The 115343-nt window shown below is 44.6% G+C and carries 116 protein-coding genes, 1 tRNA gene and 1 other annotated feature (2 of these 118 cut by a window edge); of the genes, 89 read left to right on the plus strand and 28 right to left on the minus strand.

What is annotated here, in order from left to right; genetic code table 11:
- From KCTCHS21_RS03990 to KCTCHS21_RS04000, 3 genes are all read left to right on the plus strand, one after another.
- Nucleotides 1–811: the 3' portion of a sensor histidine kinase gene (locus tag KCTCHS21_RS03990; protein WP_232058065.1), read on the plus strand. Its footprint begins 266 nt before the window's first position; only the last 811 of its 1077 coding nucleotides appear in the window; the start codon falls outside the window, past its left edge; it ends in the stop codon at nt 809–811.
- Nucleotides 812–981: 170 nt separating this feature from the next.
- On the plus strand, nt 982–1203 hold the full coding sequence (locus tag KCTCHS21_RS03995) for a DNA-binding protein (protein ID WP_130605236.1): 222 nt from the start codon (nt 982–984) through the stop codon (nt 1201–1203).
- An 86-nt stretch (nt 1204–1289) separates the two neighbouring features.
- Entirely contained in the window at nt 1290–1541 is a 252-nt protein-coding gene (locus KCTCHS21_RS04000) for a DUF6953 family protein (RefSeq protein WP_130605237.1), read from the plus strand.
- A gap of 12 nt (nt 1542–1553) precedes the next feature.
- Here the strand turns inward: KCTCHS21_RS04000 and KCTCHS21_RS04005 are convergent, their stop codons facing one another.
- The 4 genes from KCTCHS21_RS04005 to KCTCHS21_RS04020 all read right to left on the minus strand — a co-directional run bounded on the left by KCTCHS21_RS04005 (nt 1554) and on the right by KCTCHS21_RS04020 (nt 4035).
- Entirely contained in the window at nt 1554–2048 is a 495-nt protein-coding gene (locus KCTCHS21_RS04005; protein WP_232058206.1) for a L,D-transpeptidase, read from the minus strand.
- A 124-nt stretch (nt 2049–2172) separates the two neighbouring features.
- The gene (locus KCTCHS21_RS04010) at nt 2173–2388 is read right to left on the minus strand and encodes a hypothetical protein (protein WP_130605238.1); all 216 of its coding nucleotides are present in this window, start codon (nt 2386–2388) and stop codon (nt 2173–2175) included.
- Nucleotides 2389–2468: 80 nt separating this feature from the next.
- On the minus strand, nt 2469–3293 hold the full coding sequence (locus KCTCHS21_RS04015; RefSeq protein WP_130605239.1) for a coiled-coil domain-containing protein: 825 nt from the start codon (nt 3291–3293) through the stop codon (nt 2469–2471).
- 184 nt (nt 3294–3477) lie between these two features.
- On the minus strand, nt 3478–4035 hold the full coding sequence (locus KCTCHS21_RS04020) for a helix-turn-helix domain-containing protein (protein WP_130605240.1): 558 nt from the start codon (nt 4033–4035) through the stop codon (nt 3478–3480).
- A 152-nt stretch (nt 4036–4187) separates the two neighbouring features.
- Between KCTCHS21_RS04020 and KCTCHS21_RS04025 the strand changes: the two genes are divergently transcribed.
- The 23 genes from KCTCHS21_RS04025 to KCTCHS21_RS04135 all read left to right on the plus strand — a co-directional run bounded on the left by KCTCHS21_RS04025 (nt 4188) and on the right by KCTCHS21_RS04135 (nt 33110).
- Nucleotides 4188–4832, plus strand: coding sequence for an alpha/beta hydrolase (locus tag KCTCHS21_RS04025; RefSeq protein ID WP_130605241.1), 645 nt, complete (start codon nt 4188–4190; stop codon nt 4830–4832).
- Entirely contained in the window at nt 4829–5602 is a 774-nt protein-coding gene (locus KCTCHS21_RS04030; RefSeq protein ID WP_130605242.1) for a DODA-type extradiol aromatic ring-opening family dioxygenase, read from the plus strand. The genes KCTCHS21_RS04025 and KCTCHS21_RS04030 overlap by 4 nt, the downstream gene beginning before the upstream one ends.
- 50 nt (nt 5603–5652) lie before the next feature.
- On the plus strand, nt 5653–6018 hold the full coding sequence (locus tag KCTCHS21_RS04035; RefSeq protein WP_130605243.1) for a DUF1304 domain-containing protein: 366 nt from the start codon (nt 5653–5655) through the stop codon (nt 6016–6018).
- 411 nt (nt 6019–6429) lie between these two features.
- Nucleotides 6430–7305, plus strand: coding sequence for an ABC transporter permease (locus tag KCTCHS21_RS04040; protein WP_232058207.1), 876 nt, complete (start codon nt 6430–6432; stop codon nt 7303–7305).
- 34 nt (nt 7306–7339) lie between these two features.
- Complete coding sequence (locus KCTCHS21_RS04045; RefSeq protein ID WP_130605245.1) at nt 7340–8227, plus strand: carbohydrate ABC transporter permease; 888 nt, start codon at nt 7340–7342, stop codon at nt 8225–8227.
- Between the two features lie 77 nt (nt 8228–8304).
- The gene (locus KCTCHS21_RS04050; protein WP_130605246.1) at nt 8305–10029 is read left to right on the plus strand and encodes an extracellular solute-binding protein; all 1725 of its coding nucleotides are present in this window, start codon (nt 8305–8307) and stop codon (nt 10027–10029) included.
- Nucleotides 10030–10106: 77 nt separating this feature from the next.
- Nucleotides 10107–11681 carry a response regulator gene (locus tag KCTCHS21_RS04055; protein ID WP_130605247.1) on the plus strand — a complete coding sequence of 525 codons (1575 nt, stop codon included), beginning with the start codon at nt 10107–10109 and terminating at the stop codon, nt 11679–11681.
- 5 nt (nt 11682–11686) lie between these two features.
- The gene (locus tag KCTCHS21_RS04060; RefSeq protein ID WP_130605248.1) at nt 11687–13435 is read left to right on the plus strand and encodes a sensor histidine kinase; all 1749 of its coding nucleotides are present in this window, start codon (nt 11687–11689) and stop codon (nt 13433–13435) included.
- Nucleotides 13436–13538: 103 nt separating this feature from the next.
- Nucleotides 13539–14132, plus strand: coding sequence for a TetR/AcrR family transcriptional regulator (locus KCTCHS21_RS04065; RefSeq protein ID WP_130605249.1), 594 nt, complete (start codon nt 13539–13541; stop codon nt 14130–14132).
- Between the two features lie 29 nt (nt 14133–14161).
- Complete coding sequence (locus KCTCHS21_RS04070) at nt 14162–16492, plus strand: MMPL family transporter (protein WP_130605250.1); 2331 nt, start codon at nt 14162–14164, stop codon at nt 16490–16492.
- A gap of 232 nt (nt 16493–16724) precedes the next feature.
- Nucleotides 16725–17771, plus strand: coding sequence for a LacI family DNA-binding transcriptional regulator (locus KCTCHS21_RS04075; RefSeq protein WP_130605251.1), 1047 nt, complete (start codon nt 16725–16727; stop codon nt 17769–17771).
- Between the two features lie 213 nt (nt 17772–17984).
- Complete coding sequence (gene melA, locus KCTCHS21_RS04080; protein ID WP_130605252.1) at nt 17985–19289, plus strand: alpha-galactosidase; 1305 nt, start codon at nt 17985–17987, stop codon at nt 19287–19289.
- Between the two features lie 72 nt (nt 19290–19361).
- The gene (locus KCTCHS21_RS04085) at nt 19362–20663 is read left to right on the plus strand and encodes an ABC transporter substrate-binding protein (protein WP_130605253.1); all 1302 of its coding nucleotides are present in this window, start codon (nt 19362–19364) and stop codon (nt 20661–20663) included.
- A gap of 66 nt (nt 20664–20729) precedes the next feature.
- Nucleotides 20730–21614 (plus strand): carbohydrate ABC transporter permease, encoded by an 885-nt coding sequence (locus KCTCHS21_RS04090; protein WP_130605254.1) that lies wholly within the window; start codon nt 20730–20732, stop codon nt 21612–21614.
- Between the two features lie 11 nt (nt 21615–21625).
- Nucleotides 21626–22453 (plus strand): carbohydrate ABC transporter permease, encoded by an 828-nt coding sequence (locus KCTCHS21_RS04095; RefSeq protein WP_130605255.1) that lies wholly within the window; start codon nt 21626–21628, stop codon nt 22451–22453.
- Between the two features lie 645 nt (nt 22454–23098).
- Complete coding sequence (locus KCTCHS21_RS04100) at nt 23099–24034, plus strand: carbohydrate kinase family protein (protein WP_130605256.1); 936 nt, start codon at nt 23099–23101, stop codon at nt 24032–24034.
- A gap of 229 nt (nt 24035–24263) precedes the next feature.
- A complete protein-coding gene (locus tag KCTCHS21_RS04105; protein WP_130605257.1) occupies nt 24264–25805 on the plus strand; it encodes a right-handed parallel beta-helix repeat-containing protein in 1542 nt (513 codons plus the stop codon).
- A gap of 151 nt (nt 25806–25956) precedes the next feature.
- On the plus strand, nt 25957–28299 hold the full coding sequence (locus KCTCHS21_RS04110) for a type IA DNA topoisomerase (protein WP_130616337.1): 2343 nt from the start codon (nt 25957–25959) through the stop codon (nt 28297–28299).
- 982 nt (nt 28300–29281) lie between these two features.
- On the plus strand, nt 29282–29770 hold the full coding sequence (gene infC, locus KCTCHS21_RS04115; protein WP_130605258.1) for a translation initiation factor IF-3: 489 nt from the start codon (nt 29282–29284) through the stop codon (nt 29768–29770).
- A 63-nt stretch (nt 29771–29833) separates the two neighbouring features.
- Nucleotides 29834–30892: an acyl-CoA dehydrogenase family protein gene (locus KCTCHS21_RS04120; RefSeq protein ID WP_232058066.1), complete on the plus strand. Its 1059-nt coding sequence runs from the start codon at nt 29834–29836 to the stop codon at nt 30890–30892.
- 574 nt (nt 30893–31466) lie between these two features.
- Nucleotides 31467–31667 carry a cold-shock protein gene (locus KCTCHS21_RS04125; RefSeq protein ID WP_041059099.1) on the plus strand — a complete coding sequence of 67 codons (201 nt, stop codon included), beginning with the start codon at nt 31467–31469 and terminating at the stop codon, nt 31665–31667.
- A 77-nt stretch (nt 31668–31744) separates the two neighbouring features.
- Nucleotides 31745–31975 (plus strand): cold-shock protein, encoded by a 231-nt coding sequence (locus tag KCTCHS21_RS04130; RefSeq protein WP_130605259.1) that lies wholly within the window; start codon nt 31745–31747, stop codon nt 31973–31975.
- 382 nt (nt 31976–32357) lie between these two features.
- Entirely contained in the window at nt 32358–33110 is a 753-nt protein-coding gene (locus KCTCHS21_RS04135; RefSeq protein WP_130605260.1) for a class I SAM-dependent methyltransferase, read from the plus strand.
- A 99-nt stretch (nt 33111–33209) separates the two neighbouring features.
- Here KCTCHS21_RS04135 and KCTCHS21_RS04140 read toward each other — a convergent pair whose 3' ends face one another.
- A complete protein-coding gene (locus KCTCHS21_RS04140; RefSeq protein ID WP_130616339.1) occupies nt 33210–33986 on the minus strand; it encodes a (2Fe-2S)-binding protein in 777 nt (258 codons plus the stop codon).
- 202 nt (nt 33987–34188) lie between these two features.
- On the opposite strand from KCTCHS21_RS04140, the gene lplT reads away from it, so the two are divergent.
- On the plus strand, nt 34189–35385 hold the full coding sequence (gene lplT / locus KCTCHS21_RS04145) for a lysophospholipid transporter LplT (RefSeq protein ID WP_130605261.1): 1197 nt from the start codon (nt 34189–34191) through the stop codon (nt 35383–35385).
- Here lplT and KCTCHS21_RS04150 read toward each other — a convergent pair.
- Entirely contained in the window at nt 35361–35657 is a 297-nt protein-coding gene (locus tag KCTCHS21_RS04150; protein ID WP_130605262.1) for a hypothetical protein, read from the minus strand. The genes lplT and KCTCHS21_RS04150 overlap by 25 nt on opposite strands.
- Nucleotides 35658–35790: 133 nt before the next feature.
- Here KCTCHS21_RS04150 and KCTCHS21_RS04155 point away from each other — a divergent pair, with 133 nt between their 5' ends.
- Nucleotides 35791–37659: an LTA synthase family protein gene (locus KCTCHS21_RS04155; RefSeq protein ID WP_408621757.1), complete on the plus strand. Its 1869-nt coding sequence runs from the start codon at nt 35791–35793 to the stop codon at nt 37657–37659.
- Nucleotides 37660–37696: 37 nt separating this feature from the next.
- Nucleotides 37697–38362, plus strand: coding sequence for a phosphatase PAP2 family protein (locus tag KCTCHS21_RS04160; protein ID WP_130605263.1), 666 nt, complete (start codon nt 37697–37699; stop codon nt 38360–38362).
- A 76-nt stretch (nt 38363–38438) separates the two neighbouring features.
- On the opposite strand, the gene KCTCHS21_RS04165 is transcribed toward KCTCHS21_RS04160, so the two are convergent.
- The gene (locus KCTCHS21_RS04165) at nt 38439–39041 is read right to left on the minus strand and encodes a TetR/AcrR family transcriptional regulator (RefSeq protein WP_157993942.1); all 603 of its coding nucleotides are present in this window, start codon (nt 39039–39041) and stop codon (nt 38439–38441) included.
- A gap of 217 nt (nt 39042–39258) precedes the next feature.
- Between KCTCHS21_RS04165 and KCTCHS21_RS04170 the strand changes: the two genes are divergently transcribed.
- From KCTCHS21_RS04170 to KCTCHS21_RS04195, 6 genes are all read left to right on the plus strand, one after another.
- Nucleotides 39259–40752: an MDR family MFS transporter gene (locus KCTCHS21_RS04170; RefSeq protein ID WP_130605265.1), complete on the plus strand. Its 1494-nt coding sequence runs from the start codon at nt 39259–39261 to the stop codon at nt 40750–40752.
- A 563-nt stretch (nt 40753–41315) separates the two neighbouring features.
- Nucleotides 41316–42260: a DoxX family membrane protein gene (locus tag KCTCHS21_RS04175; RefSeq protein WP_130605266.1), complete on the plus strand. Its 945-nt coding sequence runs from the start codon at nt 41316–41318 to the stop codon at nt 42258–42260.
- Between the two features lie 74 nt (nt 42261–42334).
- On the plus strand, nt 42335–42763 hold the full coding sequence (locus tag KCTCHS21_RS04180; RefSeq protein WP_130605267.1) for a hypothetical protein: 429 nt from the start codon (nt 42335–42337) through the stop codon (nt 42761–42763).
- Between the two features lie 338 nt (nt 42764–43101).
- Nucleotides 43102–46179: an efflux RND transporter permease subunit gene (locus tag KCTCHS21_RS04185; RefSeq protein ID WP_130605268.1), complete on the plus strand. Its 3078-nt coding sequence runs from the start codon at nt 43102–43104 to the stop codon at nt 46177–46179.
- A gap of 46 nt (nt 46180–46225) precedes the next feature.
- A complete protein-coding gene (locus tag KCTCHS21_RS04190; protein ID WP_130605269.1) occupies nt 46226–47128 on the plus strand; it encodes a TetR/AcrR family transcriptional regulator in 903 nt (300 codons plus the stop codon).
- Nucleotides 47129–47234: 106 nt separating this feature from the next.
- Complete coding sequence (locus tag KCTCHS21_RS04195) at nt 47235–47861, plus strand: zinc-ribbon domain-containing protein (protein WP_130605270.1); 627 nt, start codon at nt 47235–47237, stop codon at nt 47859–47861.
- 45 nt (nt 47862–47906) lie between these two features.
- Here the strand turns inward: KCTCHS21_RS04195 and KCTCHS21_RS04200 are convergent, their stop codons facing one another.
- Both KCTCHS21_RS04200 and KCTCHS21_RS04205 read right to left on the minus strand, forming a co-directional pair.
- Entirely contained in the window at nt 47907–48896 is a 990-nt protein-coding gene (locus KCTCHS21_RS04200) for an aldo/keto reductase (protein WP_130616341.1), read from the minus strand.
- Between the two features lie 27 nt (nt 48897–48923).
- Nucleotides 48924–49799 carry an aldose epimerase family protein gene (locus tag KCTCHS21_RS04205; protein WP_130605271.1) on the minus strand — a complete coding sequence of 292 codons (876 nt, stop codon included), beginning with the start codon at nt 49797–49799 and terminating at the stop codon, nt 48924–48926.
- A gap of 280 nt (nt 49800–50079) precedes the next feature.
- Here KCTCHS21_RS04205 and KCTCHS21_RS04210 point away from each other — a divergent pair, with 280 nt between their 5' ends.
- Nucleotides 50080–51207 carry a phosphodiester glycosidase family protein gene (locus KCTCHS21_RS04210; RefSeq protein WP_130605272.1) on the plus strand — a complete coding sequence of 376 codons (1128 nt, stop codon included), beginning with the start codon at nt 50080–50082 and terminating at the stop codon, nt 51205–51207.
- Nucleotides 51208–51451: 244 nt separating this feature from the next.
- Here the strand turns inward: KCTCHS21_RS04210 and KCTCHS21_RS04215 are convergent, their stop codons facing one another.
- Nucleotides 51452–52060, minus strand: a complete 609-nt coding sequence (locus KCTCHS21_RS04215; RefSeq protein ID WP_130605273.1) for a DUF3298 and DUF4163 domain-containing protein — start codon at nt 52058–52060, stop codon at nt 51452–51454.
- A gap of 185 nt (nt 52061–52245) precedes the next feature.
- Here KCTCHS21_RS04215 and KCTCHS21_RS04220 point away from each other — a divergent pair.
- A tRNA-Thr gene (locus KCTCHS21_RS04220) sits at nt 52246–52321 on the plus strand.
- Between the two features lie 76 nt (nt 52322–52397).
- Here the strand turns inward: KCTCHS21_RS04220 and sda are convergent.
- Entirely contained in the window at nt 52398–52568 is a 171-nt protein-coding gene (gene sda / locus KCTCHS21_RS04225; RefSeq protein ID WP_157993943.1) for a sporulation histidine kinase inhibitor Sda, read from the minus strand.
- Nucleotides 52569–52880: 312 nt separating this feature from the next.
- Between sda and KCTCHS21_RS04230 the strand changes: the two genes are divergently transcribed.
- The gene (locus KCTCHS21_RS04230; protein ID WP_130605275.1) at nt 52881–53540 is read left to right on the plus strand and encodes a PsbP-related protein; all 660 of its coding nucleotides are present in this window, start codon (nt 52881–52883) and stop codon (nt 53538–53540) included.
- A gap of 104 nt (nt 53541–53644) precedes the next feature.
- Here the strand turns inward: KCTCHS21_RS04230 and KCTCHS21_RS04235 are convergent, their stop codons facing one another.
- A complete protein-coding gene (locus tag KCTCHS21_RS04235) occupies nt 53645–54214 on the minus strand; it encodes an ImmA/IrrE family metallo-endopeptidase (RefSeq protein ID WP_130605276.1) in 570 nt (189 codons plus the stop codon).
- A gap of 87 nt (nt 54215–54301) precedes the next feature.
- Nucleotides 54302–54706: a helix-turn-helix domain-containing protein gene (locus KCTCHS21_RS04240; protein WP_130605277.1), complete on the minus strand. Its 405-nt coding sequence runs from the start codon at nt 54704–54706 to the stop codon at nt 54302–54304.
- Nucleotides 54707–54970: 264 nt separating this feature from the next.
- Between KCTCHS21_RS04240 and KCTCHS21_RS04245 the strand changes: the two genes are divergently transcribed.
- The 7 genes from KCTCHS21_RS04245 (at nt 54971) to KCTCHS21_RS31335 (ending at nt 59153) form a co-directional block, all read left to right on the plus strand.
- Nucleotides 54971–55540, plus strand: a complete 570-nt coding sequence (locus tag KCTCHS21_RS04245; RefSeq protein ID WP_157993944.1) for a sigma factor-like helix-turn-helix DNA-binding protein — start codon at nt 54971–54973, stop codon at nt 55538–55540.
- 103 nt (nt 55541–55643) lie between these two features.
- On the plus strand, nt 55644–56483 hold the full coding sequence (locus KCTCHS21_RS04250; protein WP_130605279.1) for a hypothetical protein: 840 nt from the start codon (nt 55644–55646) through the stop codon (nt 56481–56483).
- Between the two features lie 14 nt (nt 56484–56497).
- On the plus strand, nt 56498–56689 hold the full coding sequence (locus KCTCHS21_RS04255) for a YqzN/YkzM domain-containing protein (protein ID WP_130605280.1): 192 nt from the start codon (nt 56498–56500) through the stop codon (nt 56687–56689).
- Nucleotide 56690: 1 nt separating this feature from the next.
- A complete protein-coding gene (locus tag KCTCHS21_RS04260) occupies nt 56691–58139 on the plus strand; it encodes a phage tail sheath family protein (RefSeq protein ID WP_130605281.1) in 1449 nt (482 codons plus the stop codon).
- A gap of 15 nt (nt 58140–58154) precedes the next feature.
- Nucleotides 58155–58562: a phage tail tube protein gene (locus KCTCHS21_RS04265; RefSeq protein WP_130605282.1), complete on the plus strand. Its 408-nt coding sequence runs from the start codon at nt 58155–58157 to the stop codon at nt 58560–58562.
- 19 nt (nt 58563–58581) lie between these two features.
- Complete coding sequence (locus tag KCTCHS21_RS04270) at nt 58582–58986, plus strand: phage tail assembly chaperone (RefSeq protein ID WP_130605283.1); 405 nt, start codon at nt 58582–58584, stop codon at nt 58984–58986.
- Between the two features lie 23 nt (nt 58987–59009).
- Nucleotides 59010–59153, plus strand: coding sequence for a hypothetical protein (locus tag KCTCHS21_RS31335; RefSeq protein WP_170211418.1), 144 nt, complete (start codon nt 59010–59012; stop codon nt 59151–59153).
- Between the two features lie 171 nt (nt 59154–59324).
- Here the strand turns inward: KCTCHS21_RS31335 and KCTCHS21_RS31055 are convergent, their stop codons facing one another.
- The gene (locus tag KCTCHS21_RS31055; RefSeq protein WP_130605285.1) at nt 59325–59615 is read right to left on the minus strand and encodes a hypothetical protein; all 291 of its coding nucleotides are present in this window, start codon (nt 59613–59615) and stop codon (nt 59325–59327) included.
- A gap of 400 nt (nt 59616–60015) precedes the next feature.
- On the opposite strand from KCTCHS21_RS31055, the gene KCTCHS21_RS31630 reads away from it, so the two are divergent.
- The 13 genes from KCTCHS21_RS31630 (at nt 60016) to KCTCHS21_RS04340 (ending at nt 69084) form a co-directional block, all read left to right on the plus strand.
- Entirely contained in the window at nt 60016–60624 is a 609-nt protein-coding gene (locus KCTCHS21_RS31630; RefSeq protein ID WP_232058067.1) for a hypothetical protein, read from the plus strand.
- A 34-nt stretch (nt 60625–60658) separates the two neighbouring features.
- Entirely contained in the window at nt 60659–61279 is a 621-nt protein-coding gene (locus tag KCTCHS21_RS04285) for a LysM peptidoglycan-binding domain-containing protein (protein WP_130605287.1), read from the plus strand.
- The gene (locus tag KCTCHS21_RS04290; protein WP_130605289.1) at nt 61276–62241 is read left to right on the plus strand and encodes an XkdQ/YqbQ family protein; all 966 of its coding nucleotides are present in this window, start codon (nt 61276–61278) and stop codon (nt 62239–62241) included. The genes KCTCHS21_RS04285 and KCTCHS21_RS04290 overlap by 4 nt, the downstream gene beginning before the upstream one ends.
- Nucleotides 62234–62653 carry a hypothetical protein gene (locus tag KCTCHS21_RS04295; RefSeq protein ID WP_130605291.1) on the plus strand — a complete coding sequence of 140 codons (420 nt, stop codon included), beginning with the start codon at nt 62234–62236 and terminating at the stop codon, nt 62651–62653. The genes KCTCHS21_RS04290 and KCTCHS21_RS04295 overlap by 8 nt, the downstream gene beginning before the upstream one ends.
- Nucleotides 62646–63095, plus strand: a complete 450-nt coding sequence (locus KCTCHS21_RS04300) for a DUF2634 domain-containing protein (protein ID WP_130605293.1) — start codon at nt 62646–62648, stop codon at nt 63093–63095. The genes KCTCHS21_RS04295 and KCTCHS21_RS04300 overlap by 8 nt, the downstream gene beginning before the upstream one ends.
- Nucleotides 63095–64207 carry a baseplate J/gp47 family protein gene (locus KCTCHS21_RS04305; protein ID WP_130605295.1) on the plus strand — a complete coding sequence of 371 codons (1113 nt, stop codon included), beginning with the start codon at nt 63095–63097 and terminating at the stop codon, nt 64205–64207. The genes KCTCHS21_RS04300 and KCTCHS21_RS04305 overlap by 1 nt, the downstream gene beginning before the upstream one ends.
- A 34-nt stretch (nt 64208–64241) precedes the next feature.
- The gene (locus KCTCHS21_RS04310; RefSeq protein WP_130616342.1) at nt 64242–64781 is read left to right on the plus strand and encodes a YmfQ family protein; all 540 of its coding nucleotides are present in this window, start codon (nt 64242–64244) and stop codon (nt 64779–64781) included.
- 12 nt (nt 64782–64793) lie between these two features.
- Nucleotides 64794–66191, plus strand: a complete 1398-nt coding sequence (locus KCTCHS21_RS04315; protein ID WP_130605297.1) for a hypothetical protein — start codon at nt 64794–64796, stop codon at nt 66189–66191.
- 19 nt (nt 66192–66210) lie between these two features.
- Nucleotides 66211–66510 (plus strand): hypothetical protein, encoded by a 300-nt coding sequence (locus KCTCHS21_RS04320; protein ID WP_130605299.1) that lies wholly within the window; start codon nt 66211–66213, stop codon nt 66508–66510.
- Nucleotides 66511–66810: 300 nt separating this feature from the next.
- Nucleotides 66811–67071 (plus strand): hemolysin XhlA family protein, encoded by a 261-nt coding sequence (locus KCTCHS21_RS04325; protein ID WP_130605300.1) that lies wholly within the window; start codon nt 66811–66813, stop codon nt 67069–67071.
- A 7-nt stretch (nt 67072–67078) separates the two neighbouring features.
- On the plus strand, nt 67079–67318 hold the full coding sequence (locus KCTCHS21_RS04330; RefSeq protein ID WP_130605302.1) for a hypothetical protein: 240 nt from the start codon (nt 67079–67081) through the stop codon (nt 67316–67318).
- A gap of 94 nt (nt 67319–67412) precedes the next feature.
- Nucleotides 67413–68165: a DUF1906 domain-containing protein gene (locus KCTCHS21_RS04335; RefSeq protein WP_130605304.1), complete on the plus strand. Its 753-nt coding sequence runs from the start codon at nt 67413–67415 to the stop codon at nt 68163–68165.
- Nucleotides 68166–68253: 88 nt separating this feature from the next.
- A complete protein-coding gene (locus KCTCHS21_RS04340; protein ID WP_130605306.1) occupies nt 68254–69084 on the plus strand; it encodes a tyrosinase family protein in 831 nt (276 codons plus the stop codon).
- Here KCTCHS21_RS04340 and KCTCHS21_RS04345 read toward each other — a convergent pair.
- Nucleotides 69074–69730, minus strand: coding sequence for an NUDIX hydrolase (locus tag KCTCHS21_RS04345; protein ID WP_130605308.1), 657 nt, complete (start codon nt 69728–69730; stop codon nt 69074–69076). The two genes, KCTCHS21_RS04340 and KCTCHS21_RS04345, sit on opposite strands and share 11 nt — an antisense overlap.
- Nucleotides 69731–69735: 5 nt before the next feature.
- Entirely contained in the window at nt 69736–70227 is a 492-nt protein-coding gene (gene mscL / locus KCTCHS21_RS04350) for a large conductance mechanosensitive channel protein MscL (RefSeq protein ID WP_130605310.1), read from the minus strand.
- 108 nt (nt 70228–70335) lie between these two features.
- Between mscL and KCTCHS21_RS04355 the strand changes: the two genes are divergently transcribed.
- Nucleotides 70336–72099 (plus strand): ATP-binding protein, encoded by a 1764-nt coding sequence (locus KCTCHS21_RS04355; RefSeq protein ID WP_130605312.1) that lies wholly within the window; start codon nt 70336–70338, stop codon nt 72097–72099.
- Here the strand turns inward: KCTCHS21_RS04355 and KCTCHS21_RS04360 are convergent.
- Entirely contained in the window at nt 72066–72983 is a 918-nt protein-coding gene (locus tag KCTCHS21_RS04360; protein ID WP_157993945.1) for a diacylglycerol/lipid kinase family protein, read from the minus strand. The genes KCTCHS21_RS04355 and KCTCHS21_RS04360 overlap by 34 nt on opposite strands.
- Before the next feature lie 567 nt (nt 72984–73550).
- Between KCTCHS21_RS04360 and KCTCHS21_RS04365 the strand changes: the two genes are divergently transcribed.
- Nucleotides 73551–74681: a DNA alkylation repair protein gene (locus KCTCHS21_RS04365; RefSeq protein ID WP_130605316.1), complete on the plus strand. Its 1131-nt coding sequence runs from the start codon at nt 73551–73553 to the stop codon at nt 74679–74681.
- Nucleotides 74678–75742 (plus strand): FUSC family protein, encoded by a 1065-nt coding sequence (locus KCTCHS21_RS04370; RefSeq protein WP_130605318.1) that lies wholly within the window; start codon nt 74678–74680, stop codon nt 75740–75742. The genes KCTCHS21_RS04365 and KCTCHS21_RS04370 overlap by 4 nt, the downstream gene beginning before the upstream one ends.
- Nucleotides 75743–75847: 105 nt before the next feature.
- Here KCTCHS21_RS04370 and KCTCHS21_RS04375 read toward each other — a convergent pair whose 3' ends face one another.
- The 6 genes from KCTCHS21_RS04375 to ilvA form a co-directional block, all read right to left on the minus strand.
- Complete coding sequence (locus KCTCHS21_RS04375; RefSeq protein WP_130605320.1) at nt 75848–76132, minus strand: transposase; 285 nt, start codon at nt 76130–76132, stop codon at nt 75848–75850.
- 13 nt (nt 76133–76145) lie between these two features.
- A complete protein-coding gene (locus KCTCHS21_RS31340; RefSeq protein ID WP_170211419.1) occupies nt 76146–76289 on the minus strand; it encodes a hypothetical protein in 144 nt (47 codons plus the stop codon).
- A gap of 95 nt (nt 76290–76384) precedes the next feature.
- Nucleotides 76385–77005, minus strand: coding sequence for a TVP38/TMEM64 family protein (locus KCTCHS21_RS04380; RefSeq protein WP_130605322.1), 621 nt, complete (start codon nt 77003–77005; stop codon nt 76385–76387).
- 46 nt (nt 77006–77051) lie between these two features.
- On the minus strand, nt 77052–78260 hold the full coding sequence (locus KCTCHS21_RS04385) for an MFS transporter (protein ID WP_232058069.1): 1209 nt from the start codon (nt 78258–78260) through the stop codon (nt 77052–77054).
- 69 nt (nt 78261–78329) lie between these two features.
- On the minus strand, nt 78330–79478 hold the full coding sequence (locus tag KCTCHS21_RS04390) for an MGDG synthase family glycosyltransferase (protein ID WP_130605324.1): 1149 nt from the start codon (nt 79476–79478) through the stop codon (nt 78330–78332).
- Between the two features lie 214 nt (nt 79479–79692).
- Complete coding sequence (gene ilvA / locus KCTCHS21_RS04395) at nt 79693–80961, minus strand: threonine ammonia-lyase IlvA (RefSeq protein ID WP_130605325.1); 1269 nt, start codon at nt 80959–80961, stop codon at nt 79693–79695.
- A gap of 99 nt (nt 80962–81060) precedes the next feature.
- Nucleotides 81061–81316: a binding site (T-box leader), on the minus strand.
- A 79-nt stretch (nt 81317–81395) separates the two neighbouring features.
- Between ilvA and KCTCHS21_RS04400 the strand changes: the two genes are divergently transcribed.
- The 5 genes from KCTCHS21_RS04400 (at nt 81396) to map (ending at nt 85286) form a co-directional block, all read left to right on the plus strand.
- Nucleotides 81396–81959, plus strand: coding sequence for a hypothetical protein (locus KCTCHS21_RS04400; protein ID WP_130605327.1), 564 nt, complete (start codon nt 81396–81398; stop codon nt 81957–81959).
- An 82-nt stretch (nt 81960–82041) separates the two neighbouring features.
- Nucleotides 82042–82230 carry a hypothetical protein gene (locus KCTCHS21_RS31060; RefSeq protein WP_130605329.1) on the plus strand — a complete coding sequence of 63 codons (189 nt, stop codon included), beginning with the start codon at nt 82042–82044 and terminating at the stop codon, nt 82228–82230.
- Nucleotides 82231–82289: 59 nt separating this feature from the next.
- Nucleotides 82290–83126 carry an FHA domain-containing protein gene (locus KCTCHS21_RS04410; protein ID WP_130605331.1) on the plus strand — a complete coding sequence of 279 codons (837 nt, stop codon included), beginning with the start codon at nt 82290–82292 and terminating at the stop codon, nt 83124–83126.
- Between the two features lie 226 nt (nt 83127–83352).
- Nucleotides 83353–83541, plus strand: coding sequence for a hypothetical protein (locus KCTCHS21_RS04415; protein WP_130605333.1), 189 nt, complete (start codon nt 83353–83355; stop codon nt 83539–83541).
- 980 nt (nt 83542–84521) lie between these two features.
- Nucleotides 84522–85286 (plus strand): type I methionyl aminopeptidase, encoded by a 765-nt coding sequence (map, locus tag KCTCHS21_RS04420; RefSeq protein WP_269472744.1) that lies wholly within the window; start codon nt 84522–84524, stop codon nt 85284–85286.
- A gap of 46 nt (nt 85287–85332) precedes the next feature.
- On the opposite strand, the gene KCTCHS21_RS04425 is transcribed toward map, so the two are convergent.
- A complete protein-coding gene (locus tag KCTCHS21_RS04425) occupies nt 85333–86055 on the minus strand; it encodes a YhcN/YlaJ family sporulation lipoprotein (protein ID WP_232058070.1) in 723 nt (240 codons plus the stop codon).
- Between the two features lie 421 nt (nt 86056–86476).
- Here KCTCHS21_RS04425 and coxB point away from each other — a divergent pair, with 421 nt between their 5' ends.
- The 11 genes from coxB (at nt 86477) to KCTCHS21_RS30800 (ending at nt 96290) form a co-directional block, all read left to right on the plus strand.
- Nucleotides 86477–87502: a cytochrome c oxidase subunit II gene (gene coxB, locus KCTCHS21_RS04430; RefSeq protein WP_232058071.1), complete on the plus strand. Its 1026-nt coding sequence runs from the start codon at nt 86477–86479 to the stop codon at nt 87500–87502.
- Between the two features lie 72 nt (nt 87503–87574).
- Entirely contained in the window at nt 87575–89380 is a 1806-nt protein-coding gene (gene ctaD, locus KCTCHS21_RS04435) for a cytochrome c oxidase subunit I (RefSeq protein ID WP_130616347.1), read from the plus strand.
- Nucleotides 89377–89997 (plus strand): cytochrome (ubi)quinol oxidase subunit III, encoded by a 621-nt coding sequence (locus KCTCHS21_RS04440; protein ID WP_130605335.1) that lies wholly within the window; start codon nt 89377–89379, stop codon nt 89995–89997. Before ctaD ends, KCTCHS21_RS04440 begins: the two co-directional genes overlap by 4 nt.
- A 4-nt stretch (nt 89998–90001) precedes the next feature.
- Nucleotides 90002–90325, plus strand: coding sequence for a cytochrome C oxidase subunit IV family protein (locus KCTCHS21_RS04445; protein ID WP_130605336.1), 324 nt, complete (start codon nt 90002–90004; stop codon nt 90323–90325).
- Between the two features lie 113 nt (nt 90326–90438).
- Nucleotides 90439–91368 (plus strand): cytochrome c oxidase assembly factor CtaG, encoded by a 930-nt coding sequence (ctaG, locus tag KCTCHS21_RS04450; protein ID WP_130605338.1) that lies wholly within the window; start codon nt 90439–90441, stop codon nt 91366–91368.
- A gap of 132 nt (nt 91369–91500) precedes the next feature.
- Nucleotides 91501–91962 carry a DUF420 domain-containing protein gene (locus tag KCTCHS21_RS04455; RefSeq protein WP_130605340.1) on the plus strand — a complete coding sequence of 154 codons (462 nt, stop codon included), beginning with the start codon at nt 91501–91503 and terminating at the stop codon, nt 91960–91962.
- A 702-nt stretch (nt 91963–92664) separates the two neighbouring features.
- On the plus strand, nt 92665–93501 hold the full coding sequence (locus KCTCHS21_RS04460; RefSeq protein ID WP_130616348.1) for an electron transfer flavoprotein subunit beta/FixA family protein: 837 nt from the start codon (nt 92665–92667) through the stop codon (nt 93499–93501).
- Nucleotides 93498–94532, plus strand: a complete 1035-nt coding sequence (locus KCTCHS21_RS04465) for an electron transfer flavoprotein subunit alpha/FixB family protein (RefSeq protein WP_130605342.1) — start codon at nt 93498–93500, stop codon at nt 94530–94532. The genes KCTCHS21_RS04460 and KCTCHS21_RS04465 overlap by 4 nt, the downstream gene beginning before the upstream one ends.
- Nucleotides 94516–95811 (plus strand): FAD-dependent oxidoreductase, encoded by a 1296-nt coding sequence (locus KCTCHS21_RS04470; protein ID WP_130605344.1) that lies wholly within the window; start codon nt 94516–94518, stop codon nt 95809–95811. The genes KCTCHS21_RS04465 and KCTCHS21_RS04470 overlap by 17 nt, the downstream gene beginning before the upstream one ends.
- Entirely contained in the window at nt 95812–96120 is a 309-nt protein-coding gene (locus KCTCHS21_RS04475; RefSeq protein WP_130605346.1) for a ferredoxin family protein, read from the plus strand.
- A gap of 17 nt (nt 96121–96137) precedes the next feature.
- On the plus strand, nt 96138–96290 hold the full coding sequence (locus tag KCTCHS21_RS30800) for a hypothetical protein (RefSeq protein ID WP_157993946.1): 153 nt from the start codon (nt 96138–96140) through the stop codon (nt 96288–96290).
- Nucleotides 96291–96337: 47 nt separating this feature from the next.
- Here KCTCHS21_RS30800 and KCTCHS21_RS30805 read toward each other — a convergent pair whose 3' ends face one another.
- Complete coding sequence (locus tag KCTCHS21_RS30805; RefSeq protein WP_157993947.1) at nt 96338–96511, minus strand: hypothetical protein; 174 nt, start codon at nt 96509–96511, stop codon at nt 96338–96340.
- A gap of 854 nt (nt 96512–97365) precedes the next feature.
- On the opposite strand from KCTCHS21_RS30805, the gene KCTCHS21_RS04480 reads away from it, so the two are divergent.
- Both KCTCHS21_RS04480 and KCTCHS21_RS04485 read left to right on the plus strand, forming a co-directional pair.
- On the plus strand, nt 97366–98226 hold the full coding sequence (locus KCTCHS21_RS04480; protein WP_130605348.1) for a zinc ribbon domain-containing protein: 861 nt from the start codon (nt 97366–97368) through the stop codon (nt 98224–98226).
- A gap of 72 nt (nt 98227–98298) precedes the next feature.
- Nucleotides 98299–99843, plus strand: coding sequence for a zinc ribbon domain-containing protein (locus tag KCTCHS21_RS04485; protein ID WP_130605350.1), 1545 nt, complete (start codon nt 98299–98301; stop codon nt 99841–99843).
- Nucleotides 99844–99887: 44 nt separating this feature from the next.
- On the opposite strand, the gene KCTCHS21_RS04490 is transcribed toward KCTCHS21_RS04485, so the two are convergent.
- Together KCTCHS21_RS04490 and KCTCHS21_RS04495 are read right to left on the minus strand one after the other, a co-directional pair.
- Nucleotides 99888–101501: a response regulator gene (locus KCTCHS21_RS04490; protein ID WP_130605351.1), complete on the minus strand. Its 1614-nt coding sequence runs from the start codon at nt 101499–101501 to the stop codon at nt 99888–99890.
- A 17-nt stretch (nt 101502–101518) separates the two neighbouring features.
- Entirely contained in the window at nt 101519–103369 is a 1851-nt protein-coding gene (locus KCTCHS21_RS04495; protein WP_130605353.1) for a sensor histidine kinase, read from the minus strand.
- 157 nt (nt 103370–103526) lie between these two features.
- On the opposite strand from KCTCHS21_RS04495, the gene KCTCHS21_RS04500 reads away from it, so the two are divergent.
- From KCTCHS21_RS04500 to KCTCHS21_RS04530, 7 genes are all read left to right on the plus strand, one after another.
- A complete protein-coding gene (locus KCTCHS21_RS04500; RefSeq protein ID WP_130605355.1) occupies nt 103527–104486 on the plus strand; it encodes an ABC transporter permease in 960 nt (319 codons plus the stop codon).
- A 20-nt stretch (nt 104487–104506) separates the two neighbouring features.
- Nucleotides 104507–105391, plus strand: coding sequence for a carbohydrate ABC transporter permease (locus KCTCHS21_RS04505; RefSeq protein WP_130605357.1), 885 nt, complete (start codon nt 104507–104509; stop codon nt 105389–105391).
- Between the two features lie 78 nt (nt 105392–105469).
- Complete coding sequence (locus tag KCTCHS21_RS04510) at nt 105470–107134, plus strand: type 2 periplasmic-binding domain-containing protein (protein WP_130605359.1); 1665 nt, start codon at nt 105470–105472, stop codon at nt 107132–107134.
- A gap of 14 nt (nt 107135–107148) precedes the next feature.
- The gene (locus KCTCHS21_RS04515; protein ID WP_130605361.1) at nt 107149–108933 is read left to right on the plus strand and encodes a glycoside hydrolase family 36 protein; all 1785 of its coding nucleotides are present in this window, start codon (nt 107149–107151) and stop codon (nt 108931–108933) included.
- A 24-nt stretch (nt 108934–108957) separates the two neighbouring features.
- A complete protein-coding gene (locus KCTCHS21_RS04520) occupies nt 108958–110604 on the plus strand; it encodes a right-handed parallel beta-helix repeat-containing protein (RefSeq protein WP_130605363.1) in 1647 nt (548 codons plus the stop codon).
- Between the two features lie 256 nt (nt 110605–110860).
- Nucleotides 110861–111430, plus strand: coding sequence for a hypothetical protein (locus tag KCTCHS21_RS04525; RefSeq protein ID WP_130605365.1), 570 nt, complete (start codon nt 110861–110863; stop codon nt 111428–111430).
- A 204-nt stretch (nt 111431–111634) separates the two neighbouring features.
- Nucleotides 111635–112318, plus strand: coding sequence for a hypothetical protein (locus KCTCHS21_RS04530; protein ID WP_130605367.1), 684 nt, complete (start codon nt 111635–111637; stop codon nt 112316–112318).
- 83 nt (nt 112319–112401) lie between these two features.
- On the opposite strand, the gene KCTCHS21_RS04535 is transcribed toward KCTCHS21_RS04530, so the two are convergent.
- Nucleotides 112402–113340, minus strand: coding sequence for an RluA family pseudouridine synthase (locus KCTCHS21_RS04535; RefSeq protein WP_130605369.1), 939 nt, complete (start codon nt 113338–113340; stop codon nt 112402–112404).
- Nucleotides 113341–113504: 164 nt separating this feature from the next.
- On the opposite strand from KCTCHS21_RS04535, the gene KCTCHS21_RS04540 reads away from it, so the two are divergent.
- From KCTCHS21_RS04540 to KCTCHS21_RS04550, 3 genes are all read left to right on the plus strand, one after another.
- On the plus strand, nt 113505–114233 hold the full coding sequence (locus KCTCHS21_RS04540; RefSeq protein WP_130605371.1) for a hypothetical protein: 729 nt from the start codon (nt 113505–113507) through the stop codon (nt 114231–114233).
- A 135-nt stretch (nt 114234–114368) separates the two neighbouring features.
- Complete coding sequence (locus KCTCHS21_RS04545; RefSeq protein ID WP_130605373.1) at nt 114369–114776, plus strand: GntR family transcriptional regulator; 408 nt, start codon at nt 114369–114371, stop codon at nt 114774–114776.
- Nucleotides 114773–115343, plus strand: partial view of an ABC transporter ATP-binding protein gene (locus KCTCHS21_RS04550; RefSeq protein WP_130605375.1) — the 5' portion only. 350 nt of this gene lie beyond the right edge of the window; the window shows 571 of its 921 coding nt (coding positions 1–571); it begins with the start codon at nt 114773–114775; its stop codon lies beyond the right edge, outside the window. The genes KCTCHS21_RS04545 and KCTCHS21_RS04550 overlap by 4 nt, the downstream gene beginning before the upstream one ends.

A 115343-nucleotide genomic window follows, 5' to 3' on the forward strand; every position in this document is an offset into this window, starting at 1 on the left:
TATTCCAATGCTACGAGAGGATGAGCTAGGCAAGATAGCCGAAAACATAAATGCGATGGCCGAAAAGCTAGAAAGCCAGATTGAGAAAGAAAGGCAGGCCGAGAAATCGAAAATGGAGCTCATTACAGGCGTTTCCCATGATTTGAGAACGCCTCTAACGAGTATTATCGGTTACATGGATTTGCTTAAAGATAAAGCGTATCAAGATGAGGCTGAATATGAACGGTTTGTCGGGAACGCCTATAACAAAGCAATACAATTAAAAATGCTCATAGATGAATTGTTTGAGTATACACGTCTAACCTCGAATGAAGTAAAGCTGAAGCTTGAACGGATCGACCTTCGGGAGCTTCTCAGTCAAATGATTGTAGAATTTGAGCCTCTTGCTAAAGAGAATGAGGTTTCTTTAGAGACGGGTTTAATCCCGCAATCCTTATTTTTGGTAATAGATCCTGAGCAAATCAGGAGAGCGATCGATAATCTGTTAATGAATGCATTGAAGTTCACTGTTAAACCTGGTTTTATTTCAATAGGTCTCACGATTCTTCGAGACGGCAGCAGAACTGCGAAAGCAAGGATTACCATTGAGAACAAGGGCATTCCAATTACAAAGGTACAAGAAGAAAGGTTGTTCGAGCGTTTCTACAAAGCCGACGATTCCAGATCAAACCCGACCTCATCAAGCGGGTCGGGTTTGGGATTATCGATAACGAGAAGTATTATTGAGCTGCACGGTGGAGAAATCTATTTCAATCATTCGGCAGGACAATTTTACTTTGGCATGGAACTCCCCCTGCAAAGCAATTTCTAATTATTGAGTTCGTCCGTATTTTTCACAGAAATCATTCTGGCTTACTAGAAAAAGTTGCAAATCTGTGAACCTTCAGTGTGCCATTATCATAATGAGTGGAAACTCATGTTATACTAGAGGGAGTATTCCGAGATAATTCGGGTAATGATCAGAGGGGTTGTTGTTGAACGATGAATGCATTTGAAGACTGGAACCAGAAAATCAAGAAAACCTTTAACGCGACTAGCACGGAAGAGGTATTGACCTTGACCGAAGCAGGAAACCTCCTGGGGCTGTCCAAAGACCAAATGAAAGTATATGTGGATAAGCACGGGCTAACTAAAATGCCGATCATGAGAAGCGTACATCGCTACCTCTTGCTGAAAAGCGAGATTGATCGAATTGTAGGGTAACATTGAGGTTACCCGCCCATTGAATATAACCCCAACCTCTTGAGGTTGGGGCTTTCCTGCAGTATAAGGCTAAGGAGGGATTAGGAATGAGCATTACGGCTGACGAGGTTGCGGATTGGATGTTTACAGAGCTAAGAAACAGCGGAATTTTGCATCAAGCAGAAGCTGTTAACTACATTAAGACCAACTTCGGCGAACATTTTATTTACGTTAATGAGAATGGTCATGCATCAATCGATAAGGAAGTTAAAAAAGCTTTCAAAAAACGCCACGGTGGTAAGGCTGCTTGGGATCGAGATGCCTTCTACTGGGGATGGACCTCTTCGATTAAAGTGTAGGATAAGCTTGCTTTATTTTTGAATAAGGACGGGAGTACCCACCTTGATTTTATCATATAGCCATTGAACTTCTTTGTTATACATGCGGATGCATCCTAAAGAAGCGTAAGTCCCAATGGACTTGGGATTCGCATTTCCATGTATAGCATAGCTATAGCTTACTTTTTTCCCGATCTTCACTTCAAGACCTAGCCAACGATCTCCAAGCGGGTTTTTTGGATCTCCGCCTTTAATTTTTTCCTTATAATACGGTCGATTTTTGATCTTCTCATGAATCTTAAACAATCCTTCGGGTGTATACGAGGGCTTCTTTCCCGTTGCGACTGAAAAAGCTTTTACTAGCTTTCCCTTGGCGTAATACATCAGCTTGTTGCTTGATTTATCTATGACGATAAATTGTTCATAAGCGGTATACTTGCTGTTAAGCTTAGTGCTCTCAGCGGCGTTAGTTATTGCGGGCATCATAAAAATAAAAACGATGGTGATCAAGACACAGCGATGCATCATTTGTTGCAAATAGTTCCCCCCTTTATTTTAACCTATATGCAGGCAGACTCTTAAATAGTCGCAGCAATGGGGCGGGGGAAGGCTATTTGCTATTTGATTAAATGAAAAGTCGGTGTTCTTGAATCTAACGTTTTCTCAGCTCGAAAAATTCGCAAGCTTCCCGGGAGTGGTAGGCTAGATCGCCAACCCCTGCTTGGACAACGACGGTTTGCTGGTCGAATCGAATAATGATCCCGTTAGTATCAATAATGTGATCGTTCTTAAAGACACGCAGGCGAGCTTGACGCTGCATAGCTTCCTCAAAATCTTGATCGGTTATTAGCCGTATACTCTGTGACATGATGTAGGGCTCCTTCGTATGGCCATGTTTAACTTTGCGGTAAGTTATAGATGTCTATTATACCTTTTCTTGTATGCATATTATAGGAATTGAGCTTTGGTCTTAACGATAATGTCAGTTATTTTACCTTCAAGAATATAAATTTTCTGCTGCTGCTCTACAATCTGACGTGAGAGCATGACTAGGGTTGAGAGGGAATCAAGAGTGCTTGGGATATCGCTTTTTTTAGTCGCGTGTTTGAAATTAGTCCATACTGGAGACAAGCTCGTCCGAGGCAGGCTAATAGCCCCCCTGTGAGCTTTAATCTGAACCTTGAGTGGATCGATCGTGTCCAGCTTGTCCCGAGCTGACTTGATCGTCAGGGAAGTAGCACCCTTGGCAGTTTTGTAAGCTTCCTCCTTGTTTTTAATATCCTCACGAGCAAGCTTAACGGATAGCTTTAATACATCTGCTTGTGTACTAAGCATTGTGGTTAATGTTTTGTTTTTTAATTTCTTCGCAACGGTAATTTGTTTGTTAACAGAGCTGTATGTTTCGAATAATGGTTTATAACGATTTTTGGTTTGCTTGACCTGAGCCTCTAGCTTGGTTAGTTTATCTGCGTTAATATCCCTAATTTGCTTACGGAGAGCTAATAGAGCTTCTTCATTGCGGTAATGGATGGCCTTGATCTTCGTTTCGTTTTCTTGATCCTGCTTAAGTAGGTTACTTAGCTCGTTGTATAGCCCATTGAGCTTTGCAGCCGTTGTCTTATCCGCTGAAGCTGCGGTTTTGTCGAAGGCCTCTTTAATTGGTGCGGTTAACTCTGGCTTAGCTGCCGATACTAGAGGGGGAGACATAGTAACCATAATCAGACACAGAAGCGCAAGACGCCATAAAAATGAAGCTGTTTTTCTTTGTAACATAACGGATTCCCTCCTTGATTTGGACGACAAAAAAGCACCTGCAAGAAAGGCTTGTAAAAGCCTTTGCTTACGGGTGCTTCCGTCGTAAGTGTGGAAAATTCAGTTGTGTCCGTTCAATATACCGAACTGAGCAGAGAGTGTCAAGAGAACAGTGCGTATTTGATTCATATTGTTGCGAATCGAATTATAGGAAATCCTCATCCTGCTCGCTGTCTGCTTCCATATAGACTGCGACAAGGACGATACTCAGCTCGTCACTAATATTAACAACCCTATGTGGTGTACAAGCATTCCAACGGAAGGAATCCCCTTCTTCTAGTCGGGCGGAGTCTTCCCCTTGCTCTGCTATGATTTGTCCCTTAACAACGAAATGAACCTCTTCTCCAGGATGAGCGTGTGGAGCTTCCCCTGTTGAAGCGCCAGGTGGAAATTCCACAAGACGGAGCTTCATATTTTTCGAAGAGCCTAGATGCTCTACCTTTAAGCTTTCGCTGCCGCTTGTTGTTATCTTGCGATCTCCTTTACGGACGATGCTCATTCGCTCTTCTTTTTTCATAAGCAAATAGGTCAAAGGAACTTTCAGCGCAGTCGCGATATGATCTAAAGTTGCAATGGAGGGGGAGGTTTTATTGGTTTCAACCTGGCTCATAAAGCCTTGGGACAAGCCCGTTTCCTCGCATATTTGGGCAATGGTAATCTTCTTTCGCTTTCGGATTGCCCGAATCGTGGAGCCGATGTCCATCGAAACCATCTCCTCATAAATATTTGTAATACAAACTATATTTTGATATTAACAATTTTTTGATTGACTTTCTAGTGCGAACACATATAAATTAGTTATATAAAATATTATTTTCTATTGGTAATAAAATATAAAGTGGGGAGGACACCTTCATGACAATCGCTTACGAATATGATATCCATTTGCCTCCGAACAGGGAGCCTGGACGCAACTATCCAACGATTTTCACGCTTCACGGTAAAGGATCCAACGAACGCAATATGTTTAGTCTGGTTGAATCGCTATCCGATGAGTTTATTATTGTCGGAATTCGTGGAAACTTCATTCTAGGAGCGGGATTTCAATATTATGAATTGAAAAGCTTAGGGAATCCGATCCGCGAGCAGTTCGATTTAGCGATTAAACAGCTGGAAAGCTTCATCTCATACGCGTCAGAAAAGTATCCAATCGATCAAGCTCAGCGTTATCTGCTCGGATTTAGTCAGGGGGCTATCCTGTCGATGACGCTTGCGATGACGATGGGAGAGCAATTAAAGGGCATAGTAGCTTTGAACGGATATGTACCTCAGTTCGTGAAAACGGAGTATCCACTTTCAAGTACTGACAAGGTGCACGTATTTATATCTCATGGACAATATGACTCCGTATTTCCCCTGCGAATCGGGGAAGAGAATGCCGCTTATTTTCAAACACTAACGTCATATCTCACTTTCAAAACCTATCCAACCGATCATGGTGTCTCTGAAGACAATCAACGAGATATTATCAAATGGTTTAAGGAGCGTGAACAAGTATGATGCCATCCTATTTTTTCGCACATGGTGCGCCTTCACTCGTGCTTGATGAGCTTGAATATACAACTTTCCTGAAAAGCTTTTCCACGACAATCCCTAAGCCTAAGGCTATTGTCCTTTTCTCCGCACACTGGGAAAGCCGTACACAAACGGTTAGCGACGTGCCATCGACGTACTCTACTATCTATGATTTTTCTGGTTTTCAGGATGAGCTATATGAGATGACCTATCCAGCTAGAGGTGAAGGCTCCGTTAGCAAGGAGATAGAGCAGCTTTTTAAGAAGCATGGCATTGAGAGTGCTATTGATGTAGAGAGAGGGCTCGATCATGGGGCATGGGCAATTCTGAAGCTGATGTATCCGGATGCGGACATTCCTGTTATTACTTTGTCGGTCAACCGGTACCATACGAATGAGGAGCAATACCGAATTGGCAAAGCTCTCGCCGAGCTGCGGGAAAAGGATGTTCTGATTATTGGCAGTGGAGGTACCGTTCATAATTTACGTAGATTAAATTGGCGGGCAGACGTTGCTGAAGCATGGGCGGAAGCCTTCGATAAGTGGCTTGAGGATAAGCTGCTCGCTTGGGATACTCAAGCGCTGTTCGAATACCGGGCGCAAGCTCCGTATGCAGTGGAGGCCGTGCCGACGAATGAGCATTTTATCCCACTGTTACTAGCTATGGGTGCTGGGGATGGAAATCGCCAAGCAAAGCTGTTGCATCGTAGCTATCAATATGGCACTCTTAGCTTAAGCTGCTGGCAGTTTAACTGATCGCAGCTATCAGGAGCTATTGATCCATAGAATAGGGAGCGGGATTGTTAATGGTAGTTACAGCAGCTATTTTGGCAGGTATTGTGGCTTTGGAGCATGTGTATATTCTTATTATGGAAATGTTTCTTTGGACGTCTCCTAGTACTCGCCAAAGATTCGGCACTTCCGAAAGCTTTGCAAAAGATACTAAGTCACTTGCAGCTAATCAAGGCTTGTACAATGGGTTTCTTGCTGCAGGTCTTGTATGGGGTCTACTGCATCCGAATACAACGTTCGGTTATCAAATTCAAATTTTCTTCCTTGTCTGTGTCCTCGTTGCTGCTGTATTTGGGGGCTTTACTGCTAAAAGATCGATCCTTATCGTTCAGGGCGTTCCTGCAGCAGCCGCATTGATCTTTGTGTTACTTGCTCAATGATAAAAAGTCGGGTTAGCTGGCGAAATAAGGAACCGATGGTTCACTAATATAGCCAAAGTCGGCTTAATAGATAACTAAAAGAAGCTTGTCCAAGTCGGTAGAAATACCGCTACGGAGGGCTTCTTTTTTGCGCTATCAGCTTTCAGAAATGCTTCATGCCTACCCATCACTAATTAACGATTATTAATGAATACCGTTGATTTAGTCAAACAATCGTTAATCGCTTGCGTAGAAAACGAATCTTACATCATTTAACATAATAGCTACAAACAATATGAAGATGGTGATGGAATGAAAGGCGACACGATTTCTCCTCTGCACGATAATGAAACACCTCCAGTACGAAAGGCCGACCGATCTGGGAAACTCGGAGTATGGAGACGATTTATCAACCAGTGGGACTACCAACTTATGATTCTTCCATCGCTGGCGTTCATTATCGTATTTAGCTACATCCCAATGTGGGGCGTCCTCATCTCCTTCCAGGATTACAATCTGTTCAAGGGATTTGGCGCGAGCCCATGGGTCGGAATGAAGCATTTCCAAATGTTCTTCGAATCTCCTGAGTTCTGGAACATCATGCGAAACACGTTAGCAATTAGCTTGTTAAAGCTCGCGATTGCTTTCCCGGCACCGATTTTTCTAGCTCTAATGCTAAACGAAGTACGGAATATGGCCTTTAAGAGAATTGTACAGACGGTTACCTACATTCCCCATTTTATTTCATGGGTTGTCGTATCTGGCTTAGTATTCTCCATGCTGTCGGCAGACAACGGTCCTGTAAATGATGTGCTTCAGAAGTTTTCCTTAATAGATAAGCCCATTAATTTTCTATCCATTCCTGAATACTTCTGGGGAATTCTTGTTTCCGTTGGTGTATGGAAAGAGATTGGATTTGGTTCCATCGTCTACTTAGCTGCAATAGCAGGAATTGATCCAGCATTATACGAGGCAGCGGCACTAGATGGAGCTAATCGATTCAAACAAATTTTCTTAATTACGATTCCAAGTATCTCGCCGGTTATTATCATTTTCCTAATTCTAGGCATCGGTAATATTCTGAACGCAGGCTTCGAGGACATTCTCTTGATGACGAAAAACCTGACAAACGGTATTGTAATGCCTTACGCCGAAGTTATCGACACTTATGTGTACCAGATGGGGATTATGAACCAACGTTATTCTTATGCAACTGCTGCTGGTCTATTCAAATCAGTTCTAAGCGTCATATTATTGTTTCTTGCCAACGGCATTGCTCGTCGGCTTGGGAAAGCAAGTCTTTGGTAAGGTAAGTCCATCTCCTTGAAATGGAAGCGATGATATGAAATTAAACTTCTCTGATAAAGTCCTGCAGACCGTCATTTACTTCTTGCTTTTTGTGCTAGCATTCCTAACGTTCTATCCATTCTGGAACTCACTGGTCATCTCCTTCAACGTAGGTAGTGATACCTCAATAGGTGGTATTACCTTCTGGCCAAGGAAGTTCACATTTGAAAATTACGAGATTGTATTTAAGGAAAAGAATATATTCCATGCTTACTTAGTAACGATTGGCCGTACAATTCTTGGCACAGCAGTTTCTATGTTTTTCACAGCGCTGTTCGCTTATGGCTTGTCCAAGAAAGGCATCGTGTTTAAGAAGGGATACATGATCATTTGTATAGTTACCATGTATTTCAGCGGTGGACTTATCCCTTATTTCATTCTCGTATATAACCTACACCTATATGATACATTCACGTTTCTGATCATTCATGGAATGGTCAATGTGTACAACATGATTATCTTTCGCACATTTTTTTCAGAGCTTCCAGATGGCTTGGAAGAGTCTGGTCGCATTGACGGCTGCTCCAATTTCGGTGTGTTTTTCCGCATTGTGCTTCCGATTTCCGGTCCTGTTGTCGCCACCTTGGGGTTGTTTACAGCAGTTGGCTTATGGAATGACTGGTTCACACCTGCGGTGTTCATAAGCAATCAGAATTTGATACCGTTACAGACTCTATTAGTACAAATCGTAAATGCTGGACAAACCGCGACCTTGATTGCGAATTTGAACACCTACGCTCAAAGCGCCGTCCAGAACTCGGTTACCGTTAAAGCATTACAGATGGCTACGATGATGATTGCTACATTGCCTATCCTATTCGTCTACCCATTCTTGCAGAAATACTTCGTCAAAGGCGCATTGGTAGGGTCTTTGAAAGAATAAAAGTAGTTATTCGCGGCGTCAGCATGCGACATCCGCTTATGACATATATAATGTGAATTAAAGAGAGGGGAAACGACATGAATTTTAAGAAAAGCGCAAGCTTCCTTCTGATCAGCCTACTCAGCATTGGCTTGCTGCTCTCGGCTTGTTCAAGTAAGAACGAAAATAGTAGTCCATCTCCGTCCCAATCTGCGAGTGCACCTAATGCAAGCTCGCCGGAAAGCACACCCGAAGAAACATCTAGCCCAGAGGTAGCGGGTGATGTGCAAGCGAAAGTAAAACCTGTTAAATTTTCCTTATTCGTCAATTATGATTGGTACACTGCACCAACATGGGAAGAACGTCCTCAAGCTAAATGGATTACTGATAACTTGAAAGTAACGCTGGAGCCTGTTCAATCTAATGGGGCAGCAGCTCAAAAGCTAAACGCTATGATCGTATCTAACGGTCTTTCAGATGTTATCGTGCTTGATCGTGGTAAAGACGTTGAACGCTTGCAGGAAGCTGGCAAGCTAGTAGCTCTTGATCCATTTCTCGAGAAATATCCAGAGTATGTAAAGACTGTTGGCGAACAAACACTTAACATGCTTCGCAGCAGCGACGGCAAATTATATCAATTACCAAACTGGTTTATTAACGGTGAGAATGGTAACGGAAACGCTGCTTATCTCGTCGAGAAGAAAATTTACAAGGCGCTTGGCTCGCCAGCCCTTGAAACATGGGATGATCTTGAAGCTTATCTGAAGCAGGTTAAAGAAAAGTATCCTACCGTTGTACCTCTCGATTTCGGCGAAGTCCGTGATGGAGTAGACGTGCAAATGCTAGGTATGCTGTTCAGCGGATCTGCTGAAGATATTACGCCAAGCTTTATTTCCCCGGGTACTGGGCAAATCTTCGGTGTTCCGAACGGAAATACATTGAATTCCGTATTCAAGGATCAAGCATTTAAAGATGCAGCCATATATAGCAGTAAATTGTTCCGCCAAGGATTGACCTCGAGCGACATGTTCACACAGACTCGGGATCAAATTAAAGAAAAGCTGTTGAAGGGTCAGATCGCGGTATTCGGCGCCTATGATGCCGTTGTTGAAGGAATTGGCCGTGAGGCAAACAATGTGTTGGCAGCAAAAGATCCAGAAGACGGCTACGAGGTTATCTGGCCAGTTCACAAAAGCGGCGTAGATAAGAACAAGATTTATCCATCTGGTTTTAACACGCTAGGCTGGAACGTAAACGTTATTACTACGAATGCTAAAGATCCTGAAGCTATTTTCGCTTATTACAACTGGGCTTCTAGCCCACAAGGACAACAAGTATTGTTCTTCGGTCCTGAAGGATTGTTCTATGATAAAGTAGAAGATGGCGTTCCAATCCCTAACGATGCTTATATCAATCGTGACCGTAAGAAATATGATGAGCTTAAGATCGGGGAGTTCAACTGGTCTGGAAACACAGCTTACGTAGATTCTACTAAGGGCAAGCGTGAGAAATTGCTGCCATTGGAAGCACAAGATTGGACGACTTTAGGTCAAGCGAATGTTTCATTTAAGACTTCTAAGGATATTACACAATTCTCAAATCTTGATCCGTCTCCGACTTCTGAAGAAGGCATTATCCTACAACGCTTGAAGGATCACTACAAGCAGCTTGTTCCTAAAATCTTCTTTGCGAAGAGTGATGATGAAGTACTCAGCTTGATTGATAAAGCTGACCAAGAAGCAACGAAGATCGGATACGACAAAGTACTGAAGTGGAAGACGGATGTATGGCAAGCAAACTTGAAAAAGCTACAAGGACAATAAGTTTTATCTATAACTAAGCGTTAAGAGAGGGTATACTCAATATACCCTCTCTTTTCTCCATGAAGGAGCGCATGTTCATGTATAGAGCTGTATTAGTAGATGACGAGAAATACGACCTTGAAGGACTTCGCCAGCTTATACCTTGGCAGGAGCTCGGTATTGAGGTTGTTTGTAGTGAGAATAGACCCCTTGCTGCTTTAAGCTATATTGATAATCATCCAATAGATATTCTTGTAACCGATATCAAAATGCCAGTACTAACCGGTCTTGAGCTATCCCGTAAGGCGCTGGAGAAAAATCCGAATCTTAGAACGATATTCATTAGCGGCTATCAGGATTTCGAATACGCCAAGGAGGCACTTAATCTCAAGGCTGATGGCTATATTCTTAAGCCAGTCGATGATAATGAGATTGCGGCGCTGCTCAGTAAAGTTGTAGTAGATATTAATACAGAACGGAAAAAGAAGCAGGATGAATCTCATTTTACACAATCATTCGAGTTTGTTAAGAGTGACTTCCTACAGCATTTGCTGGAAGGAAAATTTAACGGTGAGGCGCTGCCAGCATTTCTTGAGCGTCATCCATTGGAAATAGCTATAGGGGCGCAGGCTAATGCTGTTGTTCTGGAATTAGACGATGTGCTTTGGAAAAACAAGCAATTGATCGAAAATGGGGAATCGGAATTAGTTCGTACGATGCGGCAAATGACCACCTATATCAAGGAGCGTAAGCTTGGTCCGTGGTGCGAGATGTCCCCTTCACAAATCGCATTTATTTATACAGGCAAAGCCTCGAGCTTGGAAGACATTCTAATAGAGTTGAATCAATACGTTCGGGATAATACCTTATTTACCCTTACCTCTAGTTATGGGGATGTGGCAACATTTCCAGATGGCATCTCTCGTTCCTTCATACAGGCGAAGGAGCTTATTGGGAATAAGATGTTTCTAGGCAAGAACCGCATTATACCGCCAACGCTTTCTAAGCTGCAGATCGTTAAGGACGCTAAAGATTTGAACGTGATTCTTGATGCTATGTTCGGCGCAGTTGCCCAATACGATCTCGTGAAAATTTGCGATTGTATGGACGACTTGTTCGATAATGTAAGAACGTTCGAGCATCCAGTGAAAGTATATAGCTTCTCCATACACATCACCTCCAAGCTAGAGGCTTATTTAAATACAGTTAAAGAGACATTCGAAAGTCTGCTTGGGTGGGGCTTCGAGCATCTGGAAGTGATTAGACAATTCGAAACGGTTGACGATATTAAGTCATGGCTTCGCAAGACGTTATTCGAAATATCAGAACGGCTATTTCTGAAGAAGCAGAACAAGAGTAACCGTCTGATCGGACCAATCGAGCAGTATATTCAGAATCATCTCGCAGACGAGCTTACTTTAAGGGAAATAGCTAACAAATTTTCCTATTCGGCGAATCATATGGGCTTTTTGTTTAAGGATCAGACAGGTGAGAGCTTTAACGAATATTTGGTACGCAATCGGATGGAAATGGCCAAAACCCTGCTTCAAGATCCTTTGCTTAAAATATACGAGGTTGCTGACAAGGTTGGATACAAAAGCTTAGCCTATTTCAGCAGGCTGTTTAGAGAGCATTTCGGCATCACTCCAGGAGACTATCGAAAGCAGGTTTGATTCCTTTGATCCTAAGAAAATCGGATGCTTATATCCCATTGAGGTATAAACTGCTCATCTCCTATCTGCTGCTCGTCCTGACACCCGTTATTGTTATCGGAACCTATGCTTATATTACCTCGGTTAATTCAAGCGAGGAGCATACCCGAAGCAATCTTGAGATCGCTGTTAAGCAGATCGGCAGCAACGTGGACTTCCGCCTGGCAGATGTCATTCGCGGGTCGGAGGATATTTTTGCGGATCAATCGTTATCCCGCATATTATCCGGCTATTATTTGGACTACGAAAAATATAAGATCATGACGCAATACATTTTGCCGAAGATAGAATCTGCGGTCAATTTGCCCTTTCTCGACGCGAAGCTGTCCATATACTTGAATAATACGAATATTAGTGAATTCTATTACGATGATCGTAAGCCTAGCGAAGGAGAAGGGCGCCAGTACTCGATATATCATATTAACAGAATTGAAAATGCAATCTGGTACAAGTCTCTGAAGTTGAATTATGAGACACAGGAGTGGATACAGATCGAGAGCGACGTTACTAACGGCAAGATCTCGTTCGTACGTCCTGTTATTAATTATGAGACCTTGCTGCCTATCGGACTCATTAAGATGAATGTGAATTTGAAAGATATTTTTTACGATGTTGATTTTACGAAGCTAGGTAAGGATAGTCTACTTTTTGTCGTTGACGGCAACAATCAGCTGCTTTATGCAAGCTCGCGGGTTGATAGCGAATCTAATCTCTTGTCGGGGGCTAAGGGCGGATATGTTAGCCAGCCTAATCAATACATGCAGATTAAGCAGAAGATTTCCAACATGGATGCGAGCATCATTGCTTGGGTACCTACGTCATCCTTCCAAGAAAACTCACAGAAGGTTCGTAATCTTACCATTCTCATTTGTATGCTGAGTCTCCTGGTACTCACGTTGATTAGCTGGCTTATGTCTCGCTATTTCTCTAAGAGATTCCTGAAGCTGATCCGATCCTTGACCGCCTTTAAGGAAGGGGATTTCCACAAGCGGATGGTTGTACCGGGCAAGGATGAGTTTTCACAAATCGGGCAAGCCTTTAATGATATGGCCTCTAATATGGAAAGTCTCATTAGTGAGGTTTATTTGAGCAAGCTGGAGAAAAAGGAAGTCGAGCTTCAGGTACTCCATTCTCAAATGAATCCTCATTTCTTGTACAACACGTTCTCCTCTATCAGTCGAATGGCTAAGCTAGGGGAAATTGAGAAAATGCATGAAATGATACGTGAATTAGCGAAATTCTACCGGTTGACGCTTAACAAAGGAGAAATGATTATCTCTCTGGAGAAGGAGCTACAAATTATACAATCCTATGTCGACATCCAGCGGATCAAATTCGGCAACCGGGTTGTTGTAACCTACGAAATCGACGAGACCCTATTGGAGTTGGATACGGTAAAATTTATTTTGCAGCCGTTTGTCGAGAATGTGCTTGAGCACGCGTGGTACGATGACGAGATTCATCTCATCATTCGAATCGGGGTGGACGGGAATGACATTTGCTTAGAGGTGCAGGACAACGGTCTCGGTATGAAGCAGGAGTCGATTGAACAGGTGCTGGATCCTTCGGAGAAAGGTATCGGCTACGGCATTCGGAATGTCGATCAAAGAATTAAGCTTCAATTCGGCAAAGGCTACGGGGTTAGCATTGAAAGCGTAGTTGGGGAAGGCACTAAGGTACAAATTCGTTTTCCTAAGTACAGGCATTCAAACTAGGAAAAAGCGACTTGCAAAAACAGAAGGATAATGATAATATTCTGTTTGAACGTTCATTCAACTTTACCGTTTGCAAAAACTATACTATGCAGGGTGTGAGCCGATGACAGATGCAGACAAAAGAGACAGAATAATTGCGGCCGCTTATGACGTATTATCTAAGAAGGGTTTTGATAAAGCCTCTACTAAGGAAATAGCGAATACAGCTGGAGTGGCACAGGGCCTGATCAATTATTATTTTCCAAGCAAGGATTTACTGTTCGCTGAAGTGTTCCGTCGGGAAACAAAGAAGTATTGTGCTACATTCGGACCATTGGCTCTAGACGGTAAACCACTATCGATTACGAGCATAGCGGGAATGCTTGAAGAGCCTAAGAGCAGGGCTTTGCAGGAGCCAGAATGGTTTAGGCTTCGCTACGAGCTGTCGGCAATTGGGCTGCGGAATGACAATGCTAAAGAAATATTGAAAGAAATGCTTACCACGAAAAAACAGCATATTAGCGCCGTGATCCAATCTATAGAAAAGGTGTCACCGGAGCAAGCCGATACACTGGCATCTATTCTATACGCTGTCATTGATGGCTTGGGCTTGCAGAAGGTTGCGGACCCTGAGTTTAAGTATGATGAAGCTTATGGAATGCTGGCAGGTATGCTGGGTGCTTATTATCAAATGATCAGTAAGAAAGAAGAAGCCTAAGCAAGGTGCTTCTTTTTATTAGTAATTGTTTGAATGGTCAAACAAGAAAAGAAAAAGAGAAAGACGGTGGAGAGATGCACGCATTACTACAAGGTTGGGGAAAAGCTCTTTATAAGGTTAGATGGGTTATTGTGGTTGCTTGGATTGTGGTTGCCTTGCTCGGAGGTTATGCCTTCGGAAAGCTAACCCCGCTGCTTAGCGGTGGAGGCTGGGAGGTTCCGAATTCGCAATCGCTCACAGCAGGTAAGCTTCTGGCATCGGAGTTTGAAGGTAGGTCAGAAAGCTCAATGACTTTAGTGCTCCGGGACCCGGAGCATGCGGTAGGCTCATCAGAATATAACGACAAGCTGAAGCAGATCGTTGATCGGTTGGAGACGGAGGAAGGCGTATCTGGTGTGTTCAGCGTGCTTACCGCTTCTAAGGGAATCGGCTCCGGTCTAGTCGGGAAAGACCCTAATCTCAGCATTGCGTTCGTCAATATGGATATGAAATTAGATTTTGTAATAAACAAAGCACCTGATTATCAGAAGCGGGTTGTAGATCAGGCTAAAAGCCTTGGAGTTGAAGCGTATCTAGTAGGCGGAGCGGCATTCTGGGGTGAAAGCAGTGTACAGAGCCAGCAAGGGCTGGCCAAGGCTGAGTTAATTGTGTTTCCGCTAATTATCATTATTCTTCTTCTCGTATTCCGTTCTATTGTAGCAACTGTTATTCCATTGATTGTTACGATTGCATCTGTGCTTGCAGCTATGGGTATCGTATACTTGGTGGCGCTGCAAGTGGACCTCTCGGTATTTGTAACCAATTCCGCAATGATGTTAGGGCTTGGTGTAGGAATAGACTATTCTCTCTTCATGGTCAGCAGGTTTAAGAATGAGCTTATAGCTAATGGGAACAACAAACAAGATGCAATAGTGAAAACATTGGGGACGGCTGGTCATACGGTATTTTTCTCAGGGATTACGGTTATCGCCGCGCTTTCTGCCTTATTCATCGTCCCATTGGCTGCCATTAAAGCCATTGCATTCGGAGGTATTGTCGTTGTGTTCGTGGCAGGGCTGGCTAGCTTGACTCTGCTTCCTGCCGTGCTTGTCATTCTAGGTGCTCGGATTAACAAGGGAAGTATTCCGTTCCTGCGTCCTCGTCAAAGCACGAAAGTAAGCGGCTGGAAGCGTTGGACCAAAGCAATCATGCGTCGTCCAGTGCTGTTCCTAGTTCTTACAGTAATAGCTTTAGGAGCATTGGCTAGTCCTGCACTTGATATGAAGCTGGATTCCCCAGACATACGTATGCTGCCAGCGGACACGTCAGTTCGGACGGGATTTAAACTGATGGAGAAATCTTTCGGCGTTGGCGCGTCAAATCAAGTGAGCATTGTGCTTCATAACGATGGCAAGGATTTAAGCACGCCAGATTCGCTTACTAAGATAAATGAGCTTCAAGCCGAACTAGGGAAACAAGCCCATGTCGCAGGTGTAACCTCCGTTAGCTCCTTTTTCCCAGGGATGGATACGAGCATCGTGTCTGGATTACTAGGTGCAGGCGGAAGTGCTTTGCCAGCTGATGTTAGCTTAATGGCCAATCGTTACGTCAGTCGTGACCGCCATACGGTTTTGTTGGAAGTAGCGCTGGATCAATACGGATCTAGTGATATCGGCAGGGATGTGGTGAAGCATCTAAGAGATACGATGCTACCGGGGTTTGATTTGCCAGAGGGGACCTCGTTCAGCATTGGCGGGGAAACGATGGCCGGGATGGATGCTTCTAAGGCAATTAACGATAGCTTACTGCCTGCGCTGAGTATCATGCTTGTCTTGATTTTTATCATTCTGGTCTTCTCCTTTAAGAGCATATTGCTACCCCTTAAGGCGATTATTCTGAATTTATTATCGGTAGCTGCTACCTACGGTATTCTCGTATTTGTGTTCGCGCTCGGACACGGATCGGAAATATTCAATGTGGAAGCTAACGGCTATATCATTCACTTCGTTCCTGTGCTGCTGCTTGCTTTGTTGTTCGGTCTCAGTACCGATTATGAAGTGTTTCTCGTTAGCCGTATTAAAGAAGAGTACGATCTAAGCGGAGAGCATGAAGAAAGTATTGCCGAAGGTATGGAAAAGACGGGTCCTCTTATTACCGGTGCCGCTATATTAATGGTTGCTGTATTCTCTGGATTCGCATTCTCCGGTGTGCTTCCGATTCAGATGCTCGGCTTTGGAATGGCTGTGGCGATTGCGATCGATTCAACAATCGTTCGGATGCTTTTGGTACCTGTAACTATGAAGCTGCTTGGACGGTTAAGCTGGTGGTTTCCGGGACGAAGTAACAAACCTGATTCCTCAAAGCCGAATGAGACTAACTAGGGTATTCGATAAAACAAATTGTTGATGAAGAAGCTTGTCCAATGCGGAGTACTAGCTACCGTGGGCAGGCTTCTTTTTTTAATTGTTTTTGTAAGCGATTACCGTAAGGGAGGCAATTACCGCTCAGCTTTCGCACGCAACCTTTGGGCAACGTTTTGTTTGACAGAAGCCGCTCTGATTGGCTATGATGAAGAAGTTATATTTGGGCCCAAAAATTCAAGGTGGTGAAACAATGGCTACTTTAAAAGATATTGCGGAAAAGGTAGGCGTCTCGATATCGACCGTATCCCGGGTGCTGAACAACGATGACAGCAAAATCGTCAACGCGATCACGAAGGAGAAAATAGTGGTCACCGCCAAAGAGCTGGGTTATCGGACTAGCGGCTGGTCAAGGCGGTCGAAGGGGGACGGAGGAGCGAAGCCTGCGGTAACGAAACGTGCCGGGTGCATCATCTCGCTTCCACAGGAAAATTATTCGTACCCGTACTTTTCGCTAGTGTTAAAAGGAATAGAGAAAGGGCTTGCCGATCGGGGATACGGGCTGGCCTTCATTCATACGAGGGACGAGCTTCGGGACCCTTCCGTTCAGCAGCAGATTATTCAGGATAGCCACGTAGATGGAGTGATCATCATCGAGGGAATCGACCCTCCTATCTATGATTCGCTGAAGAAACATATTCCTACGATTGTTGGCGTTGATGTGAACGACCCGACCATCCCTACGGTATCGTATGACAGGGTTTCGGCTTCGCAAGCGGCCGTCAAGCATTTGATCGAGCAAGGGCACCGGAAGATCGGATTCATTGGAGGGCTTGGGCTATCGGGCGATATTTTTCGTGAAAAACGGTTCCGGGGCTATCGTTATGCGCTGTTGGAAGCGGAAATTGAGCTGGAGAATAAGTGGATTCTGAACGCTGAATGGCAAATCGAGACCAGCTTTGAATTGATGAGCGAATTAGTGAAGGGACCGCGGACCGAATTGCCAACGGCATTCTTCGTGGCGAGCGACGTTATGGCCATCGCGGCGATGCGGGCGGTTACGGAAGTCGGCTTGCGCGTTCCGGAAGACATCGCCTTCTTCGGTGTGGACAACATTGATATTTCACAATATACGTCACCGCCGTTATCAACAATTCACGTGCCTAAATATGAGATCGGGCAGACGGCGGCCTATTTATTGTCCGACTATCTGGAGGGAAAGCTAACATTTCCGATAAAGGCGCTGCTTCCCTATGATTTGAAAATCAGGCGTTCTTCCGTTAAAGAGCAGAACCTGTAAAAACGTGCTTGCGATAGACTGATTTGAAGGAGCTGTTCCCCCTGCGCTTAGAGGGGAGCAGCTCTTTCTTTTTGTTTCACAGGAAATGAACTTTCTCATTGACTTTTTTACCCATAAGGAGATAAGATTGACTTAGAAAAGTTTGGGGCAAAAAATAGTGCAAATAAGCAAAAACTTTGGGCCCAACAAAAAAGCATACAAAGGGGTGCATCCATGAACAAAGTAACGATTATAGGCGCAGGAAGCAGTTTCACCAAAAATCTCGTCGTCGATATGATCAATATTCCGAATTTGGGCGACGATGTAACGGTCGGTTTAATCGACCTTGATCCCGGTCGTTTGAACTTAGCCAAGCAATTGGTGGAGAAGGTCATTGCTCTGGCGGGTAGGAAGTGGCAGGTTATTGCCTCTACGGACCGCAAGGAAGTGCTTCCGGACTCGAGATTTGTTATTAATCAAATTGAAGTCCACGGGCTGCAGACGGTCAAGTTCGAATATGAAATCCCGCTGAAATATGGAGTGAAGCAATGTATCGGCGATACGCTCGGTCCAGGAGGGTTATTCAAAACGCTGAGAACGCTTCCAGCTTGGCTTGAAATTATCCGGGATGTCGAAACCTATTGTCCGGATTGCGTGATCTTGAACTATACAAACCCGATGTCCGCGGTTACGTTAGCTACCGTCAAATCGACACAGATTCCCATTGTCGGCTTGTGTCACTCCATTCAGAATTCGTCCGCGCAGCTTGCGAAGTACTTAGACGTGCCTTACGAAGAACTGAAGTGGAGAGCTGGAGGCATCAACCATATGTCTTGGTTCTTAGAGCTATCGCACAATGGACGGGATTTGTATCCGGATCTTAAGGAACGGATGAAAAACCCCGAGCTGCTGAGGAAAGATCCGGTGAGACTGGATGCCATGCAATACTTAGGGGCATTCGTATCTGAATCAAGCGGCCATTTCTCGGAATACATTCCTTATTATCGCAAGCGCGAGGATTTGCTCGAACGTCATTGCGGGGTCGGATACAACGGAGGCACCGGGTTTTACGCCAATAACTGGCCGAAATGGAGACAAGAGAACGACGAGCAAATTTTGAAAAGGATTTCCGGGCAGGAAGAAATCGACTTCGAATCGTCCAACGAGTATGCGGCCGTTATTATGGACGCGATGATCAATAACACGCCTAAGGTCATTTACGGCAACGTTGCAAATACCGGATTGATCGATAACCTGTCGAATGAAGGGGTCGTCGAGGTAGCATGTCTAATTGATCGCAATGGCATTCACCCGACTCACTTCGGAAGACTTCCCGAGCATTTGGCGGCATTGTGCCGAAGCAACATGGCCTTCTTCGAGCTGGCGGTGTCCGCTGTGCTGAACAACGATAAGGAAGCTGCGCTTCATGCGCTTATGATTGACCCACTTACATCTGCAGTCTGCTCCCTTGATGAAATCAAAGCGATGTTCGATGAATTGTACGAGGCGGAGAAGCCGTATATCGCGGAGCTGCGTTAACTTGCTATAGCAAAAAGGCATTGCATTTACATTGCATTTATCCATAATCTATCCATTCAGGGGGAACGTTTCATGAAAAAGACGTTTGCGATGATATTGGCTCTAATAATGATGGTAAGCATTGTTCTTGCGGGCTGTTCCAAGAGCGGCAATAACGATAGCACAGCAAATGCTGGACAGAGCGGGGACAAGCCGATCAAGCTCGTCTGGTGGGTTCACGAAAACCCTTCGTTCGTCGATGCTAACAAGAAAATGATTGAAGAGTATAAGAAGGTTAAGCCGAATGTAACGATTGATCTTCAGGTATTCCCGTACGATGCGTTTATCCAGAAAATTAGAGTATCTATGAATACGAATACGGCTCCCGATATCGTTCAAATGTTCGGTACTTGGGTGCGTGAGTATGCCAAAAACGGTTTGTTGGAGCCGTCTTCGAACGGGGCTGCGCTTGAAGCGGAAATTTACCCTGCGGCCATCGGCGGTTTCCAATACGAAGGCAAAGTCTATGGCGCACCGCACGAATTCAACATTGAGAACGGGGCAGCGCTTAGGTACCCTAAAAAGTTCAAGGAAGCAGGCATTGAGAAGGACCCTTCGACTTGGGCAGAACTTATTGAAGATGCTAAGAAGCTGACGAAACGCGATGGAAATAAAATTACCGTCAGAGGCTTGGATATCACCTCCAACGACAGCGTTGTTTTCTACTTCCTTTCGATGATTCAACAGCAGGGCTCCGATTTCTGGAACGAAGATCAGTCGCAGGTCCGTTTAACGACTCCGGAAGCCGTTAAAGCGATGCAGGAGTTGGTTGATCTGGTTCAAGTGCATAAGGTAACCGACTTGACGAAGCTGGGCACGCCGGACGAACCTTACATCGTTTTCTACAAGGGAATGTCGGCAATGACGACAGCCGGACCTTGGACGATTGCCGAAGGGCAGAACACGTATAACGTTCAAGATTTTGATTATATGCCGATTCCGTCCTATACGGATAAGCCTCCCGTGTTCAGCTCTGAATCGGGCTGGGGGGAAGTCGTGTCTAGCAGGAGCTCGAATGCGCAAGCCGCGTGGGAATTCGTTCAATTCATGACGGAGGATGAGAACGCATCCGCTTGGAACCTTCGTACTTCGTCTATTCCCGCCAAGAAGAAGGTTGCAGAAGATCCGAAATATCTTGAACGCGCGCCAATGGTCAAAGCTGTCCTAGATATTTTGCCTAACGGGAGTTGGATCGGACCTTTGGCCGACCGCGATTATTTTTTCAAGGCGATCAATGACGCTTACGCCCAAATCACTTATGGGAAAGTCAACGTTCAGGATGGCTTGAAGACAGCGGAAAACGACATCAACAAGATGCTGAAGGCTAAGCAGTAGCGATGATTGAAAGGTCGGGAGGCGTGATTGGCCTCCCGACGCTTATATTTGGAGGCGGTCCTTAAGATGTCGAAACAACAAGTATCCGAGCGAAGATTCATCGCCCTATCGCTGACTCCGATTGTTATTTTATTTTTGGTATTTTCCGTAATCCCAATCGCAATCGGTACTGTGCTGATGTTCTTTGATTATTCTCCCTTATCCAATTCTATTCCGTTTGCGGGCTTCAAGCATATTCAAGAATTATTTTCGGATAAAATGTTCTTCAAATCGCTTGGAGTCACCTTTACGTTCGTCATAGTCGCGATTCCCGCGAACATCGTAGTGACGTTGCTGATAGCGATGGGCATTAACAAGATTCACGACGGCTTCTGGAAAAACAGCTTTCGCACTCTATTCTTTCTACCGGCGATAGCGCCCCTAGCAGGCTCCGCGGTCATTTGGACGACGATGTTCAATGCGGACAGCGGGGTAGTGAACATGGCGTTCAAGCTGCTAGGACTGCCCTCGGTCAACTGGCTAACAGACCCGTCCACCGCGCTTCTGTCCGTCATCATTATGACGTTATGGGCCGATATCGGCTACAATATCGTATTGTTCATGGCTGGACTTGACTCCATCCCGGAATCGCTTTATGAAGCGGCGGAGTTAGATGGAGCTTCCAAATGGCATGTGTTTTGGAGTATTTCGCTGCCGATGCTTAGCCGTACGATGCTGTTTGTGTTCATCATGACCAGTATTTCCTACTTCCAGATGTTCCCTCAATTCCAGATTATGACCAAGGGCGGACCTCTGCATGAAACCTACGTGCTGGCACTTAATATTTATGATCAAGCATTCTCGTTCATGAACATGAGCTATGCGTCTGCTATGGCGTTCATGATGCTGATTATTATCCTTATTCTAACCCTGATCCAGATGCGGATCGGCCGATCCCAATGGGAGCATTGAGGAGGAACAACATGCGGACAAAAAAATGGGACTTGCCGTATATACTGCTCTTTGCGGCATTGTTGATCGGATCTTTAGTTATGTTTGTGCCCTATTTATGGATGGTGCTTACGTCGTTTAAGAGCAACTCGGAAATTCTGACCTCCTCCAATCATTTGCTGCCACAGGAGCCAACCTTATCCGGTTACAGGAAGGTGCTCGGAGAGGTTCCTTTTTTTCGCTGGTTTCTGAACAGTTTATCGACTTCGGCCATCGTTACAGTCGGTGCGATGTTCTCTAGCGCGTTGGCTGGCTACATTTTCGCCAAGTTTCGTTTCCGGGGCAAACGTCTGCTGTTCGTCGTCATACTCGCGACAATGATGGTACCCTTCCAGATCGTTATGGTTCCAACCTATATCATCATTTCTAAGTTGAACCTGGTTAATGACCTCTCGGCAATCGTCATTCCTTATCTTGTCAGTGCGTTCGGCATCTTCCTTGCGAAGCAATTTATTGAGGCGATTCCGAACGAATTAATCGAAGCAGCGCGGATGGATGGGGCCTCCGAATTCCGCACATTCTGGTCTCTCGTGCTTCCGCAGATTAAGCCGGCATTGTCGGCGCTTGCGATTTTCTCGTTCATGGCTTCGTGGAACAACTACTTGTGGCCATTGATTATTCTGAACGAAGAGTCGAAAATGACCGTTCCGCTTGCGCTCGTGTTTTTCAACGGGCAGAACGTAGTGAACTACAACGTTGTTATGTCGGCCGCGGTGCTGATCATGATTCCGGTGGTCGTCATCTTCCTGATCTTCCAGAAGCAATTCATCAAAGGGCTAACGATGACCGGATTCAAGTGAGAGCAACTTATCGTTCGCCCATGTTATAGGAGAGTCTGATGCATGGATAATCGGAAAGTTCGCATGACACACGAAGCGACTTTAACATTGGCGATGCACGGGTTTTCTGGAGGGGCTTACGCTCTTTATCCCGGCATTGCTGCTCTATGAGGTGTTCGAGCGCGAGAATGTTGTCAGCATTGCGCTTGCCGCTACTTCACTTGTCTAGGTTGCTGCAAGTTTATACATGTCAAGACGGGGGGAAATGGAACGTGCCCCGGTCTACATGCTGTTTTGTTCCTTCGGGATCGCGCTGGGGGCTTTGGTCTTATTCGGCGGTACGGGTACAGCACAGGCAATTATCTTTCTGGTTATTGTCGCGTGCTTGAATCCGATTTATCATAATACGTTTATATCGCGTTTTTTTCTGAGACGGACAAACTCCCGCTGAAGGGCTCCTTTCGTATCGAATCCGTCGTCCTATACGAATCGCTACTTAACGTCGGCCGCGCTTTCCCGCTGGTCGTACTCCTTCCGTTTGCGGATTCGCTCCAGCTTGAGGCACTCTGGATTGCGTTCGCTTGCGCAGGTTCGCTGCAAGGAGTCGCGGTGTGGGTGACGTTTCGCAAGATAAAGCAAAACATGACCTAGAGAGAGGGGACTGACATGAGTAAAATCGTGTACATTGTCGGAGAGCTGAATCCGGATGTGATTTTATCCGGGCCGGACGTGAAGCCGGAGCCGAACAAGGAGAAACTGATCGAGCATTTCGAGCTTACGCTCGGCTCATCTTCGGCTATTACCGCATGCGTGCTTGCCCGATTGGGTGTTGATGTGAGGTTTGTCTCCATCGTAGGCAACGATGAGTACGGTCGCTTTTGCGTGGAACGGCTTAATCAATATGGGGTGAATACGAATTCCGTGATGTTCACGGACCAGGAGAAAACGGGTGTAACCTTCTCCTTATCGACTCCAAGAGACCGTTCTTTGCTGACTTATATGGGCACAATCCCAATGGTGGAGCCAAGCCTTATCCCTCTGGGAGAAATTGTGCGGGAGGCCGATCATCTTCATTTCGGTTCTTTTTTTCTGCAGGAACGAATGAAGCTTCATTGGCTGGACCTGTTCCGTCAAGTTCGGGAGCAGGGCATTACCACCAGCTTTGATACCGGCTATGATCCGCATGAGCGTTGGAATCGAGAGATTATTGAGCCGCTGCTAGCCCAAACTGATTATTTCGTGCCAAGTGAGACGGAAGCTGAGCATATCTTCGGTACCTCCGATCCCGTAAGTCTGTTAGATAGGCTTCCTGAGAAGCGGGGCCTAGTCGCATTGAAGCGCGGCAGTGAGGGGGCTTCCCTGCTGGACTCTGCAGATAATTGGATTCATGCTAGTCCATTTCGGGTAGAGCCAATCGATACGACAGGGGCGGGGGATTCCTTTAATGCTGGATTTCTTTATGCGGTATTGCATGGCGCAACGCCTCAGGAGCGCCTTCGCTTCGCTTCCGCTTGCGGCGCGATGGCCACTCTTCGTATTGGTGGAGTGAATGGTGCGCCTTCGGCGGACGAGGTTCGGGAGTTTATATTGAAGCAATGCTGAGAGAGGGCAACTCGGAAGAAATGAAAATTCAGCCATTCGGAAGGGAGGTGATGAGAGAAGTCACTAAAGGTTTGTTCAACTATTAGATGGCATAAGTCTCTTACATCTTTACATAGCTCTGATAGCTTGAAACAAACGTATGCAGTCGTTTTATTTGGGAAGGCTCTTGTTTGTATTGCAGCAACCGGTAAGCGAGCAATAAAAATGAGAATGGGAGATGAATGACCAAATGAAAAAGTGGATGATTTCTCTTGCGATTCTTCTTGTGCTTGGTGTTTCCTCTATTGGTGAGTTTGACGGTCGGTCCTATGCTACTGGTACGGACTATTACGTTTCGACAACCGGAAGTGACAGCAATGCCGGGACAAGCACGACGTCCGCTTGGAAAACGCTGCAGTATGCCGCAAATACAGTTCCGGCAGGCAGCACAGTCAACGTACTGGGAGGTGTGTATAATCAGAAGGTGAAAATTACGCAATCCGGTTCGGCTTCTGCAGGTCCGATCACTTTTCAAAATTATGCTTCGCAGACGGCTGTGATCGATGGAACGGGTCTTTCCGTCGGAGTTCAAGAAGGTCTAATCGATATAGAGGATGCCAGCTACATCGTAGTGAAAGGATTTGAAATTCGGAATCTCCAAACCAGTACGAAAAATAAAATGCCGATAGGTATTTTCATCCATGGAGCGGGCAGCCAAATCGAGGTTCGCAATAATAAAATTCATGATATCAAAAATACGGCAACGCTCAGCTCTAATTTAGCTGGGCGCGACGCTCATGGAATCGCTGTATATGGCACAAAGGCGCCAGCATCTTTAAGTAATTTGACCATTGACGGGAACGAACTCTATAATCTTGTGCTAGGCTCCAGCGAATCTCTGGTCGTGAACGGCAACGTAGACACCTTCTTTATTACGAATAATCTCGTTCACGACAACGATAATATCGGGATCGACTTGATCGGTTTCGAGGGGAAATCGCCTTCTACGGCTTATGATCAGGCAAGGAATGGAACGGTCAGTGGTAATACGGTATACAACATCACTTCGGTAAATAACCCTTCTTATGGCCGCACGCTTCCGAACGGCTCATATGGCGCAGATGGCATTTATGTAGATGGCGGCAAAGACAGTATTATTGAAAGAAACTACAGCTACAACAACGATATCGGTATTGAGATCGCAAGCGAGCATGCAGGTAAATCCACTAGCGGTATTACGATCCGTAACAATTTTGTTTACAACAACAACTACACCGGGATTGCCATGGGTGGATATGATACGAAACGCGGCTCCACCGCTAATTGTGTCATCGTTGGAAATACGTTGTACAAGAATGATACTAAAGGCTTGAATGGCGGACAGCTTCTCATTCAATACGATACGAAGAACAATATCGTGAAAAACAATATTATGGTGGCCAGTTCCAGCAATATTTTGTTCTATAATGGCTACACGCTGAATAGCGGCAACGTTGTAGATTATAATCTTTACTTTGCACCAGGGGGTTCTACCGGAGCACAGTGGCGTTGGAAGAATGTGGCGTACACTGGCTTCGCCGCCTACAAGACGGGGAGCAGCAATGATGCCCACTCGTTATTTGTAGACCCGGCATTGGTGAACGCAGCGGCAGGCGATTTGCATCTTACAGCGTCGTCCCCGGCCATTAATGCGGGAGATACCGATCTGTCTATTATCGGAGCATTTGATATTGATGGCAACGCGAGAGTGCAAGGCACGAGCGTCGATATTGGCGCTCACGAGCGCTCTTAATTGAATCCAAGGGGATTGTTCTTGCGGGCTTTTATAGCCGCGGTGACGATCCCCTTTTTTGAGCGTATCTATCCGATTTAGGTGTGTAGTATAATCAATGTATGAAAAATACACGGATTATGATTTCCTATCGGAAAGGAACGAACCAATTTTGAAGACGTTGGTCATAGCGGAAAAACCTGATATGGGCCGAAACATTGCTTCCGTCATTGAGCCGAAGGCACAGAATAGGCGCTCTTATCTTGAGGGCGATAATTACATTATCACCTGGGCGATCGGCCATCTTATTGGGCTTGCAGAGCCAGACCTCTATGATGACAAGTATAAAAAATGGAGATTTGGCGACCTGCCAATCATTCCAGATGATTTCAAGCTGCTTCCTAATCCACGGACGAAGGATCAGCTTCATGTGATTGAAGAGCTTGCGGCACGAAGTAACGCGCTTGTTAATGCGTGTGATGCGGGGCGGGAAGGTCAGCATATTTTCTCACTAATTGTTAGGCACCTGCATTTGAAACAACCAGTTAAACGATTATGGATATCCGATCTTACGGCTGAAACAATTCGTAAAGGCTTCGACCAATTAAAGGACAATACGGAGTATGAGAATCTAACACAGGCGGCTCGGGTTCGCAGCGAAGCGGATTGGCTTATTGGAATGAATGGCTCGCGCGCCTTTACGACGAAGCATAATGAGCTATTGTCTGTTGGTAGAGTGCAAACGCCGGTGCTCGCGCTGATTTATGATCGTCAGAAGCAGATTGAAGCGTTTGATTCCTTAAAATTTTATGACATCACTGGTTTGTTTGCGCAGCAAGCGACTAACTATAGAGGTATTTGGCAAGGGGAACGGTTAACCGATCCTGAGAAAGCGGAAGCAATAGCTGCCAAGGTGAAGGGTAAAACGGGTGTGGTGGCGAGTTATGACGTGAAGGATACGAAGGAGTATCCTTTTAAGCTATATGATTTGACTCTGCTGCAGAGAGAAGCGAATGGGAAGTTCAGCTTCTCAGCCAAAAAAACGTTGGATACCGCGCAGGCGCTCTACGAAAAGCATAAAGTGATCTCTTATCCACGGACGAATTCAAATTATGTGAACGAGCAAAACATACCTGAGATGCACAAAATTTTAGATTCCATGCGAAGCTCACCAGATTATGGGGATTTCGTGAAGGACGCTAACAAGAAGCTAGTTCACACGAACAACAAGAATGTCTGCAATCCCGCCAAGGTCGAGGATCACCACGCGATTATGCCGACGATGAAAAAACCGCAAGGGCTTAGTCCGGATGAGCGTAAGCTTTACGATCTGATCGTGAAAAGGTTTCTGTCACACTTTTATCCAGCGGCAGAATATAAAGTGCACACAGTTATGACCGAGGTGGAAAAAGAGAGCTTCAGAACAACAGTTAAGCAACTGCTGTCCCTGGGGTGGAAAGTAATTTACGCGGATTCGACGCCTACTAAGACGACTAAGGATAACGGTAAAGATAAAGACGACGGCGGGGGCTCTGCCGAGGACGAGGAGCAGGAGACAGATGCTCCGTTCGAGATAGACGCTAGTTTGCCTGTTGTTTGTAATGATGTTGAAGTGAAAGCTAAGGAAACTCAACCTCCTAAGCATTTTACCGAAGGTACGCTACTTAAAGCGATGGAGAGCGCAGGCAAGCAGATCGAGGATGAAGAGCTTCGTGATGCAATGAAGGATTCGGGATTAGGCACTCCGGCTACGCGCGCAGCGACGATCGAGCGGTTGAAGCAGGTTGGTTATATGGACATGCAAGGTAAGAAAATAGTCATCACGCCTAAAGGACGGATGGCTATCGAGCTCATCCGTGGAGCGGGAGTCGAGCTGCTAACTTCCCCGGAAATGACTGGACAGTGGGAGCGGCGGTTGACGGAAATTTCTCGTGGACAAGCATCTGCTGATATATTCATGGGAAATGTGAAGAAGTTTACGACGCTAATCATTGATAAGGTTAATCTTCAGCGTCCTGCTGCTAAGAATGCCTTTGCCAAGCCTGAACCTCCTGTGAAAGAGGCGAAGGGGAAGAGGAAGCCACCTGGTGATGGGAAGGATACAGGAGTTGGAGGAGCTACTGCGCCAAAGAAAACAAGAGCAACATCGGCGAAGGGAGCTTCTACTAAAGCCTCATCTGGGACTGCATCTTCCTCCTCTACAACTACCGCTGATGCTTTGCCGTCTGCCACTCAACCAAGTATTGTTGGTGTTTGCCCGAGGCCAGGATGTGGAGGCCAAATCTTCATGGGACGTAAGGGTTATGGCTGCAGCAATTATAAAACCGGCTGTGGCTTTGTTATCTGGAAGGAAAGTCTGGATCGCACCTTAACCGATACTATGGTAAAAGCGCTGATCGAGAAGGGGAAGACGAGCAAGCTGAAGTTCGGCGGCAAGGCTGATGAAGAAGCCTATGAAGCGCGAATCATCCTCAAAAACGAGGCGACCGGCGAGCTCGTATTGGAACGATCTTGAGCATGTTGGAACTACGATAGAAATTAGTTTAGAGATTACTTAGAAGCTAAGACGAAATTACTTTAGAAATTACTCGAGAAACTAAAATAGAAATTACTCTAGAAATTACTCTAGAAATTACTCTAGAAATTACTCTAGAAATTACTCTAGAAACTAAGTTGGAAACCACGCTGGAAAACCACTTGTCTTCACGGACTAGTGGTTTTTTGCTACCCAAACTAACTATTATCCGCAAATGTGCCCACCCGCGTTGTTGAGTAACCTTATTTAATACATCGTATATTCTTATTCCACCGAGACTCCCAAGCTCACCTCCTACATTTACTCTGTTCTTCACTTCTCCCGCCACTCCCACGGTCACACCTATCCCATTTCACCTCACGTCTACCCCCATATCCATAAGAACAATGCACTGAGGGCTACTAAGGGAGCAGAAAATCCTCATCCCGGAGGGAATAACGCACTGAGGGCTACTAAGGGAGCTGAAAACTCTCATCCCGGAGGGAATAACGCACTGAGGGCTACTAAAGGAGGCGAAAATCCTCATTCGCGGAGGATTAACGCACTGAGGGCTACTAAGGGAGGCGAAAATCCTCATCCGCGAGGGAATAACGCACTGAGGGCTACTAAGGGATCCAAAAATTCTCATCCCCGAGGAAATAACGCACTGAGGGCTACTAAGCCCGCCGAATATTCGTTCCCGTCCGTCTCAATTTGCCCTCATTAGTCCTCATCCGTCCTCATCCGTCCCCGTCCGTCCCAATTTGCCCTCATTAGTCCTCATCCGTTCTCCAATCCGTCTCAATCCCCTCATCCGTTCTCCAATCCGTCTCAATCCCCTCATCCGTCCTCCGAATCCCCATCCCCACAGAAAAAAGCATTTAAACCAACTACCCATCTCTGGATGAACCTACGTCCGTTAGATTCATGTCCCAATAATGCCTATGCTATAATGTTGGATAAGTATAGGAGGCGGGAAACGATGATTATTATGAATGAAAAAATAAAAGCATCCGAGGTGCATCTCACTGGAATTAGAGGGGAGGATCTTGGAGTTGTATCTAGGGACGAAGCATTGGCGTTGGCCCGCAAGCACAAGGTTGATCTTGTATGTACCTCGCTGTTCAGTAGCCCTCCACCTTGTAAGCTGGTCAGTAGAGGTGCGGCAAAGCAAGAGGTAGCTAAAGAGAAGCAGGATACTCGCAAAAAGGAACAACCGCTTAAGCTTAAGGAGATCAGACTTACTGCAAATATTGAAGAGCATGATTATGATACGAAGCAACGGCAAGCGGAAAAGCTATTAAGCTCAGGTAACGCTGTACAGCTGGTCGTTAAGATTCAGGGCAAGGAAGGACCGAAAGCGAAAGAGGTGCTGGAGCGGCTGTTAAAGGATTTGTCGGCTAGTGGGAAGAAGGAAACGGGCATCCAAATTAGTGGAAAACAAGCAGCCGTTCGAGTCAATCCAATTTGAAGAAGTACTTTTTGCATGCACACCGCAGGCTAAAATAATAATAAACTCCGAGGGTGAAAACACGTGGCAAAAATACCGGATACGATCATTAATGAAATAAGAGCAAATGCTGATAACGGTAATGGCAATCTTACGCAGGGGACTTTGGATTACATCTACGAGGCTAAGCTATTTAAGCTTTTTGTACCAATGGAATTAAACGGTTTGATGCTGTCTCTGCCTGAAGCCTTGAAAGTGTTTGAAAAGGCGGCGTGGATTGATGGAAGCTTTGGATGGTTAGTGACTATTGGTTCGGGCGGCGGTTTTTTCTCTGCAACACTAGCTCCGGAGCAGGCTCGACAGTTTTTCAGTCATAGCAAGGCCGTTGTCGCTGGAAGTGGTCATCCGAATGGAGTCGCGAAACGAGTTGATGGCGGGTACAATGTGAGCGGCGAATGGAAATATTGTAGCGGGTCTACATACGCAAGCGTATTTACAGCGAATTGCCGCATACAAAATGAGGATGGAGAAGAAGAGCAAGTCCGGTCTTTTGCTTTTCTGCCAGAGCAGGTAAGTATCATCAAGGATTGGAATGCCTTTGGCCTAAAGGCGACCGAAAGTCATACGATTGCTGTTGAGCAGGCTTTTGTCCCGACAGAGCGTACATTTGATACTTCCAGTGCTCCTAATTATGAGTATCCTATTTTTCGATATCCGTTCTTGCCTTTTGCTCAAACCTCATTCGCTGCTGTATGTCTGGGCATATGTAGGCACTTTCTTGAGGAATCCCGATCCTTTGCTGAAGCTCGCGAAGTAAGCTGGTCACAGTCTTATCCTCTTCGTTTGCAAGGACTCCTTCATAAGCTTGAGGAACAAGAGGCTAGATTAGAGGCTGTTTCTGAGCAATTTTACAATTCGGTTGTGCATTCTTGGGAAGATTTTATTACCGACTTTACCCTCCCGGAAGCTAAGCAGGATGAGGTTAGCCAAATTTGCAAGGAGGTTGCCAGAGCTTCGTTAGAATGTGCACATACGATTTTCCCACTTCTCGGTATGACGGCTCTTATGGAGGATAACTTACTAAATAGGATATGGCGTGATTTGCATACCGTTACCCAACATAGTGTGCTTGTATCGGTATAGGAGCGGGATAGGTTCACTTAGCAATGAAATGTGTTTCTACAGCTGTTATAACAGAAGTGAGTAAGCATATACTTATATTCTTGAAAAGCCCATGCACCAGCAGTAGTAATAAGCCATATAATGTAATAAAACATCGGATAAAGGCATAATGTGAAAACGGTTTCGACAAACGGTACATATGCCACTTATTAAGGGAGAAGATGAGTTACTGGAGACGCTCCTAAATGTGAGTTGGATTTAGGGTGTATGTGTGACCGAGCCTAGATAGAGGTAGGTTTTAGACCATTTATTGAGCATAATAGTCCTTGAAATGGTAATCATAATTAAGCTGCATATACGTTTCATGAGTTGCTTGAGAGCACACTGAAAAAAGCGTTTGCAAAAATGAGGTTGTTAGGAGATTTGGTTTGCTTTTTATTAGGGCTTCTGGTATAGTAAGAACTATCGAAATCGTGACCTGGATTCACAAAATGGAAAGGGTTATTGTTTTGAATGTGACCCTTTTTATTTTGTGGATTTTTTATTCGTATGAATAAAAAAGTTCATGAGGCATTAGAAGTTGGAGGTGAATTACATGCAAACAGGTACAGTTAAATGGTTTAATGCGGACAAAGGCTTCGGTTTCATCGAAGTTGAAGGCGGAAACGATGTATTCGTGCATTTCAGCGCGATCACTGGTGAAGGCTTCAAAACTTTGGACGAAGGACAACGCGTTCAATTCAACGTGGTACAAGGCAACCGTGGACCACAAGCGGAGAACGTTGTTAAACTGTAAATCCAAGACAAAGATGCCCTTAACGGTAAGTTAAGGGCGTTTTTTTTGGTTATGCTATAGGAAAAGGGGGTTCGTCCATGTACTCACGGAAGAAATCGTTAGAGGAGATCCCTGAAGAAATGACGGCGATCTGGTCCTGCACGAGTGAGGGCTGTAAGGGGTGGATGAGGGATAACTTCGCGTTCGAAACAATCCCGACATGTGGGATTTGTAACACACCGATGGAAAGCGGAACAAGAATGCTTCCAGCGCTTGTTAACACGAATCGCGATCAGAAATCCCTCCGCAAGGGCGTCTCAATCGGATAACCATGATTATGCAAGAGGGCACCGCGAGAGGTGCTCTTTTTCTTTTAGGCTTAGAAACTCGGCGCATCTGCGTCGAGTTTTTTTGTGCGTTATTCCAAATGTATAAGTTTCACGCTACTCATTTTTGAATAACCTCCGACATAAACATTCTTTCGCTATCCAAAAGACAGCGTAAGCTGTTTATGCTTGGAACAGGAGTATAAGATTCCTATTTTGAATTGTGATCTTTCCTGAATATGTATTATAATGGATGAATCTTTCAGTTGAGGTGAAATGGGATGTATCTCCACTTTGTTCGAGGTAGCTAGCTCCCGGGCTGGGTAAAACGCGTACCAGTTGCAAAGGGTGTAGTCTGTCTCTAACTGAAAGGTGGATATTAAACATGAACAAATTTGATTACAAAAAATTTTATGATACAGTCGGGCGATTAAATGGCTGGGATTTTAGTCGAGTAAAAGCTACTGCCGAAGGGGTAAAGTGGCAATTTTATGATGAGGTCACACAGAGATGTAAACCGTCTGATCTATTGCTGGATATTGGGACGGGTGGAGGAGAGAGTTTATTATCAATAGCCGATGCTGCTTTGTTATTAGTCGGAGTTGATCTCTCTTCTAGTATGATACAAACCGCTTCTCGTCATCTAGAGCATTCCAATAAACATAATGTGCGATTTTATCAAATGGATGCAGAACAGCTTGAATTCCCTAACGGTTATTTTAATGTGGTATCCTGCAGGCACTCTCCTTTCTCTGCCAAGGAAATAGCAAAGGTCTTGGTAAATGGCGGGGTGTTCCTTACTCAGCAAGTAAGCGAAAACGATAAGCTTAACATTAAACAAGCATTCGGAAGAGGACAGAGCAAAGATCCGGATGGGACCTTGAAAAATAGATACATCGAAGAACTGAAAGAGGCAGGCTTCTCTGATGTCCAGTCCTTTGAGTATGATGCTACAGAATATTTCGAAGCCGACGAGGATTTATTATTTTTACTGAAGCATACGCCCATTGTGCCGAGCTTTGGGGAATACGATCATGATTATGAAATTCTTCATCAATTTATAGATAACAATCAAACTGATAAAGGAATCCGGACAAATTCAAAAAGATTCATGATTATTGCCCACAAGAGCATTTAGCCTAGCGGCAGAAATGAAAAGTTTATTTAAACAAAAAAAACCAGTCCAAAGCTCCATCGAGCCATTGGACTGGTTTTTTATGACACCTTATTAATTATGCTATTGCGCAGCTTTAATCTTTAGCGTTAATTCGGCGCGATCTTGATCCTTGAGAATCGGACAGGTAAAACATTTTTCACCGTTCTCTCGTTTATAGTACATACAGCAGGAAGAGCGGAGCATAAGTTTCTCGCCGTCTTTATAGGGACTGTCGATATAACACGGCGTATGGTCATAGGGATTTTTGCGGCGATTAAATGTTTCACCCGGCATGCTAGCTAGCAGTAAGTAATCGTTCTCGAGCGTCTGCCTCATTGGCCCTTCGGGAACAAGCGGTTTAAGGTAATCCATTATGGAAATTATCCGAGCGCCATATTGATTCCAGATGATAGCTGATTTCAGACCTGCGGCAGAGGAAGCTGCTTCAATTAGCGGATTCATAGTATTGGCGAAGTATGTAGACCATTCAGCTCTAATGGCCGCTTCTCGGTTTACGGTGGGCAGCTCTGTCCACTTTAATTCCGTAATTTTAAAAATAATATGGGCATGATCATCGTGCGATTCTAATTGTATTGTGAGATTGTCCAGAGAGAGATCGAGTATTCGATTGTACTGGGACATTACAATTTGTTTGCTTGCTGCCAAGCCGAAAAAGGCCAGTCCAATAGAAGCAACAGCAAGCTCAAGCCCTTTTGCTTGTAGCAGCTCTGAACCGTTCTGAAGTATCTTTTTCATCGTTTCTGCGTTTAGAATGTCGTTTAAAGGTAAAGAAATAAGTGGATGCTCAGCACCCTTCGTGGAGATATGGAAGTACTGTTCTATTAACTTTAAATCCATTATTATCCCATCCCACTTACGATTATGATAATCATTATCGATCCGATAATCTCATTATAATAGCGATTTAAACCCTTGTTTGTCAATGTTGTGAAAGTGCTTAAAGGTTATGTAAAATGTTACATGAGATAGGGGACGAACGTAAATTGAAGGAGTATAATGAGAAGGTTGATAAGAAAGGGTGGGGCAATTGTTTGGATTCATGAAGAAGATATCACCATTAAATGCAGTAGTATGGACGCAATTCTTAAGCGCTTTCGCGGACAACTTAAATTTTTTCCTGATTGTTGGGCTGGTCAGTAGACAAGGCTTGTCTGATCCTGATGGAATGGTTACATATATTCAGATGGCTTTTCTGTTCGCTTATGTCATCCTTGCCCCGATAGTAGGGGCCTTTACTGATAAGAAAGCAAAATCGCATGTCCTCCTTCTAGGAAACATATTGAAAGCAACAGGTATTTTTCTTTTGCTATGTGGATTACCACCCGCAATCTGTTACTTCTTCGTTGGAGTTGGAGCTGTTGTCTATTCACCTGGGAAGTACGGAATATTATCGGAGTTAACGACCAATGAAGGTGAGCTCTTGCGGGCGAACGCGCAAGTCGAGGGTTCAACCATATTGGCTATCTTGCTTGGGACTGTAGCTGGAGGGTTTCTTGCGGTCAATTCCGACCTGCCTGCGATTCTGGTCTGTTTGTTCATTTACTTGCTCTCGCTAGCTATGACGTTTCTCGTCCCCTTCAAGGCAGGAAATCCGAACATTCGCTATCAGCAAGCTGCGGGGCAGTTTTTTCATGACTTAGTAAAGCTGTTTCGCAATAGCAGGAGCAGGTTTTCGTTGCTCGGTACGGGGGCATTCTGGCTTACAGCGTCGGTGCTGCGTATCGCATTGATTGCATGGCTACCATTAAATCTAGGGATTACAGATACGGATCAGCAATCAATGATTATCGGCGTGACTGCGCTAGGGGTTGTAGGAAGTGCTTTTCTCACTCCAAAGCTCGTGCCGGAAGGAAGGCTGTATAGAGGGTTTTATTATGGAATTGGCATGGTCTGTGCGGTGATGGCTGCTAACTTCACGAATGAGATCTGGTTAACCGTTACGTTGCTGTTTATTACCGGAGTTATGGGCGGTATATTCCTTATTCCCCTTAACACAATGCTTCAAGAGGAAGGGAAAACCGCCGTTGGCTCAGGACGGACGATTGCCGTGCAGAACTTCGTTGAAAACAGCTTAACTGTTATCGGCTTGTTCCTTTACTTAATGATGAGGAAAATGGATGTTAGTGTGAATTCCTCAGTTGTTGGTATTGGAGTGGTTTTAACCTTTTTCTTTATTTATTTGGCCTTTATGATTCGTGCAATCCGTGCCAGCTACTCCCGTAAGGAAACGACATGAACGAGCTGAGTGCTTGCTGTAACTTTAATGACAGCGTGGGCTGAATCATATTCAGCCTTTCCAAGGCCTACTTCAGCTGTCGTTTCTGTAGCGAGAACATAGAAAAGATCGTCAGCGAGGGTACGGAGGCAAATTTTTCTTTCCTCCTCATCTAGACTTTCCCAGTCGTCCGATTCCATCTCGAACGCATCGTAAAATTGAGGAACCGTTGATAGGGCGCGGGACAAGTCATCAAGAATATGATCATATTCTCTTGTATAGGTTATAGCCATTAGGTTTTCCCCTTTCAAGTTTTGTTTCATTATACGCGAGAGCGATTTCTTTAGCCAACCTTTAGAGGATCTTCCTCCATGTAGTACTTTAACACTGAGTTAACATTCGTTATAATAGATAAGGTCTTCGGAGGTGAGCAGGTTGAAATCTTTACGTTTAGGAGTTTGGTTATCCAAGCCATTTGTCTTCTTCACATTGTTGATGGTCATTAAGATTTATTTGGCCAGAATCGTTGTGTTCGACAGCGCTTCAGCATGGCTTCAGATTGCAACGGGAATTCCTTCCGTTTGGGTGCTATTCTGTCTTATTGAATGGTTAGCCCCGCGTAAAAAGCTGGGAGTGTATCTAGCTGTTAATTTATTAATAACGACCATATACTTCGCTGTTATTATGTACTACAAATATTTTGGCGTTATTGTTACCTATCATGCTTTACAGCAGGTAGGCCAAGTGACGGAAGTCAAAGGAAGCGTCTTTTCCCTGCTACATCCTTACTTCTTGTTTATTTATACCGATATTGTTGCAGTGTTACTATTATTCTTTAACCGTCGGTTTCGAAAATGGGGCAAAACGCTTTCTGTTCGCGAGCCAGGCATATTGATATCCGCCATTTTTGTTATTTCTCTGGGCGTGAGTGTGATGAGTGTCTGGACCCACCGGGACAGCATCAACGAGCTGAAGCAGGCGGAGAATATGGGTATCTTGAATTATCAGGCCTATGCCGTTATTGCTAGCGCGACAGCAGAGATTGAGGATCCTAGCAATGTTACTCCCGAAGCGATTGCGAAGCTTAAAGGCATTCAGCTTGGACAGGATCCAGAAGCTTCTAATTACTGGGGTAAGCTAAAGGGTAGGAATGTAATTGTTTTACAGCTGGAGGCTACGCAAAATTTCTTGCTAAACCACACGATTGATGGTGAAGAAATAACGCCTGTCTTGAATCAGCTTAGCAAGAAGCATTTTTACTTTCCACATTTTTATCAGCAGGTTGGGCAGGGGAACACATCGGATGCGGAGTTTGTTGTAAATACATCCTTTTATATTCCACCGTATGGTGCTGCAGCTCAAGACTATGGCCATTTGGCGTTGCCAAGCATGCCTAAGGTGCTTAAGGAGCAGGGTTATCAGACGGCAACCTTCCATACGAATAACGTCCAATTCTGGAATCGTAAGGAGCTCTATAAGGCAATTGGGTTCGATGAGTATTATGATGCTAAGTTTTTTGGAAATGATGATATGGTTTTCTTCGGTCCATCTGATGAAGTGCTTTACGATAAGACTGCAGATGAGCTACTTAAGATGAGTCAATCAGGAAAGCCTTTTTACTCGCAGGTTATCTCAATGTCGTCGCATCACCCGTTCAATATTCCTGAGCGGAAAATTCGCTTTAAGCTACCGGAAAGATTCGATGGAACGTTAGTTGGCGATTATATTCAAGCACAGAATTATACGGATTATGCTATCGGTCAGTTTATCGAAAAGCTTAAGGAAAACGGGTTATGGGAAAAATCGGTGCTTATCATTTACGGAGATCACCTTGGATTGCCGATCTACTCGTTAACCGAGCATGAGAAAAACCTGATGAAGGAAATTTACGGTCGTTCCTATCAGTTTTCCGAGATGTTGAATATTCCTTTGATGATTGTTGCACCTGGCGCTACGGAGCCAAAGGTATTTCCACAAACGGGCGGACAAGTGGATATAATGCCTACACTGGCTAACTTGCTTGGAGTTTCGTTGCAAGACCATATTCACTTCGGACAGGATATTATTAATGTAACAGACAATCTGCTGCCACAGCGTTATTATTTGCCATCGGGTTCCTTCGTCAATGATAAAGGAATTTTTGTCCCAGGTCTGAAATATGACGATGGATTAACTTATCCGTTCGATGGGGTAGAGCCATCTAAGAATGATTCGACCGAAGACGAATTTAGTCGAGCACTGGAGCTATTAAGGCTTTCAGATAGTTATGTGAGCAACTTGCCTAAGCATGATTAATTTGTTTATCGCTATAGATATATAGGGAGGTAGATTAGTGATACACAAACTAAAAACCTTGGAATGGAAGAAATACACTCCGTTGCTGTTTATGCTTGTATTTCCGGTTCTGGGCTGGATGTATGCTTGGACTAACAATACGAATAGCCAAGAAGTATACAGATTGGTTACAGTAGTAGATGATGCGATACCTTTTATTAAATATTTCGCGTTGCCTTATTCGATATGGATCTTTTATATTTACGTCTGTTTGATTTATTTCTTCAAGAAGGACGTTAATGTGTATTATCGGGCTCTTATCACCTATATCGTTTGTGCATTAATCTGTTACTTGATTTATTCCTTCTTCCAAACGACGGTTGATCGTCCGGTCGTTACCGGGGATGACCCGTTTTCCGAGCTTATGAGGTTTATCTATAATAGGGATCAGCCTTTCAATTGCTTTCCGAGTATTCACTGTTTCTCAAGCTATATGGTCATGAGAATGGTATGGACCAGTTCCTTCAAGAACAAGTGGAATGTTACACTGATTACCGGAATGTCGAGCCTTATTATTATGTCCACAATGTTTGTTAAGCAACACGTTATAGTAGATGCTCTTGCTGGGTTTTTCTTGGTGGAAGTCGTCATAGCAGTAATGATTTTGATTGAGCGTAAGCTGAAGGTTACCAGAGAACGCCAAAAAAGCACCTTCGGTGCATGATGATAAAAAAAGGCTGATCGGCTCTGCAGAATGTAAAATCTGCTAGAGAAGATCAGCCCTTTTTTGTAGGCTAAAGCTATGTCCATGGAAATCTGCAAAGCTGGAGGACTCTTTGTTTCATTTCGTCAACTGTATAATTCTTCTCTTGTTTAATGTGGAAATATCCTATGGGCGATAGACAGCAAATAAGCGAATGAGCGGCTAAATCGGGATCTATTGAAGGTGGAGAATCCTTGCTATTTAGAATCTCAATAATGATCTCTGATATTTTATTTCTAAAAAACTGATATATTGTAGAATGAAAGAAATTCCCTCTATCATCCTCGCAGCTCATCTTGGATTCCATGGCAATGATTAGGCCAGACTTTTCTTCCACGGCGTCAATCCAATGAACTAATATGCCCGCAATTTTTTCCTCAGGAGGAGCTTGTTTATGGGCAAGCAGGTAATTATTAATTTTGTCCATGAGCTGTTGAATGTAATCGTGGAGAATATCATGACAAAGATCGCCCTTGTGGGCATATTTGCGATACAGCGTTGCTTGTCCGATGCCTGCTTTTTTTGCGATTTGATGCATGCTTACCGGTTGAACGCCATACTGGTTAAATAGGCTTTGCGCAGTTTGCAGAATTAATCGACGATGTTCGACGGCGTCTCTACGCTCCCTACGAATGGTCACGGATTTTCCCCCTCGCTTTACAGAAATTTAACACTCATCATGTTGACAACCGGACAATTGTCCGTTAACATCGAGATTAAACGGACAATTGTCCGGTATCGTTGCGGGTTTGCCTATGTAGTGCCCATATGTCCTTATTGTAACGTCAAAGACTAAGACGGTCAATGGACGAGAGAGGCTACACATAGGAAGCTCTAATTTGGATAGGAGGGTACACATGTCTTCAAAAGCAGCACCAGCATCAACGGAGGTCCCATTTTCTATACGTAGCATTCTAGGGCCGTTGATCGCGATTGTCGTAGGTATCTTTATGGTTATATTGGATGGAACGGCCGTTAACGTCGCTCTACCCAAGCTTCAAGAAGAATTTAAGCTGTTGAATCTGTCGCTCGTGCAATGGACGGTTATAGGCTATGCTTTAGCGCAGGCTGCGGTCATTCCATTGGCAGGCTGGTTATCGGATCGCTTCGGCGCGAAAAAAGTATTCTTGATCTCAGTTGGTTTATTTACCATCGGATCAGCGCTTTGTGCAATGGCCAACTCGGTTGAAACACTTATCGCTTTCCGTATCGTTCAAGGTTTAGGTGGAGGCGTCGTCGTTCCTATTGCGATGGCATTTATTTACCGCTTATCTCCTCCAGGGAAAGTCGGAACTATCATGGGTATGATGGGTATCCCGATCCTACTTGGTCCTGCTCTTGGACCTGTTGTAGCCGGTTGGTTCGTTGAATATCATAGCTGGCAATGGATATTCTTGATTAATCTGCCTATCGGAATTATCGCTATCTTCCTTGGAATTCGTAAGCTGCCTAACATTCAACGTCAATCTGTAGCCTCGTTAGATTTGCTAGGTATGATTTTAGGGCCTCTAGCTTTTGCCGCACTCGTATATGGCGTTTCTGAGGGTGGTATTGATCCTATATCAGGGAAATCCACTTGGACTGACGCATCTACGTTGATCGGCACGGGTGTTGGTTTAATTGCTTTGATTCTATTCGTTCTGGTGGAATTGAATCGCAAAGACCCGTTACTTGAGCTTAGAGTGTTCCGTTCCGGTAACTTTACTAAAGGGATTATCGTGCAATGGATTTCACAAATTGCTATGTTCGGAACAATGTTCCTTGTACCCCTGTTCTTGCAACAAGCACATGGATATAGCCCTCTTGAAACAGGCTTGATCATGCTGCCTCAAGCATTGGCATCTGGCTTGTTCATGCCAATTGGTGGTAAGCTGTCTGATCGCTTCGGTGCTCGTCCGCTAGTACTTGCAGGGATGGCGTTGACTGCGATAGCTACATTGCTTCTATCCAATATTTCTGGCGATTCCGGCATAGGTTCAGTTATGCTGCCGCTTGCTCTACTTGGAGCCGGTATGGGATTGTTCATGATGCCACTTAATAATCATCTCATTCAATCTGCACCGCAGAACCTTGTAGGTCGAGTAACTTCGCTTACTAATGCTGCGCAACAGGTAATGATGTCCTTTGCAATTGCCATTCTTATGACGATTTCGTCTACTAAGATGAATAATTTAATGGCTGAATCAGGCAAAACAAAACCGGATGTGAATTTGTTCGCCTCATCCTTCGGTTATACATTCCTAATCCTGCTTGGAATTGCTGTCGTTGGTGGAATATTAGGTCTAATGCTTACCAAGCCTAAGAAGGTAGAAGGCGAGCATGCTGAAGTTCCGATGATGATAGGGCACTAAGAGCCTTACATCAAATGATGTAAAAGAGGTCACCCTAAAGCTATGAAAGTAGCTGAGGGGCGGCCTCTTTTTTACACACGTATCATAAAGTATAGAATTTTCAATACTTTTCTGATATGTCTCCGACATAAACGTTGAGCGCCGTGAAAGACGGCGTCAGCCGTTTATGCTTGTCATTTAAAATTGGACGACCCCCGCAGAAGTACCTGTCGGGGGTCTTATTATTGAAGCGCAACCGCGCGATTCATCCTGAATTCACTTTCACGAATACAACGATAGCCCTACCTCTCCATCGTTCTTGCGACTCCGAGGTCGCGCCAGTGAGAATTCGTGTTCCTTCCAGCAGCCAATCTGAGATCCTAGATCTTTAATAAGGAATGTGTGGGAAAACGGAGGAATATTGCCCTAAGAGGATAAAACCTGAGGGTTACTACTTCTACAAGTTAATACTATACACTATTTACATTTATTTGTCAATGAATGTTCAAATTAAAAGGTCTAGAAAGGTAATCAATGGTATACTTTAGACATAATAACTCGTCGGCGAGGAAGGGAAAGAATCAATGTTTCAATACGCGCATGTTAAATGGTTCACGGATGTAAAGCCTGTCAAAGAGGTATTGGATAATGTCTTATCTCCAGTATTCATGAGTACAGCAATAGCTGTTGCTCTACTTCTGGCTATATTGACGCAAGTTCTTCCGGCTATAATGAAAATTTCCGCACTAGGAAAATTAGATCACCAGGTGGAGAGATTACGTCCTTGGTCATCGTACATTTTGCAATATGGTACAGCGTTAGCGCTATTGTGGTCGTTCCTGGAGGGGGATCTATTCGCACCTGAGTTTGCCCATCCAGAAGGAGGAGTGGCAATTGCTCTTGGCTTGACCATTGCATTATTGCTTATTCCGCATCACATTTCAGTGAAGCTAGGCTCGCTTGTTCTGATCGGTCTATATGTGTATTACATAGGGGAGTACGGCCTGTTTCACATGCTGGACTACGGCTTCTATTTAGCAATAGCTGCTGCTCTGTTATTTAATCGCACAAATTTTGAGCGTTGGTCGTTCCCTTTACTGTATCTGGGTACAGGACTTTCTCTCTGCTGGGTGGCAGTCGAGAAGTGGATTTTCCCAGCAATGAGTCTTGATATTATAGAAAACCATCACGTGCCGACCTTCGGCTTCCCACCGGCTGTGTTTATCGTACTGGCAGCATTCATTGAATTTGTAGTCGGTTATCTGCTCGTTGTAGGAATATTAAACCGATTGCTTTCAATTGTGCTTACAGGGATTTTTATAATGACAACAATGCTATTCGGATATACCGAAATCGTTGGACACTTTATGATTCACATTATATTGTTGCTGTTTATTATAGAGGGTGTCAGCTTCTACAAGCCCCCCGTTGACATGCACAAGACGAAGCTGGATAGAATTGTTTTTGTTGCGCTTAACTTCCTACTCGTGCTCGCTACTTTTCTGCTGTTATACTACCGATTTGCGTAAGCAATAACTAATAAATTGTCTGCATGTGTATTACCACCCTGATGTATAATAGGTAAAAAAAGGAGGAATATTGCATGGAGCAATTTGCGGTTGTTGTTAAAGAAATTCGGAAATTTCTAGCTTCTTTCAGAATCGTAAGGCAATTAATGCCCTTTCACCTACACATTATTTTTGGCGGACTAGGAATACTGTTATTGCAGGAGCTTCTAGTAAGAACAGACATAAACTACAAAACGTATAATACATTATTTTACGACATCCCTCTTCACTGGATCGCTTTTTATGGATTTTTCGTCGGGGGATGGTTAACGCTCATTTCTAAAAATGTAAAATACTTGCCTTATGCTTTGTGGGGGTATGCGTTTCTAGCTCTATTCCCTTTCGAATATCTGGGACTATACAACTTTCTGCAAGCGGCAATTTACGGAGTAGCCGGATATGCTCTGTTCCGCTATACAGCAACCTCGCATGGCGCTTCAGATAATCAAAGCTTGAATGTATAACTTTAGACATTGCACCGAAGCTAAAGAGCCAATTACTTGACCTACGGGTTTAGGAATTGGCTCTTTACTTTGTAGCGAGCAGAAGCTTTGAATATACGTCGACTAGACTGAAGACAATAGGTTTATACATTAAATTCATTAAGCTCCAAGGTATTAAATAAACTAGGCATCAAGCTACATATTTTGTCGACCAATTGTTCGATTAACTATTTCCTTGTTCACATTAATGTACACACTATCGCCATTTGACTTGTTGACTTAATGTTCGATAAAATTAAATGGATAGTAAATGGAAGTCGTAGTTATAAACAGATAAACATAATGAGGAGTGGAGCCGTTTGAAAAGTGTTATTGGATTTTCTTTGAAAAACAAATTCGCATTATGGATGATTACGATTATCGTAATTATTGCCGGTCTTTATTCTGGACTGAACATGAAGCAAGAGAGCTTACCAAATATTAGCTTCCCATTTCTTAACGTTACTACAATTGTTCCTGGTGCTGCTCCAGATGTCATTATAAAGCAGGTAACAGAGCCATTAGAGCAACGCCTCAAAAATGTAGATGGAATTAAGAATATCACTTCGACTTCAATGGAGAATGTTTCTTCCATTGCAATCGAGTATAATTTTGGTCAAAATATGGAGGCCGCAGTTACCCAACTACGGGAAGCGGCTGCAGAGGTTACCCTCCCAGAGGGAGTAAAAGCACCATCTATTTCTAAATTCTCCTTTTCCTCTTTTCCAGTTATCACTTTAAGTGCTTCTGGACAAAGTCTTGAGAATTTGACTAAAATCGTTTCCGATCAAATTCGTCCCGCACTGGAAGGTATCCCGGGAGTTGCTTCCGTTCAAATTGCAGGGCAATACGTTGAGGAAGTTACATTAAAGTTCGATGCTAAGAAAATGGCTGAGCTTGGATTAAATGAAGAAACAGTTAAAGGAATCGTTCAAGGCTCGGCTTTGAAGGTTCCGCTTGGCTTATTCCAGCTGGAGCAAACAGAGAAAACGGTAGTTGTTGATGGCCGTGTCACAACCATTGACGACTTGAAGAAAGTGGTAATTCCCGTTTTCCCATCAGCTACTAACCCTGGTGGTGCAGAGGCAGGAGCTGGTTTGCCTACTGTTACATTGGATGAAATCGCGGATGTGAAGATGACGGGTAAGGCGGAGTCGATCTCACGTACGAACGGCGAGGTTTCCATCGGAATCCAAATTGTTAAAGCCAACGATGCGAATACAGTTGATGTCGTTAATGGGGTTAAAAAGGAAGCTGATAAGCTGAAGGAAACCTTCAAGGACCTGAAGCTAGACGTCATGCTGGACCAAGGAAAGCCTATTGAAGAATCGGTTAAGACGATGCTTAGCAAGGCATTGTTCGGCGCATTGTTTGCAGTAGCTGTTATCTTATTATTCTTGCGGAACATTCGTACAACCATAATATCTATCGTTTCCATTCCATTGTCACTCATCATTGCAGTGCTTCTCCTGAAGCAATTCGATATTACACTTAATATTATGACGCTTGGTGCCATGACAGTTGCGATTGGGCGTGTGGTCGATGACTCCATTGTCGTAATCGAAAATATATACAGGCGTATGTCGTTGACAGGTGAGAAGCTAAAGGGCAGAGAGCTTGTTCTTGAAGCCACTCGGGAAATGTTCTTACCAATCATGTCTTCCACAATCGTAACGATAGCTGTTTTCTTGCCACTTGGTCTCGTAAGCGGAATGGTTGGACAGATTTTCCTTCCGTTCGCATTAACTATCGTATTCGCATTGTTAGCATCGCTTGTTGTTGCCGTTACTGTTGTGCCTATGCTAGCTCATCAAATGTTTAAAAATGGGATTAAAGCAGGTAAGGGGCACAATGAAGAGGAGAACCATGGACGACTCGCGAATGGTTACCGTAGCTTGCTTACATCTGCTTTGAACCATAAGATCATCACTTTGGTTATTGCATTCGCGCTGCTTGTAGGAAGTGTATTCCTTGTTCCGTTAATTGGAGCGAGCTTCTTGCCGGAGCAAGAGGATAAGTACGCTATGGTTACGTATTCCCCTGAACCGGGCGATCGGATTGAGGATGTCGAGCAGCGTGCCTTAATAGCAGAGAAGTATATGCTGGAGCAACCGGATGTTATTAGTCTGCAATATTCTATTGGTGGCGAGAACCCGCTACAACCGGGACCTTCGAAGTCGGGATTATTTTTCCTACAGTATAATAGCAAGACGAAAAATTTTGCGGATAAAAAAGAAGCGTTGCTTGAAGGATTGAAGAAGGCTGTGCCTAAGGGTGAATTTGCTGAGATGGAACAGGGTGGCGGCTTAGGAGGAAGCAACTTCAGTATTAATGTTTATGGAGACAATCTGGAGGAAATAAAGCCGGTAGTCGATAAGATAGCGGATTTAATGAAAAATGATTCTTCCTTCGAAAAAGTAAGCACGAGTCTATCCAAGACATACGAGCAATACACTATCGTGGCTGATCAAGCGAAGCTAAGCCAATATGGATTGACTGCTGGCCAGATTGCAATGAAGCTTAGCCCTATACGCAACCGCGCTGTACTGACACAGGTTGAGGAGCAAGGCAAAACGTATAACGTATATGTAGACGTTTCGGTAGCAGAGTACAAGGATATTAATGAGATACTCGATGCGAAGCTGCAATCTCCTCTTGGGGTTGAAGTAGCTATTCGGGACGTAGCTAGTGTCGAGAGAGGAACTTCCCCGAATGCTATCAAGCGGGAAAATTCTAAAATGGTTGTGGCTGTAAGTGGAGCAATCACGAAATCGGATGTAGCTAAGGTGTCGAGTGATTTACAAGCAAAAGTCGATAAGCTGGATAAGCCAGCTACCGTAGAAGTAAAATTTGGTGGAGTGACTGAGCAAATTAAAGAAACATTCACACAGCTAGGGCTCGCAATGGTAGCTGCAATAGCTATCGTATATCTCGTGCTGGTACTTGCATTCGGAGGAGGTCTTGCTCCATTCGCGATAATGTTCTCCTTGCCATTCGCGATTATCGGTGGACTTGCAGCGCTTTATCTCACAGGTGAAACGCTAAGCGTATCTGCTCTTATGGGCGCACTTATGCTCATTGGAATCGTGGTTACGAACGCAATTGTTCTCATTGACCGCGTTATTCACAAGGAGCAAGCAGGCTTATCGACACGTGAAGCATTGCTGGAAGCAGGAGGCACGCGTTTACGTCCAATTCTCATGACGGCTTTGGCGACAATCGGAGCGCTTTTACCACTAGCATTCGGCTTCGAGAGCTCTGGAATTATTTCCAAAGGGCTTGGCGTTACCGTTATTGGGGGGCTTATAAGCTCAACGCTGTTGACGCTACTGATTGTTCCGATTATTTATGAGATTCTCATGAAAATGAGACGTAAAACAAATAAGGTAAATGTTTAGTCGTCTGTAGTATTGTAAACAGGGGTTGTGGAGAAGGAGGAGAGTCATGCAGGACAAAAAAAAGCAGATTCTCGATGCAGCGATACTCTGCTTTGCCAGAAAGGGATTCAATGCGACTTCTATTCAAGAAATCGTCGATGAGCTTGGAATGGCAAAGGCCTCCATATACTTTTACTTCAAGTCGAAGGATGATTTGTTATTATCAATCATTGAATATTATGGGGAAATGATGTTTAATCGGCTGGAGGAGCCCCCGGAGGAAAGGGGGCTCCCGCCAAAAGAAAAGCTTGTCATACAATTGCAGCGACAGTTTCAATTCATATACGAGCATCAGGACTTCATGCGGATGTTAATTAAAGAGCCGCTAACGGGCTTACATCCACAAATCCAGCAAAAGGTGCTAAGAATTCGTGCGTGGGGCAAGCTATGGAACATGACCCAGCTAACGGCAACCTACGGCCGATCTATTGAGCCGTACTTGGGAGATGTTTCTGCACTATTGTCAGGTATTGTATCTCAATATTTAGAGGCTATTCTTTTTGAAGAGCAGAAATTTGATGATCTTCGTATAAGTCGTTTTCTCGTTCGTAGACTAGATGATCTCATCACAGGAATTGAGCAAGCAAGGGAAGTGCCCATATTGCCTATTCCTGATATAGCAACGCTGCGTAGTATGGCTGGTTTATCTCCGGAAGCAGGTAATGAAGAGGTAACTCTTGTCGAGGAGATAGTCGATAAGGTTAATGCATCAGCGTCGGAGAGCTACTGGGATGAAGGAACGTTAAACGATCTGTTGGCAGCGCTGCTCATATTAAAGGAAGAAGCCAAAAAGCCTGTACATCCGAATCACCTGCTCATTCGGGGGATGATTGCTTTAATAAGGCAGCATGCCTTAGAGGAATGGCATAGCTCGTTGGATAGATTGGAACAAAGTCTATTAAACAATTAGAGCCAAATCATAAAGTTCATCTAAATTTTTAGTTACTACCTACAACAATTCGACCAAGTTGTGTATAGTTAGAGGAAATATTACACAGCTTGGGGGATTTGCGGAAATGTATTGTGCCAATTGTGGAGAAAGATTGATAGAAACGGCTACAAGATGCCCCAGTTGTGGCACTGAAGTTAGACAGGCTCCTCCTGCGTTAGACAATTGGACGTCACAGGAAATAGCGGCAGCGACTCAACCTTCGCAGGATGAACAAGGCTGGCCGGCAGCGCCTGACACGTATCCAAGGGGCTTATCCGATCAAGCGAAGAAGCTGATTTTGGTCGGTTTGGCGGCAATTGTCGTTGTGTTCCTTATTTTCAAATTCACCAGTGGTGTTGGTGGTGGAAGTCATTCTACTCCGGAAAAAGCAGTAAAGGGCTATTTTAATGCCGTGAAGGGTAAGAATTTTAAGGGCATGTACTCTTATCTGACCGTATCTGTTATGGATCCCAAGGAATTGCCTGAAGGAGTAGACAAGGATAGCATTCTGAAAGATATAGAGAATCTTTTTGCAAAGGATACGAATAAGTATCTAGAAATCAAAATTAAAGATGTCAAAATCAACAATAGTTCAGCATCCGTGAATTTCGGTGTCGTCTTCGTAAATGAGGAAGGAAAATCTACGGAAGAAAACTCTATGGATGTAAAATTGATTAATGGCAAATGGTATGTTGATAATAGGTGGTACTAAAGGAAAACCCTCAACATTCTCTTAAGGGAGTGTTGAGGGTTTTTATTATTTCAACGCAACGCGCGCGGATACTTCACTTAACTCGCCAATCTCAGCATCAGTTAACCGGAAGCCCATTGCTTTCACGTTCTCCTCAGCATGCTGTAGCTTGGATGCACCTGGAATGGCAAATACTGATTCGCCATGCGCATTTATGATCCAATTGAGAGCTACTTGAGAAGCTGAGGCATTATATTGGTTGGCTAAACGGACAAGTACATCAATCAACGGTTTCGTTTGCTGTAAACCACTAGGCTTGAAGCCTTTCAGCATACGTCGTGGACCTGATACTTTACGTACAAGCTCAGGGTTGCTGTGGAACTTACCACTAAGAATGCCTTGCTCCAATGGGGAATAAGCAACGATAGCGATATCCAGCTCCTGGGCAGTTTCCAAAATACCATTACGCTCAATTCGCCGATCGAGCATACTATATTTGACTTGATTGGCAGCGAGTCGCAAGCCATGCTCTCGAAGAACGCGATCCGCTTCTCTCATCTTCGGAGCATTGAAATTGCTTACTCCCACATATCGGATTTTACCTTGTTCTGCGAGCTTGGCCATTTGCCTCATTTCGCTAGCGACCGAGGAGAAGGAGAACGGCTGATGGATCATGTACAGGTCTATCGGATACCCACCCAGACGGAGAAGTCTTTCCTCAATCGTACGTGGAATGCTACTAGCTGTTCGGAAGGCTGGCCACCACTTTGTAGCGACATGAGCATTCTTTGCTAGATCTCCGGCCGCATGTAAAGACTCAGCTAATATTTGCTCTGATTCGCCGCCGCCATATACTTCAGCAGTATCGAACCAGTTGATTCCGCCTTCTAGACTGATACGAACGATATCGTGGATGAGTGAATTATCTAGCTTCGGCCAATATCCCCCAACCATTCCCCGTGCTTTACTAAATTGCCAGCAGCCAAGTCCGAGCGGAGAAAGAAGCATATCCGTTGTACCAAACTTACGCAGGTCTGGTTTCACTAGTACATCCATCACTCGTCATCCTCCCAAAAGGTCAAATCATTTTTCGCAAGCAATATTCATGACTAACTCAAGTGTATTTCCTGGCGCTACCATTAGAAGCTCTTTCTTATCATTCAAAGCTTCGTTTAATGCAGTCCAAGGCTCAACACAGACAAAGGGTTTATCCTTAACTGACCAAAGCACAACATAACGGAACTGCTCGCTATAGGTAAGACGCACATGATAGCCCTCTGCAAGCGGGAAAACAATTTCCGTTTTCTTGGCGTCAAGCAACGCTGCCGATTCTACCATTGTCTCTAGATTCAGGGAGCCATTAAAAGGCTTTTGCTGATTGTCGTTATAATCGAGTATCCGGGTTGCGTCGGTAACGTAGCTAAGATTTTTGCCTTCCGTTGCAAAATAAGGATGGAAACCAGAAACCATCGGCATCTCTTGCTGAGAACGATTAAGGTATTGCTGCTCGATAGAGAGAATGCCATCTTGAAGACGGTAAGTAAAGCGTAGTTCAAATTCGAAAGGGTAGGCGGCGAGGGTTTCTGCATTGCTATGAAGCGAGAGTGTAATTGATGCGGAACCATCGGTGGACGTAGCTACTACTTCCCAAGGAAGGATTCGTGCGACTCCGTGATTTTTCATCTGATAGGTTTGACCGTCCCAATCATACTGCCCGTTAACGAGCTGTCCTGCGATAGGGAATAGAACAGGGATTCCGCCGCGAATGTTCGCTTGGGGATTTAAGAAGGTCTCACGGTCCAGATAAAGCAGCTCTTTGCCATTCAGAATACAGCTAGTTACAATACCGCCACGTTCGGGGCATACTGTGACTTGGGAATTCGTATGTACATCCTTCAACACATAAAGGGGGAATCCGTCAATAGATTGTTTGATTTGATAATTCGTGCTAGCATTCAATGGGTGTTCCTCCTGTACATGATCATTTATCTTCTTTATTATACCAATATTTGTTGCAGCACTAAACGGCAGCAAGAAATTAATTGACTCAAATGATTGGCGAAAAGGGATGTCTTACGTCATTTCCTAGGAAATTTTGTTGCTCAAATCGTTTGCAGCCGCCAATCCGCAACATGAATGCTGTCTATCTCGTATATAGGAAGTGCACATTAAAGAATAGAGGAGCGTGGGCGCCATTACGCCATTACCGCCTAGATCTTCGACATCGGCGTCAACTTCAATGAACGCAAGGACTTCAACAATTCCTTCGCGTAAAAATAAAGCAGCTCGACCGAAGAAGAAATCTGTATTATGGATGCTATTTAAGATTGTATTCGTGACTGGTTTTACCTTTTCCGTTTTATTTACCGGCTGGTTTTTCCTAACTCCTTCAGGTAAAGAGTACCGTTATATACTAGCTGACTCCATTATTACAACTCAGCATAGGGAATGGGCTAAGTATATTATTGGGGAGAAGGCTTTGCGGGAAAGGGTTTCTCTTTATGTGAAGCAGTTCGAAGAGATGGGGGAAGAACGGGATACCCACACACTTCCACCTAAAGATCAGCAAGGCGCAGGTGGAATCGGCGAGGCAGAGCCGGCGAAGCTAGTTACTATTGAGGAAGTGGACGGAGACGGATACCATGGCTATCTGATGACGGTGAGTGATCCGAAGAAGGTCAGGCTCGTGGTCCCTAATAAGAGGGGGCGTGGCGAAAGGGTTTCCAGCATGGTTAAACGGACGGGCGCGATTGCAGGAATAAACGCAGGTGGCTTCGCAGATCCCAATTGGAAAGGTAATGGATTTAAACCAATAGGCATTGTCATCAGTCAGGGTAAAATTTATTATAATGGGCTTGGCAGTAATAAAAGCGTGCAAATCGTTGGTATAGACAAGGAAGGCAAGATGTTAGCGGGGAAATACTCTGTTGATGAATTGATTAAATTGGGCATATCCGAAGCAGTAAGCTTCTCGCCGCGAATTATCGTCAATGGCAAAGGTCTTATTCCTAATCGTTCGCAAGGCTGGGGCATTGCTCCTCGTACGGTTATGGCACAAAAAGAAGATGGAACCATATTGTTTCTATTAATAGATGGGCGTCAACCGGGTTATAGCATGGGAGCAACCTTGTATGATGCACAGGAGATACTGCTTAAGCGCGGTGCCGTTATTGCGGCCAATTTGGATGGGGGCTCTTCTACTGTGCTAGTTGCGGAAAACGGTGAAATCGTGAATAAGCCTTCATCGTCCGCAGGCGAAAGGTATTTACCAACTGCATTTCTTGTGTTTGAGGATCCCGACGCCGTTGAGATACCGAACATTTGGGCGGGGCTAAAGCCGTCGGAGATTGATGCGGGGAAATGGTAGGAAAATAAGATTGCCATGGAAAGCGTAAATAGAGAGCCTGAATAGAAAGTCTGAATAGAAAGTCTGAATAGAAAGTCTGAATAGAAAGTCTGAATAGAAAGCCTCCAATTCCACTTTAATAAAGTTGGGGTTGGAGGCTTGTTTTAAACTGATTTTGGTTCCTTACTCATCTGATCGCTCGATACTAACGTGTACCACCGTCTTGAGGACGGCGAAGTCATTACTTGGATATGTCTCTGCTCACTCAGTACATAAGTATACCAAGAGGTCCTTCTTCATCAATGATATCTTGGATTTCAAAGACCGAGATTGGGAAGTAAGGAAAGCCCCAGGCATATGGAACAATGGCGTACAGAGGAAAATATATGACTAATGATTTGTCGGCGATATAGAAGTCCTGATCGGGTGTAATCCCCGGATATTCTACCAGTAATGGGAGCTGACGAGCTTTAATCTGGGCTTGAATAATGGTGTTCAGGCGGGCTTGATAATTACTGCCCTTCTTAAATAATTCCCCCAATGTGTAGCTGCGGCCGGTGTTAGCATCAAAGGTAAGGGATTTCTGCAGAGTGTTGCCGTGGGCGCCACCTGTAAATGTATAGTTGAGAAGCGATAGGCTGAGCACGCCTCGTTCATTTGTTTTGATTTCAAACGTTCCGTCCATTTGCTGAATATCCTTACTGGGAAATCCTTGGTCCTTCAGCAATTTTTGATTTGCTGCTGCAATCGACTTATTCATAGCCTCTTGAGCTGCTGGTGTTGTGCCTCCAGTCACGTAAGGAATTCTAATTTTTACGTTTTTGGCGGTCATTGTGCGGACTCGGATTGGAAGCATTAATGTTTGGCCGTTCATCGTCATTCCCCTTTGCTTGAGTGGGCTGGGCTAATATCATCCCAGTGTATGCAAAGGAGATAAATTGTGTCCTGACTATGAGGTTTGATGACCTAAGAAAAAAATATAAAAAATTTTGAATTAGTACTTGCAAACAACGTGATATGCTGGTAATATATTATCTTGTGAGCAACAAAATACGACATGCCGACTTAGCTCAACTGGTAGAGCAACTGACTTGTAATCAGTAGGTTGGGGGTTCAAGTCCTCTAGTCGGCACCAGTTTTAATCTAATGTAAATAACAACTTCCTGTGGAGCTGAATAGCTCTGCGGGATTTTTTATTTTCTCTGGTTGCTTTAATGTAATTCGGCGTGCAATACTTCTTCGATCGTTAGCTCTCGGCTAATGATTTCCTCGAGAAGCAGTTGAATGAATTCGTCATCAGGTGAATGCACAGAAGCTGCGTTAAATTTGTTGATCAGGAAGCAGTTGTCCAGAGCGTGGACAGCGTCTCTAATATCACGCAAATTAATCACCCCCTCATTTATTTGAGTAAGTTCATCATATCGCCAAAGTATTAGAAAATTTTATGAAAATATATGAGGTGTTTGTTAGTTTATTAAATACTTTAATTTCCATTACCCTGTTTGTGAGTGGTGAAAACATTAATATAAAGGTAAAAATAGAGATTAATGTAATAAATAAACGTAAATAATATGCGAAAAAAGGAATAAATTGTATATAAATTTTACTAAATAAGAAGAATCTTGTATCCTTGTCGAAGGGCACTCTCCTATGGGAGAAAATAACAAAATGTGCTCATATAGGGGGATAAGATTATGAAGAGAAATTCATCAAGAAAAGCTTTGAAGGTTTCAGTTGCGCTTGGTTTACTGGCGCTAGCGTTGAGTGCATGTGGTGGTAATTCCAAGGAAGAGAAAAATAGTCCATCACCTTATGTAAGTGCGTCACCATCGGCTTCTGCTACTTCATCGGAAAGTCCTTCAGCGTCACCATCCAGTGAAGCAAGTGTGGCAGCAGGGTTCAAGTTATTCGAAAGCAAAGAAAATGGTACAAGCATCCAGTACCCTGAAAGCTGGACAACTCAAGAGAACATCCCAGGAGCGATTATAGCTTTCTTAACTCCTCTCGAAGGTGAAAACGACAAGTTTCAAGAAAGCGTAAATATTGTTGTTCAGGATTTGGGTGGACAAGCTATTACGTTAGAGCAATACGGAGAGCTATCCAAACAGTCTCTACCTCAATTTATTACAGACATGGAATTGATTGATGCTGAATTAGCTAAAACGGATGCAGGAACTGAATTTTATACTTTAGAGTATACCGGTAAGCAGGGCGCATTTGATCTGCACTGGCGTCAAATAGTTACAATTTCTGGAGGCAAAGCTTATATTCTTAGCTATACTGCTGAGCCAGATAGCTTTGACAAATATGTTGAAACAGTAGGTACAATGGTTGATAGCTGGATATTTGAATAGAAATAGATAACAATAACAATAAGGCCTTCAATTCCACTGATGTGGGTTGAGGGCCTTATTTAATATATCGCAATGTATAGGAAAGAGTTATTTTGGTCGAATAGTTACGGGTGCTGGACATGTTGCTTTTCGTACGAGGCTCCCATAGGCAGGAGCATCTGTTGCGCTTCTTGCTTTAGAGCCTCTTCCCATAAAATAGACGATAGTGTTCTGCGCTGGATTTGCTCCAGCCTCTTACGGGCTAATTCAAATGTCACTCCGAAATGCATGGCGATCTGCCCGGCAGCTTCGTCAATTCTATCTGCCAGCTTCAAGTGCTGCAGCATAAAAAACGGAATAGCTGCATAAAGCACAAATCTGTTAGCTTCCGCTTCCTGTCCCTCGCAAAACAGTCGGGGCATAGTCGTCTGATTGCCTGCATGTCGCAGAACATGGCACAGCTCATGCAAGAAATCCTCCCATTGGGATTCCCGATCCTGACGCTGGTCGATCAAGATTGACCGCATCCCCATGTATTCAAGGGCTCTACTTGTGTCTTGCATGTAATGGACCCATACATCTAATCGTACAGCCACCTCATCGACGTTCAGAGATGATACGGAGACGATACCTGATCTCATCCACAATTGCTCAATCCATTGCTCCAACGGGGTGGTCTGATAGTATTTATACATAGTCCAGTCCTTTCAATGAGAATGTATGTTCGTATTTTTATTGAAAAGAAAAGCCCATAAGGGCTTGATGGAATACTTGATGGAATCTTATTTCTTTTCTTGCCGATCTCCCGGCTTGCGACCCTTTTCCTTCTCCTGAATAAACTCCCAGAACCGGCGCATTTCCTCTTTCCGTTCCTCTGGAGCATTTAAGTAATCCTTGAAGAATACCCCATGCTCTGGATTGTTTATAAATTGTTCGAAGGCCGGATATTCGGTCGTTCCTGGCGAGTCATTAATATCAGATAAGGCGTTATTCGTCCGACCAAGCAAGTAGTCCGTTGTTGTACGATAATATTCAGCGAAACGGCTTAGCATATCTGGATCTGGTTTACGATCGTCTGATTCATATCTGGAAAGCTGTACATTACTTATGCCTAGATGCTTTGCTGCTTCCAGCTGCGTTTTATTGAACTTCTCCCGACGTTCTCGAAGACGCAAACCTAACGACATGTTAATCTTCCTTCTTTATTATGGATAACTAGAGTGTACCATATTTTCCGTATGGGTAAAGAAGTTTATTTTGCCATATCGGTAAAATAAACGTTGACTTTGCCTTTTTGGCAATTTAATATGAGGATAAGTTACCTAATTGGTAATAAATGAGTGATAAAAGTAGTGGCGCGGGACATCCATAATGCAGTCATCCCTATGTGATGTTTTATTTTACAAATACAACTTGCCAAAATGGCAAAAAAAATAAAGGGGAGTGAAGGAATGAAGGACCTGATAATTACTGATTTAGGCACAGCAAGCTTAGAGAGCTACATCGAAACCAGAAGGATGCTGCTAAAGAAAGCGGACGAGCTAACAGTACGTATAAGCGAATTGGAGCCTGTTAGAACATTAGAAATGATGAATGAAATTCTTGTTTTAGATAAGGACCGTCGGTTGGTTGTCGAAATGATAGCGAGCTGCTCGTATGTCATTGAGTGGCTGAGGACAGGAAGAAGGCCGGGAAACCTACGAGGCATTGAACGTCGGTCAGGCACTCAGCGAGAGGTACTTATGGATCCAGCAATGCTACCTATGATTGCAAATCCAAGCATGCCTCGCTCCCCGCAGGAAGAAGAGAAGGGTGAAAATCGATTTCGCCTCGAAGCCGCACTACGCGGATTAACGGATCGTGAACGCAGCTGTTACATGCTTGCTCATGGGGAGAGCTACTCTTTATCCGAAATCGCCGCACTATTAAACATTAGCAAATCCAGTGTAGGCACTTATATGGTACGCGCTCAACGAAAGGTATCTGACAATGTCCAAGGCATTCTAATTTTAGTCGGCTAGCAGGGCTGTCGTACGGTTGCCACCTAATAGTGAGAGCAAAATTATTAACTAGGAGGGATAACATGGAGAGGCACATTTTACTTGACAGTTATGGGCTCCAGACATGAGAAGCGGTATCCGGCAACGATTGGCTCAGGCCATTCCGCTCATTGACGGCAGGGTAGTTGAAGTCCATCAAACTTCTGCTAGCATCGAGAAACCGTATGTGCTGCTCATACAAGGAGCGGATGTGGAAGACAATCAATGGACTGGATTCCGAGCTCAATTTGAGGTGTGGCCATACGTATCCCAGACGGAATTCACCGATGTGGACAAGCTCTCTGATTTAATCATGCTGGCGCTAGATAGACAGGTCATTATCGACCCTGATACTAACGAAGTGTTCACATGTCAGTATCAGGGAAACGTAGCCGCAGATAAGGCTGATGTCGAAAGGGATGGGATTACTCGAGGGCTCCGTTTCTCAGTAATGGCCGCTCGAAGCTATGAAGGGACGGTTGCCGTAGAGGATGATACTTGGCTCGTGGCTCTCACAAATTGGTCGAGTGTCGTGTTGGGCAATGAATGGCACGTTTATCGAGAAAGATGGCCGCTTGATTACATACGGCCTTCAGTTCTGTGGAGATTGGAAAATATCGAAGCATCAGCAGGAAATCGGGCAGCATTCGAGTTGAAAAAGCGAATTGTTGGCCATGTTATCGGTCGGACGTTGAATGAACAAACGACGAAGACATTGGAATTGGTGCATCGCTTAAACAGCAGTACCAAAATTCCACTCGATCTACCCAACCGACGCTATTTAACCTTATTAAATCCGATAGCTGATCTAGAATTGGATTCGATAACAGAAGGGCAAATATCGTTAACCTTAACTCGAAAAATCGAGCGACCGGTTGAAGAAAGCCCATTAATGCAGCAAATTAATTATCATTCGATTCTTTAATTGAGGTGGCCCAAATGGCAAGTAAAAAACTTGAGCATGCTGATGCTCAATACAACCGGGATGAGCTGATTAAGAACGCTCAGGCTATTTTTCAGGTGAATCCAGAAGTGGTAGCAGGAGCATTACAGGGAACAAATCAAATTCAAATTACAGTCGAAGAAGCAAAGCGCTTGGTCGGCCAATTTCTGAAAAGGAAGGTGCTTTAATATGGCAGGAGGAACTTGGAGTTCGACAGATAAACCGGTTTTACCGGGATTTTATATGGCATTTCGCGCTGCTGCTTCAGCGGCAATTCAATCGGGTTCTAGAGGTGTAGTCATAGCCCCAGTTCATTCGCATTGGGGACCCGTTAAACAGTTTGTTGAAATCACACGAGAAGCAGATATTGCTGAAGTATTTACGCGGTCTGAAGCAAGTGGGGCTAATGCGTATAGCACTTTGAAGCTTGCCTTGCTGGGAGGTGCTCGGAAGGTTATAGCCTATCGATTAGCGGATGGGAATGAGAAAGCTGCAACAATTACCCTTTCCGATACTGGCACGACCCCGGTTAATGTATTGAAGCTCGATGCTAAGTATCCCGGTGCTCGTGGTAACGCCTTTAAGGTGACGGTGCAAGTTAATCCGGTAGATGCAGGGAAGAAGGATTTGAAGCTATTCGAAGGCACGACTTTACTTCGCACGATTACGTTTACTGGTGCGTCAATCCAAGCTGCCGCTGCCGAAATCAACGGTGATTCAGGCAACGAATGGATTGTGGCTACTAAGGTCGCAGAGGGCAATGGCATTCTAACGAATGTATCAGGAATCTCATTGGCTGGTGGTGATTCTGGTATTGCGGGAATTGTGAATGCAAATTATGCAGCTGCATTGACCGACTTCGAGACACAGGAGTTTAATGTGCTTTATCTGGATGGAGTTTCAGATCCAGCACTCCAAGCGAGTGTTGTTTCATGGACAAACCGGATTCGGGAAGAAGGCAAGGGAGTCATAGCGGTGCTAGGAGGCTCCTCTACAGACGATGTTGCATCAGATGCGGTAAGTAAAGCGACGCTTCGCAGCACTATTTTTAACAGCGAGGGTATTGTAAATGTCGGTACAGGTGCGAAGCTGGGTGACATTTCTTATAGCTCTGCTCAGTTAACTGCTTATGTGGCTGGTCTGATTGCAGGTCAAGGCTTAAATGAGTCTACTACCTATGCACCCTCCCCATTCGAGGATGTAACTCGTAGATGGAGCCGATCTGAACAAGAACAAGCAGCACGTAACGGTGTCTTCTTACTCATTCATGATGGTAGACAGGTTAAAGCTTTGCGTGGAATTAATAGCTTGGTTGCTCTTCCTGAAGGGAAGACCAATTCATGGAAGAAGATTCGTACGATTCGTGTTATGGATAGCATTAATTCGGATCTGCAACGGACAGCCGAGGATTTCTATATCGGTAAGGTTAACAACAGCGAAGAGGGTCGACTGGCGCTAATTGGTGCTTGTAAGCAATATCTACAGTCCCTCGCTCAAGCTGGAATTATCGAAACGGAAGGTTATGACGTGTATTCTGATCCAGATTTTACGCCAGAGCCGGATCAGGTTTTCTTGAAATGGGAAGCTCGTTTGACAGATGTAATGGAACAAATTTTCAGCACATTCATTGTGCGATAAGGAGGAAGAACAAATATGATGGATCCTACAAGAGCGATTCTCGGATCGTATGGGCAAGTGTTTATTGACGGGGTATGGCAGACGAATATTAATCATCTGGAAGCTTCTGTCGAGGTGGAGAAGCGGGAGCTGAAGCTAGCGGGCACGCAATGGACGAAGCACAAGCTGGGCGTGAAAAAGGGTACCGGAACTATGAGCGGCTACAAGGTGTCGAGCGATATGATTGAGCGAGAATTTCAGGGCTTTACTATTATTAATAAGCTTGCTGATCCAGAATCCTACGGTTTCGAGCGAATCCAACTCAATAATTGCGTGCCAGATAAGCTGCAATTAATCAATTGGACAGCTGGTGAAGAAGTAACGGAAGAGACTACATTTACTTTCGAAGGATACAGGCTTCTGGATCCCATTCGTAAACTTTAAATACTGAGGAGGGGTTTCATTGTCTTTTGAAAATTTGTCGGAAGAACAGGTTTTGCAACGCTTGCTGGATGCTGATTCGCTACCCGAACGAACGGTTCGATTGGAACGAATGGACATTCCCGTTAAAATTCGTGGTCTTACAGGCAAGCAAGTATTTAGCATTCGTGAACGCTGTACGGAACGAAAGGAAAGACGCGGTCAATCGATCGAACGATTGGACGAAGAGCTGTTTAATGTATCCTTAATCGCTGCATCTACTATTACTCCTAATTGGGGAAATCCGCAGCTTCTAGATAAGTACAACGCAAGCGGAGCAGAAGAAGTCATCAAGAGAATTCTTCTAGCAGGAGAATTATCAGCACTTGGTGATGTCGTGTTGGATCTATCCGGGTTTAACACGGAGCTTGAAGACGTAAAAAACTAATTAAATCCGGGGCGCTTGCTGGAATGCTTCATGAATTCTGGGTTCGCCATCATCTGCGCCCCGGAGATTTCTGGAGGCTGCCGCGTGGCGAGCAGCTTTTCTTGATGGCTAGCATGGAACTCGAATGGGAATTGGAGAGAACGATGTCGTTGAAGAAAGGAGAGTGATGGCGTGGCGGGAGAGCAAATAGAAATCTTGATAGATGCCAACGGTTTAGCTCGGACGGAGCAGGTCTTCAAGACTCTAGATAAATATTTAGATCGGATTCATAGACGAGTAGATAAGTTAGGGAGACTCCGTGTGACTCCTATGGTCAGGCTGAATGACCGCGTTACCCCTCAGCTTGAGAAGATCAATAGGGCACTTAATAGAATGACTGGGCAGTTGAGAAGTGTAACCATAGTCCCTATCTTAAAACAAGGGGCACTTACTGAACTCATAGCTTCCTTGAAATTACAAGCCTCAATGAAATTAGAATCAGCATTGGATTTTAAAACAACCTTAAGTATAGAACCATCTCTGAGTTTAAAAGCAGCATTAAAAGCAATATTAATTTTAAAAACGGCAATGAAAGCTGCGTTAAATTTGAAGGTTTCTTTGAAGTTAAAAGCCTCGTTGTCGGTGTTCATGAAAGGAACATTAAAAGCCAGATGTCAGCCATGTGGTTCTGGAAGAGGTAGATCTAGAAGACCTAAAAGGGACAAAGCACGAGACCGTAGAAAGCCGAACAGAGGTGGATCCAGAAGAGAACGACCCAAAAAGGATAGAAGCCCGGGTTCTAAAGGTCCATTGAAAAAAAGAGACATTCCAAAAGGCGGTAACCGTCGATTTAAGATCCCTATTCCTAAGTTACCTAAGCTTAAGCTACCGAAGTTGCCTAGGCTTCCTAAGATACCTAAGCTTAAGCTCCCGAAGTTACCTAAGCTACCGAAGTTTAGAATTCCTATTCCCAATCTTTCTAAATTTAAGCTCCCTATACCTAAGCTCCCGAAAATTCCTAAACTTTCAAAGCCTCTGAAGATGCCTTCCTTGAAAACCATAACAAATAGTAAGGCGTTTAAGAGCGTCGGAAAGTTAGGCAAGGTAACGGGTAAAATCTTTCGTCCAATTGGTGCTATTAGCGATGCGGTTAGCATTTTCGGCGCGAAGCCAGGCAAGGAAAGAAACAAAGCCATTCGAAGTACTGTAGGTGGATGGGGAGGTGCGGCAGCTGGGGCAGCAGCGGGTGCAGCGATCGGATCCGTCATCCCGATTCTCGGAACAGCAGTTGGTGGATTAATTGGAGGAGCTTTAGGGGGACTTGGTGGAAGTGCCATTGCCGAGAATATCGGAGGTATAGCTAATAAAGTCGGTAATTTCGGCAAAAAGCTATTTTCTATTGGTAAAAGAAAGAAAAAGAAAGAAGTAGAAGATCCGGTAGCTTTACCGACTCCTGTGAGCCCGAGTCCAAGCATGGTGAACTACCCGAACAGCATGATACCGAGTGCTCAATCTCCTAGCTCTATTAACGTTAACATACCTACAGGAGCTGTTCAGCTTACGGTAAAAGGTACGGAGTTAAACTATGAAGAGCTATCCACTGTTATTGGAAATAAGGTAGCAACTTCGATTCAACAAGCCATGGAAAACAGGACTTAATCATAAATGAAATTGGGAGAGAAGGTGATATCGCTTGGACTTTATCATAAGGGACCCTTTAGTTGGTGATTTTCTTTTTCCTGTAAACCCGGAGGAAGTGCTTATTAGGCGGGAGAAGCAATACGAGACAGCCACGATTCTATCGCTGGGGGAAATAGATCTGATTCAGGGGGAGAAGGTAAAGGAGATTACCTTCTCCTCCTTTTTTCCTAAAAGGTATGACAGAAGCTATTGCCGTTACTTTAATATCCCAGATCCTCAGGAAGCGATGAACCGAGTAACCGCTTTATTGAAAAGTAAGCATCCTGTGCGACTAATTATTACCGGTACGATAATTAATGCACTCGTACATGTTTCTGCTCATGATTCAACGTTTAAGGGTGGAGAGGTTGGAGATGTGTATTTTGACATTACCTTTCGAACTTGGCGGAATACGAAGGTGCGGAGGATTGGGACTGATCGAGCATCTCCGCGTCCAGATACGAAACCAGTACCAAAGATTTATTTGATTAAACAAGGAGATACATTAACGTCGATAGCCAAGCGGGAGCTGGGCAACAGTTCAAAGTGGAGGGCTCTCTACGACAACAATAAAGCAATCATTGGACGAGATCCCAACCTCATAAAACCGGGACAGAAACTGGTGATGCCATGAGCTACGATGTGGTGCTTTCGAATAAATATAGCGTCAGTGAGCTTATTGAGGATTTATCTTTGGAAGAATCCTTGGAAGAGATCGCATATTGCGCCAATATTAAACTGACGGTATCTCCTGATTTGCCGCTCATTGTACCCGGTCAGGAGTTAAGAGTTACGGGTATTCCGTATGGAGAAACTCGGAAAGCAGATTTGCTTAATCCTGGTGTTGTATGGGAATGTCATAGCACCAACAGTGGGCGAAAGCATTTGACCTTAACAGCTTATGAGAGAACGATCTACCTTGCAAAATCAGATGACGAGCGTTTAATGCCAGCCGGACAAACTGCTTCTGAACGAATCAAGCAATACGCTAAGGAGTGGGGAATTCCAATCGGTACCATTATCGATACGAAGATTAAGCTTGTAAGGAACATCAAGCGTAGCCAATCTATTATGTCCATGATTATGGAGGATTTAAAAGAAACCATAGACAAAGGCGGGGCAATGTACCGCACTCGGATGGCACCTTCTGGACTAGAATTAGTGGAAATTGGCGGCAATAAGGTCATATGGGACTTGGAAACGATAGAAGAGATTACACAGAACCGAACTCTCGAGGGAGCGATTACGCAAGTTAAAGTAATAGGACCCCAAGAGAGTGAGGAATGGGTTTCCCCTACTTTGGTGTTATTGAAGAAGGATACGGAGAAGTACGGAACGCTTCAGAAGCTCATCATGGACAATAAAATAGAGACAGTTGAACAGGCGAAAAAAGCAGCCTTAAAGGCACTGCTTGGCATGCAAGAGACTTTCTCGGTGACTGCGTTAGATATTAATACATTACGTGCTGGCGACAAAGTGCGTATGAATGGTTTGGAACTGATCATTACAAAGGTGCGTCATCAGCTAGGCGATCCTGGTCGTATGGAGCTGGAGCTCGCCGCAGAGAACAAAGTCAGGAGGGATTATCTTGCCTGATCCATTCAAGAAGCTTGTTACGACATTAGAAAGTCGATTATCTGGCATAGCTGCCAAATCCCTATCCGGAATTCCTTCGGAGCTTGGAACGATTACAGGATCGGGGTTAAAGCTCGATTCTTTCAAATATGAAATTCCGGATTACATGGTTGCAGAATGGGTAACTCAACTCCAGCTTCCCGCTTTTTCTTTGGTAGGGACCACGACAACCCCGGTTGATGAGAGTGGGGAAAATGAGGGTGGAGCAGCTTCATCGCAGCTTATTCGATTTGATTTTAACAAGACAGAACTGAATGAGGTTCGATTAAACTGGTTGGCAGGAATGAAGCCCGGGGATCGGGTACTAGCTATACCTGTTAATGGTGGCAAAGATGCAGTTGTTATATGTAAGGTGGTGAGTTCAGGTGGCTAATTTATTTCCAAATATAAATCTCCCTGAAGAGCAGATAGAAGAAGTTAGTCAAAATGTTTCTTTTGGTCGAAGTTGGCGCTTTGACTATAATGCCGGTGAATTTGTTATGACTCCTACAGGCATTGTCGCGGTCAGCGCAGGAACAGACGCATGGCTGGAGTGGTGTAAAAAAGCTTTGCAGACCGAGCGGTACGTGTATCTGATATATTCACAAAATTATGGTCAGGAGTTTAATGATCTCATTCGATCTAATCTCCCCAGTTCGGCAATCGAAGCTGAGATCCAGCGGATAACAACGGAAACTCTTATGATTGATCCGCGAACTGCTCGTGTGGATGGATTCTCTTATCAATGGGAAGAAGAATGCTGCTACTATACCTGTGTTATATCCAATATTTACGAGGAAGTAGCAACAATACAAGGAAGTGTGGTGAATTCATAATGGCTGTATTGCCTGAATATTTAAGCGATCAGACGGAAGATGCCATACGAGAGCAAATGCTAAGTCTCGTTCCATCTGATATAGACAAGTCGGAAGGCTCCTTCATATGGGACTCACTTTCTCCTGCCGCCTATCAGTTGTATAGGGCTTCAGAGTGGGCACAGGAAATTCTAAGACGGGGATTTGCTATGACGTCATTCGGTCCTTATCTTAGAATGCGCTGTGAAGAACATGGGGTAGTGCCAAGAGCAGCAGTGGCAGCAACCGGATTTGTGCAAATTACTGGGGTTAATGGGACGGAAATTCCTGTAGGAACACTTGTTGCAACGCCGGCAGACATCATTACGGGAACTGTATCTATTGAGTATGCCACAACGGCATCTGCGATTTTGAATAGCCAGGGAGAGGCGAGTGTTTCGATTAAAGCAGTAGAAGCAGGTGTCGCAGGGAATGTTCCTTCTGGCGCAGTTAGTATCTTTGTTAACTCTCTTGCAGGTGTATTCAGTGTAGGAAATGTGAATGCACTAACTGGAGGTTTAGTTGCAGAGTCAGATGAGTCTTTACTGGCGCGATATCTCATTAAAGTAAGGCAACCGGGAACGAGCGGCAATAAAGCAGATTATATGCAATGGGCACTGGAAACATCAGGCGTAAGCCGTGCTCAAGTCGAACCGTTGTGGAATGGTCCAGGTACGGTGAGGGTATTCCTCTTAGATGAGAATAAGAGAGCGCCGAATCCAGCGATAGTAAATAATGTACAAGAATACATTTCCCCGGGTTCTGGGAACGGTGAGGGTAAGGCTCCTATCGGTGCTAGTGTCACAGTGACATCAGCTGTAGAGGTACCCATTCACATTAGTGTCAAGCTCACGCTTGCTAGCGGTGCCACCTTAAATGAAGTAGAGCATACTTTCAAAGAGGGCCTTAAAGACTATCTAGAACAGCTGGCTTTCATTGATCCACTTGTGAGAAATAATCGTATTGCAGCCATTCTGTTGGACATTCCTAGGATTGTTGATTTTACCAATCTAACTGTCAATGGAGGCAGCAATAATATAGATTTATCACTCGGTGAGGTTGCAGTTATCGGGACGGTGAGTATGAGTGAGTAACATCCCTATGATTAGCACACTTGGTAAGGAGATGATGACGTACCTACCAAGTTATTATGCAACTTCGAGAATTATGAGCTCTAACATAGACGCTCAAGGTGCGGAACTGGACAAGCTATGGCATGCTCTTAACGAAGTGCTTGAACAGAATTTTATCTTTACAGCCACATGGGGACTTGACCTCTGGGAGGTGGAGCTGGGCATAGCTACCGACTATTCCAAGCCTACTGATCAACGCAGAAGCGTTATTCTCTCAAAAATACGTGGAATAGGTTCTGTAACAATTAATCTTATAAAGTCTGTTGCTGAATCTTACGATGGAGGAACCGTAGATGTCACAGTGCAAAATGGGGCTTATACATTCATTGTCAAGTTTGTTGATACCTTGGGGATCCCGCCGAATCTTGATGATTTGAAGCAAGCGATCGAAGAGATTAAACCCGCTCATCTGGCTGTTGAATACGCCTTTACTTACAGCACCTTTGGGAGGCTGCAGGAAAGTGGTATTTCCTTTGGAGGCATTGAGGCTGCGGCCGTCAGCTTCGGACAATTAGAAACCTGGGATATCCCATAAGGAGAGGAAACTATGCAGATTTTACCGAGTGGAATAAAGAAAGTCGAAGCTTCGGATAACGCAACCGTCGCCAATATGGTAAGGAACGATGAGTTGCTAGATCAGAAAATAACATCCTATGACTTGCACGTAGCTACCACAGCTAATGCACATGGTGCCACAAGTTCGGCGACTCCAAATACACCAGTACAGCGTGATGCGAGCGGCCGGGCTAAGATTGCGGCTCCTGCAGCGGCAGATGATATCGCTCGTAAGGATACTGTGGATGATGCGCTCTCCACTCACGCTACAGATTACATTAGACAGCCTGGTTATGCAGTAACAACCGGTTCGGCTAACGCGTATAACGCAACTCTATCACCAGCGTTGAATGCATATATTGCCGGTGTTTGCTTAGCGGTGAAGATTCATGCAAATAACAGTGGTGCCGCAACAATTAACGTAAATGGACTTGGAGCAAAGTCGATACTGGATTCAAAAGGCAATGCTATGACGGCCGGTAAGCTTAAGCTTGATAGCGTGTATACTTTGCGTTACAACGGAACGGCTTTTACCTTACAGGGTGAAGGGGGGGAATATGGTACAGCTGTAGCGACGGAAGTATTATCAGGAAAAACGTTTGGGACTGATGCGGGGGTAGTGGCGGGGAATATGATAGATCGTAGGGGATCGACAAACGCATCATTACGAAATTTGGGTGTTTCCGGTAGAGTCTGGACTAGACCAGCTATTGGTTACTATGAGGGACTTACTGACATTTATGCGGATGACCCCAATTTTATCTCAGCCAACTTCCCTGCTAATAAAACCATATTTGGGTTACAGGGTACGATGTCTTTGCGAAGTAGTTCCGGAGGTAACAGTCCCGGAGGTAGCGGTAACCATTGGGCTCCATTCGGGACAACCGCAACCGATGGTGTTGGTGTATTTGCCCGTGCAGCTCCCCCAGACGGAAGCTCAACGGTCGCGTATTCCGGAGATCAGTGGATACGTATTCCGGAGCCAAACTTCACCACAGCAAATATCCCGGCAGGTATGTCGATGTTTGGAATGGTTGGGTCTGGGGGGAACACTAAACGTTTTGCCAGTGGGACGACCACGACAGTCATTAATAATTGGTATCATAAAGTAACAGTAGGCGGTCTGAATTTTACTCCAAATCTAATAGTTGTTTCTTATAACACTTGGTTATTGTATATAGCTAGAGAAGGGAATTTTGACGGTAGTTTTAGATGTATGTATCATCAAACCGCTAATGCTCAATCCTTTTATGCAACAACTACTTCACAAGGTACAGGGGTTGATCAATTTCGAGTATTGTCAAACGGCTTTGAAATGTACCTTGAGTTCAATCAGTATGGAGTGCAAAATGGAGGATTTCCGTGTAGTTGGAGAGCATTTGAAATGTAACATTTTGGGAGGTATTTAAATGCAAATTGGTAGGAGAATTTACTACGATAAGGGTACTGGGAACGTGATAGTAGACACCGGAGAGCGCTCCGGTTCAGTCGCCGAAACAACTATAGAGCAAGACTTCGCGATATATGCCGCCCTTGCCGAATACGCACTGGAAACAGTCGGCTGTCTCCAATTGGATTACGGCCAGTATGAGCAGGATTTTGCAACAAGTAACGGATTTAGGGTAAACGTGAGCGGCGAAGCTCCAGTACTGCTTTTTTCTTATTCCGAATCAGGAGAACCGGAGTTGTACCCCCTTTATCAGAAGTAGTAATCGTAGCAGCTAGTAGAATATAATCAGGATTTTCGCCGATACATGATGTAATCCTAAAACGTTGGCGAGCAGTGAATTTTAAATATCCTTACCAGTAAAAATATGGATCAGGATGTTCGTTGTTTAGTTCTCGTTGAAAGTAAGGCCAAACTTTGAGACATAACTTATGCAGAAAAGGGCTCCACATAAGCAGGGCTATAATGCTTACGGGAGGAAACTATGCAAAAGGCTCTCGAAGATAGGGGGTTCCATATAATCGTAGCTCTCTAAAATTATTTTGGATTAGAGGTGAAACTCATGTCCAGCGAAGAAGCGCGCGTGCTCTCGGATATTCGAGAGCGCGTTGTTCGTTTGGAAACAAAGATCGATGCGATGACGGATGTACGCGATACGGCGGAGGCAGCGAGAGATGCGGCGATAGAGGCACTTCAGATGGCCAAATCTGCGCACAAACAAGTAGATGAGATAGCAGACAATCAACGGTGGCTCTGGCGGACAGTAGTTGGAGCCATCCTTGCTGCCGTCATTGCGGCGGTGGTTAAGCTGCAAGGAGGGTGAGGCTGTCGTGATGGATAAGCTTATTACTTTACCCGATGATGTGGTCATGCTTGCACCGATAGTCGCTGCTTACGTGGGGATTGCGAAGGAATTTCGTGTGCCGAGCCAGTACAATCACCTTATTAGTCTAATGATTGCGACTGTATTCGTGCTCGTCCCATCTGCAACCCAGCAAGTTTTAACAACGATTTCTATTATCGGGCTAACTTCATCCGGGCTATATCATTTTACCAAGAAAAGGGAGTAGCTTGTAAGCAAGAGCCGACACCTGCTTGACCCTGATCTCATTAGATAACTAAGTGTCCCAATTATGATTTAGTTCAGCAAGGAGGTGGATACACATGACGAAAGGTATCGACTGCTCCACTCCGCTAAATGCATCAACCGCAAAGGCTCTCGCCCAGCAAGGGTTTCAATTCGTTGGAAGATACCTTGTCCCTGAGAACTATCGATGGAAACGACTGACTCTTGCAGAAGCAAATGTTATTACGGAAGCGGGAATGCAAGTCATTTCCGTATTTGAGACGACTGCAAACAGGGCTTCTGGCGGTACTGAGGCTGGGAAGGCTGACGGAGCGGCAGCGTTAAAAGAGGCTAAGCTATTAGGTCAGCCGACAGGAAGTACGATTTATTTTGCAGTGGATTACGACGCCCAGCCGAAAGACTACGATAATATTGAACGGTATTTGAAGGCTGCGACTGAACAAATCCCAGGCTATTGCAGTGGTGTTTATGGCTCTTACGCCGTAATCGAGGAGATGGCGAAGCGTAAAGCTTGCACCTCTTTCTGGCAAACCTACGCTTGGAGTAGTGGCAAGAAAAGTGGAAATGCGAATGTATATCAATACAAGAATGATGTGGTAATCGGTGGTATTTCTGTAGATTTGAACGAATCATACGGTAGTGAAGGCTGGTGGAATACGAAAGGGGAGGTAGTAACGACTATGAGTCAGGACGATGCTGTTAAAATCATTCGTTTCTTGTCTGCAGCTTGGTTTGCTTCGATTAACATAGAGGATAAGAATGAATTTAATCGTTTGGCAAATGAGGTTCGTAAGTCGGCTGGAATTCCAATCGAATCCTCTTCAAAATAAACCAGAAACGGTTCCCCTCTGTATGTAGCTGCATATTCTATAGGCATCCACACTGCCCGTAATTGGCTACCTATGAGGGGGAATACCTATGTCGTTGATTCCAGATTTTCCGCAAAAGCTTCTCGATGAACACAAAAAGTGGCATCATGCTCGACATCAAGTTAACATAAATAATCCACCACCCGGTTATGGACAGGAGTTCCTACGTTTTCACCGGGATTATATTACACGGGCATTAGCATGGTATAAGCAGGCAGGTCATGATCCGAGGCTAGTGGAGCCTTGGGTTTCCGTACCGGAGGAGATTCGGCAAGCTCCTTGCTTCGACCAGGCAGCTGAGGCTCGAATTCTTTATCAACCGGAATCCTTCGTCTCCGCTGACGAGCTTGGCAGATTTATCGAGTCCTCGAATTTACATGCCTGTATCCACCAACAGTCTGCTCAATTGTACGGTGATCCTGACATTGATGATTTCGATGTTGCTCCTCATGATACGGTCTTCTACAATATCCATGGAATGATCGATCGCTGGTGGAAAAACTGGGAGGGCATGGGTCGGTTTAGCGAGGGGCAATCTTATTGGTGCGGTGCTTTTGACGGTGAGGGTGAAGAAGTATTATATTACAGCCTTAAAGATGGATATTGGTGGTTGGCAAAGGTACAGTCGGCTAATTCTCAAGAAGCACGAGATGGAAGTATGGGGCAACGGCAATGGATATCCGTTGGCAATAGCAGTGAATTCGGCCCAATGGATGATGGACGGTTATTCCGGATTTGGGATGTGGATGGGGACGGTAAGCTGGAGGTGCTGTTCCGTCACCCACGACACAATGGATGGGTAGAAGGCAAGGTTAAGGAAGGAACAATGAACTGGCAGCCCATTTCATTGCACCTGATTGGACCTTCACTCAACCCTTAACTAAATCTCGCAAAAACTTAAACACGGCAATATAGTAGCCATAATCCCGAGAAACGAACGAACTGCAGGTAATGAGTGCTTCTGTTTCCTGCAGTTCTCCTTTCTGAATCTTTACACCCCGTGCGGTTATCTGCTGGAGCTTACCTTCCATTAGTGCAATCAATTCGTCGGCATCCGCCTCGTACAGGCCGGATACCTCCTCCTCTTGAAGTACAAAATCGGTTAAAGGCAAATTGGTAACAAGACCGAATACATGGCTGATTTCAGCATCGATATATTTCTTGCCCCCAATGACTCCAGATTCCTGCTCTGTAAAGATACCAAAATGAGCAAGCTCCTCGAAGGCAACCCGCACACCAAGCTCCTCTTCCAGCTCGCGGACTACATCCTTTGGCGTTTCTCCTGCTTCAAGGTGACCGGCAGCAGTGATATCAAAGCAGTTTGGGTTAGTATCCTTGTTGGCAGAGCGCTGTTGAAATAATACTTTCGCACGATACTCGCCTTTATCTGAGTCACCCCGTCCTTCCTGGCGGACTAGCCAGCAGTGAACGGTATGATGCCATAGTCCTCGAGCATGCACTTCACTACGCTCCGCAATTCCGGTCCAATTACCATTTTCGTCATAGACGTCGAACATTTCTGGCATCTTGCCTACCCTCTTGCCGTATGAGCTTGTCCTACAGGTACAACCTCAGAGGTGCAATGGGAGCAGCGTGAAGCGGCTAGTGGAATGGCGGACAGGCAATACGGACACTCGCGAGTAGTCGGCGCTGCAACCGGTGCTTCCACTTCTTTCTTCCGGCTAAGCTTGTTTAGAAACTTAACAAGCATGAATACACAGAATGCTACAAGGATGAAATCAATTAACACATTAATAAATTGACCATAGGCGATGACAGGCACAGGAACTTCTGCTTTTTTAATCTCTTCCATCGTTTTTGCTGTGGTATGCCCTAATGGAATAAATAAATCCTTGAAGTCAACATTCCCTAGTAATTTACCAATTGGTGGCATAACTACGTCATTAACAAGCGAAGTGACGATCTTGCCGAATGCACCACCAATAATAACCCCAACTGCTAAATCTACGACATTACCCCGCATCGCAAAAGTCTTAAACTCACTTAACATTGACCGAAACATTCTCATAACCTCCAAATTTTAGACTATTTTCATAAAGGAATTTGCTGGTAGCCGTCGAATCCTATAGACAAACGCAAAAGACGTCAGTTATTGCGAGGGATCAGAATTATGAACGGTACCGTAGCTTTATGGCCATGCTTTTTCTTGCTGCTGGCACTGTTAATTAGCATACTCGCATCATATACCATGTTTAACTTCATAGGCAATCTCAAAAGAACGAATGGGACCTTTCGTCAGTTTTGGCTCGCTGGTGGAGCGTTTGTGTTTGGAGTGGGGCTGTGGGCTAAGCATCTTGTCACTCTATTAGGATTTAATGAGCCTCTTAACTTTACCTGGTCTATGCTAGTTGCATTAGTTTTCATCATTTTCTTTTCATTAATGGCTTTTATCATGCTCACCTTTCAAGGAATTTTGAAATACCGGCTTTTTTTTGGTAGCTCTATTCTAGCATTTGGTGTCGCGGTCATGAACTTCTTCAGTGTGCTGGGTCCTCAGATAGAGCGACTCACTATTAATCCTATCTATCTTATTCTTTCCCTATTATTGCTTTTCATAGGCACTTATCTATCTTTTTTATTATCGGAAAGTGTAGTTTGGGGGAGAAAATTTCTTGCAAGCGCGTTGCTTGGCCTTTCCGTCGTTGTCGTGCAATTCATTGGAAACAAAGCGCTTCATATCGAATATACGGATGACATTTACATTACATCGGATAAGCTTAATCAGGATATCAATTTACTCGCTATTATTATAGGCATAGGCGCAGTGCTCATTCTCATGTCAACCTTAGTTACTTGGTTTATAGACAAGCGGTTGAACCAGATGGACGAGCGTTACAAGCTATTAGTCGAAAACTCACTGGATATGATTGCAATTCTTAAGGGAGACCATTGGGGATTCGTTAATGCGGCGGGTCTTAGGATGTTTGAGGCTGAGATGGGCAGTGAGTTAATTGGCAAGTCTATCTATACTTTTTTGCCGGCTAAGGATCATAATGCATTTAGAGAGAGACTGCATAACCTCATATTCGTAGGCAGTGGAATACCGATTGAGCAGGAATGGTTTACCTTGAAGGGCAAAGTACTGCATACAGAAATCGTAGAAACGATGACTACACTCGATAATGAGCCTGCGGTACAAGTGATTATTAGGGATATTTCTGAGCGTAAAAAGAACGAGGAGCTTCTTATTAACTCGGAAAAGTTATATGTGGCGGGTCAATTGGCTGCTGGTATTGCACATGAAATCCGCAATCCGCTAACCTCTCTTAAGGGATTCCTCCAATTAATTGCCTCGGGAAGAAGAGCTAATTCTAGCTACTATGAGATTATGAATTCAGAGCTCGATCGAATCGAGAATATTGTAAGTGAGCTGTTAATGCTGTCTAAACCGCAAGTATATGAGCTTACTTATCAGGATATGCGGGCCATAATGAGAGATACAGTCACTTTGCTAGAAACGCAGGCTATCCTTCATAATATTGCAATCGAAGCAGAGTACGGTACAGATCCTTTGTGGATATACGGCGTGGAAAATCAAGTTAAGCAGGTATTTATTAATGTTATCAAAAATGCAATAGAAGCGATGATCGACGGAGGGTCCATTGGGATCAAGCTTTCACGCGAAAGCGATGGGGTATACGTGCGAGTTCGTGACGAAGGACCGGGTATTGGAGAGGATCAGCTGGCTAAGATTGGTCAGCCGTTCTATACAACCAAAGAAAAGGGTACTGGTCTCGGCTTAATGGTTAGCTACAAAATCGTTGATAATCATCAGGGTAAAATAATGGTTAAGAGCGAGCTTGGAAAAGGGACACTGTTCGAAATTGTTTTGCCGTTTCGCTATCCGGATGCTTCGGTTAAGAAATCCAGCTGAGCTGGGACTATCGTTGCTATTAGGGGAGTATGACCTGAAGGTTCACCATCTCCAAAAGCAACAAATGGCTTAGGAGCATCAATTCGTACGCTACGCCCCGACAGGATAGTAACATAAGGTTGTTTGACATGACTGCCATTTAGCAGGGTTGGGAAAATGAGTAGAATACGCCATACGCTACAGCTATGTACGATACAGGTGTGCAGTAGGTTATCGTCCGGGAGGGCTTTAGGGCAGATTTTTAAGCCGCCACCGTAAGTGGAGACGTTAGAGATGGCTGACAGCCACCCTCGTGTAAAATCGTGGGTAACCCCGTCTATTGTCACTGTAATGGATTGAGGTTTAAACACAGCAAGTGATCGGAACAATCCGATAATATAGGCCAGAGAACCAACTCCGAGCTTATTGCACCAACGCTTATACCCGGAACCGTTGACATCAGCAGCGACGGCTCCGTCAAGCCCAACTGCAACAGCAGTGAGTGTAATCTGTGATTTGTACTGTTCTGATGTTGTCTCTAATACGTCAATGCGACGAGTATGACCGGCAAGAATAATATCAAGAGCTCGAATTGGATTACGAGGAATGCCGAGTGCCCGGGATGTATCATTGCCGGAGCCAGCAGGGATGAGGCCGCAAGGGATCCCTGAAGCTACCAAGAGGGGGAGAAGACCATGTAGAGTTCCATCTCCTCCAATTACCGCAACCGCTTTCATTTTCCCGGTTAGTAAAAGCTCCTCCATCCGGATGACCGCTTCATCCTGTGATGATGAGACCACCGTATGATATTCAATTCCCCTTTTATGTAGCTGAGCCTCGACCTTCGCCCACACTTTTTTACCGCGTCCATTACCGGAACTTTCATTGACTACGAACAGTACCACGCGGGTCAAGCCTCCCTAAAGTAAGTAACCTTTATACTCCATTATAAAGGGATGTCGAAAATTGGGAAGCCCCTCGAATTGAGGCGCCCGCACGCGAATAACGCACTGAGGGCTACTAAGAACCGCTTATTTAGGTGTTCGCACCGAAATAACGCACTGAGGGCTACTAAGAACCGCCGATTTAGGTGTTCGCACCGAAATAACGCACTGAGGGCTACTAAGAACCGCCAAATGAGGCGCCCGCACGCAAATAACGCACTGAGGGCTACTAAGAACCGCGGATGGAGTTGCCCGCACGCGAATAACGCACTGAGGGCTACTAAGAACCGCGGAATGAGGTGCCATCAGGCAAATAAAGCACTGAGGGCTACTAAGGAACCGAGGGCGGAGGGGATTGCCCCGATGAGCACCCATCACATGACGAAACGCAGGCTGGAACGTGTTATAATGATAGGGCTAATTGGCCGTACAAGCGGATGGCGAAACACACTTAAATTTGGCTACATAAGCGATGACAAAACACTCTACAGGTAGAGTTACATTTGTCACACCTAGGAGGAAAATATAATGGCAGAGCCGCTCAAGGCTATGTATAACGAGTCTTTTCTTAGAGCGTTTACTAATATTGTTAAGAAGGCCTATCCGGCATTTGATGGAGAGGCCTTTGTTCAGCTTACTCTTCGCGCAGGATGGGACACATTGGAGCTGAAAGGACGCATGCATCGGATTTCCGAAAGCTTGGGTGCCATGCTGCCTAAGCCTTATGAGAGTGCGCTGGACATTCTTGAAGCTATATCAGACGAATGTCGGGGGTTTCCTTATTTGTTTTTCCCGGATTTTGTGGAGATGCATGGGCTGGAGCATTGGGATCGTTCGATAGCAGCGCTGGAAAAATTCACGCGATTGTCTAGCGCTGAATTTGCTGTGCGTCCATTTATCATGCGGGATCAGACTCGTATGATGGCACAAATGGAAGCATGGAGTCATCATTCTGATGAGCATGTTCGTAGGCTCGCAAGTGAGGGCTGCCGACCGCGGCTCCCTTGGGCGGATGCGCTACCAGCATTGAAGAAAGACCCTACTCCGATTTGGTCTATTTTGGACACTCTGAAGGAAGACCCGTCCGAATATGTGAGACGTAGCGTTGCCAATAATTTGAATGATATTTCTAAGGATCATCCAGAGAAGGTATTAGCTTGGGCTCAAGCTAATAAGGGCACAAGTGAAAAAACAGACTGGATTATCCGTCATGGCTGCCGGGGATTGCTTCGTGCTGCAGAGCCTGAGGTTATGGCTTTGTTCGGTATTGTTGCTCAGCCTGAAATCCAAGTGACGGAATGGAAGGTTACTCCGTTAACCATAAACATCGGCGAATCAGTACAGTTTCGATATGAATTGCGGGTGCCAGAGGGAGAGGCAATCAAGCTGAGGGTGGAGCTCGCTGTATTTTTCCCCCGTACGACAGGCAAATATTATCGTAAGCTTTTTAAGTTAAGTGAGAAAGTCGTATTAGGAGGGTCCACATTGCAGGGGGGACGTGGTTTTTCCTTTGCTGATTTATCAACCCGCCGCCACTATCCTGGAAATCACCGGATGGTGCTGGTCGTTAATGGACAAGAGGTTGCCTCTACAGAAGTGATGCTAGAAGGGAAATCCACTGCTGATGAAGGGACGTTGGAAGGTGGACCAGATAGATGACTATCGGAGCTAGAGTTCTAAAAACAGGTTTAGCCGTCGCGGTGGCTCTCTGGATCGGTCAGTTAGTTGGGCTTGGCTCCCCCCTTATCGCGGCAATTGCGGCTATTTTTACGATACAGCCTTCTATTTACCGTTCATGGATGCAGGTGCTGGAGCAAGTACAAAGTAATGTGCTAGGTGCGATTATTGCGATTACAGCGGTGTGGCTTATTGGGAATACCCCGATTTCGGTAGGCCTTGTATGTATAGGTGTTATTCTATTATGTATTCGGTTGAAAACGGAGGAAACGATCGCGCTAACTCTGGTGACGGTTGTAGTTATTATGGAAGCTCAGGGACAGGGATGGCTGGTCGCTTGGGACCGTTTAGCAGCTATTTTGACAGGGATGGTGTCTGCTTTTGCAGTTAACGTCGTCATAGCGCCGCCCCGGCATCGGAATCGCTTCCTTAAGCAGGTAGAGGAAGTGCAGATTTTATTATCCCGTCTGCTCAGGACTGCTGTTTCTAATGAGTTAAAAGAAAACGTCTATCGCGATGAATTAAATCATCTTAGGAGCAAGCTTCGGAAGCTAGATGGTTTTTACAATTTGTTTGCCGAGGAGAGAGTTTGGAGAAAGAATTCAAAGCTACAGAGAGCTAGACTGCTTATTGTCTATAAAGGAATGCTCATATCGCTTGAACGGGGAATGTCGCTTGTTGAAGCGGTTGAGGACCACTATTGGGCTGTGTCTACGTCAAAAGCATGGAATCGGCTGATCGATCGTCAAATTGAAACGTTGTGTGGCTATCATGAACAGCTGCTATGGAAGTGGGAGGGTAAAATAAAGCCAGGAGCCCTGGCAGCCGCCCCACCGCCAGAAGCTTCTATGCTACTCTCGGAGCTTATCGAAAAGCGTACCGATGAGGATATGATTATGCGTTCTCGCTTGCTCGTTATTACTTCAGCTGTATACACCTATGAGGAGCGGCTGCGACGGCTGGATAAGCTGATGGAGCAATGGTTTCATCGTGAGGAGAAGGGTGGAGAAACGTTGGAAGAGGCGGAAGATAAAGGCGAGTAACTGGCTCGAACGCTAAATATACTCCAACTACAAAGACCAATCGACTAATAACTGATTGGTCTTTGTAAGTTCTTCAGCTTCTTAAACGAGCATTTAATAAATTGTTTACTTCTTCCCACGATCCATTTGACGGCGAGGGTGATTGATTTTGCCTTGCTTGTCAGCATCATTTTCTTTAGGGATAAGTCTGGGATCGGTTTGGCCTTCGTGATGGTTGTCAAAGCTCATCTCCGTTTGCGACCATTCCGTCTCGCCGAGCATCACATCAGAGGGGAACTTGTCTCCTCGTTTAAGCTCCTGCTCGCGTCCCCACTCATTTTTATAGACTCCGTCAACTTCGACCTTTTCACCTGAAACAGGGTCCATCCTATCTTTATTGTACTCGCTCATTAGATGCTCTCCCTCACAATCCGTGTTTAGGAACGGCGGCGTGGTCGGCTTCCGATTGAAGCTGGCTTGCTTTGTGCTTGTCTGCTCCAGAACGATCTGCTTCCGATTGAGCTTTGCTGGCTGTTTTCTGTTTGGCTGAAGGCAATTTACCAGACATGTGCCATTCCCTCCTTAGCATGAATTTCGTGCTTAGGGTTCCACGGGAGGGTGAGCGTTATGCTATCTATAACGAGAAGGAATTTGAAAGTTAAGTTAAGTAAAGCGACCTTCCAGCTTACGTCCACCTAACCATAATAACATCATGCCTCCGATTGCAAATACAATACGCCAAGGGTTATTCACCAACGCTTGCAGATCATGTCCCATAAAAGAAAGGGTAAAAATCATAACAGCTTTACCTAGAATCATAGCCGTTAGAAAGGTATGTATCGGTATTTTCGATAAACCAGATGAAATATTTACAAGAACAGTAGGTGAGAAAGGAAAACAGCATAAAAGAAAAATGGGTGTAAAGCCTTTGTGCTCCACATAACCAAAGAATTTCTCCGATTTGGGAAATTTGCGGCGAATTTGTTCCCCATAACGATGCCCGAAACGTCTAGCTAACATAAATACGACAAATGAACCTGCGCTAACTCCAATCCATGAATAAAGAAATCCTAGCCACATCCCGTATGCGGATGCGTTGGCGACAACAAACACAAATAACGGTAGGATTGGCAGCAGGGCTTCTAAGAAAGGAAGCAGGATCCCAGGAATAGGTCCAAGCTCTGAATAGCGATGAAGCAGATCTTTAATTTGATCAAGATCTAGTGTTTTAGCTTGTGTAATCCATTCTCGAACATTCCATGCTGCAGAAATTAACACGTGCATACTGAACATCCTTCATTTGCTCCATTCAACCGAACCGGTAAGTAATTTATGTCTTTGCCCCACTAGAGGGAGGTAATGCTTCGCCCCGAAAAATTCGGAAGGGGAAGAAGATATAGATCATGCTAATAACAATAAACATAATTCCAGCTATGCCGACGACAGAGGAGGAGCTGTATTTGGTGGCGAGCAGCCCGCCGACTACTGGACCAATCATACCGCCTATTCCTTCCACTGTCGACAATAAGCCCCATCCAAGGCCTTGCTGACCTGGTGGCACATAGGCAGCGAGCAAAGCGTTCCATGCTGGCAGAACAGCCGCATAGGATATCCCAAGCACGAATGCCCAGAACAAAGCCAAAGCAAGTGGAGGTTTTCCAGTTAACGCGAACAAAACGATACCGAAACATAGAAATCCGATGATGAGAAACCACTTTTTGCCGAATTTATCAGACAGCTTACCCATAGGAATTAAACCAAGCACCGTACAGCCACCGCCAATAAAGAGGAGAATGGAGTAATGGGTTGTAGACATCCCCAGGCTCTTCTCTGCAAAGCTTGGCAAGATCGGAAGCAGCATTCCTGCTCCGAGGGTTTGGAGCACCATACCGGGAAGGAGCAGCTTCATATCTCGAAGCCTGCTGCCTAGAATAGATAGCTGTTTACGAAACGGGACGATATCGATATGCATGCTTCTTTTTCCGGAAATAAGCAAGGACAGCAGAAAGGCTACGAGAGCGAACGCAACCATAACCCAATACGTCAAGTGTTTGTCGTAATGATCGAGCAGCAAATTTGTAACTACAGGACCGCTACCAAGCCCAACAAGCCAAACTGTATATAGGAAGCCCATTTGGGTAGCCCGTTTATCTTCTTTAATCTTTGTAAGACATACAATCCAAATCGGTGAAATTCCAATTCCGTAAACAGCAGCAGCTGTAATGAAAACCCATGGAATATCAGCAAATTGTAAGGCGGCAATCCCAACAAGTGAGCATAATAAGCCAACACTTACAACTGTTCGAACAGATAACCGGTCCAGCACAAAGCCAATAGCTAGCTTCAGACCTGTATCCGTTAAATAGTGAGCCGTTATCGCTGCACCGATGACATCAAGATCAAGGCCTAATACCTTGTTTCCGTAAATCGGAAGGAAGCTAATAAGAGCCGCACCCCTTACGAATTCGACAAGAAACAAGATGACTAAGTACAGAATCATATCCGACTGAAAAAAAGATTTTACAGAAGCCTGTTTCACTCGCAGCTCTCCTTAAACAGCCTTAATTAGAATCTTATTGCCCTACCAAGGATGTTGATTTCTCACGAATCATATTCGTACTGGAGAAGAGGAAGCCTCTTCCATTATATTCAATTGGTGAATAATATCAAAGGCGATGCTATCCGATGCGGCTTTCTTGCTTAGAGAATGCAAAGCTTGATGCATCATTATTTGTTGCAAAGAGTTACAAAACAGTTTGTTTATTTGGGTTAAAAGCTCAGAGGAATTATGGCAAATGATTGCGGCACCTTTGTTCTCTAAATATCGGGCATTATTGCGCTCTTGTCCTGGTACAGGTCGATAGAGAAACATTGGCAGCTCCGCCCTGATTGCCTCTGATAAGGTTAAACCTCCAGGTTTTGTTACGATGCAAGAGGAAATACTCATAAGCTCATCGATTTGTTCAATATATCCATAAACAGTTATGTCATCATTTTCACTGCATTTATTCTTTAAAGAGTTTTCCAGCGCCCGATTCCTACCGCATACGATGACGACCTGGACATTCGATAGCTTTACCAGCTTAAGGCACCACTCGTCTATATCAGCCATTGTTCCACTAGCACCTGCCATAACGAGCACAATAGGCTTATGGGAACTTAAACCATACTTAGGTGTAGCGAATCTGGTTGTTTTGTCCGGTGATAATGAAAAGCGCAGCGGAATACCGGTAGCGGCAATGCGGCTTGAATCGATCCCTAGGCTGTGCAGCTCCTTGCTCAGATCCTCCGTTGCGACATAATATTTGTCCACATCAGGATGAATCCAACGGCTATGCAAATCGAAATCGGTAATAACATTAAACATCGGAATTTTTCGACCTATTTTCGAAGAGACAGAAGGAAGAACGAGCAGAGGAAACGTATGGATAACGGCGTCCGGCTTTTCCTGCATAATTAGCTTTTGCAATGTCATGGCTCCGAATGAGTGCAACCAATTGGTAAATAAGGAATTGGTTTTCATCTCCTTCGTCGCTTCGTAAACCCACCCGTAAACTTGGGGGAACATGTGATAGCTACTTTTATATACGAAACGGCTAACTTCATTCAGCAGTGGGTGTGACTCGGCAAGCAGGTCAATTAGTTTAACTTCACAATTACCTTGAGTAACGAAGCTATGCTTCAGCGCAACTGCAGCTTGCCAATGGCCCTCGCCGAATCTTGCGTAAACGATTAACACTTTCCTCTGTCCTGTCATAGTTACACCCCTCAGTTGCAGTCGTTTCTAAGATGGAAGCCTCTGGATAGAAACCCCTATCTTTAATATGGCTTAAATTTGTTAACTCTACATAAAAAAAGAAATAAATTGTGACGCAATTGTTATCCATAAGGATAAAAAAAGATGACTCCTGAGGAATTCAGGAATCATCTTATAACTGCTAATATTGTTTGAATTCGTTCCACGTAAAGGCTTAGATGAGCAAATTGAACAATAAAGGATCTTTATTCAACTCTATGAATTGAAATCCTTTGTTATTCATTTTCACCACTAGGCTTTCATAGTCCTCTGGACTCTTAAGCTCGATGCCGACGAGTGCTGGACCATTTTCTTTGTTATGCTTCTTAGTGTATTCGAATTGGACAATATCATCGTTAGGTCCTAATATATCATCAAGAAATTCTCTTAGGGCTCCAGAACGTTGAGGAAAGTTGATCATAAAATAATGCTTTAATCCTTCATAAATAAGGGAGCGTTCCTTAATTTCCTGCATCCGGTCGATGTCGTTGTTCCCACCGCTGATGATACAGACAACATTTTTCCCGCGTATGTCATTAGGATCCAACGCAGAGAGGGCAGCAACGGTTAGTGCACCCGCAGGCTCGGCGACGATGGCATGCTCATTGTACAGCTCCAATATCGTCGTGCAAACACGCCCTTCCGGAACGATAATGATATCATCCAGCAGGTCGCGGCAAAGCTCGTAAGTGAGCTCTCCTACTCTTTTGACTGCAGCGCCATCTACAAACTTATCAATTTCAGGTAAAGTGATGACTTGCTTAGCTTCCAATGCTTGCTTCATAGCAGGAGCGCCTTCTGGCTCAACTCCAATAATCTGGGTTGAGGGGCTGATCGCTTTAATATAAGTGGATACGCCTGCTGCTAATCCTCCACCGCCAATCGTGACGAGAAGCATATCAATAGCGGGTTCGCCACCTTCAATAATTTCTTTACCTACAGTTGCATTGCCGGCAACGATTCGAGCGTCATCAAAAGGATGGACGAACGGTAAGCCCTCCTCCTTACTGACTCGGACCGCCTCCGCATAAGCATCATCGAAGGTATCGCCGATTAATCGGATGTCGACTCTATCTCCACCGAACAGTCTTACTTGATTTATTTTTTGACGTGGTGTTGTTGCTGGCATATAAATGATTCCGGGGATGTCCAGCTTATGACAGGAAAATGCTACTCCTTGGGCATGGTTGCCTGCGCTGGCGCAGATGACTCCTTGACTACGTTCTTCCTCAGAGAGAGAGGCAATGAGGTTATAGGCACCGCGGATTTTGAAGGAGCGTACGACCTGTAAATCTTCTCGTTTCAAATAAACATTGCAGTCGAATTTGGCAGATAAGGCTTTATTGTGCTGCAGTGGAGTAGCGGTCACAACCTCCTGTAATACACGGTGAGCGGCCAGTATATCGGCAAGTGATACGAGCTCATTAGATGGTAAGCCAGACATATGAAAGCATCCTTTCTGGGGTAATATTTAATGGGATGTAAGTTTAAGTACATAAAAGGTGCGAATTGAAAAAGTGTGAACTAAAAAAACCGCCCCTATATAAGGGACGGATTGATATCCGTGGTACCACCCTAGTTCCTGGCGTTACAGTATGTATGCAACGTTAGGCGCTTGTGTGTCGTATAGTGTGTATACGACGTCCCATAACGGGGGAAACCGTCTGCGCTTATTCTTATTTCGGCGCCGCTTCTCGGGGAGGATATTGACCTAATCTTCAACCATCGGTTTTCAGCAAATCACCGACTCTCTGGAGATCGAAGGAATTCAGGTAATGTGGTCCCGTCAAGGAATGTACCTCCTGTTATACGCCTCCCAGCGAGGGAAGTCAATTGTTTGTTTTTATCTTTTTAAGCTTTTTTCAAAGGAGATTGTGTATGAAGAAATTATTTATTAGCTTATTTATACTTGTGTTTCTAGTCGTTATCGCGGGAGTCGGCGCCCTGTATTATATAAAACCCGATAGAGATATGGATTTATATTACCAGAATGTTCCTCTAAATAAGCGTGCTCTTGATATGGTTAAGCACCTGTCTCCGGAGCTTATTCTGACTGAAGCTGACATTATCAATCTGGCGAAAAAATCGATAGCGGACAACCCTCAGGTCGAGAAGGATGTACTGGTTACTGGTGCGAGCTTCACTTTAGATAGGGAGTTTCTGATTTCCGACTTAAATATCATTTGGAAAAATCGTGTTTCTGCAGGCATACAGGTCACCTACCGTCTTCACTGGGAAAGCCCGAACGTAATCGCAACGGCAGAAAAGGCCACTATGAAGGGAATAACGCTGCCTACTTCGATGTTCTCGGAAAGAATCATTCCAATCGGAAATGAGCTTCCCAAAATACTGAAAATTAAGGAGCTCGTTTGGGGCGATGGAGAGGTAAAGGTGCTGTTCAAAAAGCCGACATTTAAGGATTTGCAGGAGCTTATTGGTTAATGTGTTCTGAATAAGTAGCTGGAGGCTATAATGTATATCCTCTTGAAGTTAAGGAGATATTGTTCTGGCGTCCAGCCGTTTAATGAAGCGTCTGTCCTCAGGGTGGGGGGATGAATATCATGGAGAGACGGTTATTGTACTGGAGGAGGAAGTGGACAAGAAGAGGTATAAAACCTTAAAATTACCTAAAAAATGGATTTTGAGAATTGAAGGTGGGGAATATCTTCGTTATAATATAATCATCTGCGGAAAAACCACCTTTCTTATCTAAAAATTAAGGAAAGCGTTTACAATATTGCGTGGAATACGAAAAAATGGGGGGTGAATATTTTGAAGGATAGCGAACAAGTAAATAAAGATAGGGGGGATCGCTTTAAGTTTGAGAGGAGCAAGCTGCCTCGCAATGCTAAGGCAATTTGGGGGATAACTGCTACAGTTGTTTCTCTGCTAGGAATTATCGTTGTGCCAATAAGCGTATCTGCTGCAGGATCATTGGAAACATCGGCATCTCAGGTCAAGGTGGGAACCCTTCCACTTCTTGCTGCGCTTGGAGTTGGTATTGCTGTTGCCGTTGCTGCAGTAATCGCCTTTCTGCAGATGGCAGCCAGAGGCAAGGAGCTTAATGATTTATCAACTCATACAAATGAGGGGATTGAAGGCATTGAGGTGAGAGATGCTGAAGATCATGGTTCAGTAAATGATTCTGTCGATCCTGTCTGGGAAGATGAGGATGCAACAGATGATTCGGAGTATGAACATAACCCGTTGACAGACTATACGATTCCAACTACCCAGCTACTTGCGTATCCTGATCAAGCGGAGCTTGCGGACGATGGTGAGCCGAGGGTGTATGGAGTAGAGGGAGAGCATGCGGGTAATGGTTACCGTGTCTTAAACCGTCGGTTAACGTTTGGTCGAGATCCTAGGCAATGTGTCATTCTTTTTCCTTATGAGGCAGGTGAAATAAGCCGCCTTCACTGCACGCTAAGATATATGGAGGAGAGCAGGCTGTTTACGCTGGAGGATCATGGTTCTTCCAACGGTACTTTTCTTTCGAATGGAGAACGGATTCAGCCTGGAAAAAGGGTTGAGCTTCGTGCTGGAGATCGATTTTCTTTATCAGGTAATGATCATGTCTTCGAGGTTTTAGATGCGGTGAATTCATAACATAAACTTTACTTTCGTGGTAACAAGAGCCTAATGTTTTTTACTTTATCCCCCAGCCGAATAATGGTATAATGAACAAATGCAGGAACGTAATCCTTTATGGCAAGTAGCGGTGGAACAATCGAAACTTGAAGGAAGAACCCGATTTGGTTCTCCGGGTGGCGAATATCGCCTCCGTTCCGGGATTTGCGCCGGGTCGGAATCCATTCCACTGGGAGGGAATTGCATGGCCAAACGTAGCCACAATGAAGTTCAAGAAAGTTTGCGAGAACTGACTAGAATTTTCCGCCCCAAGGATCCGCGCAAGTTTGTTAAAGATTATATTCGTAAATACAGAATTACCGGTGGATATGAAGATGAGCTAACCATGCTCGTTGAACGCGAGCTTACTAAATTAAATTCTCCTGCTTCTTAATGCTGCGGAGAGAGAACCGACATGGAACAAAGGGGTTATCCAGTTCCTTGTCGGTTTTTTTTGGTAATTCAGCTTGTATAAGTTTCACTCTTATTCATATTTGAATAAACTCCGACATCAACATTATTTCGCTACCCACAAGACAGCGAAAACTGTTTATGTCATTTGGTGAACCTTGCACCAAGCATATCGCATCCAATTTGCATCTCACATACCGAGTCCTATCTCGCCCCCCGAATACCATCTAGCTTACATTACCCACTGCATCTCGCTTACCAAGTAACACTTCTCCTACAGTATCCCACTGGATCTGGCTTACTAAGTAACACCTCTTTACAGTATCCCACTGCATCTGGCTTACTAAGTAACACCTCTTTTACAGTATCCCAATGCATCTTGCTTACCGATTACCTTCTAAGCCTGCCGTATCTCACCGCATTCACATAATGAGTACACTCCGCCTGTAAGCATCCCACTGCAACTGGCATACTGATTACCTCCTAGCCTAACGTATCTCACTGCATTCACATAACGAGTACATTCGCCTGTAAGATCCCACTGCATCTGCATACCAAGTACCACCTAACCTACTGCAATCCAGCGCATCCACTATCGAGTACACTCTGCCTACAGTGTCCTGCATTGAAGATACTATGTGTAATTAGTTAACGAACTGTATTGAGCTTATTAGCCATTAAATGACTCCTTTTTTTGTCTAACGAACTGCTGTGGCGTTATTGAGTGATATATGGGAGGAACGAAGCTATTTTGCTGGATATAAGATGTCTGGAATTCGTTACAATATAAAACCACTAGATTTTGAGCAAATAAGAGCTGCTGGATTCGTTAGCCAGATGTTCCTGTTTCGTATGAAGGCCAGCATGTACATCCCCCGGTGCTCCATAAACTTATCTACAACGCGCACAGTATTGCATTTACCCTCCGTTGAATATAAATAGGAAGTAATAGGAGGTGGGATATTGTCGGCTAAAGGTGGACGCGGAATACCCATTCGTACGCATGATGAGCTTATCCAGATGGCAAAGGCGGGAAAGGTTGCAGCACAGCTTAGACGTGAACTGGGGAAGCGGGTAAGACCCGGCATATCTACTCTAGAGCTTAACGATTTTGCGGAACAATATATGCTCATGCATGGTGCTCAAGCCGCTCAGAAGGGCTTTCACGGCTATCCCTATGCCATATGTGCAGCGGTTAATGAATGTGTGTGCCATGGGATGCCGAATGAGCGGTTACTGCGCGACGGGGATCTTGTAACTTTGGATTTCGTTGTGGAACTGAATGGATGGATGGCAGATACAGCATGGACCTATGGTGTAGGCAACTTAACTGTAGACGCGGTGCGATTGCGCAAAGCTGCGTATCGAGCAATGGTAAATGGGATCGCTCAAGCGAGGTCTGGTAACACCATTGGTGATATAGCAGCCTCGGTAGTTGAGGTGGCCCAGGACGGTGCCTACGGAATTGTGAGTCAGTTTGGAGGGCATGGAATAGGGAGGACTATTCACGAGCAACCAGAGGTTTCTTTTGTTGGGAATGCTGGAACGGGGCGCAAACTGAAAGAGGGAATGGTCATTACAATTGAGCCTATACTCACAATTGGTTCTCCAGAAGTGTATATTGCGGAGGATGGCTGGACTGCTTTGACCGTGGAGGGCGGACTTGCCGCCCAATTCGAGCATACGGTCGCTATAACAGCGGCAGGACCAATCATTTTGACTAAATAAATAAAGCCTTATGCAGAGACCGAGTCGTGACCCGTGACTCTTCGGATTAGCGACCCGGCTGCTGCTTTTTGTTCAAGTACAAAGGCACTGGAATTGTGTTTCCCATCCCAAAGGTATATTTCACCAGTGTGTTGAATTCAGCGGTTAAAGGCGAGAGAGGCTTCTTAAGCCAAGCGACTTTGGCGAATTCAAGTGATTGATTGACATATTCCCGGTTAGCTGAGATGTGAACCTCTTGAGCGCGCTTAAATGAGCTTCGAACCGTATCCCCAATGACCTGCCTAAGCTCAGTGGATAAATCAGTATAGTCCTTATGAGAAAAATAGGAGTTATAAGGAGTTGACGCTTGACGGTTATCCCATTTTGAACTGCCAGTGCTTACGTTGTATACTCCTTCGGTCGTACCCGAATTGTCTTGCTCATGAGTTCTCGGACCACCTCGGGCTTCCGTTCCTGTAGCTGACCAGTCCGTCAGGATGGATACATAGGCATTCTTATCAGTTAAAAAAACAATTGCCGTATTAATACCAGGCAGAGCGGCAACCTTACTCGAAATAGCGGAGCTGTATTCAAAATAACGATTATCGTGCTGCTTGGGATTGTTAGTTAGTGAGCCGTAGGAGCGGACATGCATCATTTTCGGATCATTGGCGGCTCTGCTTGCATAATCATTGGAGCTTTTCTGAAAGTAGGATTTGTAATTGCATCCCATCTGGAGACTGAGTAATAAAGAAATCCCAATAAAGGCACATGAACGTATTACTGACATCGGACAACCTCCTCTAAACAATTAGTCATAAATGTAGGATTAACTGTCGATAGAAAAGTATGCACGAAGATAGCAGGAAGAGCCGCACATAATACCCGGAGTTATTGGTAAAAAGAAGGGGAGGGAATAAAAGACACAAAAGTTGAGACTATAAATGGATGATATGCCCATGGATCAGAGCAGCAAGGTTGTACAAGATCTCTTGAAATGCATGAAATCCTTACAGCGGCGGCGTTTTTGACAGTTATGAGAACAATTTGTGAACTGTTCTGTGAACATTGACAAACTGACAGATCAATCTTTATATTTATTAGAGTGTTTAAAGAGCGTTTGTTGTTTGGTTCAACATCCGTGTAATGTAGAGCTCTTTGTCATACAGGACAAGGAATTTCTATGAAAACGTCAAATTGGGGTTGATAAGATGAATCGGTGGCACGTAATGAAGCGGCTTCTTCCGCTGCTGACAGGTTTGGTGCTGCTTTTGTCGGCATGTGGAAGAGAAGACCTCTCGACTCTGAATCCGCAAGGACCAGTAGCTGAGAAACAATTAGATTTAATGAAACTTTCTATTGGTATCATGGCATTGGTCGTTGTTGTTGTTTTTGCTATCTGTATTTATGTTTTGATTCGCTTTCGCCGTCGCGCAGGTGACAAGACAATACCGAAGCAAGTCGAAGGAAACCACACGCTCGAAATCATTTGGACGGTTATTCCTCTTGTTCTGCTAGTTATTCTTGGTGTGCCAACGATCAATGATGTGTTTGGCTTGGCCAAAGATTACAGTAAAGACAAGAATGCTGTGCAAGTGAAAGTAACGGCACATCAGTATTGGTGGGAATTTGAGTATACGGATCTTGGAATTACAACAGCTCAGGAATTAATTGTTCCTACGGACAAAGTCATTTCTTTCGAGCTGGTATCAGCGGATGTTAAGCATTCCTTCTGGATACCATCTATCGGCGGAAAAATGGACACAAACCCTGGCGTAACAAACAGAATGTTTCTAGAGTTTCCTAAGGAAGGCGTTTTCCGGGGCAAGTGCGCGGAATTATGCGGAACCTCACATGCTCTAATGGACTTCAAAGCCAAAGCAGTTAGTCCAGAATCCTTTGCTCGTTGGGTTTCTGCAATGAAGGCTCCAGCGGTTATGCCAGCAGACGCTGAAATAGCGGAGAAATTCACTTCACAATGCTTAAGCTGTCATGCTGTCGGCGAGAATGGCGGTAGCGGTGCACCTAACCTAACGGGTATAGGCGGACGCCAAACAGTAGGCGGTATTCTTTATAACGATGAAGCTACTGCCGAGCAAAATCTTCATGACTGGATCACCGATCCTCAGAAATATAAGGTTGGTGCGGCGATGCCTAAGGCTTTAGACAATAGCTTAACTCCTGAAGAGGTAGCAAGCATTTCGAAGTACTTGGCTGAATATAAGCTGGACTATTAATCAAGCAGGAATTTAAGGAGGTACGTGGCCTTGGCAGCACATGGACACACAGTCAAGCGATATAGCGGCTTGATGGATTGGCTAACGACCGTCGATCATAAGAAGATCGGGATTCTGTATTTGATCGCAGGGCTGTTCTTCTTCCTTATCGGCGGTTTGGAAGCGATTCTAATTCGGGTTCAGCTCATGAAACCGATGAATGACGTCGTTTCCAGTGACACATTTAATGAATTAATAACGATGCACGGTACGACGATGATATTCTTGGCTGCTATGCCACTCTTGTTTGCCCTCATGAATGCGGTTATTCCGCTTCAGATCGGTGCACGTGACGTAGCGTTCCCTTTCTTGAACTCCCTTGGGTTCTGGACTTTCTTCTTCGGAGGATTGCTGTTAAACCTTAGCTGGTTTGCAGGGACTGTGCCAGATGCGGGTTGGACCTCCTATGTTCCGCTAGCAGGACCGAACTATAGCTCGGGTCACGGGGTCGATTATTACGTTATCGGTCTCCAAATTGCGGGTATTGGAACATTGCTCGGTGGTATTAACTTTATGGCGACAATTATTAATATGCGTGCGCCAGGATTGTCCTTCATGAGACTGCCAATGTTTACTTGGGCAATCTTCATTACTTCAGCGTTGATCGTGTTCGCGTTCCCAGCACTGACTGTTGGTCTGGTCGCGCTCATGTTCGATAGGCTATTCCAAGCCAACTTCTTTGAAGTCGGAAATGGGGGTAGCGGAGTATTATGGGAGCATATTTTCTGGGTGTTTGGTCATCCAGAGGTATATATACTTATCGTACCGGCGTTCGGTATTATTTCTGAAGTCGTAAGTACATTCTCTCGTAAACGTCTTTTTGGATACAGCTCCATGGTATTCGCAACTGTGCTGATTGCCTTCCTTGGATTCATGGTTTGGGCGCATCACATGTTCACGACAGGGCTTGGGCCTGTTGCCAACGGACTGTTCTCCATCGCTACGATGCTAATCGCGGTTCCTACTGGGGTAAAGATCTTTAACTGGCTCTTTACTTTATGGGGCGGATCGATTAAATTCACAACTGCAAACTTGTTTGCAATTGGATTTATCCCGACATTCGTAATGGGTGGAGTAACTGGGGTTATGTTGGCTTCTGCTCCAGCAGATTACCAGTATCACGATACTTACTTTGTAGTTGCCCATTTCCACTACGTTATCGTGGGTGGTTTGATATTCGGTATTTTCGCAGGTATGCACTACTGGTGGCCAAAAATGTTCGGTCGTATGCTGAACGAAACCATTGGTAAAATTACGTTCTGGACATTCTTTATTGGTTTCCATTTGACGTTCTTCATCCAGCATTTCTTGGGTCTACTCGGAATGCCGCGCCGTGTTTACACTTATTTAGGCGGTCAGGGCTACGACGATATGAACCTTATTAGTACAATTGGCGCATTCTTCATGGGTATTGGTACAATTGCATTCTTGCTGAACATCTTCATTACTTGGGCTAAACCGCGTAACGCAGCAGCCGATGCTTGGGAAGATGGACGTTCGCTTGAGTGGACAATTCCTTCACCTCCGCCAGAGTACAACTTCAAACAAGTTCCGCTCGTTCGCGGTTATGATGCTTGGTGGAAGGAAAAGATGGAAGGTAAGACGGCAATGACACCATCCGAACCAGTTGGATCGATTCATATGCCATCTCCATCGATTTTGCCACTAATTATGAGTATTGGATTATTTATTGCAGGGTTCGGATTTATGTATGATCGCCTTATCATTGGTGGTATTGGTTTAGCAATCACTTTAGGCTGCATGGTTGTCCGTTCCTTAATTGATGATCACGGGTTCCATATCGAACCTGAAGATCAGGATGAGGGGGTGAAGGCATGAGCTCACACGACCATACAGACGGAAAATTGCCACACGAGCCGGAAAAGGCAACCCTAGAAGCACGTAATAAGATTTTGGGATTCTGGATATTCCTTGGTGCGGAAACGGTCCTATTCGGAACCTTGTTCGCGGCGTACTTAGCTTTGCGTCATAATATCGGAGACGGTCCTTCTTCTGAAGAGCTGTTCCAGCTTCCAATGGTATTCGCAGCTACCATGCTGCTCTTGACTTCAAGCTTAACGAGCGTATTCGCCGTTCAAGCGTTGCATCATCACAATAAGAAGTCCATGCTGGGCTGGCTAATTGTGACAATCGTTCTTGGTCTTGTCTTCCTTGGACTAGAAATTTATGAGTTCAGAGAATATCTTCACGAGGGACATGGATTTACGACTAGTGCATTTAGCTCTTCATTCTATACACTAGTTGGTTTTCATGGAGCTCACGTTGCCTTCGGTGTAGTATGGATTGCTCTTGTTATCGGTCAAGTATTGAAAAAGGGATTGACGGTCGTTACCGCTCCCAAAGTATACATTTCCGCTATCTACTGGCATTTCATCGACGTTGTTTGGGTATTCATCTTCACCGTTGTTTATTTGATGGGAAAGGTGGCTGTTTAATCTTATGTCGAGCGACCATAACCATACAGCTTCTGGAGAAGAAACAAAGCGTCATAAGGTCGAAGGACCAAAGAAACACATTGTTGGATTTGTCATGTCGCTTGCACTTACAATCATTGCTTTTGCAGCCGTTTCTGCGGGAGAAATCAATGCGACATTCACTTACATTATTCTAGTAGCTATGGCTGTTGTTCAAGTGTTCATTCAGATGGCTTTCTGGATGCATATGAAGGACCGCGGACATATGTTCCCGATTATTGGGATCTTTGCCGGAATATTCGTCGTCTTAACGATGGTAGTCATGGCATTGTACTGGGTTTGGTGGTAAGGGAAGCAACGGAATTAAAGGAATAAATTGCAGAGAGGCGGGCCAAAATCCGACCTCTCTTTTTTTCACAATTAGTGGGTTTAGGTTTACTTGAACTAGGAGGTTGACGACTTATGTGGGGATTGGAATATTTCTCTTTTCGTGACTTATGGAGTCCGGTGTTCATGATTTTCATGATGGCGATTATTGTTTTATATACGTTCGTTATCGGTCCATGGAGACATCGATTTGCAGGAAGCCAGCCCGTGTCTATCCTTCGTCAATTGGCTTTCGTTTTATCGATAGTGCTACTATATTTGACGCAGGGCGGTCCGCTTAGCTTATTAGGACACCTGATGTTTACGTTCCATATGACCAATATGGCGATAGCATATATTGTTGTCCCGCCAATGTTGATATACGCTATACCGGATTGGCTATGGAGAAGGCTTTTCGCAGCTTCATTCTGGCGTGCACGTATTTTTCAATTTTTCATGAATCCAATCGTTAGCCTATTATTGTTTACCTTATTATTTTCTTTCTACCACATGCCAGCCAATCATGATTGGATTATGACGCATATTACTGTTCACAAGCTTTATTATATTTTACTCCTGCTATCCTCGTTAATAATGTGGTGGCATGTCTATTGTCCAATTCCGGAATGGAAACGGATGTCCAATCTGCTTACGCTAGGTTATATCTTTATGGGTGGGCTATTGCTAACTCCAGCCTGCGCGATGATTATTTTCGCAACTACACCCTTGTTCGGGGTATATAACGATCCAGAGATTTGGGTCAAAGCGATGGGCTACTGTATGTCTGGTGACCCTGCCGTATTGCTTAGTCAATTCGAGGGACCTTCCTTCTTTAATATGTTAAGTACTGAAGATGATCAGCAGCTTGGTGGAATCGTAATGAAGCTGGTGCAGGAATTCGTTAACGCGGCTGCGCTCTATACCGTATTCATGCAATGGTATCGCAGGGAACGTGCGCAAGAGGTTGATCCTACCCTTGAGCCCGTAGCAGTTAGTCCATTGAACGACACGGACAGATATCGTTAATGACATCGGGTATACGAATAGTTATTAACAATGTGTGACGGTGTGCCTAAACGTTTGAACTGAAGCTAGTGTACAGGTACAATAGGAACAAAGAAAGCTAGCAGTTATGAAGATAGAGCGGGTGAATGTTACATGTCGTGGTATGATATTTTTCCACTTGTCAGCACGTCTTTCATTCTAATCAGTGGAATTTTAGTAGCCATTGGTTGGCGGTTGATTATTAAGGGTAAGCGAGAAGCGCATGAAAAGGTCATGGTTGGAGCGGCTATAGCGGCTTCCTGTTTCTTCATTATCTATGTGTCTCGGACGATCTTTATCGGCAATACGATGTTTAATGGGCCTGAAAGCCTGAAGAATGTGTATTTGGCTTTCTTATTGTTTCACATCGTACTAGCGACTGTTGCTGCCGTTTTCGGGATCACTACGCTTACATTGGCTTATCGTAAGAATTTCGCAAAGCACCGCAAGTGGGGCAGGACAACTGCAAAGATCTGGTTTGCTACAGTGATTACGGGTGTCACGGTATATGTATTGTTGTATCTGTGCTACCCAGGTGGTCATACGAAGCCGGTTATCAATGCGATATTCGGTTAAGTAAGTTGAAGAAAGCTCATTGGACATTAAGCGTCCATGGGCTTTTTTTTATGTTCCAGGAAGTCTTGTTGCTCGAAAATATCGTATATCGCCCACTAATCGTGCCCGATCCAGACCTCGTTGCGCGAAAATATAGTACATCGCTCACCGATCACGCCTCAATCAGACCCCGTTGCTCGAAAATTTCGTACATTACCCATCAATCGCACCTCGACCAGCCCACGTTACTCGAAATATTCGAACAACACCACTCAATCGCGTCTCATCCAGCCCACGTTACTCGAAATATTCGAACAACAGCACTCAATCGCGTCTACTCCGGACCACGTTGCTCGAAATATTCGAACAACAGCACTCAATCGCGGCTCCTTCAGACCACGTTGCTCGAAATATTCGAACATCACCCCTCAATCGCGCCTCCTCCAGACCCCATTGCTCGAAAACATCGTACATCGGCCACCGATCGCGCCTCATCTAGACCTCGTTACTCGAAATATTCGAACAACACCCCTCAATCGCGTCTCATCCAGACCTCGTTACTCGAAATATTCGAACAACAGCACTCAATCGTGACTCATCCAAACTCCCCCAAGAACAGCGAGCAACCGGACAGACCAAAGTCATGTTATGAGCACTTGCTTAATATAGATAGGATGAACAGTTAAACCGGGAGTTCAGTTATTGTCGGAGAGGGTGAGCAGCATGCTGCATATTGTCGCTTGTATTAAGCAGGTGCCGGACACGAAGATCATTAAGATGAACCCGAAAACAAATACAATGGATCGGTCCAGTGCACCAGCAATACTGAATCCGTACGATGCACACGCGGTGGAGGAAGCGGTTAGGCTAAGAGCGCGTTATGGCGGAATCGTATCTGTTCTTACGATGGGTCCTCCCCCGGCAGTAAAAGCCATTCGAAAATGCATCGAGATTGGTGCAGACGAAGGTTATATGATTACGGATCGCGCTTTTGCGGGAGCAGATACGCTAGCGACTAGCTATACGTTAACGAAAGCACTAGAAAAGATCGGGGAGATCACTCCAATCGACCTGATCGTATGCGGCAAAATGACAATAGACGGTGATACAGGTCAAGTCGGTCCGGGAATTGCACGAAGATTGGATATGCCACCACTAACCTCGGTTAATAAGGTTACAGAGCTGAACAAAGCGGAGGGCTATGCGATTGTTCATCGAAAGCTGGAGGATGGATATGAGGTTATTCGTTCGACGCTACCTTGCTTGATCTCGGTTGAAAAGGAAATTAACGAGGTTCCTTATTCCTCGCTTCCTAATATGCTGAGGGCTGCTCGTTATCAGCCACATATCTGGTCGGTGAGCGATCTGAAAGACATCGACAAAACACAGCTCGGACTTAAAGGTTCACCTACAATAGTTAGCTCGGTATGGGCACCGAAGAAGCCTCAAGGTGGTCAATTGCTAGAGGGTGAGCCAAATGAGCAAATTCGCCAGCTGCTTGCCGTCATGCTAGAGCATAAAGAGTTGTTCGGTGCTACAGCTGGAGGTGGAGTCTCTTGAATATGGAGGATTATCGCGGGGTTTGGGTTTTTATTGAGGAGAAGGACGGAATTGTAGCTCCTGTATCGCTTGAGTTGCTTGGTGCAGGTAAATGGTTAGCCGAAAAAAGAAAAACAGAGCTTGCCGGTGTATTAATCGGAGAAAATGTTCAGGAGCTAGCACAGACGGTAGTCGAATATGGAGCAGACAAGGTTTATGTATACGATGATCCGATATATCGTTTCTACCGCACGGAAAGCTATATGAAAGCGATGCTCGCTTGTGTGGAAAAGTATAAACCAGAAATTTTACTCTATGGAGCTACCTCTACGGGCAAGGATTTAGCGAGCGCAGTGGCAACGGATCTTCCAACAGGGCTCACGGCAGATACAACACAGCTCGATGTTGAGGAGGATACTGGCTTATTATTAGCGAGTCGACCGGCTTTTGGCGGCAACATTATGGCAACGATATTGTGTAAGAAATATCGTCCACAGATGGCGACTGTTCGACCGAAAGTTATGAAAGCGCTGTCTCGAAATAACGGAGCCACTGGGGAATTCATTCATGAGAGTATCCCCATTAAGGAAGAGGACATCCGCACGAAGGTACTGGAAATCGTCCAGACAACGACGCAGCGAATACGTATAGATGAAGCCGACATTATCGTAGCAGGAGGCAAAGGATTGGGTGGGCCCCTAGGCTTTCAGGTTATTCATCAATTGGCAAACACACTAGGAGCGGTGGTGGGAGCTAGTAGGGATGTAGTGGAGGCTGGCTGGATCGGTCATCATCATCAAGTGGGGCAGACAGGGGCTACCGTAACTCCTAAGATTTATTTTGCTATAGGTATATCGGGCGCCATTCAGCATATCGTGGGGATGCAGAACTCCGGACTTATTATCGCAATCAACAAGGATCCCGCTGCTGCCATTTTCCAAGCTGCACATTATGGAATCGTAGGCGACGCGCTAACTATCGTACCTATGATAACCGAAGCTTTCAAAATTGCTTTAGGAAGAGAGGGAGAGGTCGATGCCAGAAAAGTTTGATGCTATCGTCGTAGGTGCGGGACCAGCTGGAATAGCCTGTGCATACGAGCTCGCTAAAGCAGGGGTTAGCGTATTGCTAATTGAAAGGGGAGAATATCCCGGATCTAAGAATGTAATGGGAGGTGTACTCTATCGCAAAATGATGGAGGAAATCGTGCCAGATTTCCATAAGGAGGCACCGCTTGAGCGCCCGATTGTGGAGCAAAGGTTTATGATGATGGATAAGGCATCAGCGATTACTTTCTGTTACAAAGGGATGGAGTGGGCAGAGGAGCCTTTTAACAATTTTACGGTGCTTCGAGCGAAATTTGATCAATGGTTTGCCTCCAAAGCGGTTGAAAAAGGGGCCTTACTCGTAAACGAGACGGTCGTATTGGAATGCATAGTGGAGGATGGGAAGGTTGTTGGGGTAAGAACGGATCGCCCAGATGGAGAGCTCCGAGCAGATGTTGTTGTGCTAGCAGATGGAGTTAATTCGTTGTTAGCCAAATCTCTCGGATTCCATAAGGAGTTCAGACCTGACGAGGTGGCACTAGCCACGATGGAGGTTCTGAAGCTAGATAAGAAAATTATTGAGGATCGTTTTAATCTGGAGGAAGGCCAAGGCTGTACGATCGAGCTGTTCGGAGATGCAACGAAGGGCATTCTTGGTACCGGGTTTCTGTATACCAATAAAGATACGCTAAGTATTGGTGTTGGAACGTTACTTTCCGGGCTGATTAAGCATAAGATAAAGCCTTACGAGCTAATGGAGTATGTCAAAACACATCCGATGATCCGTCCCTACATTCAAGGTGCTGAACCCCAAGAGTATCTTGCTCATCTTATACCGGAAGGGGGCTATCATTCTATACCGAAGGTAGTCGGCGCGGGAGTGTTAGTTGTCGGAGATGCGGCGCAGCTCGTAAATGCCATTCATCGCGAGGGCTCCAACATGGCGATGACCTCAGGCCGATTGGCTGCGGAGACAATTGTAGCTGCACGGGAGCGAGAGGATTTCTCCGAATCATCGCTAGATGAGTATCGTCAGCGGCTTATGGGCAGCTTTGTCGGCAAGGATATGAAGAAATACAAGGATGCTACTCATCATTTTGACAAATTCCCGCAATACTTCGACCAATACATTCCGATGATGAACAAGGCTGCCAGCCAGATGCTTACAGTAGATGGAGCTTCCAAACGGGAGAAGCAGAAGAAAATATGGCGGGATATTGGTCCAGTAAAGCAGAAATTCAAGATTGCCCGTGATCTGTTTCGGGCATGGAAGGTGATGAAGTAAATGAGTGAGCCGCAGCCAGCCTCTGACCCAAAGGCTAGCATTGAGGAAAAACAATATTTGCTTCGTTTTAACGCGGATACGCAATCTCACCTGCATGTGATGGACGCGGATGTTTGTATGACCAGCTGTCCGGACAAAATATGCACAATATTTTGCCCGGCTGAGGTGTACAAATGGGAGGAAATCCGCATGCATGTCGGTTATGAGGGCTGTCATGAATGCGGGAGCTGCCGGATTGGATGTCCACATCAAAATATTAAGTGGGTGTATCCAAAGGGTGGGCATGGTATCGTCTTTCGACTCGGGTGACAGGGGTGGGACGCAGGATGAAGGTTGGAGACCACGTTGTATATTTGCAGGATGGTAGTAAAGGTATCATCATGGAAATCCACGGTAACCTTTACCACATTATTTGGGAGGACCATTTTAGCAGCTGGGAAAATGGCGAAAGATTAAAGATCCAAGAAGCTTACTCGTGATTTCTGACGAGTAAGCTTTTATTATGGTTGGCGGAAGTTTGTAGCCACTAACGCTCAACCCCAGCCAAACCATGCTCATCGTAGCAAAACGCGACGATAACGAGATGAAACCCAGCCAAACCTTGCTCATCGTAGCAAAATGCGACGATGACGCTCCAAAAACTAACCAAGCCCTTCTCATCGTCGCAAAACGCAACGATAACGAGCCCAACCCCAGCCAAACCCTGCTCATCGTAGCAAAATGCGACGATGACGGTCCAAAACTAACCCAGCCTTGCTCATCGTCGCAAAACGCGACGATAACGAGCTCAACCCCGGCCAAGCCCCTCTCATCGTCGCAAAATGCGACGATAACGGGCTCAACCCCAACCAAGCCCAGCTCATCGTCGCAAAATGCAACGATAAGGAGCTTAAAACCAACCAAGCCCAGCTCATCGTCGCAAAATGCGACGGTAGCGATCTAATCTGAACCAACCCCGCGAAGCCCAGCTCATACATCTCCGTCACTGGGTGCTTAAACATATAGGGAGAGGAGTAGTTACCTGGGCGAGGGAGGTCACAATAGTACGTTAGTATGTTAACAAGCCAAAGCAGTAAATTTGCAGAGGGAGATGGGCCGCGGAGTATATGGGCATGCATAGAATGGTCGAATTTTGGGTGCTTAAACATATAGGGAGAGGAGTTGTTCCCGCGGGGAGGATGTCACAATCAATAGAAAGCTAGTTTGTTAACAAGCCATAGCATGTCAATTTGCAGGGGGAGATGTGCCGTGGAATGCATAGATAGGCTAAAAAGATCGAATTTTGGGTGTCTGAACATATAGCGAGGGGAATAGTATTTGGGGCGAGGATAGTATACAAAAGTGTGCGGATATGTTTATTGAACAGAGAGCTCCAATTTGCAGAATGGATGGGTGGTGGAATCCATAGATATGCATAAGGGGTCGAATTTTGATGTAATTTTGATGTAATTTGGATGAATAAGGATAGACGTTTTTCTTATTTCCTACTATAATACTATTGATTAATAGGAAATTATTCCTAAATTATAACAATATAGTGGAGGATGAGATAACGTGCAATGTACCCAATGCGGTCAGATCAATCAGTCAGCAAAATTTTGTGTGAAATGCGGTGCTAATTTACAAGCACAAGCAACATCGGAGGTAGCCTCAGCATCGGAAGCTGCAAGTAACCATTACCAACCTCCTGCACAACCATTTACCTTTCAGCAATCACCTATTCAACCAACTAATCATCAGCAACATACGACCCATCAGCAACCAGCGCGCCCTAACCAGCAGCTCGAGCAGGCGAAGCAAGTGAGCAAACAATATCTCTCTTATTTTCTTGAGGTATTGAAAAACCCAATCAGAACGGGACAAAACTCAACTGATGGGCACATGATCAATGGGATAATCACCCTTATATTATTTTCTCTTATTCTACCTTTGATTGGTTATATTCAATTGCGCTCAAGGGTGTCACGTTACGGTTTCGGATTAGCTGATCATATTTCATTCGGGGAAGTCGTAATTAAGAACTTTTTCATCCTATTTATTATCATCATGCTTATTAACTCTGTTATATTTCTAGTGCTTAAAGCTGGAACCACAGCTGTTAATTACCGGGAAGTGACCGCTAGATTCGGAACGCTCATGATTCCTGCTGTTGCCTTCTTCTTAATTGCCCTCATATTTTCATGGTTGAGTGATGGCTCTTATGTGCTATTGTTATCTATCGGTCTGGGAATGTTATCTTGGTTCGTTGCCGTATGTTTCGTCATTTACAGCTTTAAGAAGGATCAAACAAGCGGACTGGATGCTTTCTATGGCGTCATCATTACCTATGTTGTGACTTTTTATCTTATTAAACAGCTGGGAGACGTTATCTTTAATACTCTATCTGGGAGCACAGGAAGCTTCTTTAATTTCTAGAATATAAGAATTCATAAGAAATAGGTGATTACCATCGCTTCGACGCATTTCTGTAAAGAGTGCGGAACAAGGATGGAGGGCGAATATGCCTTCTGTCCGGAATGCGGAACCCCTATTGATGTAGGTGCTCCAAGTGCTCCGCAAAATGATCCAAGCCAGCCTCAAGCTGTAACGCCGCAAGTTCTCGAAACACCGTCGTCGGAAACCGAAACGCCGCAAGTTCCCACAACACCGTCGTCGGAAACCGAAACGCCGCAAGTTTCCACAACATCGCCGGCTTACATAACGCCAACAGTTGCTCAGCCGCCAAAGCCTTCTTTCGCGCTGACGAAGAAAGCCAAGGTTCTTATCGCGAGTGGGTTAGTCGTCATCCTGCTCCTAGCTGGTACTTATTTCCTAGGCAAGTATTTAACGGACGAGCAGCGTATTATCGAACGTTTTGAAAAATCGATAACGGATAAGAAGTCGGACAAGCTATTTAATCTGCTATCGGCATCCAATGAAGATATTAAATTCGAGCAGAAGACTGCCGACGGCATAATAAACCATTTAAGCTCCAATAGGGAAGATTTATTTACAGTCATAAACCAATTGAAGGATGAAGCCAAGCAGCTTAAGTCCGGTGATGAGGAAGCGTTCGCTGACAATACTGATGGGGCGTTCGTCTACTTACACAAGAAGGAAAAGAAGCGCTGGTTTCTCTATAACGATTATGAGTTGAAAATAAAGCGTTATATGATTCCGGTAGAGACAAACTACGAAGGTGCCAAGATTCTAATAGATGGCTCAGAGGCAGCTACTGCAAACGAAGCTGGCTCACGGATCGAGATAGGACCGTTCCTTCCGGGAGAGTATGAAATCAAGGCAGTTTATAAAGGCGAGTATACGACCCTAGAAAAAAAGTCCACAGTAGCTCTTTTCCCTATGAGCAGCTATAAGGATACAGTGGAGCTGATGTTAAAGGGTGAATTTATAGACGTTTACGCCAATTACAGTCAATCGCGTATTTTTATTAACGGTAAGGACATTGGTTTGGACGTGGGGGATGGGCAGAGAATCGGACCTATTGCTATTGATGGCTCTAACCTCATCTACGTAGAAGCAGAATATCCTTGGGGCAAGGTTCAGAGTGAGGAAATAGCTGTTAACTCGGATCAAATTGAGCTAAGTATTAATGCTCTAACCAAGAATGCCAAAGAGGATATTACGAATGCAGCCCACGATTTCGTCTACAGTATGGTAGATGCGTATAAGGCACGAGATACTAAACCTTTAAAGCATGTTCGTTCTGATCTGGTAGATTATTTCAAGGAATACTTCGTTGAAATGGTTAATAATGACCAGAGTTACTTAGGCGAGATTCATCGAATGACCTTCAATCCAGATAGCTTTAGAATTAATCAGTTAAGTGCAGATGAATACACTATTTCAGTTAAAGTTCAAATCGATCACAACGAATTATTTTACTACAAGGAATATACTCCGGATCCTGTAGCTGTAGAGGGTAAGAGCTTCAACCAGTATGATTTGCAATATGAAAATGGACAATGGGTTGTGATTGGCTGGGGCCCTGACTATGATACTGTAGGTACAGAGATGGAGGGTTCTTCTGAGTAATTAAATAAAGCCGTCCCTCGATATTTGAAGGGGCGGCTTTGTCGTTAATCTCTGGTCTCTTTCTTGGGCAGAGTGGATGGGGTGTAACGAGTGGCTATGAAATCCCGTTTATCGCGATACTCATTAGGGGTTATACCCGTAATATTCTTGAACACCTTGAAGAAGTATTTCTCGTCGGAGAAGCCGATTTTCGTCGCCACCTCGTAGATTTTGTATTGTGGGTTTTGCAGCAGCTCCTTGGATTTCTCAATCCTTAGCTTCTGTAAGTAGTGAATGAAATTAATGCCTGTTTTTTTCTTGAATAGCGTGCTGAAATAGCTAGGGTTCATAAAGATTTGATCAGCAGCAGAACGAAGTGTAATGTCCTGATCGTGATGCATCTCCATGTATTTAATAATGAAGGAGATGGCGTTGCTATCATAAGGAACCTTACGTGCTGCTGGACCCTTGGGAGTGTGAGTAAATGTAAATCTTTGTTTTACAAAATCGTTGAATGCATCCAGTGTAGTCGAGTTACGGTACATGCGGGTAAGGTCGGAGTGAGTCCGTGAATTCCAGTCCTGCTCTTCATCGGAGATGAATTCGGAATAGACAAGCAGATTGTAGATAGTATCCACAACAAAGCTAGGTGTAACCTCTTGCTGCTCTTGAATGAAACGAAACCAGCTGTTGAGTGCGTCAGGCAATACTCGAAGATTTCCTTCATGAAGAGCATTACGAATCGTCTGTAAGAAAACATTCGGAGCCACGGATGTCCTGCCAAGAGGTACAGTTTCTCTATAATAAAAGTGACGCGACCCTGGACGCAGCAATCTGAAGTCCAAGGCATATGCCGACTGCTCGATAGATCTAGGCAGCAGCTCCAACGCTTCGAAATAATCACTGATTCCGACTCTAAGAGCTTGTCTATCTTCTACACCACACTCTGTTAAAAGGCTGGCAAGAATAGAATGAATTTGCCGGTTACTTACCATCGTACTATCATCAGTTCCTAATAATAGCAGGATATAACGACTCTCCGACTCACAGGCAGCGTAAATCGTCATAGCTGGGTGACTCATTTGCGTTATTTGGTTGATTAGATTACTTATGTCTACCGTGCTATTACCAGCATAAATAGATGCAGTAGCCAGATAACGAGAGCTTATCAATAGATCCACTGAGGATAGAAGGGAAGGAATCTCAGATACAGCATGCTTCCCTTGGGCCATTTCAAGCAGAGCACGCTGTTGTCGTAGATTGGATGTTTCTTCAGCGGGTAAGCTTTTCGCAGCTTTTAATTCAGAGTCAAGCTGATTTATGAGCTTAGAAAGTGCATCGTATAGCTTTTTTTTCTTAATAGGCTTAAGTAAATATTCGTTTACACCAAGAGAGATAGCTTGCTGAGCATAAGAAAATTGCCCGTATCCGCTAAGTATGATGGATTTGGATTGAAGTTGAGCTTCAGCTAGATTACGAATGAGCGCCAAACCGTCTCCATTGTCCATTTTAATATCCGTCACGATGATTTCCACGTTCTGCTGCTTGGCAATCTCAAGTGCTTCTTTTCCACTAGCTGCCTCTAGAATGCATTCAATGGATAAATCCATCTCCTGAATGATTTTTCTAATTCCTGCCCGGATAATATCCTCGTCCTCCACGATAAGTAAACGATACATGTTTCACCTGACCTCCTCTATGTTGCCTGATCGATAGGTAGCGTTAATGTAACGATAGTTCCTTGCGCAGGCGAGCTTTCCACCGTTAGCCCTGAGGCTTGACCAAAGTAATAGAGAATACGGTCACTGACATTCGCCAGACCCACTCCATTAGACCGGCTTGGAGCTCCTTGTCCACCTTCGTTCTTAGAAGATGGATGGGATCTTAAATCGGGCTCAAGTGACAGCTGCTTCTGAATATGAGCCAGACGATGGGGATCTATGCCCCTACCGTTATCATGGACAGTGCATCTTAAGATCTGATCAGACATTTTTTCTATGGTGATTTCTATCCTAAAGCTACCCTGAAAATCCTTCATACCGTGCATAATGCAATTTTCCACTAGTGGCTGCAAGAGCAGGTTAGGAATTCGATAAGAGTGAAGATTTTCTGGAACTGTGCTATGCAAAGAAATTCGATTATTGTGCAGCAGATTCTGAATTTGCATGTAGTCTTGAATATGCTCAATTTCAGTTGCGAGAGTGACGGATTCCTTGCCGTTATAAATGTTGTATCTCATTATGCTTCCAAGGGCGGTAATGGCATCGGATAATTGGGGCTGATCACCAGTTTCAGCCATCATTCGAAGCGTCTCCAACGTGTTAAATAGGAAATGAGGGTTAATTTGAGCCTGCAAAGCACTCAGCTCGGCTTCCTTCTGCGATACAAGTGATTTATATACGCGGTTGACCAATTCGTCTATCTGTCCAGCCATGGAATTAATGTTTAAGGCCAGCCAATCGATTTCATCTTCTCCACGGACAGGAATTCGCACTTGGAAGTTACCATTCTGAATCTTTCGGACATGACTAACGATGGTTACGATTTTCTTGATTATTAGGCCTGCTAGCAAAAATGACAAACCAGCGAGCAGAATGGCGAGAAAGACGATGAGTGAAATAAACACGCTTTTGGTCTTCATCCAAGGTCCATCAATTTCAGAGTGCGGAACGAGTCCGACGAAGGAGGTTTGAAGACGCTCAATCGGTTTAATGACATAGCGGTACTTCGAACCATTGTAGGTTAAATCCCCGGCGCCTTCTATGGAAAGGTCAATATGTTGAAGAGTACTCTCCCTCATAACTTCTTGGGGTGAATAGGCTTCCTCCGTCGAACCTGACAGTATTTTCCCCTTCCAGTCAACGGCGATAACTTTGCCAGATTGCGATAAAGTCAAAGCGTTAGACCTGGAGAAAAAATGGCCAAGGTCGATCTCGAACTCCAAGTAAGAGGCCTCATCCGTAAAATCCTCATTAATGGGATAGAACATAGAGTAGACGGGAAGATTTGTTTTCTTGCCATAGGGATATTCCCTTTGGACATGCCAGTGCTCCCAGTAAGGATAAGTGGTCTGTATTTTCTCTTTCATTTCCTGAAACCAGCCTTGGTTAGAGTAAAGTGAAATAGGCAAAAAGAAATCGCTTTCAGGAAGAGTTTCGTTAACGGTGAAAAAACGGAAATCACCTATATCCTTATGTGTGGCCTCGAACCAGGACAGCAGAGACTGAATGGACGTATTCATAACCTCGATCAGCTCAGACTGATCATAATACCTCTTGAGTAGAGATTTCTTCAGGACGATGTTCGTTGAAATCAAGTAACCTGTTTTCTCAATATCATCGACATCGTTATTAACTGTCGCTTCTAGCTGACTCATAGCTTGCTCTATTAATTGAAGTCGCTCGCCACGAACGGGGACGATAACCTTGTTGTATATCCATACCCCACTGATGGATACAGGAATTAGAACAATTAAGATGTAGGAAAGAAATAGCTTCGACTTGAAGCTGAGCCTTCTAAATCGGTTTGGTAGCAGTCTAATCCTCATGATAGTTCACCCTATTTCATTGTAGGTGATGCCGTTTATTTCGTCTATATAGCTCTTATTCTCCGAATATAAGAGCTATAAATAGTCGACTAAACCTAAAAATATTCTCCTGATTTCATTTGAAAAAGCGCTTACAATTTATTAAAGGCTTCATCATATGACCAGCAGAGAGAAGGAAGGTGGATTTCAATTGCACCTCAACAAAACCAAAAAGATACGTAAATGGGATAACCAGCTGATTTTGCAGCTCATGATTTTGCCAGCTTTATTAACGTTATTGATTTTCAGTTACCTCCCGATGTTCGGGATTGTAATCGCATTTAAGGAGTACAATGTGCTCGATGGCTTGTTCGGTGGGAAATGGATCGGCTTTGAGCATTTCCGTGAAATGTTCGCCGACGATAGATTTCATAATGCATTGCGTAACACAATGGGGATGAGCTCAATTAAGCTGGTGCTTACATTTCTTGCTCCTGTTGCGTTTGCCCTCATTCTTAATGAAATTCCATTCGCCCGGTTTAAGAAGTGGACGCAGACATTAACGACATTGCCTCACTTTCTGTCCTACGTCATTATCGCCACGCTAACGATGATCTTTCTTGATCCGAAAGGGATTATCAACAATATTCTTCAGGGCTTGGGCATTATTAAACAACCAATTGAATTCCTGTCCGAATCCAGTCATTTCTGGACGATTGGTGCTTCGCTTGATCTGTGGCAGGAAACAGGCTGGGGAGCCATTATCTATTTGGCGGCGATAACCGGTATTAATACGGAAATATATGAAGCGGCTAAGGTTGATGGAGCGGGTCGGCTGCGGACGATCTGGCATATTAATCTGCCGGCGATTAAAGGAACTATTATGGTATTACTAATTTTGAATATCGGAAGCATCATTTATGGTGGCTCCAATTTCAATCAATCCTATTTGCTCGGCAATGTGTTTAACAGAGATACCTCTTATGTCCTGGGCTACTATACGCTCGACAATGGGCTGCTACAGATGCGTTATGCATTCGCTACAGCTGTCGATCTCTTTCAATCCTGCGTATCTCTTGTCCTGCTGCTTCTAGCCAATTGGGGTGCCAAAAAAATAAATGGAAGCAATATTTTCTAATCTGAGGGGTGAAGAACGGTATGAACGCGATCAAGCTGACATGGGAAGATAAGGCGGTCAACCTCACAGCGGTGCTAGTGTCCTTATTTCTCTTATTGGTAACCGCGTACCCGCTCTATTACGTTCTCATTAATTCACTGAATGACGGAGCGGACGCTGCGAGGGGACATATTTATTTCTATCCTAGAGTGTTTTCACTAGAAAACTACTCGATGGTATTTAAGCAAAATTATTTAATTACGGGCTTGGGAATGTCGTTGTTAAGGACGATTGTCGGAACACTTGCAGCCGTGTTAGTAACTTCTATGGCTGCATACGCGCTGACAAAGGAAAATCTTAAGTTTCGGAAGCTGTATATGATGCTTTCCATCGTAACGATGTATTTTTCCGGAGGATTAATTCCGTTGTACTTTGTTTTAGATGAATTCCATCTGTTAAATAACTTTCTTGTCTATATACTGCCTTCCCTGTTTACTTTCTTTCATTGCCTATTGTTTATGGCTTTTTTCAGAGAGCTGCCGAAGGAATTGTATGAATCCGCCTATATGGATGGAGCTAATGACCTGTTTATCTTTTTCAAAATTGTCATTCCACTCTCCATGCCCGTATTTGCGACTATATCGTTATTCGCAGGGGTTAACCACTGGAACGATTATTTCATTCCATCCTTCTTCATCTCCAATGAAAGCTTACAGACGCTACCGGTTATTCTAATTCGTTTGCTTTCTTTGAATGAGGCTCAGCAGCAAATTCAGCAATACTTAGGTAATCATCAGTCGAAGGTCACAATGGAGTCTCTGCGCTACGCTACTTTATTCGTCTCGGTATTGCCGATTACGTTGCTGTATCCCCTGGTTCAGCGCTTTTTCGTAAAAGGTATGCTTGTCGGTTCTATTAAGGCTTAGCTCTCTGTTATTAGCTTGCTGGCTTCCTTGGAGGCTCGCAAGTTAAAATATAAAAAGATACCTAGGAGGTCATACCGAATGAGAAAGATAAAACAGAGCCTTTCATTGGTTGTATGCATGTTACTGGTTATGAGTGTATTAGCAGCGTGTTCTTCAAGTAATAAGGAAAAAGACAACTCAACTCCGGCTCCATCAACAGGTACCGAATCAGCAAGCCCAACGTCCGAAGCTTCGCCTGGAGAAGTATCAACTGATCCAATCTCATTCGACATGTTCGTCAATTTCTCTTGGTACTCTCTAAGCTGGGCTGATCCAGCAGCTAAAAGCATTACATCGAAAACAGGTGTAACTCTTAACATCACAAAGCCAGTATCTGATGATAATCAGAAAATGAATATTATGCTGTCCAATAGGCAGCTTCCTGACTTTGTGTTGCTTGATAAGACGGATCCTGCGCTTCAACGGATGATTGAAGGCGGATTGCTCTATTCACTGGAAGAGCTTATCGATCAATATGCGCCGGAAATGAGAGATGTTCTACCTAAGGAAGCCTTGGCTAACTATAAAGCAGCGGACGGAAAAACCTATGCGCTTGTCAGCTTTATTGAAGGAGAGCAATACGTAGAAGCGGCGAAGAAATATAATGCACTTGTTGGGTCTAATCAGCCGACTTGGTCCATTCGCCAAGACTATTGGGAAGAGATTGGCAAGCCTGATATTAGCAATCCAGATGCTTATATTGCTGCTATGGAGCAGATTAAGGCTAAGCATAAAAACAAAATCGGCTTCTATACGAACGCCAATAACGTTCCTAACGCTAAGCATTTGAACGTATCCGCTATCGTTGGTCTGGGTACTGCCAATCAGTTCGGTGTACAGCCTCTCATTAAGGAAGGCGATGCCCTTAAGTCTGGGTTGAGAAGCACCGAGTACCAGAATGTCATTAAGTTTCTAAACAAGCTATCGACTAAAGGAATTCTGACTAAGGATTCATTCATTGATACGAAGGACATTTTCACGCAAAAAATTAATAACGGCGATGCTGTATCCTACGCCTTTACGATTGGTGACGGAACAAAGGTGCCTGCTGATAATTCGAGCACTTCCTATGCAGTCATGGCACCATTCGACTCGTATAAGCAGGTTCGTGATGGAAGCGGCTGGACAGCCATTGCCATTCCTAAGACGAATAAAGATCCTAAGAGAGCGATACAGTTCCTATCCTTCCTTTCCTCAGAAGAAGGTCATAAGCTGACCAAATGGGGTGTAGAAGGGGACACTTACGTTGATGCTGCACAAGGTCCGCACTACCATATGGTTGATGGCAAAGCGACTTACTTACCAGCTTATTGGGCTGATAAGCAGAAAGACTGGAATGGCGTAGCTGAGAAGAATGGTCTATCAGAATACTGGTTAACCGCTAACTCAACATGGTGGAATGGACCAGAATGGGATGCGACTGACAAGAGCTTCATTGAGTATAACAAGATGTTTGGCGATCATATTAGCTACGATCCAACATTAGTCGGGTTGGAATTGGAGCCTACTAGTAAGCTTGGCATCATGGAGAAGAAAATTATCGATCTATATGCTAGCTACTATTCCAAAATTATTTTTGCTAAGGATGAGGCTGCTGCTTTAGCTTTATATGCAGAATTCATCGAGAAAGCAGATAAGGTCGGGCTAGCAGAAATTGAGCAAGCTTGGACGGATACGTATAAGGCTAAAATGGCTAACCGATAATTGGGGGATTCAGAATGGAACGCATACAAGAGCATTCTTATACCATTGACGGTGTGCCTTTAGGAGCGAGCTCTTCCTTAACGACAGTTAAGGAAGAGGAGGGTCTCGATCGGGTTATTATCGAGCTCAGCTTTCCAGAAGAGGTCGTTCCACCTGTTATTAAGCTGTCATGGTTACATCCCATTCATGATATCCAGCATTTCTGGCATCCAGGCTCCGGACGTAACCGAGGGTTATCGGCGGACTGGGCCTCAGGTATAAAGACAAGGGCAACCTACAATGCCCCTGTCGGCTGCCTGTTTAACAATACGGGTAGAAATCGCTTAACGTTCGCTTTCTCAGACGCCTTAAATCCCCTGCTTCTCAAGGCAGGGGTGAATGAGGAAACAGCTGTTTTTAAGTGTGAAGTTGCCTTATTCGGAGAGCAAGCAGCTCCAATCAAGAGTTATCGCGCAGAGCTAACTGTTGATACTCGTGATATTCCCTATTACGATGCATTGGCTGCGGTTGAACAATGGTGGAGTGCTATGCCGGGCTATGAGCCTGCAATTGTTCCAGAATCTGCATTAGTGCCTATGTACTCTACGTGGTACAGCTTCCATCAGCAATTATCGCCGCAAGAGATAGAGAACCAATGCAAGCTAGCCTATGAGTTAGGCTGCGGGGCAGTAATTGTCGACGATGGCTGGCAAACCTCTGATAATAACAGAGGATATGCCTATTGCGGGGATTGGGAGGTTAGCGAGGATAAGCTACCAGCTATGAAGGAGCACGTTGCGCGTGTTCATGAGCTGGGCATGGATTACTTGCTATGGTACTCGGTTCCTTTTGTAGGTAAGCAAAGTCGCGTATGGCAAAGCTTGCAGGATAAAATGCTCTATGTGAATGAGGAGTTAGGCGCGGGCATTGTAGATCCAAGATACCCAGAGGTTAGGGAATATTTACTCCATACTTATGAGCAGGCGGTTAAAGATTGGGATTTGGACGGATTAAAGCTAGACTTCGTTGATACGTTCAGATTGCCTGACCGTACCGAAGTTGTGGGAGAAGGGCGGACGATACTCCAAATCCAACCGGAAATGGACTACAGCTCTGTCCCTGAAGCAGTGGATCGATTATTGAGTGATGTCATCACTCGATTGCAGGCTATCAAGCCTTCTATTCTAATCGAATTTAGACAGAGCTACACGGGTCCTCTGATGCGCAAATACGGCAATATTTTCCGAGCGACGGATTGCCCAAGTGACTCGCTGACCAATCGTGTTCGAACTCTGGATTTAAGGCTTATCTCAGGGAATACAGCTATCCACTCGGATATGATCATGTGGCATCCACAGGAGGCGGTGGCATCAGCCGCCTTACAGATCATCAATGTACTATTTTCGGTGCCACAAATTTCGGTGCGTATCGACCAATTACCGGCTGATCATCAGGAGATGCTAGCATTCTGGTTAAGGTTCTGGAAGGAACATCGTGACGTGCTGCTTGAAGGGCGACTTGAGCCTGAACATCCAGAAATGCTCTTCCCACTCGTCAAAGCCTCTAAGGAGAAGCAAACATTGATCGCATTCTATACTCGAAGCATTGTGAGCTTGGAGCAGGACGATATCTCTTATACGATCGTTAATGGAACTTTGTACGAAAGCATGGTTATAGACGTTCGGGCAGAACTAGGTGAACGGACCCTGAGGATACAGAACTGTATGGGCGTAATCGTATCGGAGAGTAAGCGGCAGTTAGGTAAAGGGCTACATGAAATCGCAGTTCCGCCAGCAGGCTTATTCTCGATAGTAAAGTAATTTAAGCGGGAGAGGATGTAAGCGATGTCCGGGATTTGGGACGCGACAGCGTTCGGGATTGAACCCGATACAGGAGCTGATGTCACCGATCGTATAAGGCTGTTTGTACAAGAAGGGTTGGCGAACGGAGCTCATACGTTTCAATTCAAGCCTGGGCGGTATGATATTGCAGACGACAAAGCCATTCATGATTGGGAAGCTTTTATGGTTGGGCAAGGCAATTGGGATTTAAACGAAAATACAGATCAGAAAAATGTACTCATTCATGTGGATGGTGTGGAGCGAATTGTTCTTGATTTCCACGGCTCGAGCTTGATATTTCATGGTTTAATTCAGCCCTTCTCCTTCAAAGGATGTAAGGAAGTTGTCTTACGTAATGTCTTCATAGACTGGGCCATACCCTTGTTCGCGCAAGGGGAAATCGTATCCGTTAATAGCAGCGGAATGGACATTCAGTTTGAATCAGAATATCCCGTTCAATCCGGAGTTCCCATTGCGGCTATGCTGAGTTATGCTCCCGAGAGCCCACATCCATTGCTCGGTAAGATTGATTGGTTTCATGTAGTAGAAAGCACAGAGCTAATTGCCCCGCAGAAATTGCGAGTGATATTGAAGGAGCAGGCTCGTTCACGAATGGTAGAAAAAGATGGTAGGGCTGCACCTGTAGTAGGAATGCATCTACTCGTTCGTCACCTTATGAACTATAAGGCTGCATTCTTATTCTATCAATGTGACCGAGTTGTTATGGATCGGGTAACGATTTATGCGGTACCAGGCATGGGAGTCATCGGGCATGGCTGTGGCGATGTCACAATGCACCGTTTGCGTATAGCAAGAAAGCCGGGGAGTAACCGGGTCATGAGTGTTAACGCAGATGCAACGCACTTTATCGGCTGTTTCGGGACAATTGAATTCGACGATTGTCTGTTCGAAGGAATGGGCGATGACGCAACTAATGTGCATGGCTTTTATTACAGTATTAGAGGAATTAGTAAGGATAGGGAATTGATATGTCGTATTAACACTGACATTCAGTCCGAGTATCCGGAAATTCCAGCGGTCGGTGATGTTATAGAGTTTACCCGTCGGACTACGCTGAAGCCTTACAAGACTTTAACAGTCAGCGGTGTTGAGGTATTCCCAAGTGGAGAAATAGTATTAAGCTTTAATAAAGATTTACCGGAGGGGCTAGAGGTATGGGATCTGTTGGCCAATGTCTCTAGAATGGCTTCGCTACGTTTCCGAAATAGCATCGTTCGGAATAATCGGGCTCGAGCTATCCTTGTCCAGACTCGTGATGTCATTATTTCGGATAATACCTTTGACCATTGCACCGGAACTGCTATCCATGTTAATTGTGCTGAAGGATGGAAGGAGTCGGTGTGCACGGATAATGTAACGGTAACGAGGAACCAGTTTCTATCCTGCGGCTTAGGAGCGGGAGCTTACAAGCAAGCATCGGCATTAGTGCTTATGACGGAAAGTGAGTCCTCGGAGGGGGGGGTTCACCGTAACTTCACCTTTACCGATAATTTTATTTATGGCAATGGTGTCACAGGAATCGACCTAAGCTCCTTAAGCGGCGGACTTGTGCGTGGCAATCGATTTAAGGCTGTAAGTGAGGCCGTTCGTATTCATTCCGAGACTTGTGAGCAGATAGTTGTAGAGTGAATGAGACTGGGTAAGGGTATGACGGGAATTAAGGTTTTGAGTAATATTGGTTCCACCTTCATTGGGGGGCTGACGATTTAAGAAGGACTTAAAACAGACCAAGTAGAAAGTTGACTTGGTCTGTTTTTTTCTATAAAGATGGCATTATCCTATTAGTTGTATTTCTCCACCAACCGGAGAAATCGGGGCATTAACTATAGAAAGTATTGTTAATGCTCCACCAACCGGGGAAATCGGGGCATTAACTATAGAAATTATGGTTAATGCTCCACCAACCAGAGAAATCAGAGCATTAACTATAGAAAGTATGGTTAATGCTCCACCAACCGGGGAAATCGGGGCATTAACTATAGAAAGTATGGTTAATGCTCCACCAACCGGGGAAATCGGAGTATTAACTATAGAAAGTATGGTTAATGCTCCACCAGCCGGCGAAATCGGAGCATTAACTATAGAAAGTATGGTTAATGCTCCACCAACCGGGAAAATCGGGGCATTAACTATAGAAAGTATGGTTAATGCTCCACCAACTGGCGAAATCGGAGCATTAACTATAGAAAGTATGGTTAATGCTCGACCAACTGGCGAAATCGGAGCATTAACTATAGAAAGTATGGTTAATGCTCCACCAACCGGAGAAATCGGAGCATTAGCTATAGAAAGTATGGTTAATGTCCCACCAACCGGAGAAATCGGAGCATTAACTATAGAAAGTATGGTTAATGCTCCACCAACCGGAGAAATCGGAGAGTTAACTATAGAAAGTATGGTTAATGCTCCACTTGACGCCAGAACTGGAGCAATGGCTAGGTGTTTAACAGGTTGAAGATTGTAGGAAGATCTTTACTAAGATAAGGTTTTGAATTTATTTACCTGCTATAAAAGTTAAGTTCATAATAAATGCAACTATTTTACAATTTTACCTGTCTTATATAGTGTGAATCTTAATTTTCCACCAATAGTTTTTGGGTAATTAGCGAGTAGTACCAGTTTTACAACGGGTCGAACTGAGAAGGGGAATGTGTTTGTTATGGCGAATATTATTCGAAAAAAGTTTGTACTTGTTTTTTTGCTTTTCGTCTTGGTCGCCACAACGCTCTATTTCTATGATGATAAACCTCAATCAACTCAGAATGAAAATGTTGCGAATATCAATGCACCTTCGGATGATTTTACGAAAAGGGTAGGAAATATTCACGGACTATTAGAGGTATTACCATTTAATGAAATGGTTAAAAAATCGGATAAAATTGTTAAAGTGAAAATCAATAGCAAATTAAAGGAAATCAATGAGCCCTCTGCAAAGACAATATTCGAAGCTGAGGTGATTAATGATATCTACTCAAAAGACAATGATGGAATTAGAAAAATAAATATAATGCAGGCTGGAAATAGTCAGTGGTCGTTCAATAACAATCCGTTATTTGCCCCTGGAGATGTTTATGTTTTATTTCTCAAAAAAACAGTCAAATTCGATCTAGAAAATACTTACTGGCTCATCGGTGAGGAAACAAGTGTTTTTGAACAGGTAGATTCGAATACGCTAATTAAATGGTCTCACCCAGAACCGGAACTAGGGTCGATTTCAGATCAGAAATTAATAGACAAATGGGTAGAAAAAGATGAGAGATTCAATAAAGATATTCAGACTGTAACTGAGTCCGATTTATTAGAGATAACCAACAAGATATTAGGACAGGAGGAGAAAAAATGAAAACAACACTAAATGTAATTAAATTATTAATCATGACGGTAATAATAAAAAGGTCAGCCAAAACCTCTGGCTGACCTAGCTTCCTATTTCGGCTCCTCGCGGAACTGGCTCAGAAATTGCTTAGGAATGTCTGTCTCGAAACGCATTACCTGACCCGATGTTGGGTGCTCGAAGGCGAGAACACGGGCATGAAGGCCCAGCCTAGAGAATGGCTTTGTTTTGGAGCCGTATTTCTTATCACTAGCGATCGGATGCCCTAAATCCTGCATGTGGACGCGGATTTGGTTTTTACGGCCGGTTTCCAGATGAACCTCTAGCAGAGAGTAGTTACGGTTGGCCTGAATAACCTTGTAGTGGGTAACTGCATGCTGGCCATCATTCGGTGTAAAGCTGGAGTACATTTTTAGCGTTGACGTTTCTTTAAGCCAGGAAGAAATCGTGCCTTGCGTTTTCTTGACCATTCCTTCAACGAGCGCGACATACATGCGTTCCTTCACGATATCCTTCCAGCCATCCTGCATCTTCTGCTGGACTCTTTCACTTTTGGCGAAAATCATGACACCAGACGTATCCCGATCTAGACGATGCAACACGAATATGCGATTTTTAGGATCATGCAGTCGAACATGGGCCGTTAGCTGGCGGTAAGCAGTCAGCTCGGTTTCTTTTTCAGTTGCAATAGACAGCAGCCCAGTATCCTTATTAATAACGATGAGATCATCGTCCTCGAACAAAATCTTAAGGCCAACTAGCACTGGAGCTACTGTTGTCCGGTCTTTGCGAATAGTAACGATCTGTCCTGGCTTGAGTGGGTGATTGTATAGCTTCTCCACCCGATCATCGACTGACACCTGACCATGGGCAAGCAAGGATTTAATGGAGTTCCGTCCTTGAGGCGAGAGCTTGTCTAGTAAGAACAGTAACAGTTCTCCGCCCTCAGTAACCTTGAATTGCTTCGGTGGTGTTTGATTCCGGTTAAAAGTCCCGCCTTGGGGACGTTTTGTTTTATTGTTGCTTCTCATTAGTGTATATGTTCCTTTCGCTTGCGTACGCAGTTGTTTAAATTATAACCTATTTATTCGTGTTGAAGTAAATTTCTCCAACCTTATTGACGCAAATAGATGAGCAGTGTATAGTGTGTATATGGATATACACACATGAACAGTGTGCACAGGAGGAAGTTGTTATGACCCAGCGGCAAGCTCTTAAATACATTGGTGTCTATCTATGGAAACGTGAGCGCCTCGGATTTCTTTTTACATTCATTTTCGCGATTTATCTGGGTTCGATTAATAGTGCTAGTATAAATGGCTCCTTGGGAGATGAAGAGATCCCCAAAGTTCTCAACGCTTTAATGGATTGGTTGTACTTAACGATGTTCCCTATATTTGGATTGGCGATGAATAAATCAATCTTAGCCATGTGGCGCGATGATCACTATTCTAAACGGCTTGCCCAATTACGTACAATGCCAATCCCCCTTGCTTCGATTGTACAGGCAAGATTTTTACAGACAGCATTTACAATGCCAGTTATCGGTACTGTCTTTATTATCACGCAATACCTTCTATCACCTAACCTTAGGGATGCAGTTTCTCCAATGCAATTGCTGGTGGTCGACATAATCTGGATAGCTTATTCCTTAATTATTAACGCTTTGTATATATGGTTTGAATTAGGCTTTAAGGGTAAAAGGTATGTTCAGTTTTATTTAGGATTCATGTTATTCATGGCCATTATATGCGCGATTCTTACCCTACAAGGCGTCTATTTAGTTCATGAGGTGCTTTGGATTGTTTTAGAAGGCTACAGTGCAGTTGCGATTGCTTTGTTAGTAATAGTGGCGATTGTGGTGATCTGGATGTGCTATCGAGCAACGATTAGTCGTGTAAGAACAAGATCAATGACTTTCTAGTACGATCAGAAAGTATAAATTTCAATGTCTTTAGCCTCATCTGATCTCTCGATACAAACGTTTACGACCGTCCCAAGGACGGCGAAGCCGTTTTACTTGTTGTAATAAGGAATACTGAAGAATCGAGGTGAGCTTGTGTGGCTGCCGATACGAATAGACGAACAACGGCCTGAGCCGCTCTACCATCAGATAGAAGTGCAGCTTCGCGGGCTCATACTCGGCGGACAGCTTGAGGAAGGAACGTTGCTTCCCTCGCTTCGCGAGCTGGCTATATCGCTCAAGTGCAGTGCTATTACGGTTCGAAGAGTTTATCAGGATTTGGAAAATGAAGGGTTGATCCGAACACGCCAAGGCACGGGAACCTTCGTTGCTGGTGTAGCGACGATTGCAAAGGATGAGCATCGCTTGGAGCGTGCGACTGAGGAGCTTGAACGAGCGGTTGACGCAGCTTTGCAGCTGCATTGTAAGATCGAGGAGCTTGAGGATATTTTTCAGACCATTATTCAGAGAAAAGCAGCTGAAAGGAAGGGGGATATCACATGACGGTAACTGATACGGAAATCGCAATTTCGTTGCAAGGGATTAAGCTTCAACATGATAAATTCGTTCTAGGGCCTCTGCAATGTGAAATCCCTCGCGGAATGGTTACAGCTATCGTGGGTCCTAATGGATCTGGGAAGAGCACCCTGTTCAGAATGCTGCTAGGATTGGAGCCGATCCAAGAGGGAACGGCAGAAGTATTAGGAGTACATCTGAATAGTAATCAAGACGATAGTTATAAATCAAAAATAGGCTTCTTGGCCGAAGGTCCAAATAGTAATGACAATAATCGTAGTGCCGATGAGATAGCCCAATTCGTTTCTTATTGGTATCCCGGTTGGGACTTTGAGCGTTACCGCAAGCTGCTGCGTCATTTTGACGTAGATGGCAGTGTTAAATTTTCTAAGCTATCCAAAGGGATGCGCCGTAAGGCGGAGCTTTCCATCACGTTAGCGCATGAACCGGAATTGCTTTTGTTGGATGAACCCTCATCAGGGCTTGATCCTTTTGCTTGGAAAAAGTTACTTGAAGAGCTGCAACGCTATATGGAGCAGGGAAATCGAACATTGA

It is taken from the genome of Cohnella abietis, assembly GCF_004295585.1.
Classification (GTDB): Bacteria; Bacillota; Bacilli; order Paenibacillales; family Paenibacillaceae; genus Cohnella; species Cohnella abietis.

Coding starts and splice junctions, on each gene's coding strand:
- KCTCHS21_RS03995 (WP_130605236.1), top strand. CDS start 982: ATGAATGCATTTGAAGACTGGAACCAGAAAATCAAGAAAACCTTTAAC.
- KCTCHS21_RS04000 (WP_130605237.1), top strand. CDS start 1,290: ATGAGCATTACGGCTGACGAGGTTGCGGATTGGATGTTTACAGAGCTA.
- KCTCHS21_RS04005 (WP_232058206.1), bottom strand. CDS start 2,048: ATGATGCATCGCTGTGTCTTGATCACCATCGTTTTTATTTTTATGATG.
- KCTCHS21_RS04010 (WP_130605238.1), bottom strand. CDS start 2,388: ATGTCACAGAGTATACGGCTAATAACCGATCAAGATTTTGAGGAAGCT.
- KCTCHS21_RS04015 (WP_130605239.1), bottom strand. CDS start 3,293: ATGTTACAAAGAAAAACAGCTTCATTTTTATGGCGTCTTGCGCTTCTG.
- KCTCHS21_RS04020 (WP_130605240.1), bottom strand. CDS start 4,035: ATGGACATCGGCTCCACGATTCGGGCAATCCGAAAGCGAAAGAAGATT.
- KCTCHS21_RS04025 (WP_130605241.1), top strand. CDS start 4,188: ATGACAATCGCTTACGAATATGATATCCATTTGCCTCCGAACAGGGAG.
- KCTCHS21_RS04030 (WP_130605242.1), top strand. CDS start 4,829: ATGATGCCATCCTATTTTTTCGCACATGGTGCGCCTTCACTCGTGCTT.
- KCTCHS21_RS04035 (WP_130605243.1), top strand. CDS start 5,653: ATGGTAGTTACAGCAGCTATTTTGGCAGGTATTGTGGCTTTGGAGCAT.
- KCTCHS21_RS04040 (WP_232058207.1), top strand. CDS start 6,430: ATGATTCTTCCATCGCTGGCGTTCATTATCGTATTTAGCTACATCCCA.
- KCTCHS21_RS04045 (WP_130605245.1), top strand. CDS start 7,340: ATGAAATTAAACTTCTCTGATAAAGTCCTGCAGACCGTCATTTACTTC.
- KCTCHS21_RS04050 (WP_130605246.1), top strand. CDS start 8,305: ATGAATTTTAAGAAAAGCGCAAGCTTCCTTCTGATCAGCCTACTCAGC.
- KCTCHS21_RS04055 (WP_130605247.1), top strand. CDS start 10,107: ATGTATAGAGCTGTATTAGTAGATGACGAGAAATACGACCTTGAAGGA.
- KCTCHS21_RS04065 (WP_130605249.1), top strand. CDS start 13,539: ATGACAGATGCAGACAAAAGAGACAGAATAATTGCGGCCGCTTATGAC.
- KCTCHS21_RS04075 (WP_130605251.1), top strand. CDS start 16,725: ATGGCTACTTTAAAAGATATTGCGGAAAAGGTAGGCGTCTCGATATCG.
- melA (WP_130605252.1), top strand. CDS start 17,985: ATGAACAAAGTAACGATTATAGGCGCAGGAAGCAGTTTCACCAAAAAT.
- KCTCHS21_RS04085 (WP_130605253.1), top strand. CDS start 19,362: ATGAAAAAGACGTTTGCGATGATATTGGCTCTAATAATGATGGTAAGC.
- KCTCHS21_RS04090 (WP_130605254.1), top strand. CDS start 20,730: ATGTCGAAACAACAAGTATCCGAGCGAAGATTCATCGCCCTATCGCTG.
- KCTCHS21_RS04095 (WP_130605255.1), top strand. CDS start 21,626: ATGCGGACAAAAAAATGGGACTTGCCGTATATACTGCTCTTTGCGGCA.
- KCTCHS21_RS04100 (WP_130605256.1), top strand. CDS start 23,099: ATGAGTAAAATCGTGTACATTGTCGGAGAGCTGAATCCGGATGTGATT.
- KCTCHS21_RS04105 (WP_130605257.1), top strand. CDS start 24,264: ATGAAAAAGTGGATGATTTCTCTTGCGATTCTTCTTGTGCTTGGTGTT.
- infC (WP_130605258.1), top strand. CDS start 29,282: ATGATTATTATGAATGAAAAAATAAAAGCATCCGAGGTGCATCTCACT.
- KCTCHS21_RS04125 (WP_041059099.1), top strand. CDS start 31,467: ATGCAAACAGGTACAGTTAAATGGTTTAATGCGGACAAAGGCTTCGGT.
- KCTCHS21_RS04130 (WP_130605259.1), top strand. CDS start 31,745: ATGTACTCACGGAAGAAATCGTTAGAGGAGATCCCTGAAGAAATGACG.
- KCTCHS21_RS04135 (WP_130605260.1), top strand. CDS start 32,358: ATGAACAAATTTGATTACAAAAAATTTTATGATACAGTCGGGCGATTA.
- KCTCHS21_RS04140 (WP_130616339.1), bottom strand. CDS start 33,986: ATGGATTTAAAGTTAATAGAACAGTACTTCCATATCTCCACGAAGGGT.
- lplT (WP_130605261.1), top strand. CDS start 34,189: ATGAAGAAGATATCACCATTAAATGCAGTAGTATGGACGCAATTCTTA.
- KCTCHS21_RS04150 (WP_130605262.1), bottom strand. CDS start 35,657: ATGGCTATAACCTATACAAGAGAATATGATCATATTCTTGATGACTTG.
- KCTCHS21_RS04170 (WP_130605265.1), top strand. CDS start 39,259: ATGTCTTCAAAAGCAGCACCAGCATCAACGGAGGTCCCATTTTCTATA.
- KCTCHS21_RS04175 (WP_130605266.1), top strand. CDS start 41,316: ATGTTTCAATACGCGCATGTTAAATGGTTCACGGATGTAAAGCCTGTC.
- KCTCHS21_RS04180 (WP_130605267.1), top strand. CDS start 42,335: ATGGAGCAATTTGCGGTTGTTGTTAAAGAAATTCGGAAATTTCTAGCT.
- KCTCHS21_RS04190 (WP_130605269.1), top strand. CDS start 46,226: ATGCAGGACAAAAAAAAGCAGATTCTCGATGCAGCGATACTCTGCTTT.
- KCTCHS21_RS04195 (WP_130605270.1), top strand. CDS start 47,235: ATGTATTGTGCCAATTGTGGAGAAAGATTGATAGAAACGGCTACAAGA.
- KCTCHS21_RS04200 (WP_130616341.1), bottom strand. CDS start 48,896: ATGGATGTACTAGTGAAACCAGACCTGCGTAAGTTTGGTACAACGGAT.
- KCTCHS21_RS04210 (WP_130605272.1), top strand. CDS start 50,080: ATGAACGCAAGGACTTCAACAATTCCTTCGCGTAAAAATAAAGCAGCT.
- KCTCHS21_RS04215 (WP_130605273.1), bottom strand. CDS start 52,060: ATGAACGGCCAAACATTAATGCTTCCAATCCGAGTCCGCACAATGACC.
- KCTCHS21_RS04230 (WP_130605275.1), top strand. CDS start 52,881: ATGAAGAGAAATTCATCAAGAAAAGCTTTGAAGGTTTCAGTTGCGCTT.
- KCTCHS21_RS04235 (WP_130605276.1), bottom strand. CDS start 54,214: ATGTATAAATACTATCAGACCACCCCGTTGGAGCAATGGATTGAGCAA.
- KCTCHS21_RS04240 (WP_130605277.1), bottom strand. CDS start 54,706: ATGTCGTTAGGTTTGCGTCTTCGAGAACGTCGGGAGAAGTTCAATAAA.
- KCTCHS21_RS04245 (WP_157993944.1), top strand. CDS start 54,971: ATGAAGGACCTGATAATTACTGATTTAGGCACAGCAAGCTTAGAGAGC.
- KCTCHS21_RS04250 (WP_130605279.1), top strand. CDS start 55,644: ATGAGAAGCGGTATCCGGCAACGATTGGCTCAGGCCATTCCGCTCATT.
- KCTCHS21_RS04255 (WP_130605280.1), top strand. CDS start 56,498: ATGGCAAGTAAAAAACTTGAGCATGCTGATGCTCAATACAACCGGGAT.
- KCTCHS21_RS04260 (WP_130605281.1), top strand. CDS start 56,691: ATGGCAGGAGGAACTTGGAGTTCGACAGATAAACCGGTTTTACCGGGA.
- KCTCHS21_RS04265 (WP_130605282.1), top strand. CDS start 58,155: ATGATGGATCCTACAAGAGCGATTCTCGGATCGTATGGGCAAGTGTTT.
- KCTCHS21_RS31335 (WP_170211418.1), top strand. CDS start 59,010: ATGCTTCATGAATTCTGGGTTCGCCATCATCTGCGCCCCGGAGATTTC.
- KCTCHS21_RS31055 (WP_130605285.1), bottom strand. CDS start 59,615: ATGAACACCGACAACGAGGCTTTTAACTTCAAAGAAACCTTCAAATTT.
- KCTCHS21_RS04290 (WP_130605289.1), top strand. CDS start 61,276: ATGAGCTACGATGTGGTGCTTTCGAATAAATATAGCGTCAGTGAGCTT.
- KCTCHS21_RS04305 (WP_130605295.1), top strand. CDS start 63,095: ATGGCTGTATTGCCTGAATATTTAAGCGATCAGACGGAAGATGCCATA.
- KCTCHS21_RS04310 (WP_130616342.1), top strand. CDS start 64,242: ATGACGTACCTACCAAGTTATTATGCAACTTCGAGAATTATGAGCTCT.
- KCTCHS21_RS04315 (WP_130605297.1), top strand. CDS start 64,794: ATGCAGATTTTACCGAGTGGAATAAAGAAAGTCGAAGCTTCGGATAAC.
- KCTCHS21_RS04320 (WP_130605299.1), top strand. CDS start 66,211: ATGCAAATTGGTAGGAGAATTTACTACGATAAGGGTACTGGGAACGTG.
- KCTCHS21_RS04325 (WP_130605300.1), top strand. CDS start 66,811: ATGTCCAGCGAAGAAGCGCGCGTGCTCTCGGATATTCGAGAGCGCGTT.
- KCTCHS21_RS04335 (WP_130605304.1), top strand. CDS start 67,413: ATGACGAAAGGTATCGACTGCTCCACTCCGCTAAATGCATCAACCGCA.
- KCTCHS21_RS04340 (WP_130605306.1), top strand. CDS start 68,254: ATGTCGTTGATTCCAGATTTTCCGCAAAAGCTTCTCGATGAACACAAA.
- KCTCHS21_RS04345 (WP_130605308.1), bottom strand. CDS start 69,730: ATGCCAGAAATGTTCGACGTCTATGACGAAAATGGTAATTGGACCGGA.
- mscL (WP_130605310.1), bottom strand. CDS start 70,227: ATGTTTCGGTCAATGTTAAGTGAGTTTAAGACTTTTGCGATGCGGGGT.
- KCTCHS21_RS04355 (WP_130605312.1), top strand. CDS start 70,336: ATGAACGGTACCGTAGCTTTATGGCCATGCTTTTTCTTGCTGCTGGCA.
- KCTCHS21_RS04365 (WP_130605316.1), top strand. CDS start 73,551: ATGGCAGAGCCGCTCAAGGCTATGTATAACGAGTCTTTTCTTAGAGCG.
- KCTCHS21_RS04370 (WP_130605318.1), top strand. CDS start 74,678: ATGACTATCGGAGCTAGAGTTCTAAAAACAGGTTTAGCCGTCGCGGTG.
- KCTCHS21_RS04375 (WP_130605320.1), bottom strand. CDS start 76,132: ATGAGCGAGTACAATAAAGATAGGATGGACCCTGTTTCAGGTGAAAAG.
- KCTCHS21_RS31340 (WP_170211419.1), bottom strand. CDS start 76,289: ATGTCTGGTAAATTGCCTTCAGCCAAACAGAAAACAGCCAGCAAAGCT.
- KCTCHS21_RS04380 (WP_130605322.1), bottom strand. CDS start 77,005: ATGCACGTGTTAATTTCTGCAGCATGGAATGTTCGAGAATGGATTACA.
- KCTCHS21_RS04390 (WP_130605324.1), bottom strand. CDS start 79,478: ATGACAGGACAGAGGAAAGTGTTAATCGTTTACGCAAGATTCGGCGAG.
- ilvA (WP_130605325.1), bottom strand. CDS start 80,961: ATGTCTGGCTTACCATCTAATGAGCTCGTATCACTTGCCGATATACTG.
- KCTCHS21_RS04400 (WP_130605327.1), top strand. CDS start 81,396: ATGAAGAAATTATTTATTAGCTTATTTATACTTGTGTTTCTAGTCGTT.
- KCTCHS21_RS31060 (WP_130605329.1), top strand. CDS start 82,042: ATGAAGCGTCTGTCCTCAGGGTGGGGGGATGAATATCATGGAGAGACG.
- KCTCHS21_RS04415 (WP_130605333.1), top strand. CDS start 83,353: ATGGCCAAACGTAGCCACAATGAAGTTCAAGAAAGTTTGCGAGAACTG.
- KCTCHS21_RS04425 (WP_232058070.1), bottom strand. CDS start 86,055: ATGTCAGTAATACGTTCATGTGCCTTTATTGGGATTTCTTTATTACTC.
- coxB (WP_232058071.1), top strand. CDS start 86,477: ATGAATCGGTGGCACGTAATGAAGCGGCTTCTTCCGCTGCTGACAGGT.
- ctaD (WP_130616347.1), top strand. CDS start 87,575: ATGGATTGGCTAACGACCGTCGATCATAAGAAGATCGGGATTCTGTAT.
- KCTCHS21_RS04440 (WP_130605335.1), top strand. CDS start 89,377: ATGAGCTCACACGACCATACAGACGGAAAATTGCCACACGAGCCGGAA.
- KCTCHS21_RS04445 (WP_130605336.1), top strand. CDS start 90,002: ATGTCGAGCGACCATAACCATACAGCTTCTGGAGAAGAAACAAAGCGT.
- ctaG (WP_130605338.1), top strand. CDS start 90,439: ATGTGGGGATTGGAATATTTCTCTTTTCGTGACTTATGGAGTCCGGTG.
- KCTCHS21_RS04455 (WP_130605340.1), top strand. CDS start 91,501: ATGTCGTGGTATGATATTTTTCCACTTGTCAGCACGTCTTTCATTCTA.
- KCTCHS21_RS04460 (WP_130616348.1), top strand. CDS start 92,665: ATGCTGCATATTGTCGCTTGTATTAAGCAGGTGCCGGACACGAAGATC.
- KCTCHS21_RS04470 (WP_130605344.1), top strand. CDS start 94,516: ATGCCAGAAAAGTTTGATGCTATCGTCGTAGGTGCGGGACCAGCTGGA.
- KCTCHS21_RS04475 (WP_130605346.1), top strand. CDS start 95,812: ATGAGTGAGCCGCAGCCAGCCTCTGACCCAAAGGCTAGCATTGAGGAA.
- KCTCHS21_RS30800 (WP_157993946.1), top strand. CDS start 96,138: ATGAAGGTTGGAGACCACGTTGTATATTTGCAGGATGGTAGTAAAGGT.
- KCTCHS21_RS04485 (WP_130605350.1), top strand. CDS start 98,299: ATGGAGGGCGAATATGCCTTCTGTCCGGAATGCGGAACCCCTATTGAT.
- KCTCHS21_RS04490 (WP_130605351.1), bottom strand. CDS start 101,501: ATGTATCGTTTACTTATCGTGGAGGACGAGGATATTATCCGGGCAGGA.
- KCTCHS21_RS04495 (WP_130605353.1), bottom strand. CDS start 103,369: ATGAGGATTAGACTGCTACCAAACCGATTTAGAAGGCTCAGCTTCAAG.
- KCTCHS21_RS04500 (WP_130605355.1), top strand. CDS start 103,527: ATGACCAGCAGAGAGAAGGAAGGTGGATTTCAATTGCACCTCAACAAA.
- KCTCHS21_RS04505 (WP_130605357.1), top strand. CDS start 104,507: ATGAACGCGATCAAGCTGACATGGGAAGATAAGGCGGTCAACCTCACA.
- KCTCHS21_RS04510 (WP_130605359.1), top strand. CDS start 105,470: ATGAGAAAGATAAAACAGAGCCTTTCATTGGTTGTATGCATGTTACTG.
- KCTCHS21_RS04515 (WP_130605361.1), top strand. CDS start 107,149: ATGGAACGCATACAAGAGCATTCTTATACCATTGACGGTGTGCCTTTA.
- KCTCHS21_RS04520 (WP_130605363.1), top strand. CDS start 108,958: ATGTCCGGGATTTGGGACGCGACAGCGTTCGGGATTGAACCCGATACA.
- KCTCHS21_RS04525 (WP_130605365.1), top strand. CDS start 110,861: ATGGTTAATGCTCCACCAACCAGAGAAATCAGAGCATTAACTATAGAA.
- KCTCHS21_RS04530 (WP_130605367.1), top strand. CDS start 111,635: ATGGCGAATATTATTCGAAAAAAGTTTGTACTTGTTTTTTTGCTTTTC.
- KCTCHS21_RS04535 (WP_130605369.1), bottom strand. CDS start 113,340: ATGAGAAGCAACAATAAAACAAAACGTCCCCAAGGCGGGACTTTTAAC.
- KCTCHS21_RS04540 (WP_130605371.1), top strand. CDS start 113,505: ATGACCCAGCGGCAAGCTCTTAAATACATTGGTGTCTATCTATGGAAA.